Source organism: Lacinutrix sp. 5H-3-7-4 (assembly GCF_000211855.2).
GTDB lineage: Bacteria > Bacteroidota > Bacteroidia > Flavobacteriales > Flavobacteriaceae > Lacinutrix.
Window position 1 is genome coordinate 2297518 of the sequence record NC_015638.1, and the last position, 115343, is coordinate 2412860.

99 protein-coding genes and 1 tRNA gene (2 of these 100 only partly in view) are annotated in these 115343 nt (G+C 30.0%); 77 read left to right on the top strand and 23 right to left on the bottom strand.

Going from position 1 to position 115343, the window contains the following annotated elements:
• A protein-coding gene (locus tag LACAL_RS10330; RefSeq protein WP_013870678.1) for a LytTR family DNA-binding domain-containing protein crosses the window boundary here: on the bottom strand, positions 1 to 232 show its 5' portion. 464 nt of this gene lie to the left of the window's left edge; only the first 232 of its 696 coding nucleotides appear in the window; the start codon lies at positions 230 to 232; its stop codon lies off the left edge, out of view.
• Positions 233 to 429: 197 nt separating this feature from the next.
• Here LACAL_RS10330 and rpsF point away from each other — a divergent pair, with 197 nt between their 5' ends.
• The 7 genes from rpsF (at position 430) to hisS (ending at position 8017) form a co-directional block, all read left to right on the top strand.
• Positions 430 to 768, top strand: coding sequence for a 30S ribosomal protein S6 (rpsF, locus tag LACAL_RS10335; RefSeq protein ID WP_013870679.1), 339 nt, complete (start codon positions 430 to 432; stop codon positions 766 to 768).
• Between the two features lie 2 nt (positions 769 to 770).
• Positions 771 to 1067, top strand: a complete 297-nt coding sequence (rpsR, locus tag LACAL_RS10340) for a 30S ribosomal protein S18 (RefSeq protein WP_013870680.1) — start codon at positions 771 to 773, stop codon at positions 1065 to 1067.
• A gap of 13 nt (positions 1068 to 1080) precedes the next feature.
• Positions 1081 to 1542, top strand: a complete 462-nt coding sequence (rplI, locus tag LACAL_RS10345; protein ID WP_013870681.1) for a 50S ribosomal protein L9 — start codon at positions 1081 to 1083, stop codon at positions 1540 to 1542.
• 149 nt (positions 1543 to 1691) lie between these two features.
• Positions 1692 to 4868 carry a carboxypeptidase regulatory-like domain-containing protein gene (locus LACAL_RS10350; RefSeq protein ID WP_041301469.1) on the top strand — a complete coding sequence of 1059 codons (3177 nt, stop codon included), beginning with the start codon at positions 1692 to 1694 and terminating at the stop codon, positions 4866 to 4868.
• 122 nt (positions 4869 to 4990) lie between these two features.
• Positions 4991 to 5887: a glycerophosphodiester phosphodiesterase family protein gene (locus tag LACAL_RS10355; protein ID WP_013870683.1), complete on the top strand. Its 897-nt coding sequence runs from the start codon at positions 4991 to 4993 to the stop codon at positions 5885 to 5887.
• Positions 5888 to 5944: 57 nt separating this feature from the next.
• Positions 5945 to 6412 carry a DUF6495 family protein gene (locus LACAL_RS10360; protein WP_013870684.1) on the top strand — a complete coding sequence of 156 codons (468 nt, stop codon included), beginning with the start codon at positions 5945 to 5947 and terminating at the stop codon, positions 6410 to 6412.
• Positions 6413 to 6634: 222 nt separating this feature from the next.
• A complete protein-coding gene (gene hisS, locus LACAL_RS10365) occupies positions 6635 to 8017 on the top strand; it encodes a histidine--tRNA ligase (RefSeq protein ID WP_013870685.1) in 1383 nt (460 codons plus the stop codon).
• Positions 8018 to 8089: 72 nt separating this feature from the next.
• On the opposite strand, the gene LACAL_RS15050 is transcribed toward hisS, so the two are convergent.
• From LACAL_RS15050 to LACAL_RS10385, 4 genes are all read right to left on the bottom strand, one after another.
• Positions 8090 to 9055 carry a T9SS type A sorting domain-containing protein gene (locus LACAL_RS15050; RefSeq protein WP_013870686.1) on the bottom strand — a complete coding sequence of 322 codons (966 nt, stop codon included), beginning with the start codon at positions 9053 to 9055 and terminating at the stop codon, positions 8090 to 8092.
• A 231-nt stretch (positions 9056 to 9286) separates the two neighbouring features.
• Entirely contained in the window at positions 9287 to 14635 is a 5349-nt protein-coding gene (locus tag LACAL_RS10375) for a LamG-like jellyroll fold domain-containing protein (protein ID WP_013870687.1), read from the bottom strand.
• 254 nt (positions 14636 to 14889) lie between these two features.
• Positions 14890 to 19533 carry a LamG-like jellyroll fold domain-containing protein gene (locus tag LACAL_RS10380; protein ID WP_013870688.1) on the bottom strand — a complete coding sequence of 1548 codons (4644 nt, stop codon included), beginning with the start codon at positions 19531 to 19533 and terminating at the stop codon, positions 14890 to 14892.
• 254 nt (positions 19534 to 19787) lie between these two features.
• Positions 19788 to 25643, bottom strand: coding sequence for a M14 family zinc carboxypeptidase (locus LACAL_RS10385; protein ID WP_083817721.1), 5856 nt, complete (start codon positions 25641 to 25643; stop codon positions 19788 to 19790).
• Between the two features lie 226 nt (positions 25644 to 25869).
• Here LACAL_RS10385 and LACAL_RS10390 point away from each other — a divergent pair, with 226 nt between their 5' ends.
• On the top strand, positions 25870 to 26478 hold the full coding sequence (locus tag LACAL_RS10390) for a hypothetical protein (RefSeq protein ID WP_013870690.1): 609 nt from the start codon (positions 25870 to 25872) through the stop codon (positions 26476 to 26478).
• Positions 26479 to 26517: 39 nt separating this feature from the next.
• Here the strand turns inward: LACAL_RS10390 and LACAL_RS10395 are convergent, their stop codons facing one another.
• A complete protein-coding gene (locus LACAL_RS10395; RefSeq protein WP_013870691.1) occupies positions 26518 to 27774 on the bottom strand; it encodes an NAD(P)/FAD-dependent oxidoreductase in 1257 nt (418 codons plus the stop codon).
• Positions 27775 to 27876: 102 nt separating this feature from the next.
• On the opposite strand from LACAL_RS10395, the gene hutH reads away from it, so the two are divergent.
• The 39 genes from hutH to LACAL_RS10590 all read left to right on the top strand — a co-directional run bounded on the left by hutH (position 27877) and on the right by LACAL_RS10590 (position 65629).
• Positions 27877 to 29403 (top strand): histidine ammonia-lyase, encoded by a 1527-nt coding sequence (hutH, locus tag LACAL_RS10400; protein ID WP_013870692.1) that lies wholly within the window; start codon positions 27877 to 27879, stop codon positions 29401 to 29403.
• Positions 29404 to 29407: 4 nt separating this feature from the next.
• Positions 29408 to 30544 (top strand): WG repeat-containing protein, encoded by a 1137-nt coding sequence (locus tag LACAL_RS10405; protein ID WP_013870693.1) that lies wholly within the window; start codon positions 29408 to 29410, stop codon positions 30542 to 30544.
• The gene (gene fabG, locus LACAL_RS10410; RefSeq protein ID WP_013870694.1) at positions 30544 to 31275 is read left to right on the top strand and encodes a 3-oxoacyl-ACP reductase FabG; all 732 of its coding nucleotides are present in this window, start codon (positions 30544 to 30546) and stop codon (positions 31273 to 31275) included. The genes LACAL_RS10405 and fabG overlap by 1 nt, the downstream gene beginning before the upstream one ends.
• A gap of 18 nt (positions 31276 to 31293) precedes the next feature.
• On the top strand, positions 31294 to 32517 hold the full coding sequence (locus LACAL_RS10415; RefSeq protein ID WP_013870695.1) for a beta-ketoacyl synthase: 1224 nt from the start codon (positions 31294 to 31296) through the stop codon (positions 32515 to 32517).
• Between the two features lie 2 nt (positions 32518 to 32519).
• A complete protein-coding gene (locus LACAL_RS10420; RefSeq protein WP_013870696.1) occupies positions 32520 to 32762 on the top strand; it encodes a phosphopantetheine-binding protein in 243 nt (80 codons plus the stop codon).
• 13 nt (positions 32763 to 32775) lie between these two features.
• Positions 32776 to 33648, top strand: a complete 873-nt coding sequence (locus tag LACAL_RS10425) for a lipid A biosynthesis acyltransferase (RefSeq protein ID WP_013870697.1) — start codon at positions 32776 to 32778, stop codon at positions 33646 to 33648.
• 83 nt (positions 33649 to 33731) lie between these two features.
• Positions 33732 to 34679 (top strand): hypothetical protein, encoded by a 948-nt coding sequence (locus LACAL_RS10430; RefSeq protein WP_013870698.1) that lies wholly within the window; start codon positions 33732 to 33734, stop codon positions 34677 to 34679.
• The gene (locus LACAL_RS10435) at positions 34657 to 35790 is read left to right on the top strand and encodes a beta-ketoacyl-ACP synthase III (RefSeq protein ID WP_013870699.1); all 1134 of its coding nucleotides are present in this window, start codon (positions 34657 to 34659) and stop codon (positions 35788 to 35790) included. Before LACAL_RS10430 ends, LACAL_RS10435 begins: the two co-directional genes overlap by 23 nt.
• 1 nt (position 35791) lies before the next feature.
• Positions 35792 to 36226 (top strand): hypothetical protein, encoded by a 435-nt coding sequence (locus LACAL_RS10440; protein WP_013870700.1) that lies wholly within the window; start codon positions 35792 to 35794, stop codon positions 36224 to 36226.
• Positions 36219 to 36686, top strand: coding sequence for a beta-hydroxyacyl-ACP dehydratase FabA/FabZ (locus tag LACAL_RS10445; protein WP_013870701.1), 468 nt, complete (start codon positions 36219 to 36221; stop codon positions 36684 to 36686). The genes LACAL_RS10440 and LACAL_RS10445 overlap by 8 nt, the downstream gene beginning before the upstream one ends.
• The gene (locus LACAL_RS10450) at positions 36676 to 37089 is read left to right on the top strand and encodes a hypothetical protein (protein WP_013870702.1); all 414 of its coding nucleotides are present in this window, start codon (positions 36676 to 36678) and stop codon (positions 37087 to 37089) included. Before LACAL_RS10445 ends, LACAL_RS10450 begins: the two co-directional genes overlap by 11 nt.
• A complete protein-coding gene (locus tag LACAL_RS10455; protein WP_013870703.1) occupies positions 37079 to 38074 on the top strand; it encodes a BtrH N-terminal domain-containing protein in 996 nt (331 codons plus the stop codon). Before LACAL_RS10450 ends, LACAL_RS10455 begins: the two co-directional genes overlap by 11 nt.
• A 7-nt stretch (positions 38075 to 38081) precedes the next feature.
• Positions 38082 to 38825, top strand: a complete 744-nt coding sequence (locus LACAL_RS10460) for an ABC transporter ATP-binding protein (protein WP_013870704.1) — start codon at positions 38082 to 38084, stop codon at positions 38823 to 38825.
• Positions 38818 to 40080 carry an ABC transporter permease gene (locus LACAL_RS10465; protein WP_013870705.1) on the top strand — a complete coding sequence of 421 codons (1263 nt, stop codon included), beginning with the start codon at positions 38818 to 38820 and terminating at the stop codon, positions 40078 to 40080. Before LACAL_RS10460 ends, LACAL_RS10465 begins: the two co-directional genes overlap by 8 nt.
• On the top strand, positions 40058 to 40528 hold the full coding sequence (locus LACAL_RS10470; RefSeq protein ID WP_013870706.1) for a thioesterase family protein: 471 nt from the start codon (positions 40058 to 40060) through the stop codon (positions 40526 to 40528). The genes LACAL_RS10465 and LACAL_RS10470 overlap by 23 nt, the downstream gene beginning before the upstream one ends.
• Complete coding sequence (locus LACAL_RS10475; RefSeq protein ID WP_013870707.1) at positions 40521 to 41663, top strand: beta-ketoacyl synthase; 1143 nt, start codon at positions 40521 to 40523, stop codon at positions 41661 to 41663. The genes LACAL_RS10470 and LACAL_RS10475 overlap by 8 nt, the downstream gene beginning before the upstream one ends.
• Positions 41664 to 41671: 8 nt before the next feature.
• Entirely contained in the window at positions 41672 to 42289 is a 618-nt protein-coding gene (locus LACAL_RS10480) for a hypothetical protein (RefSeq protein ID WP_013870708.1), read from the top strand.
• Position 42290: 1 nt separating this feature from the next.
• A complete protein-coding gene (locus tag LACAL_RS10485; RefSeq protein WP_013870709.1) occupies positions 42291 to 42548 on the top strand; it encodes a phosphopantetheine-binding protein in 258 nt (85 codons plus the stop codon).
• Positions 42549 to 42574: 26 nt separating this feature from the next.
• Complete coding sequence (locus LACAL_RS10490; protein WP_013870710.1) at positions 42575 to 43777, top strand: beta-ketoacyl synthase; 1203 nt, start codon at positions 42575 to 42577, stop codon at positions 43775 to 43777.
• Positions 43777 to 44841, top strand: coding sequence for a beta-ketoacyl synthase N-terminal-like domain-containing protein (locus LACAL_RS10495; protein WP_013870711.1), 1065 nt, complete (start codon positions 43777 to 43779; stop codon positions 44839 to 44841). Before LACAL_RS10490 ends, LACAL_RS10495 begins: the two co-directional genes overlap by 1 nt.
• Positions 44835 to 45608 carry a polysaccharide deacetylase family protein gene (locus LACAL_RS10500; RefSeq protein ID WP_013870712.1) on the top strand — a complete coding sequence of 258 codons (774 nt, stop codon included), beginning with the start codon at positions 44835 to 44837 and terminating at the stop codon, positions 45606 to 45608. Before LACAL_RS10495 ends, LACAL_RS10500 begins: the two co-directional genes overlap by 7 nt.
• Positions 45601 to 46218 (top strand): outer membrane lipoprotein carrier protein LolA, encoded by a 618-nt coding sequence (locus tag LACAL_RS10505; RefSeq protein ID WP_041301473.1) that lies wholly within the window; start codon positions 45601 to 45603, stop codon positions 46216 to 46218. The genes LACAL_RS10500 and LACAL_RS10505 overlap by 8 nt, the downstream gene beginning before the upstream one ends.
• Entirely contained in the window at positions 46199 to 46807 is a 609-nt protein-coding gene (locus LACAL_RS10510) for a hypothetical protein (protein WP_013870714.1), read from the top strand. Before LACAL_RS10505 ends, LACAL_RS10510 begins: the two co-directional genes overlap by 20 nt.
• Positions 46808 to 46809: 2 nt before the next feature.
• Positions 46810 to 47445 carry an outer membrane beta-barrel protein gene (locus LACAL_RS15055; RefSeq protein ID WP_013870715.1) on the top strand — a complete coding sequence of 212 codons (636 nt, stop codon included), beginning with the start codon at positions 46810 to 46812 and terminating at the stop codon, positions 47443 to 47445.
• 3 nt (positions 47446 to 47448) lie between these two features.
• Positions 47449 to 47814: a 3-hydroxyacyl-ACP dehydratase gene (locus LACAL_RS10520; protein ID WP_013870716.1), complete on the top strand. Its 366-nt coding sequence runs from the start codon at positions 47449 to 47451 to the stop codon at positions 47812 to 47814.
• A 7-nt stretch (positions 47815 to 47821) separates the two neighbouring features.
• The gene (locus LACAL_RS10525; RefSeq protein WP_013870717.1) at positions 47822 to 48310 is read left to right on the top strand and encodes a hypothetical protein; all 489 of its coding nucleotides are present in this window, start codon (positions 47822 to 47824) and stop codon (positions 48308 to 48310) included.
• A 73-nt stretch (positions 48311 to 48383) separates the two neighbouring features.
• A complete protein-coding gene (locus LACAL_RS10530; RefSeq protein WP_013870718.1) occupies positions 48384 to 49589 on the top strand; it encodes a DUF2062 domain-containing protein in 1206 nt (401 codons plus the stop codon).
• Positions 49582 to 53265 (top strand): MMPL family transporter, encoded by a 3684-nt coding sequence (locus LACAL_RS10535; protein ID WP_013870719.1) that lies wholly within the window; start codon positions 49582 to 49584, stop codon positions 53263 to 53265. The genes LACAL_RS10530 and LACAL_RS10535 overlap by 8 nt, the downstream gene beginning before the upstream one ends.
• A 9-nt stretch (positions 53266 to 53274) precedes the next feature.
• A complete protein-coding gene (locus tag LACAL_RS10540; protein WP_013870720.1) occupies positions 53275 to 54831 on the top strand; it encodes an NAD(P)/FAD-dependent oxidoreductase in 1557 nt (518 codons plus the stop codon).
• 10 nt (positions 54832 to 54841) lie between these two features.
• Positions 54842 to 55711, top strand: a complete 870-nt coding sequence (locus tag LACAL_RS10545; protein WP_013870721.1) for a cupin-like domain-containing protein — start codon at positions 54842 to 54844, stop codon at positions 55709 to 55711.
• On the top strand, positions 55711 to 57381 hold the full coding sequence (locus LACAL_RS10550; RefSeq protein WP_013870722.1) for an acyl-CoA--6-aminopenicillanic acid acyl-transferase: 1671 nt from the start codon (positions 55711 to 55713) through the stop codon (positions 57379 to 57381). The genes LACAL_RS10545 and LACAL_RS10550 overlap by 1 nt, the downstream gene beginning before the upstream one ends.
• Positions 57381 to 58679, top strand: coding sequence for a phenylacetate--CoA ligase family protein (locus LACAL_RS10555; RefSeq protein WP_013870723.1), 1299 nt, complete (start codon positions 57381 to 57383; stop codon positions 58677 to 58679). The genes LACAL_RS10550 and LACAL_RS10555 overlap by 1 nt, the downstream gene beginning before the upstream one ends.
• 46 nt (positions 58680 to 58725) lie before the next feature.
• Positions 58726 to 59727 (top strand): LacI family DNA-binding transcriptional regulator, encoded by a 1002-nt coding sequence (locus tag LACAL_RS10560; RefSeq protein ID WP_013870724.1) that lies wholly within the window; start codon positions 58726 to 58728, stop codon positions 59725 to 59727.
• Between the two features lie 135 nt (positions 59728 to 59862).
• Entirely contained in the window at positions 59863 to 61755 is a 1893-nt protein-coding gene (locus LACAL_RS10565) for a tetratricopeptide repeat-containing sensor histidine kinase (protein WP_013870725.1), read from the top strand.
• A gap of 2 nt (positions 61756 to 61757) precedes the next feature.
• A complete protein-coding gene (locus tag LACAL_RS10570; RefSeq protein ID WP_013870726.1) occupies positions 61758 to 62423 on the top strand; it encodes a response regulator transcription factor in 666 nt (221 codons plus the stop codon).
• Positions 62424 to 62524: 101 nt separating this feature from the next.
• Entirely contained in the window at positions 62525 to 63250 is a 726-nt protein-coding gene (locus LACAL_RS10575; RefSeq protein ID WP_013870727.1) for a hypothetical protein, read from the top strand.
• Positions 63251 to 63444: 194 nt separating this feature from the next.
• Positions 63445 to 63804 (top strand): hypothetical protein, encoded by a 360-nt coding sequence (locus LACAL_RS10580; RefSeq protein ID WP_013870728.1) that lies wholly within the window; start codon positions 63445 to 63447, stop codon positions 63802 to 63804.
• Between the two features lie 215 nt (positions 63805 to 64019).
• The gene (locus LACAL_RS10585; protein WP_013870729.1) at positions 64020 to 64421 is read left to right on the top strand and encodes a hypothetical protein; all 402 of its coding nucleotides are present in this window, start codon (positions 64020 to 64022) and stop codon (positions 64419 to 64421) included.
• Between the two features lie 227 nt (positions 64422 to 64648).
• Positions 64649 to 65629, top strand: a complete 981-nt coding sequence (locus tag LACAL_RS10590; RefSeq protein ID WP_013870730.1) for a hypothetical protein — start codon at positions 64649 to 64651, stop codon at positions 65627 to 65629.
• A gap of 151 nt (positions 65630 to 65780) precedes the next feature.
• On the opposite strand, the gene LACAL_RS10595 is transcribed toward LACAL_RS10590, so the two are convergent.
• From LACAL_RS10595 to LACAL_RS10610, 4 genes are all read right to left on the bottom strand, one after another.
• Complete coding sequence (locus LACAL_RS10595) at positions 65781 to 68036, bottom strand: hypothetical protein (RefSeq protein WP_013870731.1); 2256 nt, start codon at positions 68034 to 68036, stop codon at positions 65781 to 65783.
• Positions 68027 to 68683: a DUF1266 domain-containing protein gene (locus tag LACAL_RS10600; RefSeq protein ID WP_013870732.1), complete on the bottom strand. Its 657-nt coding sequence runs from the start codon at positions 68681 to 68683 to the stop codon at positions 68027 to 68029. The genes LACAL_RS10595 and LACAL_RS10600 overlap by 10 nt, the downstream gene beginning before the upstream one ends.
• A gap of 4 nt (positions 68684 to 68687) precedes the next feature.
• Complete coding sequence (locus LACAL_RS10605) at positions 68688 to 71159, bottom strand: hypothetical protein (protein WP_013870733.1); 2472 nt, start codon at positions 71157 to 71159, stop codon at positions 68688 to 68690.
• A gap of 66 nt (positions 71160 to 71225) precedes the next feature.
• The gene (locus tag LACAL_RS10610; protein ID WP_013870734.1) at positions 71226 to 72287 is read right to left on the bottom strand and encodes an SMI1/KNR4 family protein; all 1062 of its coding nucleotides are present in this window, start codon (positions 72285 to 72287) and stop codon (positions 71226 to 71228) included.
• Positions 72288 to 72456: 169 nt separating this feature from the next.
• Here LACAL_RS10610 and LACAL_RS10615 point away from each other — a divergent pair, with 169 nt between their 5' ends.
• From LACAL_RS10615 to LACAL_RS10640, 6 genes are all read left to right on the top strand, one after another.
• Positions 72457 to 73362 (top strand): hypothetical protein, encoded by a 906-nt coding sequence (locus LACAL_RS10615; protein WP_013870735.1) that lies wholly within the window; start codon positions 72457 to 72459, stop codon positions 73360 to 73362.
• A gap of 127 nt (positions 73363 to 73489) precedes the next feature.
• Positions 73490 to 74761, top strand: a complete 1272-nt coding sequence (locus LACAL_RS10620; protein ID WP_013870736.1) for a hypothetical protein — start codon at positions 73490 to 73492, stop codon at positions 74759 to 74761.
• A 15-nt stretch (positions 74762 to 74776) separates the two neighbouring features.
• Positions 74777 to 75202, top strand: coding sequence for a DUF2262 domain-containing protein (locus LACAL_RS15060; RefSeq protein ID WP_013870737.1), 426 nt, complete (start codon positions 74777 to 74779; stop codon positions 75200 to 75202).
• Positions 75203 to 75232: 30 nt separating this feature from the next.
• Positions 75233 to 75760 (top strand): hypothetical protein, encoded by a 528-nt coding sequence (locus LACAL_RS10630; RefSeq protein ID WP_013870738.1) that lies wholly within the window; start codon positions 75233 to 75235, stop codon positions 75758 to 75760.
• Between the two features lie 4 nt (positions 75761 to 75764).
• On the top strand, positions 75765 to 76274 hold the full coding sequence (locus LACAL_RS10635; RefSeq protein ID WP_013870739.1) for an endonuclease V: 510 nt from the start codon (positions 75765 to 75767) through the stop codon (positions 76272 to 76274).
• 19 nt (positions 76275 to 76293) lie between these two features.
• Positions 76294 to 76722, top strand: coding sequence for a hypothetical protein (locus tag LACAL_RS10640; protein WP_013870740.1), 429 nt, complete (start codon positions 76294 to 76296; stop codon positions 76720 to 76722).
• 113 nt (positions 76723 to 76835) lie between these two features.
• Here LACAL_RS10640 and LACAL_RS10645 read toward each other — a convergent pair whose 3' ends face one another.
• The 5 genes from LACAL_RS10645 to LACAL_RS15445 all read right to left on the bottom strand — a co-directional run bounded on the left by LACAL_RS10645 (position 76836) and on the right by LACAL_RS15445 (position 84135).
• Positions 76836 to 77210, bottom strand: a complete 375-nt coding sequence (locus LACAL_RS10645; protein ID WP_013870741.1) for a hypothetical protein — start codon at positions 77208 to 77210, stop codon at positions 76836 to 76838.
• 45 nt (positions 77211 to 77255) lie between these two features.
• Positions 77256 to 77882, bottom strand: coding sequence for a hypothetical protein (locus tag LACAL_RS10650; RefSeq protein ID WP_013870742.1), 627 nt, complete (start codon positions 77880 to 77882; stop codon positions 77256 to 77258).
• Positions 77883 to 78004: 122 nt separating this feature from the next.
• Positions 78005 to 78418, bottom strand: coding sequence for a hypothetical protein (locus tag LACAL_RS10655; protein ID WP_013870743.1), 414 nt, complete (start codon positions 78416 to 78418; stop codon positions 78005 to 78007).
• Positions 78419 to 78533: 115 nt separating this feature from the next.
• Complete coding sequence (locus LACAL_RS10660; protein WP_013870744.1) at positions 78534 to 83537, bottom strand: DUF4132 domain-containing protein; 5004 nt, start codon at positions 83535 to 83537, stop codon at positions 78534 to 78536.
• Between the two features lie 448 nt (positions 83538 to 83985).
• Complete coding sequence (locus LACAL_RS15445) at positions 83986 to 84135, bottom strand: hypothetical protein (protein WP_013870745.1); 150 nt, start codon at positions 84133 to 84135, stop codon at positions 83986 to 83988.
• A gap of 950 nt (positions 84136 to 85085) precedes the next feature.
• On the opposite strand from LACAL_RS15445, the gene hsdR reads away from it, so the two are divergent.
• The 18 genes from hsdR (at position 85086) to LACAL_RS10750 (ending at position 106524) form a co-directional block, all read left to right on the top strand.
• On the top strand, positions 85086 to 88334 hold the full coding sequence (gene hsdR, locus LACAL_RS10665) for a type I restriction-modification system endonuclease (RefSeq protein WP_013870746.1): 3249 nt from the start codon (positions 85086 to 85088) through the stop codon (positions 88332 to 88334).
• Between the two features lie 24 nt (positions 88335 to 88358).
• The gene (locus tag LACAL_RS10670; protein WP_013870747.1) at positions 88359 to 89822 is read left to right on the top strand and encodes a DUF262 domain-containing protein; all 1464 of its coding nucleotides are present in this window, start codon (positions 88359 to 88361) and stop codon (positions 89820 to 89822) included.
• Entirely contained in the window at positions 89812 to 91746 is a 1935-nt protein-coding gene (locus LACAL_RS10675) for a DUF262 domain-containing protein (protein WP_013870748.1), read from the top strand. The genes LACAL_RS10670 and LACAL_RS10675 overlap by 11 nt, the downstream gene beginning before the upstream one ends.
• Positions 91747 to 93150 (top strand): N-6 DNA methylase, encoded by a 1404-nt coding sequence (locus LACAL_RS10680; RefSeq protein ID WP_013870749.1) that lies wholly within the window; start codon positions 91747 to 91749, stop codon positions 93148 to 93150.
• The gene (locus LACAL_RS10685) at positions 93151 to 94524 is read left to right on the top strand and encodes a restriction endonuclease subunit S (RefSeq protein WP_013870750.1); all 1374 of its coding nucleotides are present in this window, start codon (positions 93151 to 93153) and stop codon (positions 94522 to 94524) included. It abuts the gene before it with no gap.
• Positions 94525 to 94529: 5 nt separating this feature from the next.
• Positions 94530 to 96530 (top strand): AAA family ATPase, encoded by a 2001-nt coding sequence (locus tag LACAL_RS10690; RefSeq protein ID WP_013870751.1) that lies wholly within the window; start codon positions 94530 to 94532, stop codon positions 96528 to 96530.
• Entirely contained in the window at positions 96527 to 97441 is a 915-nt protein-coding gene (locus LACAL_RS10695; RefSeq protein WP_013870752.1) for a hypothetical protein, read from the top strand. The genes LACAL_RS10690 and LACAL_RS10695 overlap by 4 nt, the downstream gene beginning before the upstream one ends.
• Before the next feature lie 2 nt (positions 97442 to 97443).
• Positions 97444 to 97947 (top strand): hypothetical protein, encoded by a 504-nt coding sequence (locus tag LACAL_RS10700; RefSeq protein WP_013870753.1) that lies wholly within the window; start codon positions 97444 to 97446, stop codon positions 97945 to 97947.
• A gap of 224 nt (positions 97948 to 98171) precedes the next feature.
• Positions 98172 to 99395 (top strand): MotA/TolQ/ExbB proton channel family protein, encoded by a 1224-nt coding sequence (locus LACAL_RS10705; RefSeq protein ID WP_013870754.1) that lies wholly within the window; start codon positions 98172 to 98174, stop codon positions 99393 to 99395.
• A gap of 2 nt (positions 99396 to 99397) precedes the next feature.
• Positions 99398 to 100102, top strand: a complete 705-nt coding sequence (locus tag LACAL_RS10710; RefSeq protein ID WP_013870755.1) for an OmpA family protein — start codon at positions 99398 to 99400, stop codon at positions 100100 to 100102.
• A gap of 1 nt (position 100103) precedes the next feature.
• Entirely contained in the window at positions 100104 to 100898 is a 795-nt protein-coding gene (locus LACAL_RS10715) for an HNH endonuclease (RefSeq protein WP_013870756.1), read from the top strand.
• Positions 100899 to 100993: 95 nt separating this feature from the next.
• Positions 100994 to 101293, top strand: a complete 300-nt coding sequence (locus LACAL_RS10720; protein ID WP_013870757.1) for a hypothetical protein — start codon at positions 100994 to 100996, stop codon at positions 101291 to 101293.
• 2 nt (positions 101294 to 101295) lie between these two features.
• Positions 101296 to 103242, top strand: a complete 1947-nt coding sequence (locus tag LACAL_RS10725) for a P-loop NTPase fold protein (RefSeq protein ID WP_013870758.1) — start codon at positions 101296 to 101298, stop codon at positions 103240 to 103242.
• Positions 103243 to 103278: 36 nt separating this feature from the next.
• Positions 103279 to 103542, top strand: coding sequence for a hypothetical protein (locus tag LACAL_RS10730; protein WP_013870759.1), 264 nt, complete (start codon positions 103279 to 103281; stop codon positions 103540 to 103542).
• A 127-nt stretch (positions 103543 to 103669) separates the two neighbouring features.
• On the top strand, positions 103670 to 103960 hold the full coding sequence (locus LACAL_RS10735) for a hypothetical protein (RefSeq protein WP_013870760.1): 291 nt from the start codon (positions 103670 to 103672) through the stop codon (positions 103958 to 103960).
• 73 nt (positions 103961 to 104033) lie between these two features.
• Positions 104034 to 104993: a PD-(D/E)XK nuclease family protein gene (locus LACAL_RS10740; protein ID WP_013870761.1), complete on the top strand. Its 960-nt coding sequence runs from the start codon at positions 104034 to 104036 to the stop codon at positions 104991 to 104993.
• A gap of 16 nt (positions 104994 to 105009) precedes the next feature.
• On the top strand, positions 105010 to 105615 hold the full coding sequence (locus LACAL_RS10745) for a hypothetical protein (RefSeq protein ID WP_013870762.1): 606 nt from the start codon (positions 105010 to 105012) through the stop codon (positions 105613 to 105615).
• A gap of 9 nt (positions 105616 to 105624) precedes the next feature.
• A complete protein-coding gene (locus tag LACAL_RS10750) occupies positions 105625 to 106524 on the top strand; it encodes a YafY family protein (protein ID WP_013870763.1) in 900 nt (299 codons plus the stop codon).
• 50 nt (positions 106525 to 106574) lie between these two features.
• On the opposite strand, the gene LACAL_RS10755 is transcribed toward LACAL_RS10750, so the two are convergent.
• The gene (locus LACAL_RS10755; protein WP_013870764.1) at positions 106575 to 107330 is read right to left on the bottom strand and encodes a LytTR family DNA-binding domain-containing protein; all 756 of its coding nucleotides are present in this window, start codon (positions 107328 to 107330) and stop codon (positions 106575 to 106577) included.
• Positions 107331 to 108380, bottom strand: coding sequence for a hypothetical protein (locus LACAL_RS10760; RefSeq protein WP_013870765.1), 1050 nt, complete (start codon positions 108378 to 108380; stop codon positions 107331 to 107333). It lies immediately after the preceding gene.
• A 175-nt stretch (positions 108381 to 108555) separates the two neighbouring features.
• Between LACAL_RS10760 and LACAL_RS15450 the strand changes: the two genes are divergently transcribed.
• From LACAL_RS15450 to LACAL_RS10775, 4 genes are all read left to right on the top strand, one after another.
• The gene (locus LACAL_RS15450) at positions 108556 to 108696 is read left to right on the top strand and encodes a hypothetical protein (protein ID WP_013870766.1); all 141 of its coding nucleotides are present in this window, start codon (positions 108556 to 108558) and stop codon (positions 108694 to 108696) included.
• 64 nt (positions 108697 to 108760) lie between these two features.
• Positions 108761 to 110176, top strand: coding sequence for a viperin family antiviral radical SAM protein (locus LACAL_RS15065; protein WP_013870767.1), 1416 nt, complete (start codon positions 108761 to 108763; stop codon positions 110174 to 110176).
• An 8-nt stretch (positions 110177 to 110184) separates the two neighbouring features.
• Positions 110185 to 110478, top strand: a complete 294-nt coding sequence (locus tag LACAL_RS10770; RefSeq protein ID WP_013870768.1) for a hypothetical protein — start codon at positions 110185 to 110187, stop codon at positions 110476 to 110478.
• 5 nt (positions 110479 to 110483) lie between these two features.
• Entirely contained in the window at positions 110484 to 110897 is a 414-nt protein-coding gene (locus tag LACAL_RS10775; RefSeq protein WP_013870769.1) for a 5'-nucleotidase, read from the top strand.
• 260 nt (positions 110898 to 111157) lie between these two features.
• Here the strand turns inward: LACAL_RS10775 and LACAL_RS15455 are convergent, their stop codons facing one another.
• Positions 111158 to 111307 (bottom strand): hypothetical protein, encoded by a 150-nt coding sequence (locus tag LACAL_RS15455; RefSeq protein ID WP_013870770.1) that lies wholly within the window; start codon positions 111305 to 111307, stop codon positions 111158 to 111160.
• 178 nt (positions 111308 to 111485) lie between these two features.
• Positions 111486 to 111559, bottom strand: a tRNA-Met gene (locus tag LACAL_RS10780).
• Positions 111560 to 111698: 139 nt separating this feature from the next.
• Between LACAL_RS10780 and LACAL_RS10785 the strand changes: the two genes are divergently transcribed.
• Together LACAL_RS10785 and LACAL_RS10790 are read left to right on the top strand one after the other, a co-directional pair.
• Entirely contained in the window at positions 111699 to 112085 is a 387-nt protein-coding gene (locus LACAL_RS10785; protein WP_041301477.1) for an START-like domain-containing protein, read from the top strand.
• A 54-nt stretch (positions 112086 to 112139) separates the two neighbouring features.
• Entirely contained in the window at positions 112140 to 112982 is an 843-nt protein-coding gene (locus tag LACAL_RS10790; RefSeq protein WP_013870772.1) for an aminotransferase class IV, read from the top strand.
• 4 nt (positions 112983 to 112986) lie between these two features.
• Here LACAL_RS10790 and LACAL_RS10795 read toward each other — a convergent pair whose 3' ends face one another.
• From LACAL_RS10795 to LACAL_RS10810, 4 genes are all read right to left on the bottom strand, one after another.
• A complete protein-coding gene (locus LACAL_RS10795; RefSeq protein WP_013870773.1) occupies positions 112987 to 113547 on the bottom strand; it encodes a YqgE/AlgH family protein in 561 nt (186 codons plus the stop codon).
• A gap of 135 nt (positions 113548 to 113682) precedes the next feature.
• The gene (locus LACAL_RS10800; protein WP_013870774.1) at positions 113683 to 113955 is read right to left on the bottom strand and encodes an HU family DNA-binding protein; all 273 of its coding nucleotides are present in this window, start codon (positions 113953 to 113955) and stop codon (positions 113683 to 113685) included.
• Between the two features lie 192 nt (positions 113956 to 114147).
• Positions 114148 to 115104: a methionyl-tRNA formyltransferase gene (gene fmt / locus LACAL_RS10805; protein ID WP_013870775.1), complete on the bottom strand. Its 957-nt coding sequence runs from the start codon at positions 115102 to 115104 to the stop codon at positions 114148 to 114150.
• Positions 115104 to 115343: the 3' portion of an ATP-dependent DNA helicase RecQ gene (locus tag LACAL_RS10810; protein WP_013870776.1), read on the bottom strand. Its footprint extends 1662 nt past the window's final position; only the last 240 of its 1902 coding nucleotides appear in the window; the start codon falls outside the window, past its right edge — the gene reads right to left on this strand; the stop codon is at positions 115104 to 115106. The genes fmt and LACAL_RS10810 overlap by 1 nt, the downstream gene beginning before the upstream one ends.

A 115343-nucleotide genomic window follows, 5' to 3' on the forward strand; every position in this document is an offset into this window, starting at 1 on the left:
AAATAATTTGTGGTTTGTTATTTAATACATCTAAAAGTTCGAAACCGTTTAAAACAGGCATTTCAATATCTAAAAATATTAAATCTACTTTTTGAGTGTTAAGTCCGTTTTTTGTTTCTAATGCACTGCTATATTCAGCAACTAGGTTAAGAGAGCTGTTATTTTCAATAAGCTTAACAATAGATAATCTTTGTATTGCTGAATCATCAACTACGACACAATTTAAAAACATAGTATATTGGTTATTTGGGTTTATTATCGACAATGTTACAAAAAATTCGGATTAAAACCAAAAAACATCGCTAAAATGTAAAATTTAACATTATGTTTAGAAATCTTCAATCAAATTTAAATTATGCCACTACTATTGTGAGATTAAATAAAAAGACTTATTTTTGCACTCATTTTTAACACAATAAATAGATTTTTATGAATCATTATGAAACTGTTTTCATCTTAAATCCCGTTTTATCTGAAACACAGATAAAGGAAACAGTAAAGAAATACGAAGATTTTCTTACTGAAAGAGGAGCAAAGATGGTAGCCAAAGAAGATTGGGGCTTAAAAAAATTAGCTTACCCAATACAAAACAAAAAAAGTGGATTTTACCACTTATTTGAGTACACTATAGATGGTGAACACATTACTCCTTTAGAAGTAGAGTTTAGACGTGATGAGCGTTTTATGCGTTACTTAACTGTAGCTTTAGACAAGCACGCGATTTCGTGGGCAGAAAGAAGAAGAGTTAAATTAAAACAAAAAGCGTAATTATGGCATCTATAGAACAACAAGCAAAAGGAAAGAAAGAAGGTGAAATTAGATATTTAACACCTTTAAATATTGACACGAGCAAGCAAAAGAAATATTGCCGTTTCAAAAAATCTGGAATCAAGTATGTAGATTATAAAGATGCAGATTGGTTATTAGGTTTTGTAAACGAACAAGGTAAAATTTTACCAAGACGTTTAACAGGAACATCTTTAAAATATCAAAGAAAAGTATCTGTAGCAGTAAAAAGAGCGCGTCACTTAGCGTTATTACCATACGTAACAGATTTATTAAAATAAAATTATCATAACAATGGAACTTATATTAAAACAAGACGTTGAAAATTTAGGATTTAAAGACGATGTTGTAACGGTTAAGAACGGTTATGGTAGAAACTTTTTAATTCCTACAGGTCACGCAGTATTAGCAACAGCTTCTGCAAAGAAGGTTTTAGCTGAAAACTTAAAACAGCGTGCCTTTAAAGACAAAAAATTAATTGAAGAAGCAAACGCTACAATTGATGCTTTAAAACAATTAGATATTAAAATTGCAGCAAAAGCTACAGAAGGAGCTTCAGCTGGAGATAAATTATTTGGATCTGTAACTAAATTAGATTTAGTAGAAGCTTTTGAAAAAGAAGGGCACACAATAGACAAAAAATTCATCTCTATTACTGGAGGTAATATTAAGCGTTTAGGGCAATACAATGCTACAGTACGTTTACATAGAGAAGCAACAGCAGAAATTGATTTTGAAGTTGTAGCTAAATCTTAATAAATTAAATATTCTGTTAACATTTAGTTAATAAAATATTAAAACTTAAAAGCCATTCACTTTGAATGGCTTTTTTTTTGTGTTAATTTTGCGTTAAAATTATTATGCGTGCATAATGATTACCCTCTAATTCATACAACACAAATAACATGAAAAAACATTCTATTACTTTTTTGCTAATGTTTTTTGTAGCCTTTGCATTTGCTCAAGTTACAACGTCAAACATTAAAGGTCTTATTCTTGATGAGACCAATCAACCATTGCCAGGTGCTAATGTAGTTGCTGTACATACACCAACAGGAACTAAATATGGTTCTGCAACAAATTTTGATGGTCGTTTTAATCTACTTAATTTAAGAGTTGGTGGACCATACAAAATAACAATTAGTTATGTAGGCTATAAAGAGCAAGTTTATAGCGATGTTTATTTAACACTAGGAAAAACGCAAAATATTGATATTGCTTTATCGCCAGATAGTCAAGCTTTAGATACTGTAGTTATTACAGGAACAGGTGGAACAGGAACTTTTGGTAGTGATCGTACAGGAGCAGAAACAAGTGTAGGTCGCCGAGAATTAACAGCTTTACCAACTATTTCTAGATCTGCAGCAGATTTTACAAGGCTGGAGCCTTCTGCATCTGGTAACTCTTTTGGAGGTAGAAACGACCAATTTAACAACTTTAGTTTAGATGGTGCTGTTTTTGGTAATCCATTTGGGTTAGACGCAGCAACTGTTGGAGGTCAAACAGATGCTCAACCAATCTCACTAGATGCTATAGATCAAATTCAAGTATCTTTAGCACCTTATGATGTTACACAATCTGGTTTTACAGGAGCAGCCGTAAACGCTGTAACAAAAAGTGGAACTAATGAATTTCATGGTACTGTGTATGGCTTTTTTAGAAATGAAGACTTAACAGGTGGAGAAATTAATGGAGATGAAGTTTTTAAAGCAGATTTAGAGCAAACGCAATACGGACTTAGTATTGGTGGTCCCGTAATTAAAAATAAATTATTCTTTTTCGCTAACTTTGAAAAAGATGATAGAACAGATTTAGGTTCTCCATTTTCTCCAAATAGAGGAACAGGAGCTGTAAACGAATCTATAGTTGATGTAAACGACTTAAATGCTGTTAGCGATGCATTATTAAATTTAGGATATAATCCTGGACGTTACGAAGGTTTTAATTACGATTCTAACTCAACAAAAGGTATTTTTAAATTAGATTGGAATATAAACGATAATAACCGTTTAGCAGTTATTTATAACTTTTTAGATGCTTCAAAAGAAAAACCAGCTCACCCAACAGCAATTGGTGTAAGAGGTCCAAGTTTTAGAACATTACAGTTTGAAAATTCTGGTTATGAAATTAATAACAAATTAAATTCTTTTCAAGTAGAATTAAATTCTACACTACCAGGAGACATGACTAATAAATTACAATTTGGTTATACTCATTTTGACGATTTTAGAAATCCGCTATCTGGACCAGCTCCAGTTATTACTATTCAAGATGGAGCAGGATCTAATTATATTATTGCTGGTCATGAGCCATTTTCTATTAACAATAAGTTAGATCAAAAAGTACTTCAGTTAACAAATAACTTAAATATTGTTAGAGGAGATCATACATTTACAGTAGGTTTTAATTTTGAGAAATTTAAATTTAAAAACTCATTTAACCTGGTTAACTATGAGTCTTTTAACTTTGGTATTTTTCCTTACTACGGTTTGTTTTCACCGTATCCAGATGTGCAAACGTTCTTAGATAATGCACAACCAGGCGGAGTTGTAGATCAATATTTAACAGCAACTCAAAATGCATTTAACCAATTTAATGCCAATGGCGATGGTAATGATGGTGGTTGGAAATTAGCAGAACTTAATGTTGGTCAATTAGCATTTTACCTTCAGGATGAATGGAATGTATCAGACAAGCTTAAATTAACTTATGGTATTCGTTTCGATAAACCATTATATTTTAATACTTCAGAGTTAATTCAAAAATATATAAATACAGAGAATGGAGCAACAAGAGACAACTCGGTATCATATTTTAACCCAAATACAAACGAAGAAGTAACATTAGAGTCTACTCAATTACCAGATAATAAACCATTAATCTCACCTAGAGTTGGTTTTAACTACGATGTTAAAGGAGATAACACATTCCAGGTTCGTGGTGGAACAGGATTATTTACAGGTCGTTTTCCTTTTGTTTGGTTAGGTAACCAAGTAAGTGGAGCAGATGATGGTTTCTTTCAAATAATCGATCCAGAATATAAATGGCCACAAGTTTGGAGAACAAATATTGGTGGTGATTATAAATTTGAAAACGGTTTAATCATGACGGCCGATGTATCTTATACTAAAGATATTAATGGAGCTCACGTACAAAACTGGGGATTACGTAATCCATCAGAAACTTTAAATGCACCAGGAGATAATAGACCTGTTTATGCAGATTCAGACAAAGGAAACAATGCTTATGTATTTACAAATTCAGACAAAGGTCGTATTTGGAATTTTACAGTAAAAGCACAAAAAACTTTTGGAAGAGGCTTTTATACAAGTTTAGCATATAACTATTTAGATTCTAAAGATGTAAACTCTATTGAAGCAGAAATTACTGGTGATGCTTTCGATTTTAATCAAGTATCTGGTAATGCAAACGACGATGTTTTAAGCTTCTCTAAATATGGAGATAAACATAGATTTATTGGTGTAGCAAGTAAGAAATTTACTTACGGTAACGATAAGTGGTCAACAACGTTATCTACATTCTTTGAGTATGCACAAGGTGGACGTTTTAGCTATACTTATGCAGGAAATATTAATAATGATAGTTCTGGGCAAAACAACGATTTACTTTATGTACCAACACCAGCAGAAGTTCAACAAATGCAATTTTCTGGTACACCAGCAGAACAAGCAACTCAAGCAGCTAATTACGAAGCTTATATACAGCAAGACGATTATTTAAGTGATAGAAGAGGTGATTACTCAGAGCGTTATGGCGCATTAGCACCATGGAGAGGAAAATGGGATGTAAAATTATTACAAGACTATAAATTTAATGTAGGCGATGGTAAAACAAATACAATTCAGTTTAGTGTAGATGTTTTAAACATTGGAAACCTATTAAATAGCGATTGGGGAGTTGTGCAAATACCTAATAACGTAAGCCCTATTTCAGTAAATTTAGACCAGAGTACAAACACACCAACTTATACTTTTAATGAGTCTAACCAAGAAACTTTTGGTTACGATTCATCATTATTATCAAGATGGCAAGCACAATTTGGAGTTCGTTATATTTTCTAATAACAACACATAATAATTACGTAAATTTGCGCTTCTAATTTTTATTAGAAGCGCATTTTTATTTATAGATATTTAAACAATTAAACTTATTTTAAAATTATCGCTTACGCGGAAAAACAAATATGAAAAATTTATACTTTTTAATATTATTCGCCTTAATAATTTCTTGTAAAAACACAGAGAAAGAAACTGTTGTTAAAACTGAAGTTGAAGAACAAACAGAAAAAAAATCTATTTTATTAGAAACCTTTAAGTATAACCCAAATGCTAAACCAGTAATAAGTGTACATCGTGGAGGAAAAAGTATAAAAAAATTTCCGGAAAATTGCTTAGAAACTTTGCAATACGTAAACGATAGTATTCCTGCCATTTATGAAATAGACGTAGCTAAAACTAAAGATGGTAAGTTAGTTTTATTGCACGATAATACTTTAGAACGAACAACAACAGGAACAGGAAAATTAACAGATTATACATACAACGAATTAAAAGTATTTAATTTAGAAGATGATTTTGGAAATGAAACAACATTTAAAATCCCATTATTTGCTAAGGTTTTAAATTGGGCAAAAACAAATAATGTTGTTTTAACCGTAGATATTAAAAGAAGTGTAGCTGTAGAGCAGGTAATAGATGAAATTAGAAAAGAACAAGCAGAAGATGTTTGTGTAATTATTACTTACGATTTAAAACAATCTCAAAAAGCATATAACTATGCACCAGAATTTTTACTATCTGTTTCTGCTAGAAATGAAAAAGAATTAGATTGGTTAATACACTCAAACATACCAACAGAAAATATGCTAGCCTTTACAGGAACACGTTTATCTGCTAATGAATTTTATAAAAAAGTACATTCTTACGGTATAAAAACAATTTTAGGAACATTAGGAAATTTAGACAATCAAGCAGCAGCTAAAGGCGATAAAATGTATCAAGAATGGAGAGAAAAAGGTATCGACATTTTTGCTACAGATAGACCTTTTGCAACAGCCAAAGCATTAAACATTACAAAATAAATAAAGATTTACTAATCGATTACAACACAATCTCTCTAGTAAAAAAATAGTACAAAAATGAAATATTCTAGACTTACAAAAGAGCAATTTGAAGAATTACACCAAGAATTTATAAACTTTTTAGCAACGCAATCTATCACTGCCGATGAGTGGCAGGATATAAAAACAAATAAGCCAGAAGTTGCAGAGCAAGAATTAGATGTATTTAGTGATTTAGTTTGGGAAGGCGTTTTAAATAAAACTAAGTATTTAGAGCATATTTCACCTAAAGATATTCACTTGTTTTCTTTAAATGAAGATCACATGCATTTAATAGGCATAAAAGTTAAAGAAGAAGTAGACTTAACAACAACAGATGGTTTTAATTGGCTTAGAAGCAATTTAATGCACGATAATGTAGAATTTGTGCAAGCTAAAAAAGACTATAGCGAAGATAAAAACTTAGATAAATTTACACTTATACAGCAAGGCTCTAATATTACAAAAGGAGAATTGTATGAGTATATGTTTAAACTTATAAATTAAATAAACAATCAATCGTCATTGCGAGGACGAAGGACGTGGCAATCTGTTTGTTGATTTGGATAAATTTTCAATTCAAAAGTTACAAAGCTTTTTTTCTAATGAAAAAAGCTCGCAATGACGGAAACGATTTAAAATTAAAACAACTATTTTTGTTATTCCGCACTTGATGCAGAATCTATTAAAGTAATCTATTAAAAGCTCCCTTTCTTCAAGGGAATAAATATGGCACAAAAACCAAGCATACCAAAAGGAACACGAGATTTTAACCCAGAACAAGTTGCAAAACGTAACTATATTTTTAGTACAATAAAATCGCAATTTGAAACCTTTGGTTTTCAGCCAATAGAAACACCAAGTTTTGAAAATAGCGATACGCTAATGGGAAAATACGGTGAAGAAGGTGACCGTTTAATATTTAAAATATTAAATAGTGGTGATTATTTATCTAAAGTAAATGACGACTTATATGCTGAAAAAAACTCGAATAAAGTAACTCCAAAAATATCAGAAAAAGCTTTACGTTACGATTTAACAGTGCCATTTGCACGTTACGTTGTACAACACCAAAACGATATTGAGTTCCCTTTTAAACGTTACCAAATGCAGCCAGTTTGGCGAGCAGATAGACCACAAAAAGGACGTTTTAGAGAGTTTTACCAATGTGATGCAGATGTTGTTGGTAGTGATTCATTATGGCAGGAAGTAGAATTTGTACAGCTGTACGATAATGTATTTACAGCTTTAGGTTTAAAAGGCACAACTATAAATATTAACAACCGCAAAATATTATCTGGAATAGCAGAAGTTATTGGCGCAAGTGATAAGCTAATAGATTTTACAGTCGCTTTAGATAAGTTAGACAAAATAGGAGAGGAGAAAGTTAAAGAAGAAATGTTAAGTAAAGCTATACCGCAGAGCGGAATAGATAAACTACAACCATTGTTCTCTTTAGCAGGAAGTTTCGATGCCCAAATTGAAAGTTTAAAAGATATTTTAAGTACTTCTGAAGAAGGAAAAAAAGGTATTGAAGAATTAGAATTTATAAATAATGCAATTAATACGCTTGGTTTAAAATCTGCAAAATTACAGCTAGATGTTACGCTAGCAAGAGGTTTAAATTATTATACGGGCGCAATTTTTGAGGTTTCTGCACCAAAAGGTGTTAAAATGGGATCCATTGGTGGTGGTGGAAGATACGATGATTTAACTGGTATCTTTGGTTTGAAAAATGTAAGCGGTGTAGGTATTAGTTTTGGTTTAGATCGTATTTATTTAGTGATAGAGGAATTAGGTTTATTTCCAGAAACTATTACAAAAAGTACAGAAGTTTTATTTATAAACTTTGGTGATAACGAAGCGCTTTTTAGTTTAAAAGCTATTAAATTTTTAAGAGAAAATGGCGTGAACGCAGAGTTGTATCCAGATAAAATTACTAATGGTAAGCATATGAAAAAACAAATGAATTACGCTAACAAACGTAATATTCCATTTGTAGTTTTAGTGGGTGAAGAGGAAATGAATAGTGAGGCTTATACTTTAAAAAACATGAACACTGGAGATCAAACAAAATTAGATTTAAGTGCTTTAATTAAAGCTGTAAAATAATTTTAAAAAAAATAAATAAAAAAATCCTGAAACGTTAAGTTTCAGGATTTTTTATTTTACTAAACTTTAGGCTTAGTTAATACTAACCTTTTTCATAAGTTTTCCAACAGCTGTATTAGCTATAATTATGTAATTACCAGCAGGTAAATTATTAGTTTCAATTGTTGTGTTTTCTTGTTTGCTTAAAGCGTTATATTTTACTTTTAATTTACCATTAAGCGTGTAGATATAAACAGATTCTACTTCATGTTTATTTTCGTTTTCTATAATAATAGTTTTAGTACTATTTATATAATATAAAGCTATTTTATTACCACCTGGTGTTGTAACGTCTATTTCAGGTTCATCGGTTGTATCTTCATCTTCATCATTATCTTCTTCATCATTATCTTCATCATCATTTTCTTCTTCCTCGTCATCATTTTCATCATTCTCATCTGTTTCCTCACTTTCTTCAGTTTCTTCGTCTTCGCTACTGTTGTCATCTTCTTCATCATCTTCTTCTTCTTCTACATCTTCACTATTATTTACTTCATTCGTATTAAAAAACCTTAACTCAAAACGGTCTAAATATGATCCCGCAGCTAAATCTATAGAGAATCCGTCATTATTTGTAATATCATGATATTTGTCTGTTACTTTATCGTAAACTGAAACACCTAAACTATCTGGAGCATTTAAAATTTCGTCTATTAAAATTGTGCTAATTCCAGACTGTGTATGTAAACCTATAGGTAAAACGGTGTTAAAATCTATAACATCTACACCTTGACTTACAAACCTGATATCGTTTATTAACCAATACATATCGTTTTGAAAATTCTCATATAATTCGGCATCATAACCAAAATCTATTCCAGATGTAGCGTTACTATCTTCTGTTACAAGTAACTGTCTATGAAAATTGTCGACAGAATTAAATCCTAATCTTATTTTTAATCTTTGGTCGGTTTCTGTGTTAGACTGAGCGAAAACAGTATAGCAAAGGGAAAATAAAAATATGGTTAATAGCGAATGTTTTAGCGTAGAGTTATTCATAATTTGAATGGTTTAAATAGTTTAATTAATAGCACAGAGAGAAAGAATCTCCTTCTCAAATCTATAGCTATTGTTGTGTTAATTTTTAAAAAAACCTATGACAAGTAAAAAAAACAGATGTAAGGTTTTTGAGTGCGAATTATTAGGATGAACGGCTAGTGTTAGTTTTAGAAAGCCTGAAAGACTGTCTGTTTAGGCTTTGTGTAATGTTTGTTTTTTTTAGTTAGAACGTCACTCTATTAATACTTTTTTAGCAATTTTACCAATGTTAGTATTGATGTTTAATATATAGTTTCCGGAACTTATATTGCTTGTTTTTAGTGTAGTGTAGTCTTGAGTCTCTATAGCATCAAAATAAATAATTTCTTGGCCTAACATATTTATAAGGGAGACAGATTTTATAGGTTGTAATTTAGGATTGTTAATTATTATAGACTCGTTATTATTAGTGAAATAAAACTGTATTCCTGTTTGGGTTAAATAGTCTTCTGTACTTAATGAATTTCCATTAGAGAATCTTAATTCAAAACGATCCATATAGCTACCAGCTGGTAGGTTTATTGAAAAACCAGGATTATTTTTTATATCGTTATAAGTACCTGTAACAGCATCATATATAAAAATATCTAAATCATTAGGGACATTTGTTAGTTCTTCTATTTTAAAAGTACTTATACCATTAACATCTGTATGTAAACCAATTGGTAGTATAGTAGAGGCTTTAATAATATTTATACCTTGAATAAGAAACTTTTTATTGTCTATTACCCAATACATATCATCTTCATGAGTTTCGTTTAATTCTCCATCGTAACCAAAATCAATTTGTGGTGTAGCATTATCATCTACCGTTACTAATATTTGTCTTTTATAGGTGCAAGTAGTATTAAGAGATAAACGAATTTTCATTCTTTCATCTTGTAATGCAGTAGTAGAAGTGCTATTACTAGGAGCATTTCTAATAAAAGTAGAATTAGCGCCTTCTATTTCAAATACTCTTTGATTATTGTTAAAAACAATGTTTCCGCTACTGCTTCCAGTTACAAAGAAACCTTGAGAAACAGGAATGTATCTACCAGGTATTTTATTAGCATTACCTGTACCGGTATTACCATTTGTATTATAATCATACTGCATAGCGGGTATAGCTCCAGATAAGTTGTAAGTAGCATAACCACCTTGATAGTTTGAAGTTACATGAGAGTTTCCACCCCAATGTTCCCAAAAATATAAAGTACCATTTGTATTTGGGTTATCTGCAATAAAAATATTAGCGTCTATTGCTGATGCGTATGGGTTTCCAACTAAATATTCGTTAGCAGGATCTATATGTAGTGTAATCTCACCATTGTTAGGTTTTCCTTCTAATACATAGTTTTGTGTTAATAATACATTATTATTGGTGTTAGCAACACCTTTCATTGTGAAACCTTCACCAGCCTGCAATGTACCAGTACTGCGTAAATGTTCCCAATTATAATAGTTATTAGCTAAATTTCCATATTTCCATATCCAGTAATCTGCTATCCCTATTGGTGATCCAGATGTACCATCGTAACTATTTGTAATAAAGTTTATTGCTAATGGATTGTTAGGGTCTGTACCATCTTGAAATATTTGTGGTACTGTATAGCTGTTATTGTTTGTAGAATTATTGCCTAAGCCTACTGGTGAAGACCAGTAGTTGTAGGTGTATAAATCTTGTGTTCCTTGTTGGTCTCTTTCTAGAGTACCTGAACTTAAAGGATCTAAATCTGAGTTTAACGTTTGAATAAGTTGCGACTCACCTTGTAAATCTATTTTACCATGAATTTTAAGATAATGCGTTACTGTTAATGCGTTACCTTCATTTGTAAGTGTATTTCCATTTATTGTTAAATTGTTAGCATCAACTGTAAGGCTTAATAAAGTTCTATTATTATTGTTGTCTTGTGGAAGTGATGAGTTTTCAAAAGTTAAATTGTGCGATGTTTTTACAATATTCCAATCTATAGTAATGTTAGAATCAACAATTGAAGCAGATCCAGGAATGTATTGCTCGGTTCCATTTGTCCATGTTGTGTTTGTATTCCAATCACCATTAGTGGCTGTTGTATAAGGTAATGGTGCAGATTGGTATTCTATACTAAATTTATTTGTATTTGTTAATGTACCTCTATTTCCATTTCCAGAAACATCGTTTAAATGAGTGCCTATATAAGAATTCATATTATAATAGGCTAGAAGGTTGTTCCAGCTTACTACTTCAATTTCATTTTTTGTAATATTATTAGGTACTACAGTACCATTTACATAATTTGTAGCGTTTTCCAACTCCTGGTTCATTACATAGCGTAATTGGTTATTTGTTAAAGCAGTGTTCCAGATTCTAATCTCATCAATATCTCCTTTAAAATAATCTATAACGTTAGTTTTATCAACGTAAATAGCACCAATTGAAAAATCTGATCCATTTGGAGTTGGTGCATTTAATATTTGAACTTTATCTAAAACACCATCTATATACAAACGCGCTTCATTACTACTGTAAGTAACAGAAACATGATGCCAAACATTATTTGGTATAGTTGTGTTAGAGTTTATTCTGTCTGAGGCTGATGTGCCTACAGCAAAACTTAAAATATTACTATCTGTAATAAAAAACCTGTAACCAGTAGTTCCATTACTTTTAGCAACAATAGTTTTATCTGTAGCTAAATTATTACTACCGTCTAATTTTACCCAAGCAGATGCTGTAAAACTTCCTCCTAAATCTATTTTATTACCAACAAGAGTAAAATTATCTTCACCATCAAAGCCTAAATGTCTGTTTGTTATTTCTTCATGAGCAATACCAAAAGTGAAATATTTAGTGCCATCAAAATCGTAAGTTCCTTCTAGAGTGGCAGTACCATTAAAAGTACTTGGGTCTAAAAATACTGTAGCTAAATTACTTGTAAAATTAGCATCGTCTGCAACAAGCATTACATAAGCATCTCCTCCAGTTAAAGCTGGTAATCCAGCTAAATCGTTTTGAAAAACAGAAACTTCAACTTTACTAACATCTCCAGCTGTTTCAACAATTTTCCATTTTCTATTCATAATATCTGTTACAGTAGTTACAGTGGCAGTCCCTAGATTAACAGCTATATTTGTAGAAGAAGAGTTTGTGTTTTGTCCGTCGTTACCCCAAATTAAAAATTCGTTATCTGTATCGAAAGTTTGTGTATTAAGGTTGTTTGTTAGTTCTGTATTATGTAATGCAAATGAAACAATAGCTGTAGAGTTTACACTTTTAGATTGTTTTTGATATAATTCTGAAACATCATCACGACCAATTCCTGCAATATCAAAATTGTACCCAGAGTTAGCTGAAACATCCCATATTTTACTAGCATTTGAATCTACATAATCTTGAGAAGTACCATTAGTACCTAATGTAATACCGTATTTTATTGCTAAATACGATTGAATTTTATTTCTTTCGTCTAAAAGATTTGTATCATTTTTACGTGAAGAGTAAGAGATAACTTCAACAATTCTTGCATTAGTAGCGGCTTCGTAACCTTCACTTCTTCCTAACCAGTATCTTGAATTATTTACATTAGAAAAATCTGGTAAATCATTTTGTACGGTTTCAACATTGTTGGCGTTATAATATAGTTCTTGCCTAGATATAGCAGTATTATTTCTGGCATTTAAAATACCTACATTGCTATAATTCATAGTTGTACTAGTATCTGCAACACCATATCCTACATACGGCGGATCTTGTGTTGTACTACCTACACAATACGAAAAAGACTCGTCTGTAAACCTTGCAGAATATCTGCCAAATCCTAATCCAGTGACATCTTCTGTATTGGTTGCAATGTCCTCGTCTCCACAAAATAAATCCATATTTCCAAAAGTGCTGTTAATGGCAACATCTGGTAGTACAACAGCAAAAATGTCTTGTGAGAAAAAACCTGTAGAACCTTGTAGAAAATCTCCAGAAACATCATCAAAAGAATAATCATTATCTGTTGGTGATAAAGTGTAAGAGCTGTCGAAATCTACCACAGGATTATAATTTACATTAAAATTGGGGTTATCTCTATAAGTTGGCTCTTGGCCTGTAATATTTACTGTAGCATCATTAGAGTTTGCTTGGTCTAGCCATTGTGTTAATGGTTGGTTATCTGTACTTCCAGCGCCATGATTAGCTTTTAGCCATAGTTCTAAATTTGCAGTAACACCGCCAGGACCTTCGGTTAAAGGTGTAAAACCACGACCTTGAATGCTAAAAGTGTAAGGGTTTTCATTAGAATCATTATTTGCAATAGATATTAAAGCGGTTTTAATTCCTGCAGACGATGGATGAAATGTTATTTCAAATGTAGTAGAACTACCGGCATTTATTGTTTGGTTTGGTGTACTTGTTAATGAAAAATCTGAAGCATGTGTGCCTGTAATAGTTACATATGGAGAAGTTCCTGTTAAGTATAAGGGAAATGTAGTGCCTTGGTTTTCTATTGTAAAAGTATTTGAGTTAGACCCAATAATTTCTTCTACAGGACCAAAATCTGTATTATTTGCTGTATTTGTTGTGAAATCACCATTACTAATATCTATACTGTTTCCAGTAATATTTATTTCTGCTTCGGGAACATTAATTGCGTTTACAGTTATGTTGTCTACAGCAATATCACTTCTATAACCAGTGCCAGTATTTCCTGCGATTCTTAAAACTATTGTTTGTCCAGCATATGCTGAAAGATCTATGGTTGCAATGCTCCATGGAGCAGCATTACTAATTTGTGATTGTCCATTTTGTGACCATATTGTAGTTGGAAAACTTAAACCAGAATTTGTACTTATATCAACTCTTAAAGATCCCATTTCTAGTCCAAACATATGATAGTTAAAAGTTAATTGTGCTGAAGAAACAGAACCTAAATTATAACAAGGACTAATTAAATTTGAGTTATTATTAAAATTATTAGTAGCTTCAGTATAAATATAAAAGTTACCATCACTGGCAGAATTTGGTCCAGTGCCACTTGATGGAGTTCCATTAGAGTGTCTAGTCCAGTTAAAACCATCACTATTATCTTGAGACCACAATCCTAAATCTGTTTCAAAGCTTTCTGTATGTGGAAAAGTATTAACTGTAGAGGTGCAAGACCCAGAGCAAGTTCCAGAAACGTTAAAATTTAAAGAAGTACCCGTTTGTGATGCAGTAGCACCAGAATTTGCTAAAACAGTTGTGCCTCCAGCAGTTATTATTACATTTGGATTAGTACCATTCCAACCGTCACCATAAGTATCATACATAATTATATAATAATTATTGGCATTGGTTAAACAATTTAAACTTAATGTTGTAGAGTAAGAGTTGTTTGTAGAACCATTATACCCATTATCAATGGTAGCTAATAGTGTTCCGCCAGGATTATATACTTCAACTCTGTTTTCTGAAGACCAATTTGGCCAATTAACAGAAACCTCAACGTATGAAGTTTGTGCACTGCAATATGTGGATATTGCCATAAATAAAATTGAAATAGCAATTTTATTTATAAAATTAAAAGAGTGATTAATAGCGTAAAGTTTTTTCATAAATAGCGAGATTATAATTTGGGATATAAACTAATTCTCGGAGTAAAACTATTTAGATAATAGTTTAAGCGCAAAATAAATCGATTAAAAGCAATTTATTTAACTAATTTTATGAAAAACATCGGTGTATGGTTAATTTTTTAGTTGAAATACATTTGAGTTGGATTTTGTTCAAACAAAAAATCCCAAAGAAAACTTTGGGATTTGGAAAACATAAATAAGAAATTTATTATAGATAGGTATCTGGTTTAGGATTATTCAATTAATACTTTTTTAGAAATTTTTCCAATATTAGTATTGATGTTTAAGATATAGTTTCCGGTACTTATGTTACTTGTTTTTAAAGTTGTATAATCTTTAGTTTCAATAGAATCGAAAGAAACAATCTCTTGACCTAAAACATTTATTAAAGAAACAGAGTAAATTTCTTGTAATTCTGGGTTGTTAATAACAATTGACTCATTGTTATTTGTAAAGTAGAATTGAATTCCTGTGTCTTCAGCTAAAAAATCTTCGGTACTTAAAGAGTTTCCGTTATAGAATCTTAATTCAAAACGATCTGTATAAGTTCCAGCAGGTATATCTATAGAAAATTCCGGATTATTTTTTATGTCGTTATATGTATCTGTTAATGCATCATATATATAAATCTCTAAGTCGCTAGGTACATTAATAAGTTCGTCTATTTTAAATGTATTAATTCCATCTATATCTGTATGTATTCCTAACGGAAGAGAAGTTGTAGAATCGATATAATCTATACCTTGAATATTGAATTTTCTATTATCAATCATCCAATACATATCATCTTTATGAGTTTCATTTACTTCGGCATCATATCCAAAATCAACTTGAGAAGTAGCATTACTATCTACTGTTACTAATAGCTGTCTTTTATAGGTACTAACAGAGTTAAAACCTAAACGAATTTTCATTCTATTATCAGTATCAGTATTTGGGTTATTAGTAAAATTAGAACTGTTTGATGAGCTTCTAATAAAAGTTGAGTTTATACTTTCTTTTTGAAAAACTCTTTGATTATTATTAAAGTTTATAGTTCCATTATTGCTACCAGTTACAAAAAATCCTTGAGCCACTGGAATGTAACGTCCTGGTAATTTATTTGATGCTCCTGTTCCTGTGTTTCCTCCAGTAGCATAATTATGCTGCATAGCTGGTGTTGCACCAGATAGGTTGTAGGTTGCATAACCTCCTTGGTAATCTGTTGTAACATGAGATCCGCCACCCCAATGTTCCCAGAAATATAAACTTCCAGTTGTATTTGTATTGTCTAAAATAAATCTATTAGCATCGATAGCAGAAGCATATGGGTTTCCTACTAAATATTCGTTTGCTGAGTTTATTGGTAATGTTATTTCTCCATTATGAGGCTTTCCTTCAAGTATGTAATTTTGCTCTTGTAATACATTGCCACTTGTGTTTGCAACTCCTTTCATGGTAAAGCCTTCTCCAGCTTGTAATGTACCAGTACTTCTTACATGCTCCCAATTATAATAATTATTTGCTAAGTTACCGTATTTCCAAATCCAATAATCTGCAATTCCTACCGCATTTCCTGGAGAAGATGGCGTACCATCGTAAGAGTTTGTTATAAAATTAATAGCAATTGGATTACTAGAATCTGTACCATCTTTAAATATTTGAGGTATAGAGTAGTTATTGTTATTTGAAATTGAATTTGTTACTCCTACTGGTGAAGACCAATAATTATAAGTATATAAATCCTGAGTTCCTTGTTGGTCTCTTTCTAGAGATCCAGAACTTGATGGATCAAGATCTGAGTTTAAGGTTTGTAATAATTGAGATTCTCCTTCTAAATCAATTTTACCATCTAAATTTAAATAGTGAGTTACAGTTATAGCATTTCCAGTGTTAGCAGTTGTGTCTCCATTAAGAGTTAAAGTATTTGAATTTACATTTAATGCTAATACTTTTCTTTCATTATTACTTGTAGTAGGTAGTATAGCATTATCCATGGTAATGTTGTGGCTAGTCTCTACTATATTCCAGTCTACAGTTAAAGTATTGTCAACTATAGATGTTGTACCTGGAATGGTTTGTAAGTTTCCATTTTCCCAAGTTCCATTAGTGTTCCAATCTCCATTAGTTGTACTTCTATATGGTAAAGGTGCCGTTTGGTAGTCTACTGTGTTTAGGTTTCTAAGTGCTCCTTGATAACCATTACCAGATTCGTCTTCTGTATTTGTATAGGTATAAATAGACATAGGGTAGTAGCCAGCTAAACTAGACCATGGAATAGAAGCAACTTCATTTTTAGTAATTGTATTAGGTAAAACCTTACCAGATACAAAAGCTGCATTTTGCTCTATTTCCTGATTCATTATATATTGTAATTGAGCTTGAGTTAACTCTACATCCCAAACGCGAACCTCGTCTATATTACCTCTAAATAGTTGCGTAGGGTTACTTTTTGAAGCAGCAGCAATAAGGAAAGCTTCATTTGTAGCTAATGGTACATTTCTATTAGCAGATCTATCTAAGACACCATCAATATAAAGATAAACTCTAGTGCCGTTGTAAATAGCAGCAACATGGTGCCACTCATCATCAGGAATTGATGTAAAAGAAGTTAGATTTTGATTTGATCCATTTCTCCATCTAATTTGTAGTCTATTATCGTTTATAACTCTAAAATCATAACCTTGCGTTAAGGTGCTATTTCTTTTAGAAACAATTGTAGATATACCACTATCTGCAGCATCTCTTTTTATCCAAGCAGATACTGTAAATCCAGATGGATTTAAATCAAGGTTATTGTCAATATCAATATAATCTTGATTTCCATCAAAATAAATAGAACGTTCTACAATTACTTGCGGTGCGTAACCAAAAGTTACATATTTAGTTCCATCAAAATCATAGCTAGCTTCTAAGTTTGCTCCATTACTAGTCATTAATCTGTAATCTGCAGTTGGATCAAAAACAGGAGTATCTGAAATAAACATGTAGTAACTTCCTGGAGGATTAATGTTTCTAATTGCATTTTGAGGAATTGAAACTTTTACAGTTTCAACATCGCCTCCATTTTCAACAACTTTCCAAATACGTTGCATACCTAAAAAACTAACAGGTGTTGAAAGACCTGGAATACCACTACTCATATCTACGGCAACAGTAACTGGTGCAGCATCTAAGCTAGCATTATTGTTTCCCCAAGTAAGAAATTCTCTATTATTAAAAGAAGTTGGGTTAGCAGCTTGGTTTACACTGTTAGTATTATAAATATCTGTAAGTCCCATAGTAACTAATCCGCGAGTTTCACCAATGCCATCTAATTGTGAGTTCACACTTTTAGATTGCCTTTGGTCTAATTCTGCTGCATCATCTCTACCAATACCAGTAATATCGTAATTAAAACCGGCATTAGCAGATTGATCCCAAATTATATTTCCTTGACTGTCAACATAGTCTTGACTTGTACCATTTACACCAAGAGTAATACCATATTTAATAGCTAAATACGATTGAATTCTATTGTGTTCTTGTGTAAGGTTAACGTCACTTTTTCTTGAATTATAAGTAATAACTTCGGCAATACGACCATCAAAACTACCATTCCAGTATTGACTTCTTCCCAACCAATATCTACCATTATTTATAGTAGTATATCTTGAAATATCGTTTGTTTCGTTACCTACTTGATTGCCATTAAAGTAAAGCTCCATATCTGTGTCTGAAGCATTTTGTCTAACATTTAATATTTGTATTTGATTGTAATTTGTTGCAGAATTTGTATCTGCTCTTCCATAACCATTTTCATTAGGGTTAGAAGGTGTTTCACTTGTTGTACCTATACAAAAAGCTAATCTTTCATTGTTTATTCTAGCTGTATATGAGCCATAACCAAATCCAGTTACATCTTCTGTATAGCTTTCTGCTAAAGGATCAGAACCTGTAAAAGTATCTAAAGGAATCATTGAATTTGTAATGTTAGGATCTGGCATTAACACAACAAAAATATCATTTGTACTAAATCCTCCAGTACCTTTAAGTTCATCTCTGTTGTTAATATATGTCATGTCTGAAGAAGCCGTATTATTGTTATTCTCAAATTCAATAACCGGATTAAAGTTCATGTTTTTATTATTGTTGTTTCTGTATACTGGTTCTTGTCCAGTAACAACAACTTCGGCATTATTACCTTTACCGTTATCTACCCATTGGTTAACATTAGTACCATCAGTTCCATAGTTAGCTCCATCTAATTGGTCGGCTTTAAGCCATAAATCTAAATTATTGGTAACTCCTCCAGGCCCAGTAATTGGATTTCCATATATTGTACCTTTAATTAAAACATCATCAATCATTACATAATCACCTGTGTTGCTTGCATCACATCTAATTCTAAAACGACCAGTAGGTAAAAAAGGAAAAGAATAATCTGCAGCAAATAAGGTTACTGTTTTGCTATAAAAAATTCTTGAATTTGTAGCTTGAAAGTCTGCACTCTTATTATTAACGTTTCCACTAACAAAACGAGCAACGGTTTCCCAATTAGAGAAAACTCCTCCAGAATTATACTCAATAAAGAAGTCTTCTCCAGTTTCCATACTATAAGCAGTAAAGAAAAATTTAAGATCTATTTTATCGTATAGACCTAAACTATAAGAAGGAGAAGTCATTGATGAGTTTGCTCCTAAATTATCTCTTAACCAGAAACTATAATTGTTACTGTAGGCGTATGTGCCATTAAACTGCCTGTAGGCTTGGGTAGAACCAGACCAACCTTGAGTACCAGATTCAAAATCATAGAATCCAAGCTCTGTTGTAATTTGAGCAGTTAAAGAATTAATATTCAAAAAGCCAAATAAGGCCATAACAACGAGTAAACTCGTTTTAATCGTAAAGTTTTTCATAATCGTAGGTCGATTTAGGGTAACTGTTTGGGATAACAGACTGTAAAAGTAAAATAAATGTCTGTAATCCGCAAATTTATTCGATGAAATGCATTGTTGGTTTGTAATTACTTAAAAAGCAGTGTATTGTGATTCTGATTTTAGTTGCGTCTTAACTTTGAATTATGCATTTCGTCGATGATTTTTAATTTTAGACAGAAAAAAAGGTTGATTAAACGAATAATCAACCTTTTAATAAGAAATATTTAATTAGTTTAAAACTTAATTAATTTTTGAGTATGTAAGATACTGTTTCTAGAATTTGATATTCTTAAAAAGTATGGTGCTTGATCTAATTGTTCTAAACCAGTTACAATTAATTTACCTGAAGAATTAGGTTTACCTATTTGTTTGTGTATAATTCTTCCGTTTAAATCGTAAATAATTACAGTTAATTTTTCATTACTAAAATTTAATGGAAGAGCAATATTAATATTAGATCTAAAAGGGTTAGGACTAATATTAATTTCTTCAGTTATAAAGGTATCAGTACCTAATGTGGTTTCGTCTGTTCCGTTACAATCCTCATCTATCCCATTTTGTGGAATTTCAGTAGCATCAGGATTAATATTGCTATTAGTATCGTCACAATCCGTATTGTTGTTTACATATCCAGCAGGTTGAGAGCAATCGTCAACCGAGTTATTTTCATCACCAAAGCCGTCACCATCTGTATCTGCATAGTATGATGTTGTGCTGCTTGTTGCTTCAACTTCCCACATACAAGTATTATTGTTGAAAGTTGCTGTTTCATAACATTCTGTTGCAGGTTCAGTAGGTTGCGATCCTTGGTTTACCCAAGAACAACTGGTAGTATCAAATTGATAATCATCCCAACAGTTTGTAGCTGTAGGTTCAGTAGGTTGTGATCCTTGGTTTACCCAAGAACAACTTGTAGTATCAAATTGATAATCATCCCAACAGTTTGTAGCTGTAGGTTCAGTAGGTTGTGATCCTTGGTTTACCCAAGAACAACTTGTAGTATCAAACTGGTAATCATCCCAACAGTTTGTAGCTGTAGGTTCAGTAGGTTGTGATCCTTGGTTTACCCACGTACAACTTGTAGTATCAAATTGATAATCATCCCAACAGTTTGTAGCTGTAGGTTCAGTAGGTTGCGATCCTTGGTTTACCCATGAACAACTTGTAGTGTCAAATTGATAATCATCCCAACAGTTTGTAGCTGTAGGTTCAGTAGGTTGTGATCCTTGGTTTACCCACGTACAACTTGTAGTATCAAATTGATAATCATCCCAACAGTTTGTAGCTGTAGGTTCAGTAGGTTGTGATCCTTGGTTTACCCAAGAACAACTTGTAGTATCAAATTGATAATCATCCCAACAGTTTGTAGCTGTAGGTTCAGTAGGTTGCGATCCTTGGTTTACCCATGAACAACTTGTAGTGTCAAATTGATAATCATCCCAACAGTTTGTAGCTGTAGGTTCAGTAGGTTGTGATCCTTGATTTACCCACGTACAACTTGTAGTATCAAATTGATAATCATCCCAACAGTTTGTAGCTGTAGGTTCAGTAGGTTGCGATCCTTGGTTTACCCAAGAACAACTTGTAGTATCAAATTGATAATCATCCCAACAGTTTGTAGCTGTAGGTTCAGTAGGTTGTGATCCTTGGTTTACCCATGAACAACTTGTAGTGTCAAATTGATAATCATCCCAACAGTTTGTAGCTGTAGGTTCAGTAGGTTGTGATCCTTGGTTTACCCACGTACAACTTGTAGTATCAAACTGGTAATCATCCCAACAGTTTGTAGCTGTAGGTTCAGTAGGTTGTGATCCTTGGTTTACCCACGTACAACTTGTAGTATCAAACTGGTAATCATCCCAACAGTTTGTAGCTGTAGGTTCAGTAGGTTGTGATCCTTGGTTTACCCAAGAACAACTTGTAGTGTCAAATTGATAATCATCCCAACAGTTTGTAGCTGTAGGTTCAGTAGGTTGTGTACCTTGATTTTCCCAAGAACAACTTGTATAGTTGTAAGTGTAATTGTCCCAGCAATTAACAGCAGCTGGTTCATCTTGTAGTGTTACTGTTACAACGGCTGTACAAGTGTCAGAGTTTCCATTAGCATCCGTTACAGTTAAGATTACATTATTTGTACCTTCATCTGTACAAGTAAAACTTGTTTTTGAGGCAGAAATACTTGCTATTCCACAGTTATCTGAAGAGCCATTGTTAATTTGTGATGCTGTAATTGTAGCATTACCTGTGTTGTCTAATTGAATAGAAATGTTTTGACAAACAGCTGTAGGATTTTCACTATCTGCTATAATATTTACATTAAATGATGCAGTTTCAGTATTACCGCTATCATCGGTTACAGAATAACTAATGGTTGTAGTTCCGTTAGGAAAAGTATCTCCACTATTAAGTCCTGTTGAGTCTGTTCTAACAACGGTTAATGTTGTGTCACAATTATCTGTTGCTGTTGGATCTGTCCATGTTGGATTATTGTTACCACAGGTAAACGATTGATCTCCTGGAACATTTACAAATTCAGGATTTACTTGGTCTACAACTGTAACTGTTGCAGTGCAACTATCGGTTTGAGATTCTGCATCTGTAACAGTAAGTGTTACATTAACAGGTGTTCCTATGTTAGAACAATCAAACGTATCAATATCTATTGAATAGTTTGTAATTGCTACATCATCTGTAGATCCATTATCTACATCTGTAGCTATAATAGTGGCATTTCCAGTATTGTCTAACTGCACTGTGATATTTTGGCACGAAGCAACAGGTGGTGCTGAAGTAGCAACGTCTGCTGTAAAATTAATGTTATCTACTGAGATATCACTTCTAAAACTAGAACCAGTAATACCATGAAAACGTAGCTTTATTGTTTGTCCATTATAAGCAGATAAATCTACAGTTTCTGTTAACCATGGATTGGAATTTGCTGTTGTTTGAGAGTTTGGCTGACCAATTTGAGTAAAAACAGTATTAAAAGTTGCAAAATTATCTGTACTAACTTCTACATATAAATTTCCCATTGTTGCACCAAACATATGGTAGTCGAAAGAGAATTGAGAATTTTCGTAACCATCTAATTCAAAACAAGGACTTGTTATATAAGCAACTTTGTTTGGATAACCTGTTCCTTCTCCTGATGCTTCAGTATAAATATAAAACGTGCCATCACTAGCTCCAGAAGGACCAGTAATATCTGGATTATTAGTAGTGTTTGTTGGTGTCGTTCCAGAGTTTCTTGTCCAATCTATGTCGTCTCCACTTGTGTTATTTGTCCATAAACCGAAATCTGCTTCAAAACTTTCAGAATATGGAAAAGAAGAGACAGCACTTCCTGTACAAGGAACAGATGCCGGAGTTGTAAAGTTTTCAATTGTACTATAACTAGAAGTGTTAGTTTCGCATCGTGTTCTTACACGCACATCATATTCTGTTTCAGCAGACAGGCCTGTAATAGTATAGCTATTTGTGGTAAGATTTGTAACAGTTGTCCATCCAGATGCTCCAGATCCAGTTTCTCTATATCTTAAATCGTAAGTTGCTGATGATACTTCAAACCAATCTACTTGTGCAGAGAATGCTGAAATGTTTGAAAATGTAATATTTGTAGGAACAGTAGTTTGGCAAGCTACATTAACGCTAATTATTTTAAAATCGTCTATAAAGAAACCATCGTTGGTTGTAGAATAGTTTTCGTTTACGTTTAATGCATCTGTTCTAAAATTGAATCTTATTTTTACGTTGTTTGAGTTAATAAGAGAAGCGTAATTGCTGGCGTCTATGGTAAATTCTTCCATAACCCAATTATCCATTCTGTCTCCGTCATAAACTTGCCCAGAACTATTAGCTTGAAAATTGGCATATGAAGAACTTTTATTATCATGACTAGTTGTTGCACTAGTTGCATTTGGCTTTGTGTAATTTCCACAAAGTGACACCCAACTAGAACCACCATCTGGCGAACCTAAAACTTCAACAAAATCATAATTTCTTTCTATGTCCCATTTTGAATAAAACTGTATAAGGACTTCTTCTGAATTGGTAAAATCGTAACTATTTGTGGTAGTTAATGTTTTTGTAACATTATTATTATATGTTCCTGTGCTAATAGCGTTAGATCCTGAATATGCATCAGACGTTGTGTTAATCCAACCATTAGATTGTGTCCAACCTGTTAAACCTGTAGCATCTGGATCGTGGTCGAATAATAGTGTTGGTTGATAATATTTTTTATAGTTAGCTTCATAAATAATACCATCATCATTAGAAAGTTTAACATTGTATTGAATTTCTTGATTAGTAGTTATACTTGGATCTAAATTTAAAGAAAATGAAACTGTTCTTTGAGACAGTACAGGCATTCCTGTTTCTGTTACAGGAGAAGATATACTTGTTATATTAGAAGAAACAGGAGTTACTGTAACTGTAAAATCACTTGCAGTTTGCCCAATACGTTCAATACCAAACTCTATATTTTCAGTTAAGTTTGTTAGATTACTTTGTGTTAAATCGTGTAGTTTGGCATATTTTCCACCATAATAAGCTGTGGCTAAGCTAATTCGCATAGAGCGTTTAGCAATAGGAATAATTGTAGAAGGTGTTGGCCAAAAACCTTCACCACCATGCTCTGGTGTAGTTGCAATAATTGCTTGTCCTGAACCTGTAGATCCATTGTTATCTACGTCACCACCCATCATCCAATCATCTGGTATTCCATTAGATTCGTAAAAAATAGTAGCACCATATAGATATCTATTATATCTAGTCATTTCTTCATGCCATCTGTAAAATTCGTCCTCTCTACCAGAACTATCGGTAGGCTCGCCTCCATAAGGATGCGGTACAGAGTTAGCATAAGAGTGGTTCCATACTGCAGATTTAATATTTCGTGTAGTAATAAAATCTACCATAATTTGTGTTTCTGGTTCAGACTCTGGAGCTGGTCCTCTGTACGTTCCATTTGCTCCGTTATTAGTAGATAATCCTGAAGAACCAATATCGTTTAGACCCCAATAGTAATCGAAGTTTCTATTTAAATCGACACCTCTATTTTCTGAAGTATTTCCAGTGCCTCCGGTATTAGGTCTTAAATTTTTACGTTGAAAATAACTCCCATCATCTACTAATCCGTCTTGTCTTGCATCTAGATGTTCGTTCCATTTTAAACCATCTGGATTTACAACAGGAACAAAATATAATTCGTTATTATCTACTAATTCTTTAATTGCAGGATCTGTATCGTAATTCTCAACTAAATACCACATAAAGTACATGTTATTCATTAAAGCACTTACCTCTCTAGAGTGAATCATAGAAGTAAATAATATTTGTGGTTTTGAGCCTTCTGGAGTTGAACTTTGATCTCCAGTAATTCTTATATAATATATAGTTTCTGGTTGCCAAAATGTTTTTCCATCTCTATCATCTTCATTTTCAAAAGAACTTGCAGTACCTTGTCCAGAATAGGTAAGACCATTATTTGTGATTGTATTTGCTGGATTTCCCCAAGTTTTTTGTCCGGTAGAAGATGCATTTGCTTTAACAGATACAATATCTAAACTATTAGTTTGAGAGTATGTATACATGTCATCTAACTCATTTTGTACTTCTCTATACGTTAAACATCCAGCCCAATTACCTAAATTAAAGTTTTGAGGCTCTACAAAATCTATTTCATCGCAACCCGTATATTGAATAATGTTATTTGTTACAATATTTGAAATTGAAGATTTGTAATTGTTAGATTGTGCTGCTGCTCGAGATTGAGCATTTTTTAATTCGGCTTTAGCTTTAGGAAGGTCTCTTTTGGCTTTTTCGGAGTAAAATTTTTGTAAATCGTCTATTTCAACAGTAAAAGAAATATTATTTGCTCTCAATTTATTAATTTCCTTTGCAGATAAATCTAGAGAAATAGCGCCTCCTTCATGTTTGGCTCCACAATTTAAATCAATACCTTGCGAAGCAACAGTATTTGCGGTATGCTGATCTGGATGATTAATTTTAATTCGAGAATGTTTTTCCTGCGAAAAAGAAAATGTTACCATAAATAGGGCAACGAGTAGGTAAGTAATTTTTTTCATAGTGATTAGATTAGGGAATCTATTTAATTAGGTTAATAGGTCGCTAATGTAATAACTTTTTTGTAAAAATCATCCTTAAAGCGCATAAAATATCGACGAAATGCAGTTTTTGATATTTCTATAAATCGTAAAATATTGATTGTCAATTGATTATTACTGAATAATGTTTTGGTTTTTTTATAGGGTTATTTTTCTATATTTGTTGTCTAACTTTAATTAAAGAATAATGAAAAAACAAGTAGCATTAGTATTAGGTTTATTTTTTTGCACTGTGATGTTTGCACAGAAAATGAAAGTGGTTAATGGAGATTTTGATTTTATTAAGGGTCAAAAAGAAGTTAACGTTGAATTTGTATACGATAACCAAAAGTTATTTAAAGATAACCAAACAAACGAAGAGTACATGGAATCGCGTTCGGCTGATTTAGAGAAAAAAAGCAGAGGTAAAGGTAAGGCTTGGGAAAAAAAATGGATTGCTTCAAGAGAGTTAATCTATGCTCCAAAATTTTTAGAGTTAATGAATAGGTATATGGAGAAAAAAAGAAACATGTACTTTCAAGAAGGATTAACAGATGCTAAATACACTTTAATTGTAGAAACTAAATGGCTTTATCCAGGTTGGAATGTTGGTGTTATGAAAAAAGGTGCTAAAGTAACTACCAATTTAAAGTTTGTTGAAACTGCTAATAGAGACAATGTGTTATTAGAGATTAATGCTAAAAATGCTCCAGGAAATAGTTTTGGTGGAACTTATAGTAACGAAGATAGAATTGGTGAAGGTTATGCTAAAACAGGAAAAACACTAGCAGGATTATTAATAAAAAAAACTAAATAGTAATAGTTCTTTTACCTTATAATTTAAAAGCGAGACTTATTATAAAGTTTCGCTTTTTTCTTTTTGCATATTTAACAAATGCGCCATGGCTTTAACTGCTCTGTCATGCTTTTTTACAAAAGGATTTGTTTCATCCCAAACATAACCTGCTAAAACAGCACAAATTTGTTTTTTTACATCCAAATTTTCTGGTCTATGAAAAAACAGAGTTTGTAAATTGCCAGTATACCATTCTTTAACATAAGTAGCAAATACATTGACACCTTGCTTCATGTAATTAGAGTATTCAATTTCCCAATCTACAGGTTTGTTATTAAGCGTTTTAGTGATAAGTTTTGCAGCTTTTAGAGCAGATTCTGTAGCAAATGTAACTCCAGAAGAGAACACTGGGTCTAAAAACTCTGCGCTATTTCCTGTTAAGGCATAGCCTTTGCCGTAAAGTTGTGTTACAGATTTTGAAAAATTCTTAATGCTTTTTGGTTCAAACAAATAAGTTTCATCTTTAAAACGCGCTTTATAATGTTTTGAAAGCGTCATCATTTTATGTAGCTTTTCTTCGGTAGTACCTTCAAAAGAATTTAAATAGTCACTTTTACCAACAAAACCAATACTAGTTGTTCCGTTAGAAAAAGGGATAACCCATAACCAAGTATCTGTATCTAAAATATCAAATGTAATTAAAGTACCTTCAGCTCCATCAGGTCTTTTAGAGTCAGTAATATGTCCAAATATTGATGAGTGTACAGGTATTTCTGATGGTTTGTCTAAACCTAATAACCTTGGTAAAACTCTACCGTAGCCACTAGAGTCTACAATATATTTGGCGTTTATATTATATAAATTTCCGTTTTGATCTTTTGTAGTTGTTTTAGAGTTTCCTAATGCATCAAAAACGACATGAGTAACTTCGTGCTCAAAGCTAATATCAACACCTCTTTTTATAAGCTCGTTTGCTAAAGCATTATCAAAATCTGCACGAGGTACTTGCCAAGTCCAATCCCAGCCTTTTGTGTGTTTATTACTAAAATCGAAATCACATACAATGCCGTTTTTCATAAAACGAGCACCTTTTTTTATTTCAAATTTTTCTGCTTTTAAACAATCTAGTAAACCAACCTCTTCAAAGTGATCCATACATCTAGGTAGTAAGCTTTCACCTATAACAAATCGAGGAAATTTACTTTTTTCAACAACTTTAATATTAAAGCCTTGTTTATGAAGATAAGATGCTGCTACGCATCCAGACGGTCCCGATCCTATAATTAATATATCTACATCAATTTCTGGGATATTCATTTTAGTATATGCGCTTTAAATATGTTAAGTTTGTAAACAAAAATAACGACTTTATATTTGTTATAAAGCAATTTTATAAATTTTTAGACTTAAATAACCAGCATGCTAAAATTTAATGGCACATTAAATATAGACGATTTTCAAAAAATTATTATTGATAATAGTCCTTTAGAGATATCAAACTCTGTAATTGAGAAAGTAGAAAAAAGTTTTAACTTTCTTAAAGCGTTTTCAGAAAATAAAGTAATATATGGTGTAAATACAGGTTTTGGACCAATGGCACAATATAAGATTGAAGACTCTCAACGTATTCAATTACAATATAACCTAATTAGAAGCCATGCTTCTGGTACAGGAAATCCAATTGCTCCAAAATATGTAAAAGCAGCAATGTTAGCTCGTTTAAATACATTGTCTCTTGGTCACTCTGGAGTTCATAAATCTGTAATAGAATTAATGACAGAGCTAATTAATAGAGATATTACACCGTTAATTTATGAACATGGAGGTGTAGGAGCTAGTGGAGATTTAGTACAATTAGCACATCTAGCTTTGGTTTTAATTGGAGAAGGAGAAGTGTTTTATAAAGGAGAACTTTTAACAACACAAGAAGTTTTTAAAATAGAAAAATTAAAACCTATTGCAGTAGAGTTAAGAGAAGGATTAGCCTTAATGAATGGTACATCTGTAATGACAGGTATAGGTATTGTAAATACTATGTCTACAAGAAAATTACTAGATTGGATGGTTTCTTGTTCTGCAGCTATAAATGAAATTGTTTCTGCTTACGATGATCATTTATCTCATGAATTAAATCATTCTAAAAAACATTTAGGGCAAAGAGAAATAGCTAAAGCAATGCGAGCACATTTAAGCGATAGCCAACTTACTAGAAAAAGAGAACATCATTTATATAAAAACAATGATGACACATCTGTATTTAAAGAAAAAGTACAAGAGTATTACTCGCTAAGATGCGTACCTCAAATTTTAGGCCCAGTATTAGATACTTTAAATAGCGTAGAAAAAATACTAATAGAAGAAGTAAATTCTGCAAACGATAACCCAATTGTTGATGTAGAAAAAGAGCACGTGTATCACGGCGGAAATTTCCATGGAGATTACGTCTCATTAGAAATGGATAAACTAAAAATAGTAGTTGCAAAGCTTAGTATGCTATCAGAAAGGCAATTAAATTATTTATTAAACTCTAGATTAAACGATATTTTGCCACCATTTGTAAATCTAGGTAAATTAGGTTTAAATTTTGGTATGCAAGGAGTACAGTTTACAGCGACCTCTACAACAGCTGAAAATCAAACACTTTCTAACCCAATGTATGTACATAGTATTCCTAATAATAACGATAATCAAGATGTTGTTAGTATGGGAACCAATGCAGCACTAATTACAAAAAAAGTAATTGAAAATGCTTTTGAAGTTGTTGCTATAGAATTAATAACAATTGTTCAAGCAATAGAGTACTTAAATGTACAGGACAAAGTCTCTAAAAAAACAAGGCAAATGTATGATGAGATTAGAAAAATTGTGCCCGCTTTTAAAGAAGACGTAATTATGTATCCATATGTTAACCTTGTTAAAAAATATATATTAAATAATAAAATTTAATATTATGAATTCAAGAACATTTAAAATTACATTACTAACAGTTTTATTATCATTTAGTTTTGTTTTTGCACAAAAACTAGCTTTAGCAAACCAAGAAGGGAAATTTGGTTACATTAATAAAACAGGAGAATTTAAAATAAAACCAAAATTTAAAAATGCTAAAAACTTTTCTGAAGATGTAGCACAAGCATCAATAGATGGAAAACTTTGGGGTTATATAAATAGACAAGGCGAGTGGGTTGTGCAACCTAAATTTAAAAAATCAAAAGCCTTCAACTCTGGAATAGCAATGGCAGTTTTAAATAAAAACTGGATTTATATAAATACAAAAGGCGAACAAGTATTAAGTGATTTAAAGACTGATAAAATTTATGATTTTTCTGAAGGTTTAGCAATATATAGAGAAAACGATAAAGTAGGTTTTATAAATACCAAAGGAGATATAGTCATTAAACCAAAATATAAAAAAGCATTTCCTTTTTTAGATGGATATTCAAAAGTTTTAGAAGGCGATAAATGGGGTGTTATAGATAAAAACGGAAACTATTATATTAAAACAGAATATGATGGCGTAAGTAAAGTATATAATAACTTAGTTACTGCAAAAAAAGGAGAGCAAAATGGTTTAATAGTAAACGGAACTTTTAAAGCTGTTGATGGCGCAGAAAAAGTTTGGGACTTTTCAGTAAATCCAGAAATAGCATATGCTAAAAAAGATGGCAAAATAGGATTTATAAATAAAAATGGAGATTGGATAGTAGAACCTCAATTTGATAAGGTAAGAGCTTTTGTAAATGGATTAGCACCTGTATTAAAAAATAAAAAATGGGGATATATTGATACATCAGGAACCTTGGTTATACCACATCAATATAGAGATGCAGAAATTTTTAGTAAAGATGGTTTAGCGCCAGTAAAACTTAATAAATTTTGGGGATTTATAGATAAAACAGGAAAGCTTGTAATTGAAGATAGATATGCAATTACAGCTGGTGGTTTTAGTATTTTTAAAAAAAATAACCAAAAAGGATTTATTGACGGCTTAGCCAGAGTAAAAGACAAAAAAACATGGGTTTATATTAATACTAAAGGAGAAGTATTAAATAATACCAATTATAAACATTTAGAATTATTTAATTAATGAAGTGTGTTCTAGTAACAGGAGGATCAAGAGGAATAGGTAAAGCAATTAGTATACAACTTGCAAAAGATTCCGATTACCATATTATAATAAATTACAATAGTAACGAGGCTGAAGCTAAAGATACTTTAGAAAAAGTAAAGGCAGCAGGAAATACTGGAGAAATAATACAATTTAACGTTAGTGATTTTGACGACGTTAAAACAAAATTAGATGCTTGGCAGGAAGTAAATAAAGATGCGATTGTCGAGGTTGTAATTAATAATGCAGGAATTACAAAAGATGGTTTATTTATGTGGATGCCAAAAGAGGATTGGCATAATGTAATAAACACCTCACTTAATGGTTTTTTTAACGTAACAAATTATTTTATACAAAAAATGTTACGCAACCGTTACGGTAGAATTGTAAATTTAGCTTCTGTTTCAGGAGTAAAAGGAACACCAGGACAAACTAATTACTCTGCAGCAAAAGGAGCAATTGTCGCAGCTACAAAAGCATTATCTCAAGAGGTTGCAAAAAGAAACATTACAGTAAATGCTGTAGCACCAGGTTTTATTAAGTCTGATATGACTTCAGATTTAGATGAAAAAGAATTAAAAAAACTTGTACCAGCTAATAGATTTGGTGAGGCACAAGAAGTAGCAGATTTAGTATCATTTTTAGTTTCAAAAAAAGCATCTTATATTACAGGCGAAGTAATTAATATAAATGGAGGTATATACTCATAATTTATTTCTAATTAATTTATGAAAAGAGTAGTAATTACAGGAATGGGTATTTACTCATGTATAGGGAAAAACTTAGAAGAAGTTAAAACAGCACTATATCAAGGTAAATCTGGAATAATTTACGATGAGAGTCGTAAAGATTTTGGTTATCGCTCTCCATTAACAGGTATGGTTGAAGAGCCAAACTTAAAAAAAGTACTATCACGCAGGCAAAGAGTAAGTTTAAGTCAAGAAGGAGCTTTTGCTTATCAAGCGACGCTTCAAGCATTAGAACAAGCGAAAATATCTCAAGAATTTTTAGATAATAATGAAGTTGGTATACTATACGGTAACGATAGTACAGCAAAAGAAACAATAGAATCTGTAGATAAGATAAGAGAAAAAAAAGACACAACTTTGGTAGGTTCTGGAGCAATATTCAAGGCAATGAATTCTACAGTAACCATGAACCTTTCAACACTCTTTAAATTAACAGGAATAAATTTTACAATTAGTGCAGCTTGTGCTAGTGGTTCACATTCTATAGGAGTTGCGTTTAATTTAATAAAATCAGGACTACAAGATATAATAGTTTGTGGTGGTGCTCAAGAAATAAATAAATATGCTTTTGCAAGTTTTGACGGTTTAGGCGTATTTGCCATGGATACAGAAAATCCAGAGAAAGCATCAAAACCATTCGATAAAAGTAGAGATGGTTTAGTGCCTAGTGGTGGTGCAGCAACACTTATAGTAGAAAGTTACGAATCTGCAAAAAAACGTGGAGCTAATATATTAGCCGAAATTATAGGTTACGGTTTTTCATCTAACGGTGAACATATTTCTACACCTAATGTAGATGGACCAACACGAGCAATGACTAAAGCAGTAGAACAAGCAAATATAAAAGCAGCAGATGTAGACTATGTTAATGCACATGCAACATCAACACCAGTTGGAGATGCAAATGAAGCTAAAGCAATAACTAAAGTTTTTGGAGAAAAAGGACCTTATGTAAGCTCTACAAAGTCTATGACAGGACATGAATGCTGGATGGCTGGAGCTAGTGAGGTTGTATATTCAATACTAATGATGAATAATAATTTTATTGCTCCTAATATTAATTTAGAAGAAACAGATGAAGATTCAGAAAAATTAAATTTAGTAACAAAAACGCTAGATGAAAAAATTGATGTATTTTTGTCCAACTCTTTTGGATTTGGAGGTACAAATTCAGCCCTAGTAATAAAAAAAAGTATTGAATAAGTATGGTAAAAGAAGATATTATTGACAAGATTAACCTATTCCTTGTTGATGAATTTGAGGTAGATGAAGATGATATTGCTCCAGAAGCAAATTTAAAAGAAACGTTAGAATTAGACAGTTTAGACTTTGTGGATTTAGTAGTAGCTGTCGAGTCTAGTTTTGGTGTTAAACTTGTTGCTCAAGATTTTGTTAATGTAGTTACACTTCAGGATTTCTATAACTTAATAGAAAATAAATTAAAATAGTAAGCTAATTACTATGGCAACTCAATGGAAAGGTAAATCCAGAGGTACTGTTTTAGGCTATAAAATATTTGTTTTTAGTATGAAAACCTTCGGGCTTTCTTCTGCTTACTTTATATTATACTTTGTAGCATTTTATTTTTGTTTTTTTGCTTTTGAGAGCACAAAAGCTAGCTATAAATATTTTCGAAAAAGGCAAAGCTATTCATTTTTTAAGTCTATAATAAGTATTTACAAAAGTTACTATGTTTTTGGGCAAACCATATTAGATAAAGTAGCTATATCCTCAGGACTTAGAGATCGTTTTACTTACGATTTTGATGGCATTCATTTAATTAATAGTGTTCTAAAAGAAAAAAAAGGAGGTATTTTAATTAGTGCTCACGTTGGTAATTTTGAAATTGCCGAACATTTTTTTGGAGAACTTGAAGACAAAGCAGCAATAAGTTTATTAACTACAGATACAGAGCATACTGCTATAAAAGAATATCTTGAAACAGTTACAAATAAACCAAATGTAAATTTAATTTTAATAGAAGAAGACTTATCGCATATTTTCGAAATTAATGCAGCATTAGCAAGAAATGAAATTGTTTGCATTACTGGAGATAGATATTACGAAGGTTCAAAATTTTTAGAAGAAAAACTGCTTGGTAAAAAAGCAAAATTTCCTGCAGGACCATTTTTATTAGCTTCAAGATTAAAAGTTCCAGTATTGTTTGTTTATGTAATGAAAGAAACAAATAAACACTATCATTTATTTGCACGTCAAGCCACTGTAAAACATAGAGACGAAAAAGCTCTACTTAAAGAGTATACATCTAGCGTTACAACCATTCTTAAAAAATACCCGTTACAATGGTTTAATTATTTTAATTTTTGGAAATAAATACAGTAATAAAAACCTAAATTATTACCATAACAATAACTTTAAAGTTTGTACCTTTTCAAGCTTAATATAAAACTGTTTTTGTGAAAAACTTATTGGTTATACATTATTCTCAATCCGGGCAACTAACAGAGATAATTAAAAATATAACATCAACTATAACAACAAAGGAAATAAATATAGATTACCATGAAATTAAAATGGTAAAACCATACCCTTTTCCTTGGCCAAAAGATGAGTTTTTTGATGTTTTCCCAGAAACATTCCAGCAAATACCTCAACCGATTTTGCCTGTTCCACAGCATATATTAAATAAAAACTACGATTTAATAATCTTTGGTTATCCCGTATGGTATTTAACAGCAGGATTACCAATAACCTCATTTTTAAATACACCAGATGCTAAAAAACTATTAAAAAACAAGCCAATAATTACTGTAATAGGCTGTCGTAATATGTGGATTATGGCACAAGAAAAATTAAAAGTCAAACTAGCACAATTAAATGCTAATTTGGTAGGAAACATTGTGTTGGCAGATAGGCATATAAACCATATTAGCGTTATTACTATTGTAGATTGGATGTTTACAGGAAAAAAAAGAAAAAAATTTGGTGTTTTTCCTAAACCAGGAGTATCTCAAAGAGATATTAACGAGAGTACTAAATTTGGAGAAGTTATAAAAGAACACCTTATAAAAGGTAACTACACAAACCTGCAAAATAACTTATTAAAAAAGGAAGCAGTTAAAATTAAACCCTTTTTAATATTAGCAGATAAAAGAGCAAATATTATTTTCTCTAAAATGTCCACATTAATTTTAAAAAAAGGAGAACAATCTCTATCTAAACGTAAATTTTGGCTTAATTTCTTTAATTATTATTTATTATTTGCAATTTGGGTTATTGCTCCTATAGTTTTTATGTTATTTTTGTTGACTTATGTATTTTCTATCCATAAAATAAAAAAGGATAAAGAATATTACTCATCAGTTAGAAATACTTATAATAATGAAAGAAGTTTACATAAATAAAACATCAAAATTTTTACCCAATCGTCCAGTATCTAATGACGAAATGGAAGAGAAATTAGGTATGGTAAACGGTAAAACTTCAAAAGGAAGACGTATCGTACTTCGAAACAATAAAATTGAAACCAGATATTACGCAATAGATGATAGTGGTAATATTTCTCACAATAACGCCCAATTAGCAACCGAAGCTATAAAAGGATTGTTGAGTGACGATTTTCAAGCTAACGATATAGACGTATTATCTTGTGGAACATCAAGTGCAGATCAAATTTTACCTTCACATGCTGCAATGGTTCACGGTTTTTTAAAAAACGGAAACACAGAAATTAACTCACCAACAGGAGCCTGTTGTTCAGGAATGAATGCCTTAAAATATGGGTTTATGTCAGTTAAATCAGGGCAATCAGAAAATGCAGTATGTACCGGTTCAGAGCGTGTTTCAACCTGGTTAATGTCTCAAACCTATGAAGAAGAGATTAAACATCTTGAAACCTTAGAAGAGAAGCCAATTATAGCCTTTAATAAGGATTTTTTACGTTGGATGCTATCAGATGGAGCTGGCGCTTTTCTGTTAGAAAATAAACCAAGAGGTGAACAACCATTAAAAATAGAATGGATGGAAGGTTTCTCTTATGCAAACGAAGTAGAACCTTGTATGTATTCTGGTAGTGAAAAACTTGAAAATGGATTTTTAAAATCTTGGAGTGAGTACGACTCTAAAGAGTGGCAAAACCAATCTATTTTTGCTTTAAAACAAGACGTAAAATTATTAGGGAATAATATTTTGTCTAAAGGTGTAGATAGCTTAAAGAAAGCTATAGGAAAACACGACTTAAAACCAAGTGAGATAGATTATTATTTACCACACATTTCATCATATTTTTTTAAAGATAAATTATATGAAGAAATGAAAAATAACGACGTTCATATTCCATGGGAAAACTGGTTTATTAACTTAAGCAAAGTAGGTAATATAGGTTCGGCATCCATATATATTATGCTTGAAGAATTAGCAAATTCTGGAAAGCTTAAAAAAGGACAAAAAATATTACTATCTGTACCAGAAAGTTCTAGATTTTCATACATGTATGCACTATTAACAGTTTGCTAATATGAGTCAATCACTACCATTACAAGATATAAAACATTTAATACCGCAAAAAGAGCCATTCACAATGGTAGATACTTTGTTGGCATTCTCTAGTACAGATATAGTTTCAAGTTTAAAGATCTCAAAAAGTAATTTATTTACAGACAATGAAGCTTTTCTAGAACCTGGAATAATAGAGAATATGGCGCAAACCGTAGCATTACATACAGGATACGATTTCTTTTTAAAAGGAGAAAAAGCGCCACTAGGATATATAGGAGCAATTAAAAAAGCCGAAGTTTTCAAGCTTCCAAAAATAGAAGAGACGATAACTACCGAAGCTAAAATATTACACGAATTTATGGGAGTTAGTTTAGTAGAGGCAACCGTTTGGGATAGTAATAAAACACTTATCGCAAAAGCCGAAATGAAAACTGTAATAGTTAGTGATGAATAATATACAGGCATTAGACATTTCTAAATTTTTACCACACAGAGCGCCATTTTTAATGGTAGATCGCATCATGGTTTTAGAAGACGATTATGTCTCTACAGAATTCTATATAAATAAAAACTGTATTTTCTTAGACGAAAATGCTAATTTTAGTGAGGTTGGTTTAATAGAAAATGCAGCCCAAACCTGTTCTGCTATAGTAGGAAAAAGTTATTTTGAAGATGATGATACTCAAGGTACAGGAACAAAGCTAATAGGTTTTATAAGTGGCATAAAAAAAGTAACAGTAAACAGTTGCCCAGAAGTAGACCAAACAATATACTCTCAAGCAAAATTAAAATCTAGGTTTGATGCAGACCATTACAGTATTTGTGCTTTAGAATGTGTAATTAAAACCAAAGAAAAAGAATTGCTATCTTGTGAAATGAATTTATTTATTCAAGAATTACCTAATGAAAAATAGTGAAGTACCACAAGATAAAAGTAATTTAAAAGACTCAAATATTAAAGAGTTGTGCTATGCTGTAGACGAAAACGGAGACTATATCACAGTAAACTCTACAGGTTGGGACCCTAAAACCATAGCTTTAAATAATGCCATAGAAGATATTAACGAACGTATTGAAGCTGCTAGACAACGTGTTATTGAAAACAAAACAAGCCCAATAGAATATTACATGGAAGTCAATAAAATGGATATTAATATTTTATCAAGCTATGTGGGGCTATGGAAATGGAAAGTAAAACGCCATTTTAAGCCAAAGGTTTTTAAAAAATTACCTCAAAAAACATTGCAAAAGTATGCCAATGTATTTAATATAAACTGTAATCAATTAAAAGACATAACATTGCCAAATGGAAATTAAATTTACACATCATCAAACAGCACATTGCGAAAATGGTGTGATTTCTAATTTAATGAAACATAATGGTTTCAATATTAGTGAGCCTATGGCTTTTGGTATTGGTAGCGGTTTATTGTTTTGTTATATTCCTTTTTTAAAGGTAAACCATGCACCATCATTTTCATATCGCTCAATGCCAGGTACAATTTTTAAACGCTTTGCTAAACGTACAGGTATAAAAATTAAACGCCAGAAATTTAAAAATTCCAAAGACGCTAAAGCTGTTTTAGATAAAAACTTAAAAGACAACAATCCAGTAGGTTTACAAGTAGGAGTTTTTGGGTTAACTTATTTTCCAGACGAGTATCGTTTTCACTTTAATGCACATAACCTAGTTGTTTATGGAAAAAATGAAAACACTTATTTAATTAGCGATCCGGTAATGGAAACTGTTACCACATTAACAGATAAAGAGTTAGAAAAAGTACGTTTTGCAAAAGGCGCTTTAGCTCCAAAAGGTCACATGTATTATCCTGTAGATTTCCCAAAAGAGTTAAGCCTAGAAAAAGCTATAGTAAAAGGAATAAAACATACCTGTAGAGATATGTTAGCACCAATGCCAGTAATTGGAGTTAAAGGCATAAAATATACAGCAAAACTAATTAGAAAATGGCCTAAAACTAAAGGTACAAAAAAAGCAAATCACTATCTAGGGCAAATTGTACGTATGCAAGAAGAAATAGGAACTGGTGGTGGCGGTTTTAGGTATATTTTTGCAGCTTTTTTACAAGAAGCAAGTAAAGTATTAAATAATGATAAACTTTTAGAGCTATCTAAAGAGATGACACTAATAGGTGATTTATGGAGAGATTTTGCTGTAGATGCATCAAGAATTTACAGAAACCGAAGTTCTAAAGTCGATGGTTATAATGATATTGCAAATCAACTTGAAATTATAGCAGATAAAGAGAAAGCATTTTTTACAACGTTAAAAAAAGCAGTTTAGAATTAATATGATTGAAATAGAACAACTTTCTAAAAAATATAAAGATGCCGAAAATTATTCAGTATCTAATTTAGACTTGTGCATTGAAGAAAAAGAAATATTTGGACTTTTAGGCCCTAACGGAGCTGGGAAAACAACACTTATTTCACTTTTGTGCTCACTTATAAAACCAACATCTGGAAGTTTTTCTATTAATGGATTAACCTATAAAAAAAACAAAACCAAGCTTAAGCAGCTTATAGGTATTGTGCCTCAGGAATATGCTCTATATCCAACTTTAACAGCTTTCGAAAACCTAACCTATTTTGGTAGTATGTATGGTTTAAAAGGAAAAACACTAACCAATAAAATAAACAAAGCACTTGAGATTTTAGGGCTTTTAGAGTTTTCAAACAAAAAAATAAGCTCGTTTTCCGGAGGTATGAAACGTCGTATAAATTTAATAGCAAGTATACTTCACGAGCCAAAAATTTTATTTTTAGATGAGCCAACTGTTGGTGTAGATGTACAATCTAAAAATGTAATAATGAAATTCCTTTTAGAATTAAATGAAAGAGGAACAACAATTATTTATACATCGCACCATTTAAATGAAGCCGAAAAATTTTGTACTAGAGTAGCCATTATCGACCATGGTAAAATAATTATAAAAGGAAAACCAGAGCAATTAATAGCTGCAGAAAAAGACGCACATAATCTTGAAGATGTTTTTATAACATTAACAGGAAAAGCCCTTAGAGATTATGCATAGATTTTTAGCGTCAACATATAAAGAATTTAGACTATTAACGCGTGATTTTGGCGGGATGGTAATACTTTTTGTAATGCCATTAGTATTAATTATTACAATAACGCTAATACAAGATAGCACCTTTAAAACTATAAGCGATAATAAAATACCTATATTAATAGTAGATAATGACAATGGAAACGTTGCAAAAACGATAATAGAAGGTCTTCAAGTATCTAGTGCTTTTCAAATTATTAAAGAAAAAAAAGAAAGTATAGCCAAAGCGCAAGTTTTTAAAGGTAAATACCAATTAGCAATTATAATTCCTGAAAAATTATCACAGGATTTAGAAGCTAAAGTAAACCAAAATGTTAACGAGATTATAGCAAAGTTTGGTTTAGAAGACAATACGCAAGAAAAAATTAAAATTAAAAAAAAAGAAGTGCGTTTGTATTTTGATCCAGCAACACAACAAACCTTTAAAAGCTCTGTAAAAAACGGAATTGATAAAATGATTGCTACCATAGAAACGCAATCAATTTACAAAGCCTTTCAATCTCAAATAACAGATGATCCTACAGAAACAATTTTTGAAACCGAAAATTTTATAAGCTTTAAAGAAGTTCCATTAGAAAAAGAAGGAGAAGTTGTTTTACCAAATTCTGTACAACACAATGTTCCAGCATGGTCATTATTTGCAATATTTTTTATAATTGTTCCTCTATCAATAAATGTTGTTAAAGAAAAAAATCAAGGAACCTTTGTTAGATTGCGTACAAATCCAGTGTCTTATGCCACTGTATTGGCAGGTAAAACAGCTGTTTATTTAATTGTATGTATGTTACAATTTGTATTCATGCTACTTATAGGTGTTTATTTTTTTCCAAGTATAGGTTTACCAACATTAGATGTTTCGGGAAAATTACCATTATTATTTTTAGTCGCATTTTTTGCAGGTTTAGCAGCAATAGGCTTAGGTTTATTATTAGGTACAGTAGCAAAAACACATGAGCAATCTGCACCGTTTGGCGCTACATTTGTTGTAATATTAGCAGCGATAGGAGGAGTTTGGGTACCCGTTTTTATTATGCCAGAATTCATGCAAATGTTATCTCATATTTCACCAATGAATTGGGGACTAAATGCGTTTTACGATGTATTTTTACGACATGGTTCTTTAATAGATATTTTACCAGAAATAGGATTGTTACTATTATTTTTTTTAGCAACAACTACATTTGCAATAATCTACAATGAAAAAAAATATGCTGTCTAAAACCCAAATAAAAGAAATATCTCATACTAGCGAAATACGTATTCGTTTTGCAGAAACCGATCCACTAAGCATTGTTTGGCACGGTAACTATATACAGTATTTTGAAGATGGTCGCGAAGCTTTTGGGCGTGCACATGGTATTTCATATTTAGACCAAAAAGCATATGGTTTTACAACACCAATTGTAAAAACAAATACAGAACATAAATTGCCATTGTTTTATGGAGATATTGCAACAATAAAAACAACATTTATAAACTCTAATGCTGCTAAAATGGTATTTAAATATCAAATATTTAATGCCAAAAATCAAGTGGTTTGCGAAGGCTCTACAACACAAGTTTTTGTATCGCATGTAGGAGAAAAAATGAATGAAGGCGAATTGCAATTAGTAGCACCAAAGTTTTTTTTAGATTGGAAACGTAAAGTAGGTTTGCTAGATGAGTAATATTTACGTTTCATACAATAACATAACATCTTCACTTGGTTTCGACAGTGAAACAGTAGTACAAGCTATTAGTGAAGAAAAATCTGGATTAAAATTAGTAGATGATAAAGCTATTTTGCCAAATAATTTTTATTCATCTTTAATAAATAGAGAAGCATTAAAAAGAGAGTTTTTAAAACAACAACCTAAAGGAGAATTTACACATTTAGAAAAAATGATGATAAGCTCATTATCTAAAGTTGTAAAAGCATCAAATTTAGAAATAAATGATAAGGTTGGGCTTATAATTTCTACAACAAAAGGTAATATAGATGCTCTAGATGAACACTCAATATTTAACAAAAGTAGAGCTTATTTAAGTGCACTAGGTAATACTTTAAAAACCTTTTTTAACTTTAAAAACGAACCTGTAATAGTTTCAAATGCTTGTGTTTCTGGTGTTTTGTCTGTAGCTATCGCAAAACGTTTTATTCAACAAGAAAAATACGATCACGTGTTTATTGTTGGCGGAGATATCGTAACAGCATTTATATTATCTGGTTTTAATTCTTTTCAAGCATTAAGTAATGCACCATGTAAACCTTTCGATAAAAACAGAACCGGAATAAATATAGGAGAAGTTGCAACAAGTGTTTTAGTAACAAAAGATAAAAACAAACTATCTAAAGATGCGGTAGAAGTTTTGGGTGAAAGTTCTTGTAACGATGCAAACCATATTTCTGGACCATCGCGAACTGGTGAAGGTTTGTATAGAAGTATTATTTTAGCATTAAAACAAGCAAAAATTACGCATAAGGATATAGATTATATTTCTGCTCATGGAACAGCAACACTGTTTAATGATGAAATGGAAGCTATAGCATTTAATAGGTCTGGTTTAAGTCATGTGCCAATAAATAGTTTAAAAGGTTATTTTGGTCATACTTTAGGCGCTTCAGGATTATTAGAAACTATTGTTGGGATGCATTCTTTATATAATAATACACTTTATAAATCTTTAGGTTTTAGTGAACTGGGTGTTTCAAAAGCACTAAATGTAATTTCTAAAACTCAAAAAAAACCTTTAAAAACATTTTTAAAAACAGCTTCAGGTTTTGGTGGATGTAATACTGCAGTAATTTTTAAAAAAGTGTAATACAGCTAATGGGAATTTCATATAAAATAAAATCGTATTGCCGTATTAAGGATAATAAAATTATGCTTAATAACACTGTAGTATTTGAAAATAAAGAACAGGAGTTTTTAACCTTCATAAAAAGTGCTTATAAAGCTTTAGACTCAAAATACCCTAAGTTTTTTAAAATGGATAGGCTAAGTAAACTTGCTTTTCTGGCTGCCGATGTATTATTAAAAAACGAAGCTTTAGATACCGATAAAGAGAATAATATAGCGGTTATTTTATCAAATAACGCTTCAAGTTTAGATACAGATAGAAAACATCAAAAAGCTATTCAAAATAAAGAAGATTACTTTCCAAGTCCTGCAGTTTTTGTTTACACGTTACCAAATATTTGTATTGGTGAGATAAGTATAAAATATAAACTGTTTTCTGAAAATAGTTTTTTTATATTTGAAAGCTTAAATGCAGAACATTTATCACTGTATTCAAATAATTTATTGCAAAATAATAAAGCCGAACAGGTGCTTTGTGGTTGGGTAGAATTAGATGGAGAAAATTACGATGCTTACTTATATTTGGTATCACCAAATGGTGAAATTGAGCATACAAAAAATAATATAGAAAAATTATACAATATATAATATGGACGCTTTAAAATTAGAATTAAAAGAAAACATTATCGAACAATTAAACTTAGAAGATATGACTTCTGAAGATATTGGTAATGATGATGCTTTATTTGGCGATGGATTAGGATTAGATTCTATTGATGCTTTAGAATTAATAGTTATGCTTGATAAAAACTACGGAATAAAATTAGCCGACCCAAAAGAAGGCCGTGCAATATTTCAATCTATAGATACTATGGCAGCTTATATTGCCGAAAATAGAAGTAAATAATAATCCTGCTTTAGTAGGGAAGTAATATGAGTAAAGGCGTAGCAATTACAGGAATGGGAATAATATCTGCCATTGGAAACAATGTTGCAGAAAACTATCAATCCCTTATAGATGAAAAAAAAGGCATCACTAAGGTAGAAAAAATAGATACTATTCACAGAGACGTAATTATGGTTGGAGAAATAGCAACCACAAACAAAGCTTTTGAAAAACAACTTGGTCTTGATAAAAATAATAATTACTCAAGAACAGCATTATTGGGTGCAGTTGCAGCAAAACAAGCTGTTAAAAATGCTCAAATTACTAATATTAATAAATACAAAACAGGTTTAATTTCGGCAACAAGTGTTGGCGGAATGGATAAAACCGAAAACCATTATTACGAATACTTAACTAAAAGTGAACCTAGAAAGTATATTGATGGTCATCATGCTGGAGATTCTTCTCAAAAAATAGCTGAACAACTAGGTATAGAAAGTTCACTGGTAACTACAATTAGTACAGCATGTTCATCTGCAGCAAATGCAATTATGTTTGGTGCTAGATTAATTAAAACAGGACAGTTAGAACGTGTGGTTGTTGGTGGTACAGACTGTTTGTCTAAATTTACTATTAACGGTTTTAAAACTTTAATGATACTTTCAGATACTTATAACACACCTTTTGATGAAAACCGAAAAGGTTTAAATTTAGGTGAAGCTGCTGCGTTTTTGGTGTTAGAGTCTGATGCTGTTGTAAAAGCCGAAAATAAAAAAGTATTAGCCTACGTAAAAGGCTATGCTAATGCTAACGATGCACACCATCAAACAGCCTCATCAGAAAATGGTGATGGCGCAACATTAGCAATGCAAAAGGCATTACAAGTAGCAGGATTAAAAGCTAAAGATGTAGATTATATTAATGCACATGGAACCGCAACAGGAAATAATGATTTGTCTGAAGGTCGTGCAATTATAAGAGTATTTGGAGAACAAGTACCAGATTTTAGTTCTACAAAAGCTTATACAGGTCATACATTAGCAGCAGCTGGTGGTATTGAAGCTGTATATTCTGTTTTAGCTTTACAAAACAATATTATATATCCAAATCTTAACTTTAAAACCCAGATGAAGGAATTTAATATTACACCACAACTTACTTTAAAAACCAAACCATTAAATGTTATTATGTCTAATTCTTTTGGATTTGGAGGTAATTGTTCAACCGTTATATTTTCAAAAGAAGCCTAATGCAAAAAGTATATATAAATAGTGTTTGTGCTATAACGCCTCAAAAAACGTTTGATAATTCAACGTTCTTAGACGATGTGATAGAGTATAATGATACTGTTTTAAATGTTGTAAATCCTATTTATAAAGATTTTATTCCGCCAGCGGCAGCACGACGTATGGCAAAAGGAATAAAAATGGGAGTTGTAGCTTCAAAACTAGCATTAAAAGAAGCAGGATTAGAAAATGTAGATGCAATTATAACAGGAACAGGAATGGGCTGTGTTCGTGACTCAGAGAAATTTGTAAGCGGAATAATTGATAATAATGAGCAATACTTAACACCAACATCTTTTATACAGTCAACTCATAATACTGTTGGTGGCCAAATAGCTTTAGAGATTGGTTGCAAAGGCTATAATTTTACTTATGTACATTCTAGCGTGTCTTTTGAGTCTGCTTTACTAGATGCAAAAATGCAGTTAGAATTAAATGAAGCTCAAGCAATTTTAATTGGTGGTGTAGATGAGTTAGGAGATCACACAGTAGCAATTCACAAAAAAGTAGACCACATAAAACCAGATGCGGTAAGCTCTAATAATTTATTAAAAAGTAACACCAAAGGAGCAGTGTTTAGTGAAGGCGCAGGTTTTTTTGTATTAACTAACAAGCAAAAAGAGTCAAGCTATGCACAAGTAATAGCATTAAAAACATACAATACATTAGCTGAAAAAAATATAACCACAGAAGCACAATTGTTTTTAGCTGAAAATAATTTGAAAGCAGAAGATATAGATGTTATTGTTTTAGGGAATAACGGTGATGTAAATTTTGATGGTTTTTATAATAAACTTACTACTGAAGCTTTTAAAGACACACAACAAGTATACTATAAACATTTATCTGGTGAGTTTAACACGGCATCATCTTTTGGTTTTTGGTTAGCGGCAAGAATATTAAAATCACAACACATTCCAAATATTACTAAGCTTAATACAACAGATAAAAAACAGTATAGAACAATATTATTATACAATCAATACCGTGGAAAAAACCATAGTTTTACAGTATTGAAACAATGCTAAAAAGGAAAATAGATATATTTTTTATAACTGTTTTAGTTGGTGGAACTATTTTGTTATTTGTAAATAGTTTTCCGCTTTTTGTTTTATTTATTTGGCTTTTTTTATGGTTTGTTATAACAGCATTGGGATCTTTTAACATAGACTGGAATTACCACTTAAAATCATTAAACTCTAGCCCAAATACAATTAAAAATCAGGTGTCCATAACATTTGATGATGGTCCTAATCCCGAGTTTACACCACAAGTTTTAGCATTGCTTAAAAAATATAATGCAAAGGCTACATTTTTTTGTGTAGGCAAAAATATAGAAGCTAATCCAGAGTTATTTAAAACTATTATAGCTCAAGGTCATACTGTTGGTAACCATACGTATTCACATTCAAAAAAGTTTGGTTTTTTTAAAACGCAGCAGGTAATATTAGAATTAAAACAAACCAATACAGTTGCTAAAACTATAGGCGCTGTTAATTTAAAACTTTATCGGCCGGCATTTGGTGTCACAAATCCACAAATAAAGAAAGCATTAAAAAAAATAAAACTACAAAGTATAGGTTGGAATACTAGATCTTTTGATACTTCATTTTTGTCATCAAAAGTTATAATAAAAAAAATAACAAAAAACCTTAAAAAGGGCGATGTTATTTTACTGCATGATAGTAGTGAGAAATCGGTTCTTGTTTTGGAACAGTTATTGTTATTTTTGCATAAACAAAACTTACAATCTGTAACTATAGATACTTTGTTTAACATTAAGGCTTATGCGTAATTTATATATTATATTTTTCTTTTCAGTTTTTGTAATGCAATCACAAACAAAAATGAGTGCAGCTAATGCAAAAGCTTTACAGGCAAAAGTTAAAACATTAGCAAAAAACTCTAAAACAATAACTAGTGATTTTGTACAATACAAGCATTTAGATTTTTTAGATAATGATATAGAAACATCTGGAAAAATGTATTTTAAAGCACCAGATTTTGTAAAATGGGAGTATGTTAAGCCTTTTGTTTATGTGGTGATTTTTAAAGAAAAAACACTTTATATAAACGATAATGGTAATAAATCTAAGGTAGATATAGGTTCTAATAAAATGTTTAAACAATTAAATAATTTGGTTATAGCAAGTGTTAAAGGAGATTTGTTTAACGAAGAAGCTTTTAATATTTCATATTTTACATTTGGAGAAAACAGTTTAGTTTATTTTAATCCAAAAGATGAAAAAATGGCTAAATACATTAAATCTTTTCATATTACATTTAATACAAATGGAGATGTAATAGAGGTGAAAATGATTGAACCATCTAACGATTTTACAAGAATTGTATTTACAAATAAAGAGATTAATAAAACGCTTCCAAATGCGGTATTTACTCACTAGTTTAATTTTTTTATTATTAATGTCTTGTGGTTCTTATTCTAAATCACAACATTTTCAGTCTTCAGAAATTAAGGAAACCATAATTATAAACCCATATTTTTCTAATCCCGAAAAAGATTATGTTTATAAAGCAAACATTGAGGTTTACAACAATAGTTTTGGAGGTATTTTTATAGTTAAAAAAATTTCAGCTCAAGAACATCGCATTGTTTTTACAACAGAAATGGGGAATAAACTTTTCGATTTTTCTTTTAAAGAAAATGAATTTAAAGTCAATTCTATTTTAGATGAGTTGGATCGAAAAATTTTAATAAATATTTTAGAGAAAGATTTTAGAGTATTAATAACCAAAACTTTAAAAAGCACAGCTAACTTTACCCAAGAAAATACAACAATTTATAAAGCTGTAGTAAATAATAAGCCACACTATTACTACAAAAAGGATCATCTAAATAAAATAATAAAAACCAAAGGACGAAAAGAAAAAATCACATATACATTTTCGAAAATTAGTGATAATATTGCAAAAGAAATTAATATTATTCACAATAACATTAAATTAATAATAAGTCTAAAATCAATAAACTAACTATGAAAAAAGCAGTATTACTTTTAGTTATATTTTTAACCACAGCATCAATTTTTGCACAAGTTAAAATAAGACCAGGAGTTAAATTAGGTATAAATAATTCTAGAGTTCAAGGTATTAACGACTCAGAATCTTTACAAGGTATAAATGCCGCTGCATTTGTAAATTTCGATTTTACTCGTTTTTATGAGTTGCAATTAGAAACAGGTTACTCTCAACAAGGTACAAGCGTACGCACATATAATTCAAATTTTATAAATGGTGATAATCCTACTTTTGGAACTCAATATCAAACCGAGGATTTAAACCTTAATTATTTAACTTTAGGTATTGCAAATAAGTTTTTTGTTGCGGCTAAAGATCATGGTTTTCATTTTATTGTTGGACCATCTATAGATATTTTAGTAAACGATACGCGTTTTGAAAGTACACCAATAGATTTTTCGTTTTTTGCAGGTATAGGATATGAGTTTTCATTTGGTTTGGCAATAGAAGCGAGATATAAGCAAGGTATTGTAAATGTTGAAGACGACTATTATTACGACGACTATTATTACGATGATTATTATTACGATAACGACAATTATTACACAAACTCTGTATTTCAAGTAAGTGCAGCCTATAAATTTGATTTTTAATACATGCAATTACAAGATTTTTATAAAGTAAATACAATAGAAACAGTTGAAAATAAAACAACTGCTAACATTAAAATAAACAAGAATCACGAGATTTTTAAAGGGCACTTTCCTAACAATCCTGTGACACCTGGAGTTTGTATGATGCAAATAATAAAAGAACTTACAGAAAAAGTAGTAAGTAAAAATTTATTTATGCAAACCTCAAGTAATATTAAGTTTATGGCAATAATAAATCCAGAACTTACGCCAAATTTAGATCTAACTCTAGACATAACTAAAACAGATGAAGGTTATAAAGTAAAAAATGTAACTAAGTTTGAAGATACTGTGGCATTAAAATTGAGTGCATTATTTACAGTAAAATAAATACAATATGAAACTCTTTTTTTTTATAACATCGGTTTTTTTAAGCCTGCAAACACTTAATATTAAAGAAGTACGTTTGGCATTTAAAGAAGCAGGACAAAACGATGCTAAAATAGAAGCTTTTTACAATAGTTTAGACACTGTTAAAAAAACAGATAATGTAGTTTTAGTTGCTTATAAAGGTGCGGCAACAGCCATGATGGCCAAAACAAAAAAAACTATAAAAGAAAAAAAAGAAGGTTTTATAAAAGGTGTTGAACTTGTTGAATATGCAATTAATAAGGCACCAAATAATATTGAAGCACGTTTTATAAGGTTTGGTATTCAAGAGAATACACCAAAACTTTTAAAATATAAAGCTAATATGGAAGAAGATAAATATTTTATTTTAAACCAGTTTAATACTATAAAAGACACGTACTTAAAATCACATATCAAAGAATACATCTTACAGTCTAATGCGTTTTCTAAAGAAGAAAAGAATAATATAAAATAAAAGATTATACATTTTTCTTAACAGTTTTTAACAAATCAATAAAAAACATTAGTTTAGCGCCACCTATTAATTAATGTTTATAGTGGAAAAAAAACTACTAAATCTTAAATTTAAAAAGCAAAATATATGTGTGTTAATCCCAACATACAACAATGCTGCTACATTAAAACGAGTAATTGACGGTGTTTTAGAATACACAGATAATTTACTAATTGTAAATGATGGTTCTACAGACGCTACACCACAAATTTTAGAAAATTATACAACAGTAAAACAATTACATATTCCAGAAAATAAAGGAAAAGGTAATGCTTTACGCGAAGGATTTACAAAAGCAGAAAGTTTAGGTTATACCTTTGCTATTACAATAGACTCAGATGGGCAACATTATCCAAACGATTTACATAATTTTATTACAGGCTTAGAAAATGCTGCAAACGATAATGTTATTATTGTAGGTGCTAGAAATATGGAACAAGCAAACATTCCTGGTAAAAGTAGTTTTGGGCATAAATTTTCTAACTTTTGGTATTGGTTTGAAACAGGTATTAAATTAACCGATACCCAGTCTGGATATAGACTTTATAATTTAAAAGCAGTAAATGCTTTAAATCTGGTAACAAATAAATTTGAATACGAAATTGAAATTATTGTAAAAGCAGCTTGGAAAGGTATTGATGTTTTTAATGTACCAGTTAAAGTTCTATATGATAAAGATGAACGTGTATCACATTTTAGACCATTTAGAGACTTTACGCGAGTAAGTATAATTAATACATACTTTGTGATTTTAGCTATATTTTTTTATAAACCGCGACAGCTTTTTAGAAATTTAAAAAAAAAAGGCATTAAACGTTTTTTTTTAGAAGATTTTCTAGGTCAAGATGATTCTCCTTTAAAAAAAGCACTTTCTATAGCCTTAGGTGTTTTTATTGGTCTATCTCCTTTTTGGGGATTTCACACTGTTATTGTTTTATTTTTAGCAGTTTCCCTCAACCTTAATAAAGCCATTGCTTTTGCATTTTCTAATGTAAGTTTGCCTCCATTTATACCTTTTGTTTTGTATGCAAGTGTAAAAGTAGGACAGTTTTTTATGGGTGAAAAAAACAATCAAAGTATGAGCGAAATGATAGATAATTTTGAGGTAATTACACATTTGCAGACCTATTTAATAGGTAGCTTTTCGTTAGCAGTAATTTGTGCAATAACCTTTGGATGTTTAGGTTATTTTATTTTAAAATTTTTTGAAAGAAAACCTTTAGCGATAACTAATGCGTAGTGGTTTTTATAAAATATATAAAGTACTAAAAAGGCAACGTGTATTAAGTCTTATAGGTTTAATTATATTAATTCTTAGCTTAGGTTTTTTTGCTTCTAAAATTACGTTTGAAGAAGATATAACTAAGCTTATTCCTACCAATTCAAAATCCAAAGAATTTCAAAAAGTATTAAAGAACGTCAATTTTGCAGATAAGATTATTATTAATTTTAAAAGGAAACAAAATGCTAAAACTGCTAGTTTAACTAACGCAGCAACTGCTTTTGTTGATAGTGTTAATAATCTAGCAAAACCATATATAAAAGACATACAAGGTAGAGTAGAAGATGAAGATGCTTTAGCAACTATAGATTTTGTTTACAATAATTTACCACTTTTTTTAGAGCCTGAAGATTATAATAAAATAGAAAAAAAATTAACAGCAGATAGTATTAAAAATATAACAAATGCTAATTATAAAACTTTAATTTCTCCTTCTGGAATAATAGCCAAAGATGTTATTTTAAAAGATCCTTTAGGACTTTCTTTTTTAGGTTTAGAGCATTTAAAAGCGTTGAGTTTTGGAGATGATTTTAACTTAAATAATGGGTTTTTAGTAAGTAAGGATAATAATAATTTATTGTTATTTATTACTCCAAAGTATGCATCATCAGACACGAATAACAATACTGCTTTCTCAGAAATATTAAATACCATAAAACAAACTATTAATACTTCATTTAAAAATAAAGTAGAAGTAGAGTATTATGGAGGAGCATTAATTGCTGTTGCTAATGCAAACCAAATTAAGCAAGATATACAGTTTACAATAAGTATTGCTTTAACAGTTTTACTTGTAATATTAATTCTGTTTTACAGAAAATTACTAATACCTTTTATACTTTTTTTTCCAACAGTTATTGGAGGTTTATTTGCAGTTGTAACATTATATATATTACGAGATAGTGTATCTGCAATATCTTTGGGTATAGGATCTGTTTTATTGGGTGTTACTCTAGATTATTCTTTACACATATTAACTCATATCAGAGGCAATAATAGTATAGAATCATTATATAAAGAAATCGCAAAGCCTATATTAGTAAGTAGTTTAACTACAGCATTAGCATTTTTATGTTTATTGTTTTTACAGTCTCAGGCATTGCAGGATTTAGGTGTTTTTGCAGCAGTTAGTGTGGTAAGTGCTTCAGTTTTTGCGTTATTATTTATACCTCAAGTATATAAAAATACCGTAAAAAATAAACAAAAATTAACGGTTTTAGATAAAGTTGCTTCGTATAACTTACATAAAAATAAATTTGCTATAATCACTATTACTTTACTATTAGTGGTTAGTTTATTTACCTATAACAAGGTTACTTTTAATAATGATTTAGCCAGTTTAAATTATCAACCCGAATCATTTTTAAAAGCCGAAAAAAATTTAGACGCCTTAACAAACGTGTCTTCAAAATCAATATATATTGTTGCTTTTGGAGACACAGAGCAACAAGCTTTAGAAGCTAATGATTTTGCTTATTTTAATTTAAACATATTAAAAAAAGAAAATAAAATTATAGAATTTAGTTCTATAGCGAGTTTACTAAAATCTAATAAATTACAAGAACAGAAAGTAAAATTGTGGAATCAATTTTGGACAGATGCTAGAATAGAAACCACAAAAAATAATTTAGTTTCCAGTGGTAATATTCATGGTTTTAAACCTGCAACATTTAACAAGTTTTACACTTTGTTGAATAGTAATTTTAATACATTACAAGCTAAAGATTTTTCTGCTTTGCAGAGTATTTCAACTTCAGATTATATAACAAAAAGCGATAAAATTACAACTGTAGCAACACTTGTAAAAGTAGAAGAGCAAAATTTAAACACAGTAATTTCAGCTTTTAAAAATAACTCACAAATAGTAGTTATTGACCGCCAGCAAATGAATGAGACCTTTTTAGGGAATTTAAAAACAGATTTTAATAGTTTGGTTTTATACTCTCTAATCGTTGTTTTAATAGTGTTAATATTGTATTATAAAAGCTTGTCATTAACCTTAGTTACGGCGATTCCTATAGCGCTTACGTGGCTAGTTACAATAGGTATAATGGGACTTTTTAATATTAAGTTTAATATTTTTAATATAATTATTTCAACTTTTATTTTTGGCTTAGGTGTGGACTATTGTATTTTTTTAACAAACGGTCTATTGCATGAGTATAAAACAGGAGAAAAAGCTTTACCTACTCATAAAATTTCAATTATATTATCTGTAATAACAACAATATTAGGTGTTGGTGTATTAGTATTTGCAAAACATCCAGCGTTACATTCTATTGCATTAGTTTCAATTGTAGGCATTGTTTCAGCATTAATAATAGCCTTTACATTACAACCTTTACTATTTAAACTTTTTATAGGTAGTAAAACCAAACGACCAATAAGTTTAAGGCTGTTATTACACTCGGTAATTTCTTTTGGTTACTTTGGTATTGGTGGTGCATTACTATCGGTTTTAAGTGTTTTTTTGGTTAAAATTGTACCAGTTAGTAAAAAGAAAAAAATGCCATGGTTCCATAAGGTGCTTTCTAAGTTTAAAAAATCTGTACTTTATACTAATTGGTTTGTAGATAAAAAAATAATAAATCCAAATAACGAATTTTTTAAAAAGCAAGCTGTAATAATTGCAAATCACACCTCTTTTTTAGATATTCTTGCCATTGGTATGCTACACCCAAAACTTGTTTTTTTAGTAAACGATTGGGTTTATAACTCTCCCGTTTTTGGTAAAGCAGTAAAACTAGCCGGTTTTTATCCTGTTTCTAGTGGTATTGAAAATGGAGTGTCTCATTTACAAAAAAAAGTAAATCAAGGTTATAGTTTAATCGCGTTTCCAGAAGGTACGCGTTCTACAACTAATAAGGTTAAACGTTTTCATAAAGGCGCATTTTACCTAGCAGAACAGTTTAAATTAGATATTGTACCGGTTGTAATTCATGGTAATTCTGAAGTGCTTCCTAAAGGTAGTTTTGTTATAAAAAACGGAAGCATAACACTTAAAGTTTTAGATAGAATTCCTTTTAATTCTAAAAAATATGGTGAAAATTATTCAGTTAAAACTAGAAAAATTGGAGCATATTTTAGAGACGAATTAGATAAATTGAGAACTGAAATAGAACATAAAAATTATTTTCATAACTTAGTTTTACAAGAGTATCGTTATAAAGGTAATTTGCTTTTTAAAACCGTAAAAAAAGATTTAAATAGTAATTCAAAATTATATAAAACTATTTTAGACACTTTACCAAGTAAAAGTAAAATTATACATAGTTCTAAAGCTTATGGGCAGTTAGACTTTTTATTAGTTTTAGATAGACCAGAACGTACAATAAATACACATATTCAAGATTCTGAAGTTTCTAAAATTGTAGCTCACAGTTTTATAACCAATTACGATTATAAAATTAATGTTTGTAATACAGTTAAAGACTTAATAGTAACAACTAGTGATATTGCTATTATTAATAATGAGGATTTAAAAGCTGAAGAAATTTTAGAAATCTCTAAAAAGGTATCAATGTTTTTCTTACTTAAAAAAAGTGTAAAACAGTACCAGCAAACAATTATAAATTTAGGTTTTACAGTGAAGAAATCTAATACAGATTTAATTATTTTAAATAAAAACAAATAACAATTACTATTGTCTAAAGAAAAAAATAATAAGCAAAAACATTACGATGTTGTTGTAATAGGAAGCGGTTTAGGTGGTTTTGTGTCTGCAATCATTCTAGCTAAAGAAGGATTAAAAGTTTGTGTTTTAGAAAAAAACAATCAATACGGTGGTAACCTGCAAACCTTTGCTAGAGATAAAACAATTTTTGATACAGGAGTGCATTATATTGGTGGATTAGAACCAGGACAAAATCTTTATCAATATTTCAAATACATTGAAATAATGAACGATTTAAAACTTCAAAAATTAGACGAAGATGGTTTTGATGTTATCACGTTTGATGATGATGAAAAAGAATATAAACACGCACAAGGTTACGAGAATTTTATACGTGTTTTAGTAGCCGATTTTCCAGATGAAGAAAAAGCTATAAGGTCCTATTGTGATAAAATAAAAGAAACCTGTGCAAAATTCCCTTTGTACTCACTCGAGAAAGGAAAAGGAAACTATGGAGATAGAGATGCTTTTGAGTTGCCAATAAAAAAATATTTAGAAGATTTAACACCCAATAAAAAACTACGTGCAGTTTTAGGAGGATCTAACACGCTTTACGCTGGAGACCAATATAAAACACCGTTATACGTACATGCATTGGCAATAAACTCTTATATAGAAAGTTCTTACAGGTGTGTAAACGGTGGAAGCCAAATAACAAAGTTATTAATAAAATCTCTTAAAAAATATGGAGGAGAAGTATATAATCACCAAGAAGTTTGTGAGTTTACATTTAATGAAAACGATGAAATTGAAACTGTAAAAACAAAAAAAGGAGATGAGTTTTTTGCCAACCTATTTATTTCAAATATAGAACCTAAAACAACATTAAAGTTTGCAGGCGAAAAACGTTTTAAAAAGCCTTATGCAAGACGAATTAATAAAATTGAAGCTACAATAGCACCATTTAGCTTATATATAGTTTTAAAAAAGAATACTTTTAAGTACCAAAATTTTAATTATTACCACTATAAAAATGCTAATAAAATTTGGTCTGCTTTAGAGTACACACAACACAGTTGGCCAGAAGGTTATATGGTATCTATGGGATACCACAAAAACCAAAAAGAATATGGCGATAACTTAACAGCCATGACTTATATGCATTATGAGGAAGTAGAGCAATGGGAAAACACACACAATACAGTTGCTCAAAAAAATGACCGTGGCGAAACATACGAAGAGTTTAAAAAAATAAAAGCAGAAAAGTTTATAGACGAGTTAGAAAAAAAATATCCAAATATTAGAGAATGTATAGCATCGGTTTATACCTCTACACCGTTATCTTACCGAGATTATATAGGTAGCCATAAAGGCGCAATGTATGGCTATGCAAAAGATGCTCAAAAACCTTTGTACTCACACTTATCTCCAAAAACAAAAATTAAAAATTTATATTTAACAGGACAAAGTATAAGTATGCATGGTATTTTAGGCGTAACAATTAGTGCTGTAATTACATGTTTGGAGATTGTTGATAAAGAATATTTGCTAGACAAAATATATAATTTCGAGAATACAACAACTTAAACTTTTAAGTATGGGACAATTTAAATTATCAAAAGTTGAACGTGTAAAATCTATTTCTAAAAAAGATTTTATCGCGCAATATTATAAAAAGCAAAAACCAGTGTTAATAGAAAATTTAACAGAAGATTGGCCAGCTTTAAAAAAATGGAATTTAAACTACATACAATCTCTTGCAGGAGATCAAGTTGTACCGCTATACGATAGTAAACCAACAAAAGGGACTCAAAAATCTGCCGAACCAGCAAAACACATGAAACTCTATGATTATATAGAGCTTATAAAAGCAGGACCAACAGATTTAAGAATTTTCTTTTTCGATTTAATAAAAAAAATGCCTGTTTTAGCAAACGACTTTAAATATCCAGACATAGGTTTAAAATTTTTTAAACGGCTGCCAGTTATGTTTTTTGGAAGCAAGAACTCTAAAGTCTTGGCGCATTTTGATATGGATTTGGCAGATTTAATGCATTTTCATTTCCATGGCGAAAAGGAAGTAACATTATTTTCACCAAAACAAACCAAATACCTTTATAAAATTCCATACGCAGTACATAATCTAGAAGCCATAGATATGAGTAATCCAGATTTTGAAAAATATCCGGCATTACAATATGTAGAAGGTTACCATACAAAAATGAGTCATGGCGAAGCATTATATATGCCAAGTGGTTATTGGCATTATATAGAGTATTTAAACGGAAGCTTCTCTATGACGCTTAGAGCCTTTACAAAAAAGCCAAAAACAGCATTAAAAATGTTGTATAACGTAGCTTTTATGAGAAATTTTGAGAATGTAATGCGAAGAATTAGAGGTCAAAAATGGATAGACTATAAAGATACTTTAGCTATTAAAAAAACAAATAAAGCCATTAAAAAGTAATGTTTAAAAAGCAGTTTTATGGTTTTAGGTTTTTGGCAGTTCTTGTTTTATTTACAAGCTTATTGTCTTGTGGTGTCTCGAAATCCCTTAAGGATATACCAGATGTCTCGCTGTATAAAATAAATATAGCCGAACGTATACAAAAAAACGACTCTACATTTATTTCTGGTCCCAATACTTTATCGAAAAACAAACAAGGGCAATGGGAAATGTATGTAGAAGGTAACCCATACCAAATAGGCTTAACAACAGGTTTATTAACAAAAGAATTATTTAAATATCAAGAACATGCTTTTTTAAGTAAAGTTAATGAGTTGGTACCATCAAAAACTAAACAATGGCTTTTAAGAAAAATGTTAGCATGGTATAACCGTAAAATGTATTTAAACGTTCCAGAAGAATACAAAGCAGAAATTTATGGTTTATCACAATATGCCGCTAGCGATTATAAACATATTGCAGATAACTATTTGCGTATACTATATCTACACAGTGCGCATGATATTGGTCATGCGCTACAAGATTTAGCCTTAGTAGGTTGCTCATCTTTTGCTGCCTGGGATAATAATACTAAAGATGGAAACCTTATAATAGGAAGAAATTTTGATTTCTATGCAGGAGATGATTTTGCTAAAAATAAAATTATAGCATTTGTAAAGCCTACAAATGGGTATAAATTTATGTCTGTAACTTGGGCCGGAATGATTGGTGTAGTTTCAGGAATGAACGAACATGGATTAACAGTTACAATTAATGCAGGAAAATCTAAAATTCCATTAGTAGCAAAAACACCAATATCTATAGTAACACGCGAGATATTACAATATGCTAAAAATATAGACGAAGCCATTGCAATAGCAAAAAAACGAGAAGTATTCGTGTCAGAATCAATATTTATAGGTAGTGCTATAGACAACAAAGCCATTACAATAGAAGTATCACCTAAAAACTTTGGTGTTTACGAAAGCCCAAATACTGGACAATTAATTTGTTCCAATCATTTTCAAAGCAATGCATATAAAAATGATAAAAACAATATAAAACATAAAGCAGAAAGTCATTCGCAATACCGTTATGAGAGAATGCAAGAGTTGTTAAATACTAATAATAAACTAACTGTAAAAAAAGCAATAGCAGTTTTAAGAAATAAAGAAGGATTAAATAATAAAAACATAGGTTTTGGTAATGAAAAATCTTTAAACCAATTATTGGCACATCATGGTATTGTTTTTAAACCTTCAGAATTATTAGTTTGGGTATCTTCAAACCCATATCAATTAGGCGAATTTGTAGCATATAATTTAAATGAAGTATTTAGTGATGTAGATAAGTTGCAACTTTCAAATCAAGCCTTAAATATAGAAAAAGATGCGTTTTTATATACTAAAGCATATAGCGATTACGAAAGCTATAGAACATTTAGTCGTACATTAGAAAAAGCAATAAGTAAAGACCTAAAAGTAGAAAACAAACTGTTAACTAATGTAATAGAAACCAATCCTAATTATTGGAAGGCATATTATTTAGTAGGTAAATACTATTATAATAAAGGCTATTTAACAGCAGCATTACAAATGTTTGAAACAGCACTAACTAAAGAGATTACTACAGTTCCAGATAAAGAAATGGTAGCACATTATATACAAAAGATAAATAGAAAATTAAATTAATGATTCCTGAAATAGAAAAAGCATCAAAGCAAGAAATTAAAGCATTTCAAGAAGAAAAGCTTCAAGAGTTATTAATGTATTTAAATAAAAATTCATCATATTATAAAACGATTTTTTTTAAGCATAACATCAATATTTCTAATATAAAAACAATAGAAGATTTATCAAAAATTCCTGTAACAACAAAAGATCAATTGCAAATACATAATGATGATTTTTTATGTGTAGAGCGAAATAAAATAGTAGACTATGTTACTACTTCAGGTACTTTAGGAGATCCTGTAACATTTGCATTAACAGATAAAGATTTAGAGCGCTTAGCCTATAACGAAGCTATTTCTTTTGCATGTGCAGAAGTTACTAATAATGATGTTTTACAGTTAATGACAACAATAGATAGGCGTTTTATGGCTGGATTAGCCTATTTTCTAGGAGCAAGAAAATTAGGAGCAGGAATAATAAGAGTAGGAGCAGGAATTCCAGAATTGCAATGGGATTCTATATTAAAGTTTAAACCAAGCTATTTAATTGTAGTTCCATCTTTTCTTCTAAAATTAATAGAGTACGCTAAAAATAATAATATAGATGTAAATGCCTCAGGAATTAAAGGCGCTATTTGTATTGGAGAACCTATTAGAGAACAAGATTTTTCATTAAATCCATTAGCGAAAAAAATTAAAAAAAGCTGGGATATACAATTGTTTTCAACCTATGCTTCAACAGAGATGAATACAGCATTTACAGAGTGTGGAAACAAAAATGGAGGACACCATCATCCAGAGCTCATTATTGCCGAAATTTTAGACGATGATAACAATCCTGTTAAAAAAGGTGAAGATGGTGAACTAACCATTACAACTTTAGGAGTAGAAGGTATGCCATTATTACGTTTTAAAACGGGCGATGTTGTTAAAGCACATACAGAGTCTTGTAATTGTGGCAGGAATACAATGCGCTTAGGACCAGTAGTAGGTAGAAAAAAGCAAATGATTAAGTATAAGGGCACAACATTGTATCCACCAGCAATGAACAATATTCTTAATGATTTTGATCAAGTAAAAACGTATGTTATAGAAATATATCACAATGCCATTGGTACAGACGAGATTTTAATAAAAATAGCAACAAAAAATGATAATTCTGAAGCATTATTAGCTAAAATTAAAGATCATTTTAGAGCTAAGCTAAGAGTATCACCAAGTATTGAGTTTTGCGATAAAGAGCAAATTCAAAAAATACAATTTCCTAAAATGTCTAGAAAACCAGTAATGGTTATAGATAGAAGAAAACAAAAATAATGTTTACTTTAGTCTATTGGTTTTTACATATTAAAAAATATTAATAATGATTACTTTAAAAAAGATTGCTGAAGAGTTACAAGTATCTGTATCAACAGTATCAAAAGCGCTACATAATAGCCCAGAAATTAGTGAAGCTACTATTGAAAAAGTTAAGGAAATAGCAGAAAAATATAATTACAGGCCTAACCAAAGCGCACTAAATTTAAAAAAACGTAGTACAAAAACCATAGGAGTAATTATACCTAATATTTTAAACTTCTTTTTTGCAAAAGCCTTATTAGGTATAGAAGAAGAGGCTACAAAACAAGGCTATAATATTATTACATGTTTAAGTAATGAATCTATAGAGAAAGAAAAAAAGACGCTCGATTTATTATCAAACGGTAGTGTAGATGGTTTTATATTATCTGTAGCTGAAGAAACCCAAGTAAAAAAGGACAAATCACACTTTAATAACATTATAAATCAAAACTATCCATTAGTTATATTCGATCGTTTTTTTGATGTAATTAACTGCAACAAAATTATTGCAGACGATTATGAAGCTACCTATAATGCTACAAAACATTTAATTAGTGAAGGAAGACAAAATATAGCTCTAGTAAGTAATATTAGTGGATTAAACGTAGCAAATCTTCGAATTAACGGTTATAATGAAGCTATAAATGAAGCAAAACAAAAACCATTAATTTTAAATATAGAAAATCCTGAAAACCAAGAACAGGAAATAGAAGCGTTTATAAAAATGCATAAAAATAAAGTTGATGGTATTATAGCTATAGATAATACATCTGGTGTAATTATTTTAAACAAAGCTCAAAAATTAAAAATAAACATACCTAAACAACTCTCTTTAATAGGTTTTTCCAGTAGCAACGTTTTAAAGTTTACAAACCCAAAACTGTCTACAATAGAGCAAAATCCAGAACTTTTAGGTGCGGCATCTGTAAAAAAAGTAATAGAGATTATTAATAGTGATACTAAAATTAAACCAACCACTAGTATTATTAAAACAACTTTAAATTTAAGAGAAACTACACTATAGATTAAAAATAATAAAACTGTCTAAAAAAATCAAGTAATTATTGTAAAGTGCTGATAATGATAAGTATAGCTTTTGTTTAGAGCCTTTCTTATAAAATTATTAAAAGAATAAGCTATTAGTTAATAAATTAGAGGAATGAAAATTTTAAAAAAAACAAGCCTCTTATTATGTGTTTTTAGCATTTATACAGCATTGGTTTTTGCACAATCAACAAAAGTAAAACAAGACAGTATAAAATATTATTACTCAGTTTCTAGAAGTAGCAAATTTGAAGTTCCAAAAAGATTAACTGCAGTATCAAATGCATTAAAACTACTAAAAAAGGACACTACAAGTAGTTTATATTTAAAAACTATAAATCAAAAAAGCTATTTATTTAATAAAGCAAATCAACTAGATAGTGCTTTAGTTTTTGCTAAAATTTTATTAAATAAAAGTATAGCACAACAGGATATTAAAATGCAAAAATTGGCATTAAGAAAATTAGCCAATTATAACCGTAGTAATTTCAACTTTATAAGGTCGTATAATTATAATATACAACTTAAAAATATTAGTTTAAAAAGTAAAGATACATTAGAGGTTGTAAAAGCTTTACAACATATATCCAGTTTGCAAAATATAATAGGACTACCGTTTGAGAGTGAAGCGTCTGCTGTTGAGTGTTTAAAATTGTTAGATGCTTTAAAAGATACACCTAAAATTATAATCTCTAAAATAGGCATATACAATCAATTAGGGATTATTTATAAAAATCTTAAAAATTACGAACGCGCATTATCTCTATATGATAAAGCACTTTCAAAAACCGAAAATGCAACATATATTTCCACATTATTAAATAATAAGGCAAATGTATATAGAGATCAAAAAAAATATGCAAAAGCAGAAATTATTTTAAAACAGGTATATAAAAAAGCTTTAGAAATTAACAAACCAAGTGTAAAAAATAGAGCTTTAGATAATTTAGGATTTGTACAATCAAAATTAAACAATCCAAGAGGAGAACAAAACTTAAAGCAAGCATTAAAGGCCAGAGAATTAAATGAAGATCTTTATGGCATTTATACAAGTTGTATGCACCTAGCAGAGCATTTTATATATAATAATAACTTAATAAAAGCTAGAGCCTATGCACATAGAGCCTACAATATAGCAGTAAAATTAAAAAGTAATACAAATACTTTAGATGCTCTGGCATTATTAAGTAAAACCTCAACCGATGCTTTTGTTACAAACTTTATACACTTAAAAGACAGTATCCAAAATGCAAATTTAAAAACAAGAAATAAATATGCATCCGTTAAGTATGATTATGCAAAACAAGAGTTATTGGCAAAAGAAAATGAGCTTGAAAAAGAAAAAGAAAAACGCCTTAAATTTATTTACTTAGCAGGTATTTTTTTAGTATTAATTACCTCAACTTTTTTATATTTTCTTTTGAGAGCAAAACACAAAAAAAACAATTTGAAACAAGTGTTTTTAACCGAAGCACGAATCTCTAAAAAGGTACATGATGAGGTAGCAAACGATGTTTACCATGTTATGACTAAACTACAAAGTGATAATATGATTAATATTTCGGTGTTAGATGATTTAGAATCCATTTATACCAAAACCAGAGATATTTCTAGAGAAAATAACGCTATAAATACTACAGGAAATTTTGAAGAAGCTTTAATAGACTTATTACTTAGTTACCAATCAAGTAATGTAAACGTAATAACAAAAAATTTATCTAAAATAAATTGGAGTCAATTTTCAAATTTAAAAAAAATGACTATTTATAGAGTATTACAAGAGTTAATGGTAAACATGAAAAAGCACAGTCAAGCATCTCTTGTTGTTTTAAGTTTTGAAAAAACGAAAGAAAAACTCATTATTAAATATAACGATAATGGCATAGGTACTACATTTAAAAAAGCAAACGGTTTGCAAAATGTGGAAAACCGTATAGTAACAATAAAAGGAACTATTACTTTTGATACTGAAGTAAATAAAGGCTTTAAAGCCATAATAAAAGTATAACTATGTATAAAAAGGTTCTTGTTGCAGACGATTTGTTGAGTATTAACCAAGGCGTATTAACTACTTTAAAAACACTAGAAATAATTAATATTGAAGAAGTACAATACTGTGATGATGCCTATTTAAAAATAAAAAAAGCTGCTCTAGATCAAGATCCAATAGATTTATTAATTACAGATTTGTCTTATAAAAAAGACCATAGAAATCAAAAAATCACATCAGGAGAAGCTCTTGTAGCAGTAGTAAAAAAAGAATTTCCAGACTTAAAAATTATTGTATATTCTATTGAAGATCGTTTACAAAAAGTAAGAACATTAATAAATAAACATCAAGTAAACGCTTATGTTTGTAAAGGTCGAAAAGGTTTAATTGAATTAAAGACCGCAATAAATACAGTTTATAATAATAAATCTTATGTATCACCTCAAGTAAGCGCTGCATTAGGAGCAAAAACTAATTTAGAAATAGAAGATTTTGATTTAGAGTTGCTTCAACAATTATCTTTAGGTTTATCTCAGGACCAAATATCAAAATACTTAAAGGCTAATAAAATTTCACCTCACAGTTTAAGTACTATAGAAAAGAAAATTAATAAATTAAAAATTCAGTTTAACGCAAATAATACTATTCATTTAGTAGCAATTAGCAAAGATTTGGGACTTATATAAATCTTGAAGCTTTACGGATATCCGTAAGGCTTTTTTGTTCTAAGAATATACGTTTGTATTGCTTTTAATTAAAGCATTTTAACAAACTAATATATATTATTATGAACAAAACACTACTAATTATCTCATGCTTATTATTATTTACATCATGTAGCCTTAAAAAAGGATATATTCAATTTAATGAAGAAAATAAAGACGAAATAATATCTTCTCAAGCAATAAAAGAACATCTAAAAAAACACCCAAATCCTTCAATTGTTTTAAAAGCTCCAGATGTAGGGAATCATGTTACAGAGTCTAATGACAATTCTTATATCTATAATGCCATAGAAAAAGAACTTTTACTTGGTGGGTTTGATGTAAAAGATAGAGGTCTTTTTAATGAAGTTGTTAATAAATCTAAAGAGATTGATTACGCCGAAATTAAAAGAATTACAGGAACAGATTTAATATTAGAACTCGTCCAGATAGATGTAGAAAGAGGCTATAAAACAAATACTTTTTTTGGAGCAAATGGTAATCAAATTGTTGAACCAGGTATTGTTTTTGAAAAAGGAGGAGTAATTGTCGAATTTAAAATTACAATTATTGAGAATAATGTATACGGAGGTAGTTACTTGTTTCATTACACACCTTGTAAAGAAAAAACGACAAGTTGTGATTGTGAAGTCATATACAAATCTATGCCACAAACAGTTTATTTAAATAGAAGTTTTTGTAATGATCCTAATGTAGATAAAAAAGGATATAAAATTTTTCCTAGAGATAAAGCAACAAGCTTTGTTAGAGATGTTGTAAGAAAAATGATAAGCGCTATAAAAGAATAAAAAAAATCAATAAACTTAAGCGACTTACGGATACCCGTAAATAACAAACATTTACTTTTATTAATATTGTGTGCTATTAATTAATATCTAGAATAAATTAGAGGTATTCTTCATGTGGAATGCCTCTTTTTTATTATTTACTTTGTAATATACTTTTTTTAAATTATACTATATATTAATAATAGCAACATTACATGACCATTAGTCAATTACCAGGAACTTACATTATAAAAGGAAACAACCAGGACGAAGCACAAACAAGTTATCAAGGAAAGTTAACGTTAAATTTAGATATAAATAATAGAATAATCGCACATTGGAAAATAGGAGATTATCAAATTCAAAACGGAACAGGATTTTTTAAAGACAATATTTTAGTATTAAATTTTAATTACCTGGGTCAAGACAATAAAGTCTATAAAGGTGTAGTCGTGTACAAGTGTATAACTCAAAATGTTTTAGAAGGTTTCTGGTCCGAAAAACATGGGAATCCATTGTTTTTAGGAGAAGAAATTGCTTTTAGAGAAAATAGCATAACAGAAACACTACAATAGCATTAAAAAATAAAGGTTAATTATAATAAGACTTTCTCAACTCAATTTTAAGGTTTACTAATTAATAAAATCACTAGAAACCGTGAGTTATAATTTTAAAAATAGTCTCAATTTTGTCGTGTAGCTTAGAAAAAACAGGTTTGTTTTTTTTCCTGAACTTATAATTCAACAAGCTTCATAAAACAAAGATTATTTAAAATTATAATAAAAACATTATGCAAGACTCTGAGATAACTAATAGAATTGAATTGGTTTTAAAAAATGACCAAAAAACCCCAAAAAAATACATACTCAATCAATGTGATTATAACTTTTCACCAAGTTATAATATAGATGATAACAAAGATTTTACAATAGATATTAACCTCACAGGAGGTTTAATTACAAAGGCAGACGCTTTTTTTATGGAATGGATAAGTAAGAAAAATGGCAAATGGTCTGGTAGCTTAAAGGTTTATAATAGTGATTCTAATGAAGCAAAAGAAACTTTAGAGTTTGATGAAATTATACCAACAGGATACAATCAAGCTTTTACAGAATACATTGGTAATGTAAATGCAGGATACTTTTATGCTAATTTAAAAGGCGTAAAACTTATGGATGTAAAGCTTAATTAAAATTAAACAAAAAAGTATTTAAAAAAAGGAAAACGTTAGATGTAATGTTTTCCTTTTTTTATAGTTAAAATAGAAATATTACATGAGTTAATTTATAAGCTATTTTATAAAAGCCATGTATTGCTACTATAATTCAACCAATTTTAAATAAAAAATAAAAACTCACTGATTTCAGTGATTTAAAAGAAAATACAACTTATTACCTTTATTTTTTTAAGAAATGAATTATGAAATACATAATAATACCAATCGCTCTTTATGCGTTATTTTTAATTTTATCAGGTTGCTCTAAGTATATTGGTATAACTAAATCACAAGCTAAAAAGAATTTAATAGCTTACTTAGAACGTGATTTTGAAGACGATTTAGCTTTTAAAAATTTAAATAGGTTTTTTAATGCAGCAACTATGAATCCAGATATATTTAGTGTATTAATTTACAATAAAGAAATTCCGGAAATAGAATTTTATGCACACCTTAACCTTAAAACCATATTAGACGATACAGTTTTACCGTTACAAGCTGGAGAACAATTAACTTGTCAAGATTTATACCAAGCCTCTAAAAAACGTTATAAAGCGAGACAGGCAGTGATAAAAGAGCTGCAGCCCGATTTTGATATACATTTTAATTATAAAGAAATTAATATTTCTCTTAACACGCAACCAACACCAGATGCTTTAAACAGTATTTTACAACGCTGTGTTAGTATTTTAAATCAATACCATAAAGCATTAGACCATTATAATGATTTTGAAGTTACTATTAAAACACCAGAGCAACCAAAAGGTTTTGTTACTTTTACTTTAGAGGACGATAGAGAACAATGGACGCGTTCTCCATTACAATTGTCTAATAATTATAGTAATTATAAAAATTTAAAACATCAATTAACAAATTATGCTTTAAACCAAATAGCAACATATAAAACGCCTTATATTTTAGCTGAAAGACAATCTATTTATATAGATACTAAAACGTTATCGCGAGCAGCTTTAATACAATATTTAGATGATTCTTCTATAGATAACACTAATAATGGACCTTGGATAAACCCGCAAAAAGGTATTTATATTATTTATTTTGATGTATACTCCAATTTTATTTATAGAGGTGAATTGCTAACAGAAACTAATGATACTTTGGATTACGATGAAACTTTAGCGCTAATTAAAACAGCTCTTAATACTGAAGGTATACAGTTTTAAATACGATATTTTTTTTTCAGGCTAATTCTTCAAATATATTAAAGCTGCTTTTTTTAACTATTAAAAGATTTATTTTGTTTGTCCTCACTAAGGCGTTATTAATTTGGCTATGCTAACACCAAATTAATAACGCTTAATACAGCCAGCAGTCTTAACTAAAATAGGTTGTGGTTATTTTAGATTTAATTGCTTTTAACAGTTCTGGTTCATTGTTTTCAAAATCTGTATTAGATGTTGTGATTTTTTCTAATATATTATGACGACTAAAAAGTACATCTGTTTTAGAAGTTTCAATCCATTTTAAATGTTCTAATAAAGCATCAGTAGAAGGTTCGTCTTTACTCAAAAACATAGCATTATACTTCGCATGAGCTTTAGTATAACCCAAGGCTTTGGTAATGTTTTTTAAAGTTTGTAACAGCATATGGTTTTGATCCTTTGGGAAATTAAAAAAGGAGTGCTCTGGGTAACTTTGTAACAAGTGTTTAAAAGCAAGTAGCGCTTGGTCGTACCTTTGTTCTTGATACAATAGATTAGCATATTCATAATCTGTTTTCCAGTCGCAAGCTTCTGGAGCTTCAGTTTTAATGACTTCGCAAATCTCGATGCTTTTTATGTTATTAAAACCTTCTTTAGCGCAGGCTAAAGCTAATTTTAAATAATAGGCTTTGTTGTTGGCTAAAGATGCAGCCGCTAGTAAAGCATCTGCTCCTGCATTAGTATTACCTGTCATCCAATAGATTAAGCCATTATTACGATAATCTGTAAAAGTAATGGGTTCTGGTATTAAATCTTTGGTAGAGGCTTCAGCAAGATCTTCAGGTTTTTCGTTTAAAAAATCATAAAAACAAATCCATTGAAACACAGGATATAACTCTGGTGATAAATACTCTTGCTCATGATTATAGATGGCATATTTATAGCATTCTTCATAATCTTCCTTTTCCAAAAGTACTTCAATTGCCATATTTATTGTACTGCAATATTCGCTATCACCTTCTGTATAATAGTAGATTTCAGAATTTAGATCTTCAAAAAAACCATCGTAGTTTTGGTTCATTTTATGAATACTCATGCGTAAATTATAAAACCAAGGCGCATACGATTGTGGTGGTAAAGGAAAACCAGTTAAGGCTTCATTTATAACCACTAAAGCTTCATCAAACTGTTGTAGTTTAAACAACGCTCGTGCTTTAAAGTAGAGTGTTTTAAGAGTTGGCGGATTTTTAATATGAAATTGTTTTACAATATCTAAAATACCTTGCCAACTTTCTATTCTACTATTAACTTCTAGTAAATACAATAAATATTCGCTTATTCTAAGTCCGTTTTTAATTGCAGCATGATACATAGCTCCTGTATCATTATAATTAGCTTCTATAAAAAAAGATTTTGCTTTTAACACATAAAACAATGGGTTGTTAGGGTTTAAAGTTAAACCTTGAGCCACAACTTGCTCTAAAATCGTTTTATTTTTGGTGTAATAATACGCAGCATTTCCTAACAAAACATAACTGTGTTGAGCTTGTTGCCAACCAGAATTAATAAAGGCATTTATATGGTTTTGATAGCCTTTAAAAGTTGTGTAATCATTTTCTGGAAATTGTGGCGTAGCAGGAACTTTTATAATTTGTGATACCATCTCATACAGCATAAAAGCTTTGGCGTAATCTGCTAATAAGAATTTTGTGTTATTTGATAAGTCTAATAATGACCATTCTGTTTTCCATTGTTTTAAATTGTTAGCAGTCTTGTTTTCCCATAAAGCAACTTGTATATGTGCTAAATTTAAACTGGTTTGGTCTAAACGTTCATCTAACTGTAAGCCTTTTAAAACCTCCAAATTATGTGTAGAAGAAGCTAATTCTAATAGCTGATAGCAATCTGATTCTTGATTGGATTGACAAAGAATTTCTAATTGAATAGCTTCAATATCCCTTAATAAAAATCTAGCTTCGGTTAGAGCAGGATAACATTCTAAAATGTATTTTAAAATGGTGATAGCTTCATCAAAACGTTGTTCTTCTTTAAGCTTTAAGGCATAGTGAATGTGTAAACTCTCGTTGTATGGATACAATATTAATGCCTTTTGGTAGATGTGCTCTTCACACTGTGTGTAAAAGCTGCAAACGTATTCAAAATCTGAAGCTTGAGCTTCATTTATGTTTACTAAAGCACTTAAATACGATTGTAAAGCAGGCATGTTTATTTGTTCAAAAGCACTAATGTATAACATATAAAGCCTGTAATATCTAGCATAATCTGCTGCTTCCGTAAGGCGTTCTAAATGCTCCTTTATAAAATTAATAGCAGTATGTAAAGCAGTATACTGGTTCGTTTGGTATAGCTTTTCAGCACGCTCTATTTGTTTTATAATAACCTGTGTTGAGATGTTTGTTACAGCCATGTTTTAAATCCGTTTTTGTGTTCTATATGTAATCTTTGGTAGACTTCCCAAAGTGTTTCTGTTCCTGGAAATTTACTAATATCTTGTTCTGTTGGGCCTGTAACCAACTCGTAACCTATACAAACGTTATTATGAAAGGCTTCCCAACTAGAAAAATTAGATTTTATAATATTACAAGCATCTTCTAAACGTAAAGCAATTTCGTTAGTAGTAATAAAATTTAATACCAAACCTAAACGCATTTGGAAAATATACATTGCCATATCGTAACCTATAAGTTTTTGGTTTTTTAAGCTGAAACGATACTTCCACACTAATTTATAAAGTTGTTGGTTTTTTGGATTTTCTTCGGCATTATATTTAGCCTCAAAAGTTGTAGTAGTATCCATTCGCAATTGGGAAGCTAAGGTTTCAAAGGTTTTTGAAGCCATTTGTCCGTTTTCATAACGGTGTAAACTGTTACGTAAATGTAATCCAGATTTTATGCCATATAAGTTTAAAAGTCTTTTGGCTTGTTGGATGTGTAAATCGTTTGATATGTCAAAACCCGACCAACTATAAAGGTCTGCTTTTTTATAATTTTTTTTCAAAATCAAAGCCGATAAATTAAGTTGATCTTGAATTTTTGGAGTGATAGTGTCTGTCATTGTCTTAAGCGTTTAATTGAATTATCACTTGTGATACTGTTTTTGATACATGGTCTGGAAAAGCTCCAGATTTTATCATGGTTTTTAGTCCCATAGCATACGAACTTGCCATTTTAGTGTCTTTTACTAATTCAACAAATAAGGTTTGGCAATGGGTATTAAATGTTGATAGCGCTGGATTGGAAGCTAATTCTGCATCCAATATCACACTGTAAAGTGCCTGAGTAAATCTAGAATCTGAATGAGTTTTATCATCCTCAAGCCAAGTTTTTAGTGTTGTTATATTTTCGACTAAAAAAGATAAAGACTCCGTATCGTAGGTTTTAAGTCGTGTATAATTTTCAAGATTTGAAAGCACATAACTTATAAACTTGTGATTAATCTCTTTAGGTTGTAAAATTACTTGAGACGTTGATGGTGTATTTAAACTGTTAGTTGTTGCTGTATTTTGGTTAAAGAAAGCGTCGTTAAACGTACTAATAATTGTATTTAATTGGTTTTTAGAGGTAAAAGCATTACTTGTATCTGTATCGTATTTAACTAATTGTGTCACAGTTTTTGCACTAAGTTTAGTATGCTTTAAAGCACCAAGAAAATCAACTAAAAACACTTCTATTTCTTCCCAAACGTCATTTGAGGCAACTGAGTTATGTGCTGTTTTTTTGCTTTTTTGGTGAATAGAAACTAAACGTTTTATGGTTTTATCTAAAAAGTAGCTAACATCATCCTCTACAGCATTAAAAAAGTTTGCAGTGCGCACACCTTGTGTCGTTAGCATAGCTTTAGTCCAAACGGCTTCTTGTTTAAAACTGTAATAATAATCTAACAAATAATTAAACCAAGCTTGTATTAGATTAAGTGTTAGCGGATTGTCTTGGTTTAGATAATGTTTACCAGCAAACGCGTTACAAAGGTCTGTAACACATGGATTAATATCTTTTAGCGCCCAAATTTGGTTTACACGTGTATAATTACCAGCATCTCTACATAATACAGTTAGTGTTTTAACAATATAAGGTAGGTTTTTTGTGGTGATAGCTTCAGTTGTTTTTGTAGCTGAATATGCCATATTTAGCAAATACAGTTGTAAGGTCTCTTGTTGTTCTAGAGTATAGCAATTAAACAATTCTTGATTGGCATCATAAAACATGCGTACCAAAAACTGATTTAAAGGGTTAACTATACCAGAGGCTTCAAAACCTTTTAAAAAAGCATCTAAGTTATTAGTGTTTTGAAACACGTGTGTGATTAAAAAAGATCCTGTAAGTTTAAATGTTTCATTTTGGTAACGCATACTTGGTAATGCGTTTTGATTATCATCAAGTAATAATTTTGAAAAGATAGCATTATAGGTCTCGGTTTGATTTTTTATTCCTGATTTTGGATGACAGGTATTAAACCAAAAAGCAAGACTTGTTAAAGGTAAAACAGAAGCTGTAGCTTCGTTTAATAAGGGTTTTGCAAAATCTGTAAAAACCTCGGTATTGTAATTTGGTCGGTGCTGTAGCCATGCTATTAGATGTTGATAGCAACTATCTAGTTGGTTTTGTGGTATGGCTTTTTCACGATTGTTAAATAAAATAACATCACCAGAATCCCATAGTTTTGTGCTTAGCGCATTAATTAATGGATAGTTATTTTGGTTTGTTTTTATGTTTAATAGCGCTGTACTTTTAACTTCACCAAAAATCCAACGCTCTTTTATAGCTTGATGTGCCTTATGGCAGGCTAATGGATTATTTAAATAATAATCTGCTAAATCACTTGTAAACCAAGACGACACGACATTGTAAACATCTGGTTGGTATACCTTGCCAACAGGTAGTATATTATGAAATGCATTAATAAATTCCTGCCAGTTGCCATTAAAAAAATGTGTGATAAATGTGTCGTTAATTTTAAATGGATACGTTTGTATTGCTTCCTTATTTTGAATTACAGTGTACGAATCATTTAAAATATTATAATCCAAACAACACTGTACCAAAAAGTTTAAATTTAAAACATTGGTAAGATCAAAAAGACTATCTATTAAAAAACGGGAAATAATTAAAGAGGCTTCCGATTTACTTTTTACCAGCAATGTTATAATTTCAAAAAATGAATCAATAATAGTTTGTTCACACTGTTCTGATTGAAAATAATTTAAATTGAATTTAAAAAAGCGAATAAATAATTCGGTACTTTTTTTATCAGGAAAAAAACCTTGTTTTACTAACGGAAGCCAAGCCAAAACAAAGTCTGTACCTTGTTGTGTATTACTATATAATTTAGGGTAATAGTAAATGTTTTGTGCCAATGTATTTGTAAAAGTAGCATTTAAATTATTTAAACGCCTGTTTTTTATCTCCTTATAAACCTTAGCATCAGTTATATCTAAAAGTTCTAAAATTGTAATTAATGTATATTGTTCTGTTGCATCTAATGTTTTTAGATTGATATTAGGTAGTACTTCTGTTTTAAATATTGAAGACATGTAAATGGTATTATTCTAATTAGTTTTTACTTTTTTGTAGTAAATTGTATTTGGTAACGTTAAGGTTTAGGCTGTGTATAACCACTCAAAATCTTCGATATCAGTTTGGTCATTAGCAAGGTTTAATAAAAAACTGTTTAAGTTTTTATCTTGTATGTAACCAATCTCTTGATCTGCACCAAACTTTATAATTTGACCTGGAGTACCTTTTGTGTTTGGCGCAAAATCTATAGCTAGAAAATTTCCGTTTTGTAAATCGAAAAACGGAATCCAATAAGGTGTAGTGTACATTAGTAAGGCTTTACCTTGGTTTGTACTGTAGTTATCTAATAATTCATCTTGTGTCCAATCGTCGTAAATTTCTTTCCAGTTGGTCCATTCAGATACTATAGCTTCAGCAGACATAAAAGCGGTGTTTTTAATACCGTTGTGTAGACTTAAAAATGATTTTAAAATTTCAGGAAAATCAAAGCCAGCTTTATTTTTAAAAGCCTCATAAACAGTAGTGTTATCTTTTGGCGGTGAAATGGTTAAGTTTTTTTTCTCAACTAAGGTGTCAAAACTAGCTTTAATATTGTTAGAATTATACGTAACGTTTAATGTGATATAAGGTGATAAAAATTCTGTTTTCTCATTACCAAGTTGTTCTGCTATAAATTGATTAGGAATAAAATGCGCTATAAAAGCACCTGTATTGTCTTCAAAATTTAGTGTTTTTAAATTGCTTATAGGTTGGCTACTATAGTTGCTATTACTAAACTCATAAATTAAGGATACTGGATTATTATAATTGTTCTCATCATCATCGCGAATAGTAGTAGCAAACCAAGTTTCAAAAGCAGGTGTGTTTTCAAAAATTACAGTAAAAACAATTTTACCATCTAAATAAGCAACACCGTAATAATCGTTTATAGATGAATAATTAGGTGTAATTAATACTAATTTATAAACCTCTTTTTTAGTTATTAATTTAATAGCTTCAAGTAGTGTGTCTCTAAAAATAAAACAGTTACTGTAATGGTCAGGATCGTTAAGTTCAGGAAATGTATTTATTGTTATTGTGTTAAAATTAAAATCACTTCTTTTAAAATCACTAAATCCTTTTAAATAAGGTTTGCTATTATTCATATACTCGTATAATTTAATACGGCTAAAGTACTTTACTAACTGCGATTTTTTATCCCTGAAAGTAGGGATTTTAATAATTAACAATGCTAAATACTGTTAAAAATCACTGAATATGGCGAGTTACTTCTAAATTTCAAATGTTATTTTTACAAATATAAAATCTTAGTTTATGACAACACTACACTTATCTGCTAAAGGCTTTCAAATTAATACAGAAATAATAAGTTTTCCTGTATCTATAGAGGTTTTAAAAAATAGTTTAAATGCTAATTTTAGAGTTTCAAAAACAAAACACAACACGATTTATACTTGGGACGATTTGGGTATAATGGGCTATGCTAAACAAGGAGATATAATAGAATCTTTAGTGATTAGTTATCAACGAGAGTCCTACAATTTTAGCCCTAAAAATATTTTTTCAGGAATATTTCATTTTAATAATCAAGACATTATAACTTATTATAAGTCTCATGATTTTAAGCATGTTAAACTATTTAAAGGTGATAATAACGGTGCATTAGTTATGGCAGAGGTTAGTGCTTGGTTTGATGTAGATGATTCAATAATTAGAGCCATAGAAGTTGGGCAATATATACCTTATGATAAAAGAAAAGGAATACCAGAGGATAAATACACCATCGAACCTTTAGATGAAGAAATAATAGAGTTTAAAGATTTTGGTTTTAAATTATCTGTTATTGAAGAGTTGATGTATGTTAAAGAGTTACTTCTCCCTAAGTTTGATTTATATGAATTTGCAAACTGGTATAAAGCACGAGATATAGATATTGATGAAGAAGGTTATAATCCTATTACAGAAGTCGAGCAGTATTTTAAAAACTTACCAATACCTAAAAAATTTGCTTCGGCTTTGACTGAAATTTATCAAGATGGAGGCAATGATATTTATATGAATTTATCTCCTTTCTCTGGTGGTGCTGTAGAATTTTGGGACATACAAACCAGCGAAGATGCTAAGCATTTTCCTAATTTAAAAAAAGCCACATTATGCTACGCAACAGATACTGCATATAATGAAATGCGTGCATTAGGAATCGATGCTCAATGGTTATAGTTTAATAATAAAACAGTTAGTGCGCGTTGATTATTTATTAATATCCCTATTTTCAGTGATGTAATCCGCTATTTCTAATTGTAATTTTGGAGCACGATTTAGACCACTAAAATTTAATACATAAAAGATGAAAGAGACCAATCAAAATATAAATGCGATAAAAACAGAATGGAATACTTTAGGGAGTCAATATGCTATTGCTGTAAATGAGATGGTTAAATTTGGCGATACTAAAGGTTGGGAAAATTGGAAAGGCGCAGAACCAAAAGATGAAAGAGACCATTTGTCTGATGCTGTTTTTCAACTTTTAAAAGAAGCTAATACTAACAATACAGTAGAGCAATTTAGACAAGATTTTCCGCCAGCACACACACCTTTATTAAAGTTTTTTAAAGATAAAGGCCAAAGTATTTCGCAATTAAATTTTATAACTGAACAAAAAATCGTGTTTTTGGTGGGTACAGCATATCAAAAAAGACAAGCCTATATTCTTGATAATGCGACTGTTTTAGAGCTAGATAATTCTATTAAAGCTATTGGTAAATCTAAACAAAATAACGTGTTTGCAATAGCTTCTAATAATACTATTGTAACCACTCAAGGTTGGCAAGGCAGTGTTATAGAGACATTTCAATTAAATAACACTAAAAATATTGGTATAACAGACTTGATACCGTTTAACGACGGGAAAAAAGTATTGCTAGTATCTGCCGATGGTATTTTTATTATTTCAAATACATCAGAGCATTTAATACATCCATTACCCGAATTAGAAGATGATTTAGAAGAAGGTGAAGCATGGGAGCCTTATTTAGATATGGAAAATGCAACATTATCTAACGATAATAAATATATTATTGTTGGCGATCAATGTTACGATCATCGTATTTTAAATAGCGATGGAACACAAGTAGGAGATATTGGTCCGCAATCGTCTTACCCACATTTTTGTTTGTTCTCAAAAAATGATAAGCAAATCATTACAAATTCTTGTCATTTTTATAATGGTGTTACCATTGGTGTAGACACTAAAAATATGGAAGCTATTAGTGTTGAAGCTTATCAAGACAGTGAGGATTACACGGTTATAGACGATGGTATGCGTGTGTATTGTGGTGTAGCGACTTCAAAATACTACATTTTAGGCGATGCTTACGGTTATATAAAAGCTATAGATACTAAAGGACATTGCGTTTGGAAATACTTTTTAGGGTCTACCATTAGCGGAATGACTATTTCTGAAGATGAGAAGACATTATGGGTAGGATCATACTCTGGGATGTTACATAAACTACAATTGGATAAAGGATTACGAGATAATCATACTATTGGAACAGGTCAACATTACGAAGATTTTAGGTTGGTGATTTGGAAAGACGAACCTATTAGAAAATGGTAATAAGCAATTAAAACTATGAAAATCACTAAAAATAACCTTGAAAAAGAACCTAAATTAGAAGGTAGTTACAAAATAAAATTAACGTTTAATGATGACACTGTTGTTTTTAGATTAAGTCCTGATGGTGCTAGTTTAAGTGACATTTTAGCATTAGCAAATAATGTAGCAAACAACTTTAATGACTATAAGCAAAGTGCAACAGATGCAATTGTAGAAGATTATTTTGATAATTATAATGATAATTGGGCAGATGAAGACGAAGGTTATCCACAATTAACTAAAGAGGCATTTATAAGCAAACTAACCATTACAGCCATAAATTTTACTTCAACAGATTTAATAGATGTGTTTTTTAATGAAGACGGCATGTTTGGTTACCATACATTAATTGCTCAATCTTATGATGGTGAAACTTTTAAAGACACCACAATGTTTGGGTAATGTTTCAATAAAATTATTACAAAAAAAGTTATGGATAAAACAAAAATAGAACAAGCCTATCAACATACATTTTCAGGTTTAACCATGTATTATAGAGATTGCGAGCTTGAAGAACATTTGGTTTCGCGTTATAAAGTAAATCAAGTTATACAAGAACGTGGTTTTACAGATGTCTCTAATCAAGCCGAAGGTTTAGCTAAAACTGTACGCTTTGCTATTGCATCAAATAACGCTTCAAATTTAGGAGGTATAAATCCAGATGTTGTTAAATATGGATTTCATTTAATAACTTCAGGTGCTTATTTTAAAGTCTTAGATATTTATAAAATTGAAAATAAAACCCAAATATTACTAATGCATTTTAATGAGGTGTATCTAGACATTTTCAATAGCACTACATCTAATATAGAAGAGAAAATAATACAAGTAGGTAGAAAAAGTTTAGATGCAAAAATACAACTACAACCCAATGCTATATTAAATAATGAAGAATGGACCGAGCGCACAAAACATCCAATCGGTATGCTAGATTCGGGCGTGTTCTTTTTAAATAATTAAACACATGATACTTGCTTTTGACACCTATTATTACGACGGAAAAGCCAAAACCATTGCGGTAAGTTTTAACGATTGGGAAGACGAAGTGCCAATACAAATTTATACCGATATTATTGAAGGTGTAGCCGATTACCAACCAGGATCTTTTTATAAACGTGAATTACCATGTATTTTAAGTGCATTAAAACAAGTAAATCTAGAAACAGTAGATTTAATAATCGTTGATGGCTATGTTATTTTAGAAGAAAAACATTTAGGTTTAGGTGGTTATTTATACCAAGCTTTAAAAGGTGAAATTCCGGTTGTAGGTATTGCTAAATCTGAGTTTGTATCTAAAACTTCGGTATTTAAAAAAGTATTTCGCGGTGAAAGTAAAAAACCATTATATGTCACATCTATTGGTATTGATAAAGATACAATTTGCAACGCCATAGAACGTATGCACGGAAACTACAGAATACCGACATTGCTACAAATTGTAGATACAAAAACTAAAGAAAACACTAATAAATAAAGTATTAAAGAGTTAAAATATGAATAAAGATTTAATCGTAGAAAACGTTAATCTGGCTGAGAATTTATTTACAAAACACTATAGCAATTTTATTAAAGAAAAACCAAGAACAGTTACTGTTGAAGATGAGGATTTTAAATTATTTAGTTTTGAGGAAATGATTACTCTTACAACTATAGATGGAATGGAAGTTAGTAAAGTTAGAGCCTTAAAAGCGTATGTAAATACTTTAAAAAGCATTTTAGGACCAACAGTATCCGATCAAAAAGGAAAACAGTGGTCTATGTTAATGTTATCTGCAAGTATTACTATTGGTAAAAATACAGAAGGTGATTTGTTGTTTATTGATAGGCATGATGGTAAAACGCTTTATATTTTTCGTCATGATGATGGCAGTTTATTTAAAACTAAAATGACGGTGTCTAAATTAATTAAAGCCTATTCTTAGATAAGACTAATTAATTCACAATTAAAAAGCCCAATTACAATAATGTAAAAGGGCTTTTTTTATAGTTGTGATTTTATTTATGGATAAATTAAATGTAATTAATTTAGAAAGCTTTAAGCAGACAAACTGTTTATTGCTTCCATTTTATTTAAAATTATAGGCACAAATAGAGCAAATTTTGCGTTGAATTCTTCTTGTGTTTTAGAAGTGTTTAAATTTTTACCCATAATCATCCAGGTATTAAATAGCGCTTCTTCTTGATTTTGTGTTTCGGTATCAATATTTAAAGACTTTATTAGCATGAAATTATCATCATGATTATAAAAACCTGTAGTACTTACAATCTCAAAAACAAGTTCAAAGATACTTCTGGTGTCTAATAATTCGTTAATTTTTATTTCAGTTTCTTTAGATGCGCTTATAGCATCAAAAACGTCTACCATTAAGTTTTGTACTCTGGCATTAGTACTAAAGTCTAAATATTTCAAAATCTTATAATTTATAAATTAAAGCGAATTGTTGCTACTATTGTTTTATTGTTGATTTAAAGGTACATGTCCTACAATACTTCCGTTTTTTACAACAAATAAAATGTTGGCAATTGGTGCATTACCATAACTGTCGTCATTCCAAGTATGATTATGTAAAAAAATAAATTTATTTAGTAAAGCTTTATCTGCATCATTAGCTATAACCATCATACATGAGCGTCTTGGTATTGAAACTAAAAGTGTTTCTGCATCAAGTAAACTATGCGCTTTTAACATGTGCGATTTACTCAAAATGCGTTCGCTTGAAAAACTTGGCCCACTAGAAGTTAGTACTTGATTTTGGAAGGCTTCAGAAATTTCAAACTCAGTAGTATAGTTTTCTAAGTTTTCAAAAGCTTCCTTTGTAATTTGCTTAGCATCCATGGTTTCTAAATGCTGCTTTGTTAAAAACACAAAGTTTTCTGGTGTATCCATACCGTAACCAACAACAACGCCATGAGCTTCACCTTCGGCAGGAATTAATGTAGAGCTTAATGCTCCTGCTTTTAAACCAACCCAATTGCTAGGTTTTAAAATAGGATATATTTTTTGATCGCTATTTTTAGTTTGTTCTACTATTTGTTCTATTTCTTCTGGTGTTTTTTCTGGACCGTGAATGGTATTACTCATAATAATTATGTTTAATTGTTTTAAACAAAATTATTGAAGAAATTAATTTTTTTTATCACGGTATTCAGCCATTTAATTATTTAAAAAACTAGTGTTTATAATGGTCTTATTGTTTTAAAATTTTACCAATATGTGCCTACTAAAAATGTGAGTCTTATAAAGGCAATCACACTATTAGATGTTAAGTTTAAAGGCGTTGATAAATCGGTTATTTCTTCATCATCCACAAAAACCACAAACAATCCATCTTTAAATGCTAACAATATATTGTTTATTGCATCTTGTTGGTTAGCTAGTGTTTTATTATAAATTTCTCCAAAATCTACTTTACCATTTTGTGCTTGTTCTTCTATTTGCGATGGACTTAAAAAACCCACTACGTTTACTTCTAACCGTTTGTTATTAAATGCTTCTACTTGTTGTTTTACACAAGTAATTAATAAGTGCTCTAACGTTTTAGGTGTTTCGTCTAGCGTAAACTGTACTTGTTTTACTTTTTTCTTACCAAGTTTTTTTAATTGTAACTGGAGTTCCATGGTTTGCTGTGTTTTGCGTTAGCGATTGTCGTGGAAAGCCCACAGTGCGATAGCGCGAGGACTTGTAACAGAAAGCGCGACCTTGCCTAAGCAAGGTAACGCCCTAATGTTATTATTAACTATTAATTTGAGCCAAAATGGTTGGATCTTGGATTTTATTGTCTTCTGAAAGTAGTTTCATTTTAGAAATAATTTCGGCAGATTTTGGATCTTCATCAACAAAAGGTAAAAATAGTCGTCCACGATGTTGACTGTGTACCGGAATTATAGATAAAGCCAATCCGTTTTTGCTTACTTGACCACTACCTAAATGAATACTATAATCGCCAAGAGTTCCTTTTATAAAAATATGTCGCTCTTTTACAGTACTATTTTTAAGCTTAAATAATTGCGCTGATGCTTGAGCTAATGCACCACGCATTTGCATGGTACTGTGGCTGGCTTCTGGATCTACACCACCAACATGAGCAACACTAACAACAAGGTCGATGTCTCGCATGATTTCGCTAAAAATTACTGATGGAATCTCTGTTAACGGAATTGTTTTATAAGTATCTATAGAGTGAAAACGAATGTCTTCTAGTGTTGGAGCTTCACTGTCTGATGGTGAAAACCAATCTGCCATAGCATACATTGTGGCTATAAAACCGTGTTTATGATATACTTTTTGCAAACCATCTTCCATGCTAACTGTCCAACCACGACCACGTAATAATGCTACCGTTTTTTTAGGTTGAATTTGGTGTCCTTGGTAACGCTCTGAATGATTATTAAGTTCACGCTCATTATCTGTAATTAAATATAATTCTCTAAACACTTGCTTAAACGGTTGTGTTATACGCTCTGCAAACAAATACTTTTGATATAAATCCCATGTAACGTCTTGATATAAATGTGAAGCATGTGCGATAAGTAAAATATCATCTTGTTCTAATTGGTAAGAGGCTCCAGTGGCATTGGTTAAAAAGCCGTTATTATAAAAACCTGAAACTTCCTTTTCTGGAATACATAATATTAGATTTTGCAACATGGCTTTAACAATAGGATGTTGCATTAAATTATGAATTTCGGGAGCTGTAAATTCATCTTCATTTACCATCGCATTTTCAAGCGATAAGCGTGTGCGACTGTATTGTTTAGACAAGTAGTTTTTGTTTTCTTTTAAGGTAATAACCTGCTTGTCTTTACGCAATTTAGCAGGAATATTTTTTAAAGTTTTACCAGCTTTAGTCACTATAATATTTGCTTTTCCAAGTGCTGTAATTGTGAGTTTTAAAGTGGTATTATCTATAGCAACTGTAGCATTCTCCATGATGGCTTGCGTGGCTTTGGCTTCCATTGCCCAGCTAAAACGTACGCGATCTTTATAACCTGCATTTCGTGACAAATTATCTAAAGCGATATCTACTGCTATAGCTTCACTTTCTTGTCGTTGTGCACCAAACTGTTTGCTTTCTTTTAAAAAGGTTTGTAATAGGTTGTAACGTTTTAATAAATCTTTTTGTGGTACAGTTTTACTTAATGGTATTAGTCCTAAAGCACGCACGTAATCTTTATCGCGTTTGTCTTTAATTTTTTTTAAGGTTTCTGTTATTTTAACTTCACCTAGCATTACACTAGAATACAGTTTTACTTGCCTGTGGCCATTACCATCTGTTATATATTTGGCAGCATCATGAAGTAGTTTCCAGTTCGCTTTTCCTAAGTTTTTATAAACTTTATTAAACCAGTCTATATCTATTGCTCCCAATGCAAAATCACTTTTTGGTATATTAGAATAGCGAGAAATAATGGTTTCTTTTTCGCTATTCATATAATCTGATGCATGTGCCTGGAACCACCATACAGCATTTTCTAAGTTATCTATTTTTAAATAATCTCCAACAACACCAGCCCATTGTGTGGCATAACAAGCGAGCTCGATAAGACGTTTTTTACTAACTTTTGAAGTGTTTGCAAGTGTAGCAAAATCTATATAAGACTCTGTGTCTTTAAAGGTTGTTTTTTTTAGTAGAGCACTAAATTTAGATTTTTTACTATCACCATAATAACTATAACCGCGTTCGAAATTGTCTTTACCTAAGCGTTCTAAAATTCTAAATACATAACTAACACCTTCTACTTTATGTATACTATTTACATAATTTGAAGCAGGCGTTGCAAGATCTCCACGTTCTAATTCGGTTTCTAACAAATTGGTTTTTAAAGGAAGAAATACCTGATTAGAAATCATGTTACGTTCTATGCCTTTTTTGTAATTCATTCTATAATTAAAGCCACCATCAATAATGGTCATTAATTCTGCTGAATGTAATGCTTGAAACAATAAGTCATCATCATTTATTAAACCTTGTTGGTAGAGTTTGATAGTAATTTCAATTTCAGGAAAATTAATTTTATCTCTAGAATCGCTATTGCTAATTAAGGCTGTTTTATCTGTTACATCATTAGGATGCGCAATATTATTAGCCGCCAAATACATACGTATACACCAATATTTATACATTTGTTTAGTAGTTAATCGCTCTAAAAAATCTAAACTAAAATGTGGTGTAGATTGTAATACAATTGTGGTCCAATTATATGTAACAGTATTAAAGTATCTGCTATTATCTTGAAATTGTGTTAGTTTAAACTTTTTAGGAAAATTAGCAATCATATCTTCAAATAAATTGAATTTAAAATCGCTTATTGTTTTTGTATCTGCAAAAGCATTAAACAAACGTTTTAAAATTTTGCTATAGATTTTAGATTTTGAGTAGTAATTTTTTTCAGTATCTAAATGCAATCCAGACAAATCAGGATAATATTGTTTTAAATAAGGTTCAAGAGCTGTGTAAGCTCCAAAAGGTGCATGACGATTGTTGATGTAACGTATTGCAGTATACATTTCAAAATCATTAAGCTTGCTGCTTTCATACCATTCAATCCAAAGTGAAGCTAGTGGTAAGCTATTTAAATAATCTAAAGCAGTTGCGGTATCTCCTAATTTTTTAGTATCGTGTATCCCTTTTTCAAGGTAAGTGGTTTGTGTAGCACCAGTATAATGTGCTGCTTGGTATTCATGATTGTGGTTTTTAGTTACTAATGCAATTAATTGGTTTACCTGAGTTACAATTTTATTAGCGTCTATAAAATCACTAAACTTAAAACCAGTCGATGCAGAACTTAATATACCTAATTTATCTAAAAAGCTTGTGTTGCTTTTAAAATGAGATTGCGGTGTATAAAGCGGTGATAAATTATTATAATTAACAACACCAAAACCATTACTAAAATTATACTCTTGAGCTTTGTTAAAGTATTTATCTAAATAAACTTGCTCGTTTTTAGTAATATTAGCACGTTTAGAGTAGTTTTTAAAGTGTTTTTCTACAAAATCTGTTTGTCTGTTTTTTTCGTGTAACAATAATAATATTTCTAGGCCTGCAATACGTTGGCTAATAATTTTTGAGCTTACTAAATTGGTAGTGCTGGATTGTAAACGATCTTGAGGAAATGAGATTATTAACTTGATTAAATTAGTACGTAAACCTTTATTTTTTCGTCTTAATAAATCTTCAGCAATAGCTATGTCTGTATCAAAAAGTGGCATACAATTAAATAGTTTAAGAGCAGTTGCCATAACTAGTTCGTTTCTATTATAAATAGCACGTCTCACTAAAGCTCTTTTCCAAGAATTTTCGTCAAAGTTTACAGGATCTTTTTTATGAGTTTCTTTATTATTATAATACAGAGAATAACTGTAATGTTTTGGGAATACTTTTCTAATATATTCTTCTCTGTACTCTGTTGGGAAATCTTCAAAATCATTAGCCATTAATTCTAGCTGCTCGGTTGTTGCGCTATAAATTAAAAACCTAAAAAAATGTGTTGGGCCAGGCGTAAAATGCCACCATGAAAAAATATTGCTTTGGTAGGTTTTTCCTTTTTTGGTTACATTTTTTGCAACATCAAGTAACTTTAAAAATGTGTCGTTATCTAAAGTGGTTTCAGGTAAATTTATAGATATCCAGTGGTCAAGTGCATAATCTTTTCCTAAATGCTCAATAAAATAAGGCACTAAAGCATCGTTTGTTCTATCGGTTTGATAAATAAAATATAATGCTAGAATTTTTTTATTCCTGTCTTCGTTTTCAAAAACAATATCAAGTGCTTTTCTATTTGCTGTATCAACATCTAAAATACCAATTGCCCATAAGCCTACTAATACCTCAATATTGTCTTTGCTTTTAAGATAGGTGTCAACCTGTTTTAAATTTAAAATTAAAGACTGCGCCAGTGTCAATATTCTGTTTATAACTGCTTTTTTAGGGTTTTCCCATCGTAAACCAAACCAAGTACAAACAGCTCTATTTATACTTGTAAATCGAGCTAAGTCATTATCTATTACAATTTTTATGATATGCTTTAACGCACCAAGACTTGCAAAATCTAATGCTTCTAAAATAGTTTGCCTCAAACCTTCTTGACGTTGTGCTGCAAGTAATAGTTTGGCAACCATATCCCAATGTTTTTCATCCTCAGAAAGTAATAATGCTTGAATAAAAGCAGCACTTATGCCTCCAATTTCATCTTCTCCTTGAATGATATCGTCTAATAAAGTATCAAACATACCATCTGCATTATGTAATACTGTGGCTAAAAAATAGCTGTTTGCATGAGGGTAATATACGCTGTATTGAAAATGCTCTTGTAGGCTTAACCCATTAAAACCTTTGCGACTATAGGTTAAAAACTGAGTGAATATTTTCAACTTATTTTTTAAAATATCTTTGTTTGGTTTTGCTCTAAACGCTTGCTTACTATAGCCAGTTTGGTAAGGTATAGTGTTTAAAAAATCCCACATAGCTGTAAGATATGGCGCTTGAACAATACCATATAATTGTACGGCAAGGCGCATGCCTTCTGGATTAGACCACGGATTAATTGTAATTGGATTATTAAAGGCTTCTATAAAATCGCTTGTGTTATAATAAACACGTTCCTCTTTTTCTATACCTCCTAGTATTTTGGCTAACACTCTGTAAGGAGTAGAAAAATGAGAAAAGTCAAACCTATCTATTTCTGGTTTTTGATGTTTTTTTATATGTTTATGTGCGACTTCTACCGGAATCATATTACAATGTTTTTATAAAATTAGAGCTTTTATTTAACCGTTTTAATAAGCATTAAATAATAGAAAGCAAGATACTAGTAATAATGATTTTTGTTCTCACTGTTTATAGTGATTTTTTTAAGTTTATATATTTTTTAAGAAAGTTCAAAATACTTATTAAATAAAACTTGTATTGGAGGAAGATGCATAAGAAACTATTGAGAAATGGATTATTGTTTTAGTAAATTTTGAGATAGAGTAGGAGTGTGTAGTTTGGAGAATATTTTAATTTTATTTCAGAAAAAAAAATATTTAGTTTAAAGTAAATAAATATTAAAACGAGACTTCTTCCTATCAAAAAAAATAATACTTATACTTTATAATTGATTAAATATTAAAACTTAGTATTAAACGGTATGCACTTAAATAACTTGATTTTCAATTAAAAAAAATATAAAACAACTATAATTTAGTTACCTGCTCCGCGCTTTTTCCTATCATCACCTTGTTTGCCATACTGGTTATAATGCTCTTTTTTTTGAGCTCCTTTTTCATCAGTAGCATTTTGATATAATGTCTTTTCGTGTTCAGTTTTAGGGTTTTCTCTATCTTTAGCCATAATCTTTAAATTATATTATTAATTCTATTTATATCAACTAATTAATCGTTTTAAATTTGTTATAGATTTATCATTATCATTTAAATGATTAACTAATTGCGATTAAACATGATATAACCTAAAATTAGATATTGTTTAGCAATAATTATAATGCATTTAAAACATATTTTAACTCAATAAAAATAAATGATATTAAAATTTAAGCATAAAAAAGCAGTTTAATAAATCTAAACTATTTCTTAATTTTTTTTCTTTTAGTGAGGTTGCAATACGATTCTATAACCTCCAGGTTATAAATTAATTTAAGAAAAAAGAAATCGCCTTTTTTATAGGGGTTTCCAAGCTTTGTGTGTTCAAAACCGTATGCAAATCGTATGCAGTTTAACCTTTTGGTTAAAAAATATTATTATCTACAATTTAGAAAATAAAATCAAATTTTATGGTGTGTTTTAGTAGAATGTTTTAAGTGAAAATTATTGGATTATTTTAGTGAAATTCCAATTCTTAAAAGAGAAAATATAACAGGTTTTATTGGTTACTAATTTTTGATAATAGGAATGAGGTAATTACGTTTTTCTTAAACTTTTGCGTCTTGTCAACAAAATAAAACAATTAGTTTTTCAATGGTCTTACGGGAAACCGTAGGACTTTTTTGTTTTTAAAATTTATGTTTGAATTTTATCAAACAAAGTAATATTAAATTATATAACAAAGTTTTAAAATTTGCACTAGACTAAAAAATAACTTTAAAAAATACCATCGGTAAATTTTTTAAAATTTACGATTTTATACAAATCAATTCTTTAAAAAGGTTTTATATTTAAGGTCTGTATATTCAAAATCTAAAATTAATTATTTCGAGAATAAACTAACCTGCAAAAAATAGTGTGAACGTATAATCGCTAAATAAAATACTTAAACACCTTTGCAATGCTATTAAATCGCTATTAATGAATATAAATACCAATTTTAATTTTTTAGAAAAAAACTATATTTCTTTATTTCAATTAGCGCTGTTAGCGGAACAGAATTGTTATCGAGATCCAAGTACTACTTTGTCTAAACTTAGAATACTTACAGAAAAGTTAACAAGTATTTTAATTGATTTTGAACAATTAGAAGAACCTTATGATAAGAAGCAAATAAGTAGATTAGTTGTATTGGCTAATAATTCTGATACGCCACGAGAAATTATTGATATTTTTCATAGCATTAGAAAATCTGGTAATAAAGCATCACATACGGGAGAAGGATCACAGGCAGAAGCAAGATATATGCTTAGACAGGCATTTTATTTAACTAAATGGTTTGTTGAAGTTTATGAAAATGAAGATGTTTTACAAGACTACATAATACCTAAGGAATCTTGGTTTGTTAATGACTCTAAAACAGAACAATTAGAAAAGGAGTTGGAACTTCTTAAAAAAGAAGTAGGCGACTACAAACAAAAAATAAAGGAACACACTCAAATTTCTGAAGAAGCAAAACAAGAACGTAAAGAACGAGCTTTTGCTAAAGCAAGAAAAACAGAAGAAAGTGAGCTAGAAACCAGAGACCGTATTGATAAACAGTTGCGTGATGCAGAATGGGAATGCGATACACAAACTTTAAATTATAGAAAACATAAAACGTTACCACAAAAAGGAAGGCAAATGGCTATTGCTGAATGGAGATGTGGAACAAAATGGGCAGACTATGCTTTGTTTAATGGCTTGGAGTTAATTGGTATTGTTGAAGCTAAAAAGCACATTAAGAATGTAATGAGCGATTTGTGGCAGGCTAAAGCCTATAGTGAGCTCGTTACTAACGACCATGATATAACATTTCCTGATCATGCTAATAGTACTACATATAAAGTGCCATTTATGTTTGCTAGCAATGGAAAATCTTATCTAGAACAGTTTAAAACAGCATCTGGAATTTGGTTTTGGGATGCTAGAAATCAGAAAAATTTAGCTAGACCTCTACCTAATTGGTTTTCACCACGTGATTTAATCGAAAAGTTGAATTATGACGAAAATGAAGGTGTAGAAAAATTAGAAAAAACAGATTATGATTTGTTATCCGATCCAAGTGGATTAGGATTAAGAGACTACCAAGTAGATGCTATAAAAGCAGTAGAGCAAAAAATACTTAATAATATAGAAGACAGGCGTGCTTTATTGGCAATGGCTACAGGAACAGGTAAAACTCGTACCATGATTGGTATGTGTTATCGTTTAATTAAGTCTGGACGCTTTAGGCGCATTCTCTTTTTGGTAGATAGACGCATGTTAGGTAAACAAGCTTCAGATGCTTTTAAAGAAGTTCACGTAGAAGGCTTACAAACTTTTGCACAAATTTATGACCTACAAGAATTAGAAGACAAAGCCTCAGAACTCGATACAAAAATTCATTTTGCAACCGTTCAAGGTATGGTGCATCGTATTGCATATTCTGATAATTCACCTAGTGTTGGAGATTACGATTGTATTGTTGTAGATGAAGCACATAGAGGTTATACATTAGATAGAGAAATGGATCAAGAAGAGATTATGCTTCGCGATCAAATCGATTTTCAAAGTAAATATAGAATGGTGCTCGATTATTTTGATGCCTATCGTATTGGATTAACTGCAACACCTGCAATACATACTAAAGAAATTTTTGGAGATCCAGTCTTTACATATTCTTATCGTAAAGCGGTGGTTGAAGGTTACTTAATTGATTTCGAACCACCTTTTGTATTCCAAACAAAACTTTCAAAAACAGGAATTAAATGGGAAAAAGGAGATGAAGTAAAAGTATATGATCCTGAAGAAAACGAGATTAAAAGTTCAGGTATTGCTCCAGACGAAATAAAAGTTGAAATAAAAGGTTTTAACCGAAAAGTCATTACAGAGAGTTTTAATCGTGTTGTTTTAAACGAGCTTATTTCTACTTATGGTATACTACCAGAAAATAAAGGCAAAACGTTAATTTTTGCTGCTACTAACGATCATGCAGATACTATTGTAAGGTTGTTTAAAGAGGAGTGTGTTGAATTAGGTGAAGATGTAGACGATAATGCAGTTGTGAAAATTACAGGTTCAGTTTATAATAGACAAGACCTTTTACGAAAATTTAAAAACGATCAATATCCTAGTATTGTAGTAACAGTAGATTTATTAACAACAGGAATAGATGTACCAAGTATATCTAATTTAATATTTCTACGTCGTGTAAACTCTCGTATATTATACGATCAAATGATAGGTCGTGCCACAAGACGATGTGATGACATTGGTAAAGAAGTTTTTAAAATTTATGATTGTGTTGGAGTAACAGAAATTATGGCTAAAGAACAAGTTATGAAACCTGTTGCGCCTTTGGTTTCTAAAACTTTTGCTAATTTAATAGAAGAGCTCTCTATTATAGAAGATGATTACTTAAAAGAGGTTAAACTCGATCGTATAATCGCAAAAATGCAACGTAAAGTCTCTAGGTTTAATAACCAACAAAAAGGGCAATTCGAAATCCTTTCAGAAGAACCATCCGTAAAAGATTTTGCAATAAAACTAAAATCCATAGAAATAGAAAACATAAACCAATCTATTCAAGATTATGGTCATTTGTGGGAATTTTTAGATCGCGAAAAAGGTAAAGCTTTAGGTTATGGTACTTTGTATAGTGAGCATGAAGATAAATTAGAAGAAGTTTCTCGTGCTTACGAGAAAAATCTAAAACCTAAAGATTATTTAGAGTCATTTACGGAGTATATTAACAACAACCGCAACGAAATTACAGCATTAAACATTGTATGTACTAAACCAAGTTCATTAACACGTCATGATCTTAAAGAGTTAAGGTTAATTCTAGATACCCAAGGTTTTAATAAAAACAACCTTAATACAGCCTATAAAGAAGTAACTAACACAGAAATTGTTGCAGATATTATTGCTCATATACGTACCTCTGCTCTAGGAGAAGAATTAGTAAGTCATCAAGAACGTATTGCAAATGCAGTTTCTAAATTAAAATCAGGTAACAGTTGGAATCAAATTCAATTAAAATGGCTTGATAAAATAGAAGCACAACTGCAAAAAGAATCCATTATTACTTTAGAAGATTTAAATAAACCACCATTTAGTGTAGATGGAGGTTTAAAGCGTTTAGATAAAGTATTTAAAAATGAAACGGCAGGAATTATTAAGGAGTTAAACGAGTATTTGTACGCTTAATAATAATCAATTTAAAATTATTTAATGGCAGAGGCTATAATTGAAAATATAGAACAAATTGAGGTTTTAAAACATACATTAAAACCTAAAGTCAAGACTGTAAAAGAAATTTTATATAATCAAGATTTAAAAATACCAGAATATCAAAGACCTTATAAATGGCAACCAAAAAATGTAAAACAATTATTAGAAGATATTGTTTTACATCAAAAAAAATCAGCTTACAGAATTGGTACAGCTGTTATGCATAAAGACAAGAAAGAATTAAATATTGTAGATGGGCAACAACGTATAGTAACTCTTACTTTAATAGCACATGCTTTAAATAGTAATGAATCAACACAATATTTTGCTAAAAAATATGGAGGAGATGGTAAGCTCAAGCTACTTTCAGAATCTATGGATAATGATATATCAAAAGCAAATGTTATTATTAACTATAAAGAAATTGAAAGAGAGATAAAAAGTTTTACGGAAGATGAAGTTCGTTTCTTTTTTACAAAATGTGAATTGGTATGCATAACATTGACTAGTATTTCTGAAGCTTTTCAGTTTTTCGATTCTCAAAATGCAAGAGGTAAAGATTTAGATCCTCACGATTTATTAAAAGCTTTTCACTTACGTGAAATGTCTAGTTTTTCAGAAAAAGAAAGACAGCAATGTATCGAAGAATGGGAAAGTAAAAATGACGATGAACTGCACGAAGTTTTTTCACAATATTTATTTAGGATTCGTAGATGGTCTAAACGTAAAAATGGACGCTATTTAAACAAAACCAATGCTAATACCTTTAAAGGGGTTACTTTAGATAAAACACAAGATTTTCCATACATCTATCCTCTAAAGATTAATAATGTTTTTACAGATGAGTTTAATCAACATCTCCATAGAAAAATAGATAATAACACAAAACTTTATCCTTTTCAAATAGACCAAGTAGTTCTTAATGGACAACGTTTTTTTGAAATGATTAATTTTTATCAAGAAAAAATAAAACAAATTAAAGGAACGCATAGTGCAAAATACTTTAATAAAGAAGAGAAAAAATGGGTGTATGATGAAGATTTTTTTCTTGGTAAGCTTCAATTTCTATCTATTAGTTCTAAAACCAGTATTTCTTTTAAAGTTTTTAAAACCTTAGCTACGTATGAAGGACGGAATAGATCTGGAGATCAATATGTAAGAACCCTTTTTGATTGTACACTACTTTATTATACCGATAAATTTGGGAATCAAGATCTAGACAGAGTAATTACCAAACTGTTTATTTGGGCATATAGATTGCGCTTAGATTCGCAGGCAGTGCAACTGGCTTCTGTAGATAACCATGCTAGAGAATGGAGCAGTATGTTTTCTGTTATTAGAGAAGCAACACAACCAAAGGAAGTTTACCAAATGTATTTAGAAAGTTTAAATGCCATAAGGTCTTCAAAAACCGAAAAATTAAAAGACTTATTTAAATCTTTAAACTATTACCATGGCGAATAATTTAGTAGAACTAAATATCGAAGAGGTATTCTCAAACAATACCTATGCAATTCCAATATATCAACGCAATTATGCTTGGAAAGAAGCACAAATAAAACAGCTTGTTCAAGATGTTTATGACTATGCTAAATATGATAAAACAACTACACAAAAGTATTATATAGGTAGTTTAGTGGTTTTTGAGCGTAAAACGGAAGACGGAATTGTTTATGAAACAATTGATGGTCAGCAACGTTTAACAACGCTAAACATCTTGTTTTCGGTTTTAAAAAATGAATTTGATATTCATATTAACAACTATAAAACAAATCTTCATTTTGATAGTAGACCTATGTCTTCTTATACTTTAGAGCACCTTTATAATAAGACTAAAAAGGAAGATGTAAACAAGTCAGAAAAAAAGTTAAATGTTAGAATTACTGATGCCTATACCATTGCTAAAAAGGAATTAAATAAGATAAAAAAGGCCAATCATTTAGAACAGTTTGTTAATTATTTAAAGGCAAATGTTATTATTTTAAGGGTTCCTGTACCTAAAGATACAGATTTAAATCATTATTTCGAGATAATGAATAATCGTGGGGAGCAGCTAGAAAAACATGAAGTCTTGAAAGCTAAAATGCTAAAGGTCTTTAGTAAAGAAAAAAAGGAAAGCCACGTTTTTAATACCATTTGGGAAGCCTCTGCTAATATGGAGAAATATGTTCAACATGGTTTTAATACAGAGGTACGTACTGCTCTTTTTGGTAAAGATTGGAATCATTTTGAAGCAGAAGTTTTTGAAGATGTTATCACTAGTTTTAGCACTAAAATTAAGGTAGATAATACTGCATTAACTATAGAGGCTTTATTAAAAGATAAACAGCAAATAGAAATAAATAAGGAAGAGGAAGATGATGCTCCAGAACGCTTTAATTCTGTAATAAACTTTTCTAATTTCTTATTACATATTTTAAGAATATTGGTTAATAGTAATCCTAATTATGAATTGCTTTCTGAGGATGAAAAAAATATTCCTTTAGACGATAAAAGGCTAATGGAAACTTTTGATTTTTTCTTAAACGTAGAAGACAAAAACAAGAAAAAAACATTTGTGAAAGACTTTGCTTTTCTGTTATTAAAAGGAAAACACTATTACGACAAGTACATCATTAAACGTAATTTAAAAGATGATAAATGGAGTTTAAAATACCTTAAAGTAGAATATTATAATAAAAAGGCATCGCATCAATATATAAACAGTTTAGATACTAATAATAAGTCAATTTTAATGTTATTATCAATGTTTCATGTGTCTGCACCAACTTTAATCTATAAACATTGGTTAAATGCTGCCTTAAATTATGTGCTAGATGATGGTAAAGACAGAATAGATGGAGAAGATTATATCTGCTATTTAGAAGATTTAAGCGATGCGTATTTATACGATCGTTTTCTTGCTAAACAAGAAAATGATTACTTTAATATAATTTATATAAATGATGCTTATTCTACTGCAAATATGGATGACTTAGATAAATCTAAACTAAATCAAGGTACAAGCGTAGAGAATTTTGTATTTAACAGATTAGATTATTTACTTTGGAAACAAGATCAAGAAAAAGAAAATAAACAATTTTCCGATTTTAGTTTTTCTTTCCGTACCTCTGTAGAACATTACTATCCTCAAAATCCAATGGAAGGACAAGAAAGGTTAGACACTAGTGCTTTAGATAGTTTTGGAAATTTATGCTTAATAAGTAGAAATAAAAACTCTAAATTAAGTAACTACATGCCAACTGCTAAAAAAGAACATTATGCAAAACGAGGTAGTATAGAAAGCATAAAACAACAAATTATGATGCAAGAAAAGCATTGGCAGGAAATTGAAATTGAGCAACACGCAGAAAAAATGACAAAAATACTTTTAACAACAAGAAAATAAATGGCATTAACAACCCAAGAAATAGTAAACAAACTCTGGAACCTTTGTAACGTATTGCGTGACGATGGTATCACCTACCACCAATACCTAAACGAGCTCACCTTTATTCTGTTCCTTAAAATGGCAGAAGAAACCGACTATAACGATAAGTTACCAGAAGGCTACCGTTGGGAAAATCTAAAACAAAAGGAAGGCGTAGAACTCGCCACCTTTTACCGTAAACTATTATTGCATTTAGGTACAGAAAGCACAGGTAACATTCAGAAAATTTACAACAACGCACAAACCAGTATACAAGAACCTGCCAACCTGCGTAAAATTATAAAGCACATAGACGAGCTGGATTGGTTTGAAGCCAAAGACGAAGGTTTAGGCGAAATGTACGAAGGTTTGCTAGAAAAAAATGCAAGCGAGAAAAAATCGGGAGCAGGACAATACTTTACACCACGACCATTAATTAATGTGATGGTGCGCTTAATGGATCCTAAAGTAGGAGAACGCCTTAACGATCCTGCTTGTGGAACCTATGGTTTTATGATTGCGGCACATCATTACATTTTAAAGCATAACGATATTTATAACCTTACCGAGGAACAAAACAACCACTTACAAACCGAACAATACAGTGGTTGCGAGTTGGTAGGCGATACCCATCGTTTAGCCATGATGAATGCTTTTTTACATGGTATGGGCGGAAACATTGCTTTAGGCGATTCTTTAAGTAGTTATGGCGAAAGCATAAAAAACATGGACTTAGTGCTGGCAAATCCTCCGTTTGGAACTAAAAAAGGTGGCGACCGACCAACTAGAACCGACTTAGTCTATCCAACCTCTAACAAGCAACTCAACTTTTTACAAGGTATTTATAGAAGCTTGCATACACGAGGAGGCGCAAGAGCAGCTGTAGTATTACCAGATAACGTATTGTTTGAAGATGGCGACGGACAAAACGTACGTAAAGACCTTATGGAAAAATGCAACCTACATACCATTCTGCGTTTACCAACAGGTATTTTTTATGCAGCAGGTGTAAAAACAAATGTATTATTTTTTGAACGTGGTAAAACAGACAAAGCCAACACCAAAAACGTATGGTTTTACGATATGCGTACCAACATGCCAAAATTTGGAAAACGTACACCATTTACCGAAAGCTATTTTGCCGATTTTGAGAAAGCCTACACCGCCAAAGACCGAAACAAAATTAAAGACGAACGCTTTAGCTGTATCTCTAGAGAAACTATTGCCAAAAAGAACGACTCTTTAGATTTAGGTTTAATTGTAGACGATAGCATTACCAAAGCCGAAGATGTTGGAGAGCCTTTAGATATTGCCAAAGAAGCCTTAACCGAATTAACTAGCATTACCAAAGAGTTAAATGCCTTAATAAAAGCATTAAACTAGATGAAAAATAAATTGCCAAAGAATTGGGTTGAAACAGATTTAGATACAGTTATTTTGAGAATGACTAATGGTTCTAGTTTGAAACAAGAAGAAGAACCATTTCAAGGTTCATTACCTATTTCAAGAATTGAGACGATATGGAATGAAACTATTGATTTAGATCGTGTAAAATATGTAGACGCTTCTGAAGATGATATTGAAAAATACGGTTTACAGAAAGGGGATGTTTTATTTAGTCATATTAATAGTGATAAACATTTAGGAAAAACAGCAGTATTTAATTTAGATCAAACTATTATTCACGGAATAAATTTACTATTACTTAGGGCGATGCCTCAATTTGATGGAGATTTATTAAATTATATTTTAAGACATTATAGATTTTCAGGAAAGTTTATAGAAGTTGCACAACGATCTGTAAACCAATCTTCAATTAATCAAAAGAAATTAAAATCGTTTTTAGTTCCACTGCCGCCACTAGCAGAACAACAACGCATTGTTGCCAAGTTAGACGAGTTATTTGGACATCTAGACAGTCTTAAAACCCGTTTAAACCACATACCAGAAATACTTAAAAACTTTAGACAAGCAGTATTAAACCAAGCGGTAACCGGTAAACTTACTGAGGAATGGCGTGTTGGGAAGGCGTTGGAGGAATGGGAGGAAGTTGAATTAGAAACTATAGCTAAGGTAGTAGATCCACAACCTAGTCATAGAACACCACCAATTCACGAGGATGGGATACCATATGTTAGTATAAAAGATGTAAACAAAAAAGGAGAAGTAATATTAGAAAATGCTAGACCAGTTTCTAAAGTAGTTTTAGCAGAGCATATTAAAAGGTACGATCTACAAGAAGGTGATTTTGGTTTTGGTAAAATAGGAACATTAGGTAAACCTTTTTTATTGCCTATGTTTCCAGAAAGAAAATATACTCTTTCTGCGAATATTATTTTAATTCAACCTAGGTCTAAAGGTAATCCAAAGTTTCTTTATTATTATTTAAACAGTTCAATTATAGAACAGAAATTGAGAGAAGGAACAAATTCAACTTCTCAGCCTGCGTTTGGTATAAAAAAAGCTAGAAAGTTTCCTACACCAAATCCTTCGCCAGAAGAACAAACCGAAATCGTAAAACGTGTAGAGCATTTATTTGACAAAGCAGATGCCATAGAAGCCCAATACCAAAGCCTAAAAACTAAAATAGACAGTTTACCACAAGCTATTTTAGCTAAAGCCTTTAAAGGCGAGTTGGTGGCGCAGTTGGATAGTGATGGTAGTGCTGCCATTTTGTTGGAGGAGATAAAGAAGTTGAACGCGTCATTGCGAGGTACGAAGCAATCTGTTAAAAAGAGTAAGAAAACAACTAAATAATTGTTATGAGATTAGCTGCTATATATTTAGATTTTCATGATTATTTGTTTGAAAAAGCGCAGTATGTAAATCTAGGAGGAAAATATATTTATGAATTTGATAAAAATGGAGAATCAATTGATGTATCTAGGCGTATAAATAATGATTATTTAGAAGGTTTTTTTGATGTTACAAATCTTGATTCAAAACTGATTAATGTAAATGCAATTGTAGGTCAAAATGGTGCTGGCAAGTCCTCTCTTTTAGATTCTATTAGAAGCCTTTTTGTTGAAAACCCTTATGCCCTTCCAACAAATAACACATACTTGTTTTTTGAAACAGAAGATGATAAAACATTGAAATTTGTAAGTTCAATATACGACGTAGGAATTTCCACAGTTAGTTTTAAACCAATTAAGGATGATTTTACAATTGAAACAGAAAGATCAAATAATCTATGTAAAACAATATATTATTCACCACATTTCGATTTTAAATATAATCCAAATTTTGATGAAGTAGATAATTTTGATATATCATTTGATCAAATTCTTAATGAAGACTTAGCAGATTTACAAAATAAAAACCTAGACCAATCTGGTTTTAATTTCTCAGCAAGTGAAGAATTGGTATTTAAAAATAGTATAAGACAAATACTTTTTTCTAATTCAGATTTAGTTAAAAAAGAAAAAATTTTTAAAGACTTATTCGATTTTCCAGAACATGGAGAGGCAAGGCTTACCATAAGAGGTCATAAAAATCAAAAAGAGTGGAATACACCAGAAGCTTTTAGGCCAATTTTAAAAATTATTAAAGACAAGCTAAAAAAGGAACTAGATGACTGGACTAAAGTTAGAAAATTTAATAGTCCTGGTCGTGTTTCAAACCAAATAGAAGTTAACAAGTATATTTTAGAAAGAATAATTCTTCGAGATTTAATTTCTGTAATTGAAAGACAAATGGAAAAGGACAATACGTATTTGTCTTCGGGTGTTTTTTTCTATGAAAATTTTGTTAGAGAAACCAATCGGTTAAATGCATTTGATTCATTTCTAGTTTTTGTAGACAACTGTTTTATTAAATTCGGGAAGGATGAAATTCCGGTTTTTGAAAAGGAAACAATTCGAGATTTATTATTGAAACTTTATTCAGAAATTGGATTAGTTAAAGACCTAAATAAGGTAGAAAATAATGTATTAATTATAGGTGGTGAGGCAGCAATAGAAATACTCAAACTTCAAAATCTTTTTTTAAATAATATAATTAATTATTATGCAAAATATAGTCCAAAAAGAAAGGATAAGATAATAGAGAAAAGAAATTTAATAGATGGTTTTATAAACTATATGCCATCAAATAAAAAATTAAGTTCTGGTGAAAATGCATTGTTAAACCTTTTTTCAAGACTACACCATTTCTTAGGTACTAAATTATCATCTGAAACCCGCATCCATGATGAAGTAGATAATTATGTCTTGTTATTAGATGAAGCTGATTTAGGTTTTCATCCTGTTTGGAAAAGAAAGTTTGTTAATACAATAATTAATACAATTCCCTATTTTTTTAATAACCTTGATAGAAGCCCAAATGTTCAAATAATTTTCACTACCCATGATCCTCTTACTTTATCTGACTTACCAAATAAAAATATAATTTATTTAATGAGAGATGTAGCTCAAGGTGAAACAGAATTTTTGAAATATGAGAATTTAGATAGACCAAATAAATCCTTTGCAGCTAATATTACAGATTTACTAGCAGATTCTTTTTTTGTGGAAAATGGGTTGGTTGGTGATTTTGCTCGTATTAAGATTATTGAAACAGTAAAATGGTTGAATAATAAAGACAGAGATGAAAACCTAAAAAGTTACTATTTTACTTTAATTAGTCTTATTGATGAACCACTTATTCAGAGAAAATTATCAGAAATGTTTGATAATATATTTAATTCTGATTTGGAGTTACAGAATTTAAATGAGCAAATAAGGATAATGGAGGAGCGAAAATCTAAATTAAAAAGAAAATGATTTTTTTAAATGCAAATAGTATTTCTGTCATTAAAGCAAAGAGATATCATAAAGATATGATGTTAGATTTGTTGTATGAAAGAATTGATGACATTGAAAATTTACTTCTAAAACAAATATTTGATAATGTAATAAATAATTATTTAGAGAGAATAATAATTGGAGAGCCGAAAGAGTTAATTCAATTTAGCGAAAGTATATTAAGTATAATTGGTAAAAATGAAACCTTATTAAAGGATTTAAAAAAAGTATTTAATTATAAATGGTTTATTAGCAAGACTGTTAATCGTTATTCAGGATATGATTTAGCATCAAGATTAGATATTAGTACTTGTACATATTGCAATAGAAATTATACTAATACAGTAATTACAAGACAGGGTAAAAAAATAATTCGTCCACAGTTTGACCATTATTTTGATAAAGATAGTCACCCAATTTTAGCCTTGTCTTTTTTTAATCTTATTCCTTCGTGTTCAATTTGTAACACTAGTGTAAAACATAAAAAGGAGTTTAAATTGAATACGCATCCTCATCCCTATTTCGATGACATATTGGGTGAGTTTGAGTTTAATTTTTCATTTACAAATGACCCTTATTATAAAAATGGGTTAAAAGTTTCTGTCGATGTAGAAAATGATTGGTTCGCTAAAAACTATTTAAATGATTTGGCAATTGAGGAGGTTTATTCTGCTCATACAGATATTCTCTATGACTTATTACTAACTAAACAAGCCTACTCTGATAGATATCTGAGTATTTTAGAAGATACAGTTTTAAAGGATTTTAATCTTTCTAGAAATGAAATTTATCGTCTTGTTTATGGAGTTTACTTATCGGAAAAAGACTTTCAAAAGAGACCATTCAGTAAATTTAAGAAAGATATACTTACTGAATTAGATATTATTTAAAAATGAACAACAATAGAAAACAACTATGCCTTAACTACTTAAAAGCAAGACAAGATTTTTTAGAAGTAGCAAATAAGGATGAAGTATTACATGGTAATGATAATATTATTGGAAGAATAGGAGAAGCTATTGCGCATTCCTTTTTAGAGCAAATGGGAAGACGACCTAAAGTGGTAAAAAACCAATCTAATAAAGGCTATGATATTATTTGTGAACATGACAACGCTAGAATATCAGTTAAAATGATTACATCGGAAAACGAAGGTGGTTGCACCTCTAAAATTAATCATGAATGGGATGAACTTATTGGTATAGAGTTAGGAGACAATTTGAAAGTTAAAAATTTTGGATTGATAACCAAAGATGCTTTTGTAGAAGAACAAAAAAGAAAAAAACAAAGTTTAGAACCAAGCTTTAGTAGAAATATGTTTAAAGAAAATGGTGTATTTGCTTTGGCTGGTAAATTGTTTCCAAAAGAGGCAATTAATAAATACGATTTATTATAATTATTCTATCAAATAATTGCTATTACAATTAATATGTAGGCAATTAGAGGGAAGTGAAGAGTTTTAATTAAATGATATAAAATTACGGTTATCCGTAAAAAAGGAATTGAATAAAAAACTAAGTTCGCCCTGTTTTAATAATTATTTTTAGAAATAGAAGAAATCTAATGTCGTATTAGAAGTAATAAAATAAAAATAGATTTGATATAATCAATAATTAAATTATGCACGAAATAGGAATATTTGAAATAGAAAATAATACTTTAATATTTATTTGTAAGAAATTACCTTGGTATATATTAATAGCTTGGTTTTTATACGCTACACTAGTAGTGATATTTTCAAATAGGTTAAAAAAAATTAGTAACTATTATCTTATCGAGAGCATACCATCTATGTTCGTTACTTTAGGTTTATTAGGTACATTTTTAGGTATAAGTTATGGCCTAATAAATTTTAATACAGATCCTGGTGCTATTAAGGATAGTATAAAAGATTTATTAGAAGGTTTAAAAACAGCTTTTTATACTTCGATATTTGGTATTACATTTTCTCTAATTTTTAAAATGATAATAAATTATAAACTTAATTCGGGTAGTGTTGCGCATCCTGATGATTTGAAAGAACAGGATTTATACTCAAGTATGAACAATAATTTAATTGCTATCAGAGAGCAAACAAAAAGCTCCTTAATTTCTCTAAATGACATAAAAGACAATAAGCTTAAAAATATATCTGAAGGCACTGAAGGATTAGCTCTCAAATTAGATCAATTTTTTAATGATATGGCCACACAAAGTGCAGGAGCAATACAAGAAGCTTTAATGGAAATAATTGAAGATTTTAACGGTACATTTAAAAATTTTATTGGCGAATTAGTAGAGAAAAACTTCGATAAACTTACGCAGTCAATAGATCAATTAATTACTTGGCAATCTGACTATAAAGAAGACATTACAAAAATTAAAGAAGCTTATGAGAGATTAGCTATTAACCATAAAGATTTTGTTGGTAATACAGAAGATTGGGTTTCAAAGCTTGATAAAATTGCAGGCAGCAGTAGTCAATTGCAATTAATTATAAATGATTTTCAATCTGCTTTTGATGATGAGTCTCGTTTTAGTGATGTAATTACTAAAATTAATGAATCTGTAATTAATTTACACAATACAAGTGAAGTTGTTAATAAACATACAAATCAATTAAATGATACAACTGTGGCTTTAACAGTTACAAAAGATGAAATAACAAAGTGGCTAAACAAAGAGGAAAGTGTACAAGCTATGGTTACTGCATTAGGCGATAGTTTAAAAGAGTTAAGACAATTTGATATTACCCAAATAGAAAGTTTGGACAAAGCTTTTATTAAAAGATTAGAAAACACATTCAAAGGATTGGATGATATAATGGGAGCTCAACTAAGGCTAATTATTAACAAGAGTAAATAATTATGTCAAGAAGAGGAACACAAGAGTCATATTGGATTTCATTTTCGGATATTATGACAGGCTTAATGGTCATTTTTATGTTTATTGCATTAAACTATATAATCCAGATTATTGAATATAAATTTGTAGAACAAGATATTTATAACTCTCTAGAACTTAACCTTAAACAAGAGATTGAAAATGAGGTTATAGAGTTGTCTCCAGATGGTACAGTAAAATTTAATTTGCAAACTAAAGATAAGGAGCTTTTTCCATCAGATCGATATACAATGACTTATGAGTTTGAAAAAACTTTAAACGAGTTTACTCCTAAATATCTTAAAATTATTACTGCTTCAAATTATCTAAATAATATTTCAGAAGTTAGAATAGAAGGTCATACAGATACAATTCCTCCAAGAAGAAGTAGAAATAGGGATAGTTATGATTATAACCTAGAACTATCTTCAAATAGAGCAAGATCAGTGTTAAATTATATAAGAAATCATGAATCTTATTTAAATTATCCAGATAGTATTAAAACTAGATTGGATTTTTTATTTACAGCTAATGGGTTGTCATACTCTAGGGCATTGAACAGTGGTAAGGAAGTGTCTTATTTATCATCAGACAAATCTGTGGATAATGATTTGTCTAGACGAGTAGAATTCAAAATTGTAACTTCAAATGAAGAGTTAGCTGAAAAAATTATAAATAAAAAGGAGTAGTATGATTTATAATTTTTTAAAAGGCACAACGGCAAATAAAATAAAGGAAATTACTAAATCTGAAATAGAAAGAACTAGTCAGTATTTTATTGAACCAATTGAAAATATAAATTACAGTAAAATAGAATATACCGATAAACGTTTTTTCTTTACCAAAGGAGAAGATACGTTTTTAATGTTTGCATATAAAAGTACTTATCGAACGCTACATTACAACAGTTTGCCTAAATATCATGTTTGTCAATGTAAAACACGAGAAGAATATGCCGGTTTTACTTATGCATCAGCAATGCCAGTTGAAATTTATTGCCGAGATCAAAATCAAACTCTAGACAAATTTCAATATCTAGAGCTGTGCTCTAATTGCGCTACTGCCAGTCAGAATGCTTTTTATGGTTTTTTAGCAAAAGGAAAACCTTGGTATGATTATGTAATCCAATACGCTAACTCTAAAAATGAAATAGCGACCAAGACAAAACAAAATGGCTATGTTATAATGTGGAAGCAAATATCTCAAGCCATTAGAGAGCGTGTAGATTTTTGTTGTGAAAATTGTCACATCAATCTTGTTCAGGAAAGTTTTTTTTTAGAGGTTCACCATAAGGATTATAATAAAAAAAATAATTCCGATAACAACTTAATTGCGCTTTGTGTACTTTGTCATGCTACGGTTGATGATAAACATTTAAGAAACTTTAAATCAGTACCATTAAAAGTAGAGACTTTTATAGATTCCTATCTATCTTATATAGATAATCATAACAAGCAACGTTTATTAATTTGGCAACAAAAATGATTAAAATATTAATAATATTTTTTTTGAATCAGGGATTTTTAGTACGTGTTTATGTTTTAATGAGCAAGAATAAAATTTAATAAAAGAATAGATAAATGATAGCACGTGTAAAAATAGATGGTAATTATTTAGAGACATTAGATTCTGAGGGTCGTAAAATAGCACGTACTTATTGTAAATCAATTCTATTAGGCAACTCTAGCAATATAGTAATAGTACAAGATAGTAACTATATAGAAGTGTTAGACCAGGACTTAAAAAAAGTAGCACGTAAGTATTTAAAAATAGATAGGTTCTTAGGAGCTTCAGGTGATACTTTTTCCGTTCAATCAGGTAACTACGCTGAAACTTACGATATGAAGTGTAAACAAATCAGTAGAAATTATTCAAAGTAAATATGAGCACATCTAGTATAATAGATATTCCTAAAAAAGCAGGAGATAAAGATCAATTAGGTATAGATGCCTATAAAAATGGCTTAACTAATTTTATAGATTCTGCGCAAACACCTTTAACTATTGCTATTCAGGGAGAATGGGGATCTGGTAAAACATCCCTTATGAATGCTATTAGACATGATTTGTGCGAGAGTAACAGTAAGTTTCATGGCATTTGGATTAACACTTGGGAATACTCACTGCTTACAGATGAGTACACCACTATGACCAATATTATTCAAGGTATAATAGCTTCAGTAATAAGTGAATTGTCTAAAGATAAAAATCAAAATTTAGAAGCTCTTAAAAGCAAAGCTGTTAACTTTTTTAAAGCTGCAACACGTGGTGCAACAAAATTTGGAGCCAACGCATTAACAGCAGGTGTAGCGGGCGATGCAACAGATGCTTTTTTTGAATCTACAGAAAAACAATCTTCTTTACACGATTTACATGCAGAATTACAGGAGCAAATTAATATTAGTGTAGAAAAAAGCAATGGGATTAAGGGTTTCTTGTTTTTTATTGACGATTTAGATCGTATAAATCCGCCAGTAGCAGTTCAAATACTAGAGTTGCTAAAAAATATCTTTGATTTAGAAAATTGTATTTTTTTACTAGCAATAGATTACGAAGTAGTAGTAAAAGGATTAGAGCCAAAATTTGGTAAAAAAACAACCGAAAATGAACGTGAGTTCCGTTCATTTTTCGAGAAAATTATTCAATTACCTTTTACTATGCCAATTGGGCAATATCGGGTTAACGACTTAATAATAGATAATCTAACAAAGTTACAATACTTTAATACTGGTGAATTAACACCCGAAATATCAGATGTTATTGTAGATATAAGTAATCTTACAGTTGGTTCTAATCCAAGAGCTATTAAGCGCTTGTTAAACAGTTTGTCTTTAGTAAGAAGTATTATGCTTGCAGTAGAGAACGAAAGTAAACCTACAGCTTTTGAACAGCTTATAAATATTGGTGTGTTTAGTATTCAAATAGCCTATCCATTACTATTTAGAGTTTTAGAACGCTATCCAGATTTTACCGCTTGGAATGATGAGGTTATAGAAACCTTTAAACTAAAAGCTATAGATGCAGACTTAAAAGACAAATTGTCTAAAAACGAATATTTTGATGAAGAATGGGAGCAAGTATTGTATCAATTATGCCAACGAGAGAACTTTTTAAGTAATCGTGCTATGCAAATTTCTAGGTTGTTTAATACTTTGAAAATAAGAATAGAATGTAATGCAAGCAATGAGACTAATGATTCACAGGATGTAACGTTATTAGACGTGATGACAAATGCTATACAAATAGCATCTGTAACAAGTTATGATACTAATAGTGAAGAGCAAAAAGTTAAAGAAATACATAAGTCAGGCTTTTTAAAAGGTTTAAGAGATCGCATATATTTAAAATTAATAAATCAAGCTAAGGCTAAGAATATTGAAATTCTTTATGAGCAAAAGGCTGTGAGATCTAATCTTACTTTTTTAATTAAAAAGGGAGTACATAAATACCGGTTTGATATAAGTATTGGTAGCGGATCAAAGGAATACACTTTATTAGCACGTTATGAATGCTGGTATTATGTTAAAGCAATACACAATGACTTTAATCGTAATTTAGAAGAGCCTGATGCAAAAGCTATAAAAGCTAAAGATAGGTTTGACCAAATGATTATAAAAATGGAACACTTGTCAAATAAGCTACCAGATAATTATAAAATAAATCATAGAGTGCTAACTAACGACAAGCATAATACAGTCGCAGCTGCAATAGCTGTAACTACTCCAAATGCTTGGGCTTTTATTAAAGATGAAGATAGTCTTCAAATGTTTCTAGATAATTTAATTAATCTTTTAGAAGTTGTGGAGGATATTAAAATTGTTGGTATCTAAGTTAATTATAATCACTTTTAAAATTTAAAATTAGCTATGAAAAATGACGAAGTAATATTGATGGGTTATGTTATTCAAGATTATTTAATAAATGAAAATTTGCAAGATGTGAAACCTAAAAATTTAATGTCTTTACTTATTGAAAAAGGTTTTTTTAATAAAGATCACAGAGATGGTTTGCCTCTACGAAATGTGTTAAGAGAACTCTATGATAAAAACCTACTTTATTTAATACCACAAGTAAGCTTTGAGCAAAAATCAAAAAATAGATTTTGGTATTTTAATCCATTACAACTGTAACATTTTTTTTTAAATGTATTTATGAGTTAAAACTGTTTGTGCAGTTAATTAATTCATGTTTTTTACAACAGCGACATGTTTTGTCATAGTTATCACATAATATTTGTATTCATTAAAAAATAAAACAATGGATAACGTATTAAAAGAATTTACAGACTATTTAGAAGTATATGAAAATATGACTTTTAATGAAGCTGAATCAAGTACAAACAACCTTAAACAATTTGTAGCGAATTGTTTAAAGACAGTAAATATTAATATTTTACAATTAAAGACACATCAAGAGTTAAAACTAACGATGAGAGCATATCAATTTATAAACAGAAATAAAAATAAACAAGAACGACTTGCTTTTCATGAGGTAAGTGAGCAATTTAATCAGTATTTGTTACACAAAACGGTTATGGAATGGCTTTAATTAGTTCTCATGAATAAGTTTTACGAGTAGATTAACTCAATTAAAATAATTTTTTTAAAAAACAGACAAATAAATGAACATATTTAAAATTCTTGCAAACGGCCACGGCTCAATTAATGAAAATAACATATCTGCCTTTTTAGGTTACTTGTTAGATCCTAAGGCAGATCATTCTTTAGGTTATACTTTTTTAGAGAAATTTTTAGAACCTGTAATTTCAAAAGATGAAAACTTTAATATCTATAAGTATGATTATAAAGTGTTTTTTGAACAAGGAAAAGAGCAAAGAGTGGATATAGTAATTGTATGTTATACAGATGAAAACTATAGTGGTAAAAATTCGCAAATGATAAATTTTTTAACGGCAAAAAAATCTATCCATAAAGTATTTTTAATCGAAAATAAAATCACGCTTACCTCGAGAACTGTAGATCAGCTAGAAAAACAAATTAAATCAACAACATCTGAATTATCAAAACTCAAGGATTTTGAAATAGATAATGTTGATATTTATTCTATATATACTACACCAGAAGATGATAAATTTGATTTAGAGTTTAAAAATTTGACTACTAATAACAATAAAACTCATATATACTGGGATAATAAAGATGACGAAAAATCGAATACTACAATTAGAAGTATTTTAGAAAGATTGCTTAAAGATGAAAATAACGCGAAAATAGAAACAATCAATACATACACTAAAGATACAATCAAATCATTTATTCAATTTATCGACAATGGATTTAAATCAGAAATTGCCGAGGAAGAAGTAATGAAAGAAAATTTAACTATCCCTGTTGAGTTAGTGCCTTCAAATGCAGATGATTTTAAGACAGCATTTTTAAAAAAAGGAGTAGCTACGGAGCGTTACCATTATGATGATGGTAGAATAGAAGAAAAATTATGGAAGGTTACTAAATTTAATGAAGATTCTAATTTGATGAGAAATATTTACAGTAAAAATATTAGTAGAAAAGGAAAATGGATTGATTTAGGTATTACAAAGCTTGAAATTGTAGTGTATTAATTTATTGCTGTGTTCTATGTATTACCAACTAGAAACCAAATACTGGAGAAGACAAGTACCCTATATTCACGATGAATCTCATAATGAAACACCTGCTAAAGCCGATTTGGTAGAAACAAAAAAAGAGTTTCGTCATGAGTCACCAATTGAAGCGAGAAAAGAAGCGTTCCAGCACTTTTCAAGTATATTAGATGTTTTGTATAGTGGTTTGGGGATTCCTCAAACCACAGACAAACAAGCAAGAGTAGATTTACAAAAGTATTTAGATTCTGGAAATGGTATAGAATATCTTAGTAAATACCCAGATAAAAAACATAAAATAAATAGTATCGATATGCATAATGGTTTTGTGATTTATATGGTTGTTAATGAAGTTAAAACACCTATTCATGGAATAAGATATCTAGATTATGTAGATCGTTTAGATTATGATCTTTTAGAAGATTTACAAGGATTAATTTTAGAGTATAATTATTACTTAGAAAATAATCATTCAGCAACAGGTTATAAAATGAATGTGGATTTTACCACTATTGGCGGAGTTAAAGAAACATTTATTAAGACACCTGTAAACTGGAATGAATTAGTTAATGATTATGCTGGCTTAGAGTTAATTTCTTAAATATTACAAATGTCTGTACAGGGTAAAATAAAACGTTATTCTTTAATCATTGAAAAGATTAAAAATGGTAAAAACACTTCTTTTGAAGCTATAAAAAGTTTTTTGTTTGATAATGGATTTGAGCATACTAAACGGACTATCCAACGTGATTTTGATAATTTAAGAAATGAATTTGGTGTTGAAATTCTTTACAACAGTTCTAAAAACAATTATTTTATAGATTATGAAAATAGCCCAAATTTTGAAAGCTTTATTCGCTTTTTAGAATTGGTAAACACAGCAGATTTACTTAAAGAAAGTTTTAAAAGTAAAAGTAAATCTTTAGAGCATATTGTTTTCGATAATAGCGAAGGCCTTCAAGGAATACAATATTTAGAGTTGTTTTTAACAGCAATAAAACAACACAGAGAAATTAGTTTTACACATTATAATTTTCAGAAAAATACAACTACTAAACGATTATTAAAACCATACTTATTAAAAGAATATGCTAATCGTTGGTATATTGTTGGAGAACAAGAAGGAATAAAGGAATTTAGGAATTTTGGAATTGATAGAGTGTCTAATGTACAATTAACAGAAAATACGTTTGTTCCAAATACAGAAGTAGATATTAATTATTTGTATAATGATGTTATTGGTATGGTCTATTCTGAAGATACTAAACAGAGAGTTGTTTTATCTTTTACGCCAGAACAAGGACAGTATATAAAAACATTACCATTACATCATTCTCAACAAATAATTATAGACTCAGATGTTGAGTTACAAATTTCATTAGATGTAATTCCAAATCGATCACTCGTGGAAAGAATTTTAATGTATGGCAATTCGGTCAAAGTAATCGAGCCAAATACTTTAGTTGATAAAGTAAAAGAAATCTTGGAACTTGCACTTTCAAAATATTAAATAAAAATATAATCTACGTAGATATATAGTTTTATTATTATAGATAGCATTTAAAATTTAAAATTAGCTCTTAACCTAGCTATAAAACCAGATTTCTCTTTAGAGGTAATTTCAAATGTTTCTTTAGTATCAAATAGAGAAATATTTGTGTTATCTCTTTCTTTTATATGTTCTAAATTAACTATTGTGTTCTTACTAATTTTTTCAAACTCGAAATTTTTTAATTCTTTAGAGAGGTTTTGAATAGTTTTTCTTACATTTTTATATAATAATTCATCATTCCTACCATAGATATTAACACAGTTCTTTCCTACTGGATCTACATTGTTGAAACTTGATGTACTAATATAGTAAACCTGTTCAGGTTTAAACCTTACATCTCTATTTGCTCCAATATGTAAAGTAATTAAATCTTTATTAGCTAAATTGGATGAGACATTTATTTTACCAATTACCTTATGCTTTAAAACGTCTTCAAATTCTTCTAATTCAAAAGGTTTACTTAAATATCCTGAAATATCAAGAGTATTAATAACTAATTTTTCATTATTTGATGTTGAGGTTAAAAAAATAATTTTTTTATTACCAGCAATTTTTTGTGCTAATTCAATACCATTATAAACAGGCATTTCAAAATCAACAATTAATAAGTCGAAATCATCTTCATTAATTTCTTGAAAGGCTGTTTTAGAATTAGAATAGCTTTTTACGTGGTGTAAATCGTACGCTTTTGGTAATTTATCAATATCATTTTTAACGTTGTTTAAAACATTTTGGTTATCGTCTACAAGTATATAACGTATCATTTAATTTAAGCTCAAAGTTAATTCTGCTAAGTATTGATTGTTTGGTAAAGTTTTATGTTCCAATTTACTTTTAGGATAGTAAGCATTAAGTAATTGTTGTAAAGCGTTTAAGCCAAAATTTGATGGTGTATTTATTTTATTTTCATAATCTAAACGTTGTTCCGCACTATTTACTAAGCAATAACTTAATTGTTTTGCTTCATTTTCTTTTAAAATGATACTTATAAAAGAATCTTCAGTATTAAGATTACCATGTTTTAATGCATTTTCAACAAATGGGAAGAACAATGTAGGTTTTATTTTAATACTATTATTTTGATCTTTATTTAATTTATTATCAAATTGTATTTTTGTGTTTGGTTTTAAATACTGAATTAAATCTAAAAACATAGTTATGTGTTTTAGTTCTTCTTCTATAGATGTGTTTTCTTTATTTAAAGCAGATACATTATAATCTAAAAGCTTAAAAATATTTTTTAATGCCTTAATAGGAGGTACTGTATTCTGTTTTTTTCCAACTTTGTAATTAACGCCTAAAAAAGATTTATAATTATTATCTGCTCTTTCAATGTCATCATAAATCTGGCTAATAACATTTTTTATAAAATGTGCTCCAAGTCTTGTATTATTAGCTTCAACATTTTTAAAATTAACATAACGTTCGTATGCTTTTTGTTGATGATTAATTTTTTCCTTATGCTCAGCAATTTCTTTTTCTTTATCACTTAAAAAAGAATGGAATTTTTGTTTGTAGTCTTCTCTTTCTTGCTCTAGTTGAAAAATTTCATTCACTTTCTTAGTTAGTTTTCTTTCCAGAGATTCTGTTTTTTTTCGCTCCAAATAATATTTAGAAGCGTCAATTTTAGACTTTTCTATATCATTTAATAATGATTTATTTTTTTTTCTAAAAGAGCGTTTTTTATAAACATTATACCAATTTCTAATTACAAGTAATAAGAATAAGCTTAATAATATTAAAAAGCCACTTCTAAGTATTTCAATTTGATCATATAACTCCGTTCGAGTATAGAATTCTGAATAGCGATTCATCTAGTTTAAGTAGGTTAGTTAATTTTTTATCCCAAAAATTGAGGTCTATATCCCAAATATAGTTGGTCTATCCCAAACCTGAAAATTTAAATCTAATGATTAGTTCATTTGTATTGTTAACAAGGAGTTTAGCATGGTGCTAAGCTTTAAAAACAAATAATTAATACTATAAATCATGAGTAATTTAAAACAAAAAAATCACAAAGCTAATCAAGCAAATGCTAACAAAGGTACACCAGGAAGTAACAAGGCTTACAGTAAAGTACATGGTAACAGAGGTAAACAGTTAAACCCAAATCAGAATTTTAAAAAGTAATTATTAAAAAACACCACGCCTTTAGTGTAAAGGCGAGGATTAGTTAACCATTAAACTTAAACCAATGATAAATAAAATAACATTAAGCGGATTTGCAGGAACAGGGAAATCTACAGTAGGAGAAATATTAAAAGAACAATTAAACTTTGAATTTATATCTGTTGGAAATTATTCTAGAGGTTTTGCAATGGAAAAATATGGCATGACTATTAATCAATTTCAAAAGCATTGTGTGGATCATCCTGAATTAGATAATTTAATAGACGATAAGTTTAAATCTGTTTGCAATACTAAAAGTAATATAGTTGTAGATTATAGACTTGGATTTCATTTTATTAAAAATGCTTTTAATGTATTATTAAAAGTATCAGACGAAAAGGCATCTGAAAGAATACGTTTAGGAAATAGGCAAAATGAAGCTACAAGTCCAAAGGAAATTAAATTAAGAAACGACACAATGAGAATGCGTTTTTTAAAACAGTATAATGTAGATTTTACTAACGATAATAATTATGATTTGGTTATTAATACAGGTAATTTAACACCAAATGAAGTAGCACAAAAAATTATTAAACATTATCAAGAATCTAAGGCTTTAATAGAAATTCCTAGTATTAATTTTCACTTATGGGAACCATGCAACATGCGTTGTAAATTTTGTTTTGCAACCTTTCAAGATGTAAAACAAACCATTTTGCCAAAAGGACATTTACCAGAAAGTGAAGCTTTAAAAGTAGTGGAACAAATTGCAAATGCAGGCTTTGAAAAAATAACCTTTGCAGGTGGAGAGCCTTTATTATGTAAATGGTTACCAAACTTAATTAAAAGGGCAAAACAATTAGGCATGACTACTATGATTGTAACTAATGGAAGTAAATTAACAGATGCCTTTTTAAAAGAAAATACAGCCTATTTAGATTGGATTGCGGTAAGTATAGATAGTTTAGAGGGTGAAAATAATATTGAAATTGGAAGAGCAATTACAGGAAAGAAACCTTTAAGTAAAACATATTATTATGATTTAGTAAAAGCTATTAAAAATTATGGTTATGGCTTAAAAATTAATACAGTAGTTAATAAAGTAAACTATAAAGACAACTTAACAGAATTTATAGAATACGCCAAACCTAAACGTTGGAAAGTATTACAAGTATTACCAATAAAAGGACAAAATGATATTAAAATTGATGATTTTAAAATTACAGATACTGAGTATACTCATTTTTTAAATACACATAAAAATGTAGAAACTATAGTACCAGAATCAAATGATGAAATTAAAGGCAGCTATGTAATGGTTGATCCTGCAGGACGCTTTTTTGATAATGCTCAAGGTACGCATAATTACAGTAAACCAATTTTAGAAGTTGGAATAAAAGAGGCCTTAAAAACGATGAACTATGATTTAGATAAGTTTTTAAATAGAGGAGGAATTTATAACTGGAATAATGATAAGCATGTAGATTTAATATCGGAATAGTTGAAATTATGAGACATTTTGTAGCAGGTTTTTTAAAATCAGAGCATTTTACTTACAGACAATGGGACAGAACTATTAACGATAAAGCATTGAGATCTATATTAAAAAATGTAGACACAAATAGAAGTAATACTTTACTTATAGTGAGTAGAAAAGTTTTGAAAAAAATAAATATTAAAATAAACAAAGAGTTATTTATTAAAATAGATAACAACACCTTGATTACATGTTTTTATTGTGAGTTTCAAGAGTATTGTGCAAATAACAGAGAACAAAATTATTTAATAATAGATAAAATTTAACAAGTATGAAGAAAATAATATTAATTGATATGGACGGTGTTTTAGTTGAATTAGGAGATGGACCGTTTAGTGAAAACAAACATAAAAAAGGTTTTTTTCTGAATAATAAACCTATAAAAGGAGCTGTAGAAGCATTTAAGGTTTTAAGTAAGAAATACGATTGTTACATTGTTACAGCACCAGTGTGGAGTAATCCAAACTGTTGGAAGGAAAAACGATTATGGGTAGAAAAACATTTAGGAGATGATGCTAACAAAAGACTTATTCTAACTCATAATAAAAATTTAGTTAAAGGTGATTATATTATTGATGATACTAAAAATTATGGAGTTGATAAATTTGAAGGAAAGCATATTATGTTTGGTAATGATTTATACCCAAACTGGAAAAAAGTTTTAGAATATTTTATAGATAAATAGCGTGCTTATATTTTTATATTACCACCAAAATAGATACTCCATACCAACGGTATAGATACAGTATGGATAGTGTATGGGTAGTGTATGCTTTTTAACATTTAGTTTTAAGCCCAAAAACCATAAAAATGCAACACAATAATTAAAAAATCATACACACATATAACAAGAGCGTTTTACTAATTAAAAATAAAATTAGTAAAACGCTCTATAAATTTGTAAGCTAACTTTTAATTAGAGAATTAAAAAATAATTAATACCATTTAATTACTAGCACCACGCTTTGTCCTATCATCACCTTGCTTACCATATTGGTTATAATGCTCTTTTTTCTGGGCACCTTTCTCATCAGTAGCATTTTGGTATAATGTTTTTTCGTGTTCAGTTTTAGGTTCTTCTCTATCTTTTGCCATAATATTTAGTTTTAAAGTTTAAATGAGTAATAATTATAAATCGCTTATAAATTAAAATTAAACAGAATGTAGCAAAAAGCTTAATGCATTTACAAAACACATTAACACAAAAAAAAGAAAATAAAAAAAGTAGAGCAAAAAAAAACGGTTTAGTAAAATACTAAACCGTCTAATCTTGTAGCGAGAGCGGGGCACGATCCCGCGGCCTCCGGGTTATGAATCCGACGCTCTAACCAACTGAGCTACCTCGCCATTTATTTGTGGCTGCAAATATATAAACAAATTAGTAGTACGCAAACATTATTATCAAATAAAATATTTATTTAAAAATTTCTCAACTTATTAATTAATGTATATATTGAGCAAAATAATATTTCACACAACCAATCAAATGAACGAAAAAATCAAATACGAACTAGAATTTCCTATACACGCTTCACCTTCATTGCTTTATCAATACATCTCAACACCTTCAGGATTGTCTGAATGGTATGCAGATAATGTAAACTCTCGTGGTGAGCTGTTTAAATTCATTTGGGATGGAGCAGAGGAACAAGCTAAATTATTAACTAAAAAAAGTGGTGAACGCATTAAGTTTAGATGGATTGATGATGAAGATGAACCATATTATTTCGAGATTAGAATTCAAGTAGACGAAATTACTAAAGATGTTTCTATAATGATTACAGATTTTGCAGAAGAAGATGAAGTAGAAGAAAGTAAAATGTTATGGGAAAATCAAATTTCAGATTTAAAACAAGTTTTAGGTTCTGCCTAAACAAATACATTTATAAAACTTATATTTGCGCTGAAGAAATTCAGCGCTTTTTTTATGATAAATGTTAACGGAAATATTACAGAAAACAATCAAATTCTAACTCCAGAAAATCGAGGGTATAGCTATGGCGATGCACTTTTTGAAACGATAAAGGTTTCTCATGGCAAAATATTATTTCTTGAAGACCACTATTTTAGGTTAATGGCATCAATGCGTATTATGCGTATGGAGATTCCTATGCATTACACCATGGAGTTTTTTGAAGAAGAGCTAAATAAAACAGTTAGCGCAAATAGTTTAGAAAATGCTTCGGCCAGAGCAAAAATACAAGTGCATAGAAACACAGGTGGTTTATATTTACCAACAAATAAAGAGGTGAGTTTTATAATTTCGGTTAAAAAATTAGAAGCAGATTTTTATTTATTAGATGAAAAACATTATGAAGTAGATTTATTTAAAGACTTTTACGTTGCACCAGGATTGCTTTCTACTTTAAAATCTAATAATAAAGCAATAAATGTAGTTGGTAATATTTACGCTCAGGAAAACGATTTAGATAATTGTTTACTTCTAAATACCAATAAAAGTGTTGTTGAAGCGCTTAACGGTAACTTGTTTTTAGTAAAAGGAAAAACCATAAAAACGCCACCTTTGACAGATGGTTGTTTAAAAGGTATTATGAGGCTTCAAATACTTAATATTTTAGAGCTCTTACCAGAGTATACTTTAGAAGAAACCTCAATTTCGCCATTTGAGTTACAAAAGGCAGATGAGTTGTTTATAACAAATGTAATTACAGGAATCCAGCCAATAACAAAATACAGAAAAAAGAAATTTGATAATGAAGTTGCAAAACTGTTACTTCAAAAATTAAATGTAAAGGTAAGATTAAGTTAAGTGCTTAATTGTAACTTGGGTTTTCTGGAGCGTTAGACCAGATACTATAATTACCGCCAAGTTCAACCATTTTTTCTTTCCAGAAAAACTCGTAATCCTTTTCAATTATAGCTTTTTTATGGATGTTTTTAGTAACTACCCAAGCATTAGATTTTAATTCTTCTTCTAATTGATTGTATTCCCAACCAGAATAACCTAAAAAGAATTTTATATCTTTTTCACTTATTTTATTTTCGGTAATTAATTTTGAAACTTCACTAAAATCGCCACCCCAATAAATCCCTAAAGAAATTTCTATACTGTTGGGTATTAAATGCGGCACTTTGTGTATAAAGTATAAATTGTCTTGTTCAACTGGACCACCATTATATACCTTAAACGGAGTTTCAATCTCGGGAATAAGGTCACTAATAGTGTAGTCTAAAGGCTTATTTAATATAAAACCTATAGAGCCTTCATTGGAGTGATCTGTTAATAAAACAATAGAGCGGTTAAACGATAAATCTCCTATTATTGATGGTTCTGCGACTAACAAATCTCCTTTAGTTGGTTTAGTTAAAATCATAAAAAAAGAAATTTACTTAATAAATGTATACTTTATTTTTATAAAAAACAACAGTTTTCATGGTTTATAATTATTTTAAAAATAAAAAAACCTTCTTAAAAAGAAGGCTTTTTTGTATTTATGATGAAGTAAATATTAGTTTACTGCATTTGCTAAATCAGATCCAGCTTTAAACTTTACAACGTTTTTTGCTTTGATTTTGATTGTTTTTCCAGTTTGAGGGTTTCTTCCATCTCTAGCAGCTCTTTTTGATACTGACCAAGATCCAAAACCTACTAATGAAACTCTGTCACCTTTTTGTAAAGCGCCTTCAATTTCAATTAACGCACATTCTAAAGCTTTCTTAGAAGCTGCTTTAGTAATTCCTGCGTGTTCTGCCATAGCATCGATTAAATCTGTTTTGTTCATAATTTTAATTTTAATTATTAATAAATAGTTGGTAACAATTTTTTTGTTAAATCCTCTACAAATTTATACGGATTATGCTACTATGCAAGTAATAGCAAGGGAAAAACCCTAATTTGTTAATAACTTCACCCATTTGTTAATAAAGCTTGTGTATTTTATTAAATATTTAACTTTATCAGTAATCACAAGGCTTTAGAGCATTTTTGCATCTGCATTAAAAGTATATCCGTTTAAAAGTGACTTTACTTCCATTGTTCTTTTTCCAGGAAGTTTAATATCTAAAATTTTTATATAACCTTCTTTTACGGCTACTTTTACTTCTTTTTTTGTTGAAATTATTAATCCTGTTTCAAATTCATGTATTGCAATTTCTTTTTCTGCCCTATAAATTTTAACGTCTAAAAGGTCATCTCCATTATGTAATTTACTCCATGCGGCAGGATATGGACTTAAACCTCTAATTTTATTATATATGGTATTAATATTGTCTTCCCAATTAATTTTGCAATTGTCTTTGTTTAATTTATAAGCTGTTTTAGAAATGGCATCTTCTGGTTGTGGTGTAGTTTCTACTGTACCATTTTCAATATGGTTTACGGTTTTTATTACTAAATCACTTCCTATATGCATTAATTTATCATGAAGACTACCAGCGTTTTCATCACTTTCAATTTTAACTTCTTCTTGAAGTATCATTGCTCCTGTGTCTATCTTTTCATCAATAAAAAATGTAGATACACCTGTTTTTGTTTCACCATTAATTATTGCCCAATTTATTGGTGCTGCACCACGATAATTTGGCAATAAAGAGGCATGAAGATTAAATGTACCGTATTTTGGCATTTGCCATACCACTTTTGGTAACATTCTAAATGCAACTACAATTTGTAAATTAGCATTTAGTATTTTTAATGTTTTAGTAAACGCTTCACTTTTTAAATTTGTAGGTTGTAAAATGTTTAGATTTTTAGTTTCTGCAAATTCTTTTACAGCACTTTTATTTAACTTTCTTCCTCGACCAGCAGGTTTGTCTGGAGCTGTTATAACGCCAACAATATTGTAGTCATGCTCTAATAGTTTACTTAAAATGGTCACTGCAAAATCTGGAGTGCCCATAAATACAATTCTTAATTCCTTATTATTACTCATTATATGTGTGCTAATTTATAGGTGTTTGTGTCTGTTAATTTTATAATATTATGCTCTAGGAGTTGTTTTAAAATTATTTGTATTTGATTTTCTGGTATGTTTAATTTTGTAAATAAAGCTCTGGAAGATAATTCTCCTTGCTCTAACGCCTTTATTATTAGCAGTTGTGCGTTTTTTAAATCTACGCTCTTTTGTGGTTTTTTTGTAATACAAACAGAGCATATGCCACATGGTTCTAT

Excerpts from the sequence above, each read along its gene's own strand:
- LACAL_RS10450 (WP_013870702.1), top strand. The coding sequence starts at position 36,676 with ATGAAAAATAGTGAAGTACCACAAGATAAAAGTAATTTAAAAGACTCA.
- fmt (WP_013870775.1), bottom strand. The coding sequence starts at position 115,104 with ATGAGTAATAATAAGGAATTAAGAATTGTATTTATGGGCACTCCAGAT.
- LACAL_RS10755 (WP_013870764.1), bottom strand. The coding sequence starts at position 107,330 with ATGATACGTTATATACTTGTAGACGATAACCAAAATGTTTTAAACAAC.
- LACAL_RS10775 (WP_013870769.1), top strand. The coding sequence starts at position 110,484 with ATGAAGAAAATAATATTAATTGATATGGACGGTGTTTTAGTTGAATTA.
- LACAL_RS10585 (WP_013870729.1), top strand. The coding sequence starts at position 64,020 with ATGCAAGACTCTGAGATAACTAATAGAATTGAATTGGTTTTAAAAAAT.
- LACAL_RS10380 (WP_013870688.1), bottom strand. The coding sequence starts at position 19,533 with ATGAAAAACTTTACGATTAAAACGAGTTTACTCGTTGTTATGGCCTTA.
- LACAL_RS10565 (WP_013870725.1), top strand. The coding sequence starts at position 59,863 with ATGAAAATTTTAAAAAAAACAAGCCTCTTATTATGTGTTTTTAGCATT.
- hutH (WP_013870692.1), top strand. The coding sequence starts at position 27,877 with ATGCTAAAATTTAATGGCACATTAAATATAGACGATTTTCAAAAAATT.
- LACAL_RS15060 (WP_013870737.1), top strand. The coding sequence starts at position 74,777 with ATGAAAATCACTAAAAATAACCTTGAAAAAGAACCTAAATTAGAAGGT.
- LACAL_RS10745 (WP_013870762.1), top strand. The coding sequence starts at position 105,010 with ATGTATTACCAACTAGAAACCAAATACTGGAGAAGACAAGTACCCTAT.
- LACAL_RS10760 (WP_013870765.1), bottom strand. The coding sequence starts at position 108,380 with ATGAATCGCTATTCAGAATTCTATACTCGAACGGAGTTATATGATCAA.
- LACAL_RS10360 (WP_013870684.1), top strand. The coding sequence starts at position 5,945 with ATGAAATATTCTAGACTTACAAAAGAGCAATTTGAAGAATTACACCAA.
- LACAL_RS10650 (WP_013870742.1), bottom strand. The coding sequence starts at position 77,882 with ATGAGTAATACCATTCACGGTCCAGAAAAAACACCAGAAGAAATAGAA.
- LACAL_RS10685 (WP_013870750.1), top strand. The coding sequence starts at position 93,151 with ATGAAAAATAAATTGCCAAAGAATTGGGTTGAAACAGATTTAGATACA.
- LACAL_RS10630 (WP_013870738.1), top strand. The coding sequence starts at position 75,233 with ATGGATAAAACAAAAATAGAACAAGCCTATCAACATACATTTTCAGGT.
- LACAL_RS10390 (WP_013870690.1), top strand. The coding sequence starts at position 25,870 with ATGAAAAAACAAGTAGCATTAGTATTAGGTTTATTTTTTTGCACTGTG.
- LACAL_RS10785 (WP_041301477.1), top strand. The coding sequence starts at position 111,699 with ATGAACGAAAAAATCAAATACGAACTAGAATTTCCTATACACGCTTCA.
- LACAL_RS10445 (WP_013870701.1), top strand. The coding sequence starts at position 36,219 with ATGAATAATATACAGGCATTAGACATTTCTAAATTTTTACCACACAGA.
- LACAL_RS10420 (WP_013870696.1), top strand. The coding sequence starts at position 32,520 with ATGGTAAAAGAAGATATTATTGACAAGATTAACCTATTCCTTGTTGAT.
- LACAL_RS10720 (WP_013870757.1), top strand. The coding sequence starts at position 100,994 with ATGATAGCACGTGTAAAAATAGATGGTAATTATTTAGAGACATTAGAT.
- LACAL_RS10550 (WP_013870722.1), top strand. The coding sequence starts at position 55,711 with ATGTTTAAAAAGCAGTTTTATGGTTTTAGGTTTTTGGCAGTTCTTGTT.
- LACAL_RS10670 (WP_013870747.1), top strand. The coding sequence starts at position 88,359 with ATGGCAGAGGCTATAATTGAAAATATAGAACAAATTGAGGTTTTAAAA.
- LACAL_RS10455 (WP_013870703.1), top strand. The coding sequence starts at position 37,079 with ATGGAAATTAAATTTACACATCATCAAACAGCACATTGCGAAAATGGT.
- fabG (WP_013870694.1), top strand. The coding sequence starts at position 30,544 with ATGAAGTGTGTTCTAGTAACAGGAGGATCAAGAGGAATAGGTAAAGCA.
- LACAL_RS10520 (WP_013870716.1), top strand. The coding sequence starts at position 47,449 with ATGCAATTACAAGATTTTTATAAAGTAAATACAATAGAAACAGTTGAA.
- LACAL_RS10590 (WP_013870730.1), top strand. The coding sequence starts at position 64,649 with ATGAAATACATAATAATACCAATCGCTCTTTATGCGTTATTTTTAATT.
- LACAL_RS10635 (WP_013870739.1), top strand. The coding sequence starts at position 75,765 with ATGATACTTGCTTTTGACACCTATTATTACGACGGAAAAGCCAAAACC.
- LACAL_RS10440 (WP_013870700.1), top strand. The coding sequence starts at position 35,792 with ATGAGTCAATCACTACCATTACAAGATATAAAACATTTAATACCGCAA.
- LACAL_RS10385 (WP_083817721.1), bottom strand. The coding sequence starts at position 25,643 with ATGAAAAAAATTACTTACCTACTCGTTGCCCTATTTATGGTAACATTT.
- LACAL_RS10415 (WP_013870695.1), top strand. The coding sequence starts at position 31,294 with ATGAAAAGAGTAGTAATTACAGGAATGGGTATTTACTCATGTATAGGG.
- LACAL_RS15450 (WP_013870766.1), top strand. The coding sequence starts at position 108,556 with ATGAGTAATTTAAAACAAAAAAATCACAAAGCTAATCAAGCAAATGCT.
- LACAL_RS10355 (WP_013870683.1), top strand. The coding sequence starts at position 4,991 with ATGAAAAATTTATACTTTTTAATATTATTCGCCTTAATAATTTCTTGT.
- LACAL_RS10425 (WP_013870697.1), top strand. The coding sequence starts at position 32,776 with ATGGCAACTCAATGGAAAGGTAAATCCAGAGGTACTGTTTTAGGCTAT.
- LACAL_RS10510 (WP_013870714.1), top strand. The coding sequence starts at position 46,199 with ATGCGGTATTTACTCACTAGTTTAATTTTTTTATTATTAATGTCTTGT.
- LACAL_RS10575 (WP_013870727.1), top strand. The coding sequence starts at position 62,525 with ATGAACAAAACACTACTAATTATCTCATGCTTATTATTATTTACATCA.
- LACAL_RS10735 (WP_013870760.1), top strand. The coding sequence starts at position 103,670 with ATGGATAACGTATTAAAAGAATTTACAGACTATTTAGAAGTATATGAA.
- LACAL_RS10570 (WP_013870726.1), top strand. The coding sequence starts at position 61,758 with ATGTATAAAAAGGTTCTTGTTGCAGACGATTTGTTGAGTATTAACCAA.
- LACAL_RS10465 (WP_013870705.1), top strand. The coding sequence starts at position 38,818 with ATGCATAGATTTTTAGCGTCAACATATAAAGAATTTAGACTATTAACG.
- LACAL_RS10545 (WP_013870721.1), top strand. The coding sequence starts at position 54,842 with ATGGGACAATTTAAATTATCAAAAGTTGAACGTGTAAAATCTATTTCT.
- LACAL_RS10620 (WP_013870736.1), top strand. The coding sequence starts at position 73,490 with ATGAAAGAGACCAATCAAAATATAAATGCGATAAAAACAGAATGGAAT.
- LACAL_RS10470 (WP_013870706.1), top strand. The coding sequence starts at position 40,058 with ATGAAAAAAAATATGCTGTCTAAAACCCAAATAAAAGAAATATCTCAT.
- LACAL_RS15065 (WP_013870767.1), top strand. The coding sequence starts at position 108,761 with ATGATAAATAAAATAACATTAAGCGGATTTGCAGGAACAGGGAAATCT.
- LACAL_RS10500 (WP_013870712.1), top strand. The coding sequence starts at position 44,835 with ATGCTAAAAAGGAAAATAGATATATTTTTTATAACTGTTTTAGTTGGT.
- LACAL_RS10705 (WP_013870754.1), top strand. The coding sequence starts at position 98,172 with ATGCACGAAATAGGAATATTTGAAATAGAAAATAATACTTTAATATTT.
- LACAL_RS10800 (WP_013870774.1), bottom strand. The coding sequence starts at position 113,955 with ATGAACAAAACAGATTTAATCGATGCTATGGCAGAACACGCAGGAATT.
- LACAL_RS10595 (WP_013870731.1), bottom strand. The coding sequence starts at position 68,036 with ATGGCTGTAACAAACATCTCAACACAGGTTATTATAAAACAAATAGAG.
- LACAL_RS10655 (WP_013870743.1), bottom strand. The coding sequence starts at position 78,418 with ATGGAACTCCAGTTACAATTAAAAAAACTTGGTAAGAAAAAAGTAAAA.
- LACAL_RS10535 (WP_013870719.1), top strand. The coding sequence starts at position 49,582 with ATGCGTAGTGGTTTTTATAAAATATATAAAGTACTAAAAAGGCAACGT.
- LACAL_RS10615 (WP_013870735.1), top strand. The coding sequence starts at position 72,457 with ATGACAACACTACACTTATCTGCTAAAGGCTTTCAAATTAATACAGAA.
- LACAL_RS10640 (WP_013870740.1), top strand. The coding sequence starts at position 76,294 with ATGAATAAAGATTTAATCGTAGAAAACGTTAATCTGGCTGAGAATTTA.
- LACAL_RS10475 (WP_013870707.1), top strand. The coding sequence starts at position 40,521 with ATGAGTAATATTTACGTTTCATACAATAACATAACATCTTCACTTGGT.
- LACAL_RS10435 (WP_013870699.1), top strand. The coding sequence starts at position 34,657 with ATGAAAGAAGTTTACATAAATAAAACATCAAAATTTTTACCCAATCGT.
- LACAL_RS10700 (WP_013870753.1), top strand. The coding sequence starts at position 97,444 with ATGAACAACAATAGAAAACAACTATGCCTTAACTACTTAAAAGCAAGA.
- LACAL_RS10605 (WP_013870733.1), bottom strand. The coding sequence starts at position 71,159 with ATGTCTTCAATATTTAAAACAGAAGTACTACCTAATATCAATCTAAAA.
- LACAL_RS10350 (WP_041301469.1), top strand. The coding sequence starts at position 1,692 with ATGAAAAAACATTCTATTACTTTTTTGCTAATGTTTTTTGTAGCCTTT.
- LACAL_RS15455 (WP_013870770.1), bottom strand. The coding sequence starts at position 111,307 with ATGGCAAAAGATAGAGAAGAACCTAAAACTGAACACGAAAAAACATTA.
- LACAL_RS10680 (WP_013870749.1), top strand. The coding sequence starts at position 91,747 with ATGGCATTAACAACCCAAGAAATAGTAAACAAACTCTGGAACCTTTGT.
- LACAL_RS10530 (WP_013870718.1), top strand. The coding sequence starts at position 48,384 with ATGTTTATAGTGGAAAAAAAACTACTAAATCTTAAATTTAAAAAGCAA.
- LACAL_RS10485 (WP_013870709.1), top strand. The coding sequence starts at position 42,291 with ATGGACGCTTTAAAATTAGAATTAAAAGAAAACATTATCGAACAATTA.
- LACAL_RS10525 (WP_013870717.1), top strand. The coding sequence starts at position 47,822 with ATGAAACTCTTTTTTTTTATAACATCGGTTTTTTTAAGCCTGCAAACA.
- LACAL_RS10395 (WP_013870691.1), bottom strand. The coding sequence starts at position 27,774 with ATGAATATCCCAGAAATTGATGTAGATATATTAATTATAGGATCGGGA.
- LACAL_RS10505 (WP_041301473.1), top strand. The coding sequence starts at position 45,601 with ATGCGTAATTTATATATTATATTTTTCTTTTCAGTTTTTGTAATGCAA.
- LACAL_RS10695 (WP_013870752.1), top strand. The coding sequence starts at position 96,527 with ATGATTTTTTTAAATGCAAATAGTATTTCTGTCATTAAAGCAAAGAGA.
- rplI (WP_013870681.1), top strand. The coding sequence starts at position 1,081 with ATGGAACTTATATTAAAACAAGACGTTGAAAATTTAGGATTTAAAGAC.
- LACAL_RS10560 (WP_013870724.1), top strand. The coding sequence starts at position 58,726 with ATGATTACTTTAAAAAAGATTGCTGAAGAGTTACAAGTATCTGTATCA.
- LACAL_RS15445 (WP_013870745.1), bottom strand. The coding sequence starts at position 84,135 with ATGGCTAAAGATAGAGAAAACCCTAAAACTGAACACGAAAAGACATTA.
- LACAL_RS10740 (WP_013870761.1), top strand. The coding sequence starts at position 104,034 with ATGAACATATTTAAAATTCTTGCAAACGGCCACGGCTCAATTAATGAA.
- LACAL_RS10580 (WP_013870728.1), top strand. The coding sequence starts at position 63,445 with ATGACCATTAGTCAATTACCAGGAACTTACATTATAAAAGGAAACAAC.
- LACAL_RS10495 (WP_013870711.1), top strand. The coding sequence starts at position 43,777 with ATGCAAAAAGTATATATAAATAGTGTTTGTGCTATAACGCCTCAAAAA.
- LACAL_RS10750 (WP_013870763.1), top strand. The coding sequence starts at position 105,625 with ATGTCTGTACAGGGTAAAATAAAACGTTATTCTTTAATCATTGAAAAG.
- LACAL_RS10610 (WP_013870734.1), bottom strand. The coding sequence starts at position 72,287 with ATGAATAATAGCAAACCTTATTTAAAAGGATTTAGTGATTTTAAAAGA.
- rpsR (WP_013870680.1), top strand. The coding sequence starts at position 771 with ATGGCATCTATAGAACAACAAGCAAAAGGAAAGAAAGAAGGTGAAATT.
- LACAL_RS10480 (WP_013870708.1), top strand. The coding sequence starts at position 41,672 with ATGGGAATTTCATATAAAATAAAATCGTATTGCCGTATTAAGGATAAT.
- LACAL_RS10795 (WP_013870773.1), bottom strand. The coding sequence starts at position 113,547 with ATGATTTTAACTAAACCAACTAAAGGAGATTTGTTAGTCGCAGAACCA.
- LACAL_RS10675 (WP_013870748.1), top strand. The coding sequence starts at position 89,812 with ATGGCGAATAATTTAGTAGAACTAAATATCGAAGAGGTATTCTCAAAC.
- rpsF (WP_013870679.1), top strand. The coding sequence starts at position 430 with ATGAATCATTATGAAACTGTTTTCATCTTAAATCCCGTTTTATCTGAA.
- LACAL_RS10460 (WP_013870704.1), top strand. The coding sequence starts at position 38,082 with ATGATTGAAATAGAACAACTTTCTAAAAAATATAAAGATGCCGAAAAT.
- hisS (WP_013870685.1), top strand. The coding sequence starts at position 6,635 with ATGGCACAAAAACCAAGCATACCAAAAGGAACACGAGATTTTAACCCA.
- LACAL_RS10690 (WP_013870751.1), top strand. The coding sequence starts at position 94,530 with ATGAGATTAGCTGCTATATATTTAGATTTTCATGATTATTTGTTTGAA.
- LACAL_RS10725 (WP_013870758.1), top strand. The coding sequence starts at position 101,296 with ATGAGCACATCTAGTATAATAGATATTCCTAAAAAAGCAGGAGATAAA.
- LACAL_RS15055 (WP_013870715.1), top strand. The coding sequence starts at position 46,810 with ATGAAAAAAGCAGTATTACTTTTAGTTATATTTTTAACCACAGCATCA.
- LACAL_RS15050 (WP_013870686.1), bottom strand. The coding sequence starts at position 9,055 with ATGAATAACTCTACGCTAAAACATTCGCTATTAACCATATTTTTATTT.
- LACAL_RS10710 (WP_013870755.1), top strand. The coding sequence starts at position 99,398 with ATGTCAAGAAGAGGAACACAAGAGTCATATTGGATTTCATTTTCGGAT.
- LACAL_RS10730 (WP_013870759.1), top strand. The coding sequence starts at position 103,279 with ATGAAAAATGACGAAGTAATATTGATGGGTTATGTTATTCAAGATTAT.
- LACAL_RS10375 (WP_013870687.1), bottom strand. The coding sequence starts at position 14,635 with ATGAAAAAACTTTACGCTATTAATCACTCTTTTAATTTTATAAATAAA.
- LACAL_RS10715 (WP_013870756.1), top strand. The coding sequence starts at position 100,104 with ATGATTTATAATTTTTTAAAAGGCACAACGGCAAATAAAATAAAGGAA.
- LACAL_RS10660 (WP_013870744.1), bottom strand. The coding sequence starts at position 83,537 with ATGATTCCGGTAGAAGTCGCACATAAACATATAAAAAAACATCAAAAA.
- LACAL_RS10790 (WP_013870772.1), top strand. The coding sequence starts at position 112,140 with ATGATAAATGTTAACGGAAATATTACAGAAAACAATCAAATTCTAACT.
- LACAL_RS10555 (WP_013870723.1), top strand. The coding sequence starts at position 57,381 with ATGATTCCTGAAATAGAAAAAGCATCAAAGCAAGAAATTAAAGCATTT.
- LACAL_RS10600 (WP_013870732.1), bottom strand. The coding sequence starts at position 68,683 with ATGACAGACACTATCACTCCAAAAATTCAAGATCAACTTAATTTATCG.
- LACAL_RS10770 (WP_013870768.1), top strand. The coding sequence starts at position 110,185 with ATGAGACATTTTGTAGCAGGTTTTTTAAAATCAGAGCATTTTACTTAC.
- hsdR (WP_013870746.1), top strand. The coding sequence starts at position 85,086 with ATGAATATAAATACCAATTTTAATTTTTTAGAAAAAAACTATATTTCT.
- LACAL_RS10405 (WP_013870693.1), top strand. The coding sequence starts at position 29,408 with ATGAATTCAAGAACATTTAAAATTACATTACTAACAGTTTTATTATCA.
- LACAL_RS10490 (WP_013870710.1), top strand. The coding sequence starts at position 42,575 with ATGAGTAAAGGCGTAGCAATTACAGGAATGGGAATAATATCTGCCATT.